This window comes from Neisseria weaveri, from assembly GCF_900638685.1.
GTDB lineage: Bacteria > Pseudomonadota > Gammaproteobacteria > Burkholderiales > Neisseriaceae > Neisseria > Neisseria weaveri.
In genome coordinates, this window is record NZ_LR134533.1 from 1,612,784 (window position 1) to 1,728,126 (window position 115,343).

Genomic DNA, 115,343 nt, shown 5'->3' on the forward strand with positions numbered 1-115,343 from the left:
CGATGTCTTTATTGTCAGCTCGATGGGTCAGCACGATTTGCGTGAATGAAAACAGGGCTTCGCGGCTGCCGAGAACGGGTAGGATTTCGGTTTCGGGATTGAGCGTGAGTCCGTCGTAACGTCTGAATACCCAATCGGCGCAGGCTTGGCGCAATTCGGGCAAACCGGCACTTAAGGGATATTTTTCCAGTTCGCCCAACGAAGCGGTTAGGGCATCGGTAATGACTTTAGGCGTGGCGTGTTTCGGTTCGCCGATATGAAGCGGAACCGGGGCAAGCCCTTCGGGAGCGGAAATATCGCTCATGGCTTCGCGCAGACGGGCGAAAGGGTAGGGTTTCAGCAGATTGAGAAGTGGATTGGTCATGATGGGTTTGTGTGCTCGGGGTTGTTCGGGAGGTTAATCTTAGCATTATTTGCGGGTACAGGCTTGCCTGTGAATAAGCCCCATCATGAAGACGGGGCTTATTGGTAAAAGCATTAGCAGTATTAATGGATAGCTTTGACTTCGCTGCATTTGCGTTCGTTGGCCATGTCCAGCAGTCTTCTGTATCGTGCTTCTGCGGCACGTTGTTCTACAGTGGCCGCATTACCGGTATCCATGAAGAACCATGGTACCAGCAAGAAAATGCCGGTTACGCCCAATACAACGTTTTTTCCAACTTGTGCATTGCGGTCGCCTTCTGCAGTCAGGCTGGCATTTTTCATTTCCTGCATTTCGCTTAAGATAGCCGAACAGGATTTGCTGGCATCATCGGCTTGGGATTGGCGGTTCTGTGTGTACATGCCGACAGTATGGTGGCAATCAGTAAACCTGAGATTGCTTTTTTCAACATAAGACGGTTTCCTTAAATGATTGAACAGGTTTATTAATAAATGACGCAGGATTATATCGTTATTTAACAAAAAAATCACAAATGATAAAAAGTTGTAATGTGTTTTTTGGCAGTAGTTGTTGGTATTTTTGCTCTTTGTTTTCGCGGTTGTGTTCAAGCATATCCGATGAAAAGTTAGATTAAAAGCTTTATTTGTGATATAAGGCCGTCTGAAATAAATCTGTTTTTGTAAAGAAGGGAAGAAAAATGAGTTCACAAGATTTAAGCGGTAAAGTTGCGTTGGTTACCGGAGCGTCCCGCGGTATCGGCGCGGCGATTGCGGATACCTTGGCGGCAGCCGGTGCGAAAGTAATCGGCACGGCTACATCTGAGAGCGGGGCTGCCGCCATTGCTGAGCGCATGGCTCAATGGGGCGGCGTAGGCCGTGCTTTGAACGCTGCGGAAGAGGGCAGCATTGAAAGCTTGATTGCGGACATTGAAAAAGAGTTCGGCAAACTGGATATTTTGGTAAATAACGCCGGTATTACGCGGGACAATCTGCTGATGCGCATGAAAGAAGAAGAGTGGGACGAAATCATGCAGGTGAATTTGAAATCTGTATTCCGTACCAGCAAAGCGGTATTGCGCGGTATGATGAAGCAGCGCAGCGGCCGCGTGATCAATATTACTTCCGTAGTCGGTACGATGGGCAATGCCGGTCAGGCGAACTATGCGGCCGCCAAAGCCGGTTTGATCGGTTTTTCCAAGTCTATGGCGCGCGAAGTCGGCAGTCGCGGTATTACGGTGAACTGTGTGGCTCCGGGCTTTATCGATACCGATATGACCCGTGCGTTGCCGGAAGAAACCCGTAAAATGTTTGAAGCGCAAACTTCTTTGGGTAAATTCGGCGAGGCTCAGGATATTGCCGATGCGGTATTGTTTTTGGCCAGTGAACAGGCCCGCTATATTACCGGTCAGACTTTGCATGTGAACGGTGGTATGCTGATGCCTTAATGCAGGTGATTGTTTGAGAGTGTATCTTTATTGATGCGCTTGAGGCCGTCTGAAAAAAATCAGACGGCTTTTTCTGTATCTGCGTCATGATTTAAGGCATACCGTTTTATAATGTTAATGTATGCGTCAGAGGTTGGATTGCGTGAATCCTTGTTTGGATAACGGACACGGCCTGCTATTGAAGTCTGCTTGTTTGATATTGTTAATAAATTCCGCCGGAAAATAAAAAATATGCATCATATTTCGCTTGCTCCCATTGTTGTCGTGTTGTTAGTGGCGGTTATCGCCGTAATCATCTGTCGGCGTTTCAATATTCCTTCCATGCTCGGCTACCTGTTGGCCGGTTTTATGGCCGGGCCGAGTGTGCTGCATTTGATTCCGAAAAGCGAAGCAACCGATTATCTGGGTGAAATCGGTATTGTATTTTTAATGTTCAGTATCGGTTTGGAGTTTTCTTTGGCCAAGCTGAAAGCCATGCGGCGGCTGGTGTTTGGCTTGGGCGGAATGCAGGTTGTCTTGACGATATTGGCGGTTATGGGCGTATTGATGGCGACCGGTGTCCAATTTACTTGGGCGTTTGCGGCAGCCGGAGCGTTGGCAATGTCTTCTACGGCGATTGTCAGTCGGATTTTGTCTGAAAAAACCGAGCTTGGGCAGGCGCACGGACAAATGGTAATGGGTGTGCTGCTGATGCAGGATATTGCCGTGGTGCCGCTGATGATTCTGCTGCCTGCGTTGGCGGGAGGCAGTAGTGGCAATCTATGGGTTGAGCTGGGTTTGGCTTTGCTGAAAATGGTGGTGACTTTGGGCGTGCTGTTTGTTTTGGGGAGCAAAGTGATGACGCCGTGGTTCCGCTTGGTAGCCAAACAAAAATCATCCGAGCTGTTTATGATCAACGTGTTGTTGGTTACTTTAGGCGTGGCTTATCTGACTGAGTTGGAGGGGTTGTCGCTGGCATTGGGCGCATTTGTGGCAGGTATGTTGTTGGCGGAAACCGAATACCGTTTCCAAGTGGAAGACGATATCCGCCCGTTCCGCGATATTCTGCTCGGCTTTTTCTTTATTACGGTCGGTATGAAGTTGGACATTCAGGCTTTGGTAAACGGTTGGCAGCTGGTATTGCTGTTGTTGGGTATGCTGATTGTTTTGAAAGCCTTGGTAATTTTCCTGATCGCCTGGAAAATGAAACATACTGCCGGAGACAGTTTGAAAACAGCGCTGTACTTGGCTCAGGGTGGTGAATTCGGGTTTGTCATGCTGGCGATTTCGCATAAATTGAATTTGGTATCGCTGGAGCTGGAGCAGGCGGCAACAGCGGCAGTATTGCTGTCGATGATACTGGCACCGTTTATTTTGAATGCCAGTGATGTGGTCGTGAAAAAACTGGTACGCAGCGACTGGGATACCAAAGCCGTCGATTTGCAGAAAATGTTGATTGAGAGCATGAGTAAATCCGAGCATATCCTGATTGTCGGTTTCGGGCGGGGCGGGCAGACCATAGGCCGTATTTTGGCTCAGGAAGACATTCCTTATTATGCTTTGGATATGGATGCGGAACGTGTAAAAATCGCACGCAGCGCGGGTGAGCCGGTTTCATTCGGAGATGCCAAGCGGCGTGAAGTTTTAGAAGCGGCCGGTTTAGGTCGTGCACAGATGGTGATTATCACGCTGAACGATATGCATGAAACACGTCATATTCTGAATAATATTATGAGTATGTATCCCACGATGCCGGTTCATGTGCGTGCCATCAGTGATGATTATCTGCAGAGTTTTACCGATATGGGTGCAGAAGAAGTGGTGTCAGATACCAAAGAAAGCAGTTTGGTTTTGGCGTCTTATGCTTTGCTGGGTGCAGGAGTGTCGTATCAGCAGGTTCATCAGTTGATTATGAATATCCGTCGCAGCCGCTATGCAATTCTGGAGGATCTGTTTGTCGGCAGTGACGACGAGTCGGACTTCTACGACGAAAGCAACAGCATTACCCGCTATGCCTTTGCGTTAACCGGAGAAGCGCATGCCATCGGTAAAAAAATCGATGAATTGCCGTTGCAGCATTTGAAGGTGAAGTTGCTGTTTGTGCGGCGGCACACACATCAAATCCATACGTTTGCTGATGATTTTTGTTTGGAGGCCGACGATATTCTGGTAGTGGCAGGTCATAAAGAAAAAATAATTTCTTTAGAAAACTGGTCATTACAAGGAAATTCGTAAAAAAGTAAATAAAAGGCTTGCAACGGTGTATGGAATTTGGTTTAATAGCGTTCTCGCAGCGATGCAGAGAACGAATTAAAGGGTGATTAGCTCAGTTGGTAGAGCGTCTGCCTTACAAGCAGAATGTCGGCGGTTCGACTCCGTCATCACCCACCAAGTTTCTTGTGCGGAGTGGTAGTTCAGTTGGTTAGAATACCGGCCTGTCACGCCGGGGGTCGCGGGTTCGAGCCCCGTCCACTCCGCCAAATATTTTATGAAAAGCACCGAATAAAATCGGTGCTTTTTTATTTGTTTAAATTTGATTGATGACTATAAATCGGAGTGAAAGCTGTTTTTCAACTGTGGCTGCCGATATGGTTTCCCCATTTTTATATAGTTTTAATCAAACGGTAAGGCAGAAATCGAAAATTAGCGGAAGGCCGTCTGAAAACATAAACCAAATAAGGGTACAATGTGTTTTCAGACGGCCTTCTGTTTCATTGAGCCATTCCATGGTGTTTTGCTAAGGCTTGAGTCTGCTTTTGGGTTTTGAACATTACCTTCGGGCGTTTGTGCCGAATTCTACATTTTCCTATTTATTATGAGTAAAACCTGTTTCCATTGCGGGCTGGACGTGCCTGAGAATATCGATTTGCCGATTGTGTATGAAGGTAGCGAACAGCCTGCCTGTTGTGCAGGCTGTCAGTCGGTGGCGCAGAGCATTATCGATGCCGGTTTGGGCAATTACTATAAGCAGCGTACGGCAGATGCGGTGCAGGCTGCGCTGCCGCCTGAAGAAATTTTGAATCAGTTGAAATTGTATGACTTGCCTGAAGTGCAGGCTGATTTTGTGGAAACGGGTTCGGACGGTTATCGCGAAGCGGTGTTGATGTTGGGTGGAATTACCTGTGCGGCCTGTACTTGGCTGATTGAGCAGCAGTTATTGCGTATGCAGGGCGTGGTTCGTGTGGATTTGAATTACAGTACCCAGCGCGTGCGGGTGGTTTGGGACGACAGCCTTATCCGGCTTTCCGATATCTTGTTGAAAATCCGTAATACGGGTTACACGGCAGAGCCTTATGATGCGCAAAAAGTGGAACAGCAGGCGCAAAAACTTCGTAAACAGTCGTTGATCCGCCTGGCTGTTGCAGGTTTGGCGATGATGCAGACGATGATGTTTGCCATTCCTACTTATCTTTACGGCAACGAGATTGAGCCGCAATATCTGGCCATGCTGCATTGGGGGGCGTTTTTAATGGTGTTGCCGGTGATGTTTTATTCTGCCGTACCGTTTTATCAGGGTGCGTGGCGTGATTTGAAAAACCGCCGTACGGGTATGGATACGCCGGTGGCTTTGGCGATTGTTTTGGCGTTTGTGGCCGGTGTTTATGCTTTGTTTACCAATGCCGGGCAGGGGATGTATTTTGAATCGGTTGCGATGTTTGTCTTTTTCCTGTTGGGCGGCCGTTTTATGGAGCAGGTTGCCAGACGTAAGGCAGGAGATGCGGCGGAGCGTTTGGTAAAACTTGTGCCGGCGTTTTGCCGCAGGCTGCCTGATTATCCGGCGAGCGAAGCGGCGGTTGAAGCGGCTGTGGTGCAGTTGGGTGAAGGCGATGTGGTCTTGGTGCGTGCCGGTGAAGTGATTCCGGTTGACGGAACGGTTTTGTCGGGCGAAAGCGAAGTTGACGAAGCCATGTTGACGGGAGAAAGTCTGCCGGTATTTAAAGAAGCAGGTTCTACTGTGGCGGCGGGTACGTTGAATGCGGCCAGTCCTTTGATTGTGCGCGCTGATACGGTGGGTGGAAGCACACGTTTGGCGCATATTGTGAAACTGTTGGATCGGGCGTTGTCGCAAAAGCCGCGTATCGCGGAAATGGCGGATAAATATGCGGCGGCGTTCGTGCTCGGCCTACTGTTGATGGCGGTTCCGGTGTTTATCGGTTGGACCGTTTATGCAGACGCACAATCGGCTTTGTGGATTACGGTGGCTTTGTTGGTAATTACTTGTCCGTGTGCTTTATCGTTGGCGACGCCGACGGCGTTGGCGGCTTCGACGGGAACACTGGCTTCGGAAGGGGTATTGGTCGGCGGCAGCCGTAGCTTGGAGACTCTGGCGGATATTCAGGATGTGGTATTCGATAAAACGGGCACGTTAACCAAAGGTAATCTGGCTTTGGTTGATACGGCATTGTTCGGCGTGTACGACAAACATGCAATGCTGGCTGTGGCTAAGGCATTGGAAGAACAGTCGGAACATCCCGTGGCGCGTGCTTTTATGCGTGCCGAAATTTCAGACGGCCATGTTGTTGAAGTCAAAAGACGGGTGAACCGTGTCGGGCACGGCATTCAGGCTACATTGGTTTTGAATGGCTATGAGCAGGTTTGGGCGATTGGGACGGAAGCGTTTGTTGCCGAGATTGCAGGTGAGAGGCCGTCTGAAAATTTGCTTCATCACAACGGCAGCGTGGTTTATTTGGGCAACAGCTTGGGTTTTCAGGCGGCCTTTTTACTGGCTGACGAAGTTAAAGAGCATATTCCGGCGATGTTGGCGGATTTGAAACGTCAGGGATTGAAGCTGCATATTTTGAGCGGCGATCGCGAGCAAACCGTTCGTGCGTTGGCGGAGCAGTTGGGTTTGGACGGAGTCCGCGCCCAGGCCGCTCCGGAGGATAAATTGGCCTATGTGGAAACCTTGCAGCGGCAAAGCCGCAAAGTGCTGATGGTGGGCGACGGTATCAATGATGCGCCGGTGTTGGCCCAGGCTGATGTTTCGGTGGCGGTGGCGGGTGGCGCGGATGTGGCCAGAGACGGCGCGGACGTGGTGTTGTTGAACGACGATATGCGTGTTTTGCCGGTGATGCTGGATCAGGCCAAACGCACGCGCAAGATTATCCATCAGAATCTGATTTGGGCGAGTGCCTATAACTTTATTGCCGTACCGTTGGCGGTGTTCGGCTATGTTACGCCGTGGCTGGCGGCTTTGGGTATGAGCTTGAGTTCGCTGTTGGTAACGGGTAATGCGTTGCGTTTGTTGAAACGGAAAAGCTGACGGAAAACTCCATTTTATCTGCGGCGGTGAAACTTGTTTGCCGAGGCCGTCTGAAAAATATCGTACGGAAACATAAAATCTTGTGTTTTTAACGGTATTTTTCAGACGGCCTTTTGCTTGTCGATCAGCTTTCGGCAACTTTTAAGCGATAAAGAAAAGTGGTTTCGCGGTTGCGTGCAAAAGCCAACGGATCATCACTGTCGGCGGCTTTTTTATGAACAGGTTTGGTTTTCAGAATACCGACCACTTCCAAAGAGGCCGTCTGAAAATGTTGGGCCAGAAAATCCGGTTTGCGCAGCTGAAGATGTTCGGCCAAATCGGAAATAACCAGCCAGGCTTCTCCGCCGGGCGCCAGGTGTCGGCTGACACCGTTCAGAAAGGCTTTCAGCATCATAGAATCGGGATCGTATAAAGCGGTTTCGACATCCGAAGTCGGTTTGGCAGGCAGCCAAGGCGGATTGCAGACAATCAGATCGGCACAGCCTTGCGGAAACAAATCGACCGCTTCGATTTTAACTTGCCGTTCGAAACCCAGGCGGCGGATATTGTTTTGCGCACAGGCAATCGCGCGCGGATTGGTATCGGTGCCGACAACATGGCTGATTCCGCGCCTGGCAAGCAAGGCTGCCAATATGCCCGAACCCGTACCGATATCAAAGGCCGTCTGAAAATGCGCGGCTAGGGGCGCCTGCATCACCAAATCTAAATATTCGCCGCGCAAAGGCGAAAATACGCCGAACGGCACATGGATTTTGCCGTTTAAAGCGGGAATGTCCACGCCTTTTTTATGCCATTCGTGTGCGCCGATATAGCCCAACAGCTTATTGAGCGGCAGCAGGAAAGGCTCGGTATTGTCTTCGCCGTAAACATCTTTTAAAGCCGCATAAATATCGGGTGCGCGCGGTAAATCCAATGTGAATCCGATGTCGATTTCAACAGTAAGCATATTGATAATCCGGCTTTGTTGCGCCTGCTTCATGCGGTGGGTGTGAAAGGCCGTCTGAATATTTTGGGGTGCGCAAGCTTTTGCCGGTTTGCGTACCCGTTTTTTTACCGCCGCCAAAACCTGTTTGGCCTGATGAAAATCGCCCCGCCAAACCACGGCAGTATCGGCATAGGCAGCTTTCAGCAGCTCGGCGGCATTGCAGCCTGAAGTGGCGGCAATGTGTTTGGGTATTTTATTGAAAACCTGCCGGAGCATAGGCTCGGAAACGGCGGTGTCGAATGAAGAAAATGAGGACATGTAAACGCGCAATATAAAAAGAAATCAGGGGCAGTATAGCCGATTTTTCATGCCATACCGATTCTTGAATATTTTAAATATAGATTTCATTCATGTATGCCTTTAATTCATATAGTCAATTATTTTTTGGCATAAAGTGTGCTTAATTATTATTGCATTATTAATAATATTTTTTATTTATAAAGAAGTGAGATTTGAATTTTTAGCTTAAACAAAATCCCACGACTATCATTTTTTGAAAAAATTAGAATAGTTTCTATTTCTTTGCAAAAAAATTGCGCGGCAACTATTTACTGTGAGTTTGCGATGACAGTTATTTATGAAATAGTTGTGACAAAAAATGTCATCTTTCATGTGGGTTTTGTCAGGCTGGCTTTATGGAGAGCGTTGACATGAATAAGAATTACAGAAGTATTTGGAATGAAGCTTTAGGTGCTTGGGTGGCCGTATCGGAAATTGAAACGGCAAAAGGCAAACCAAATACGGCAGGCGTGAAAACGGCGCGGGGAGTGGCGTTTCAATATGTATTGAGTGTGTTGGCTGCTTCTTTGCTGGTTGTGGGGAACAGTGCGTGGGCAGGTGTGGAATTGGGGGAAAATGTCAGCACGTATAGCAATTGTACTCAGAATGCAGCTGGTAGCGGTGCTGAAGCCGTTGGTGCATTGGCCATAGGTGGTGGCGGTGGAACAACAACTTGTGCATCTTCGCAAGGATCTATATCTATCGGAGAGGGATCGCAAGCCAAAGTTCCTTATTCGATTTCTATAGGTCGTAAGGCTACTTCTCCGTCAACAGGTAAGCAAACGATTGCTATCGGTGACTGGTCTACTGTGAAAGGAGATCAGTCTATAGCTTTAGGGTCGGATACAAATGCAGAAGGTAATTCTTCTATTGCGATCGGTGGCGATGATTTGGATGCGGTGGCAACAAGTAATGCTGCTGTAATTAACGACTATACGGCAGATGCTCCGAATAGTAATAACAATACTACTGTAGCAGTTAAATATAAGGAGTTAACAGGGGATTATTTAGTTAACTTTGAAGATGCTAATAAAGGTAAAAGTGGGGTAGGTAAGCGATACAACAAAACTACGGCCAAGCATGGTGCGGTAGCGCTTGGTGTCAGCTCATATGCAGATGATTTGGCATTGGCAATCGGTACTCGATCTACTGCGAATACAATTACTTCCGTAGCCATTGGTGTCGGTGCAAACGCAAGTAAAGAAGGTGCGGTGGCATTGGGTGCGGGCTCTAAAAATGATGCGGATGCAGCAAATTCCCAAAGTGCTACAGTGGGTAATGTGACCTATAACAATTTCGCAGGCGGTGGTGCCACTTTGGCAGGTGACCAAGTATCAGTCGGTTCGATAGGGTTTGAGCGTCAAATCAAGAACGTGGCAGCCGGTGCAGTATCCGCGACCAGTACCGATGCGGTTAACGGTAGTCAGCTGTATTCTGTCGCGGTAAGTCCTATTAAATTTACCGGCAATGCAGGAACAACCAATCGCCAGCTGGGGCAAGAATTAGAAATTAAAGGCGGCTTGACTGTCGATACCAATACCAGCAACCGTAATATTTATACCAAAGTCACCGGTGCGGATACCGAAGGTAAAACCAAATTGGAGATCTTATTCTCTGATAATCCGCAGTTCGGAAAAATTGTGGTGAATAAAGGCGGAAAGAATCAAATTTCAGGCCTTGTTGCGGGTACGGATGATGATCATGCGGTTAACTTAAAGCAGTTAAAAGATGCGGCATGGACTTTAAAAGTTAATGGAGCCGGAAACAAATTAATTAAAAAAGACAGCGAAGTTAATTTTGAAAACGGCACGGGTACAACGGCTGAATGGGGTACGGGTAACAACACGGTTAAATACTCTGTTAATAAAAGTACGCTGAATGTTGCAACCGGCGGCAATGTTACTGCCGGTACGCAGGGCGATGCGTTTGCGACTGCGGCAGATATCGCTAATGCAATTAATGCTTCGGAAAAAACGACTGTAGTTGCTAAAGGTAAAAACGTTACCGTAACCGACGCGGTTGTGGGTAATCAAACCACTTATACGGTTAATGCAGAAAGTACAACTGTCGGAGCGGCTACATCGAGCGATATTCAGGTGACCGGCGGCAATCTGGATAGCAATACTTTGATTCGCAATTATCAGTTAGATTTAAGTCAGACGGCTAAAGAGAAAATTCAAAAAGGTGTAGAAGCCAAAAATAAAGTGGATAGCGACGGCTTGATTTTTGCCGATGATCAGTCGCAAAACACGGATAAAGTCAAATTAGGCGAAACATTGAATTTGAGAGGCGATACGAATATTAAAACATCTGCAGCCGGTAAAACCGTTACTTTAAAATTATCCAAAGACCTTGACTTGACGGACGCGGGCAGTATCAATGTCGGCGGACATACTTTAAATTCAGACGGCCTTACAATCAGCAACGGTACAGGCAAAGCCGTTAAGCTGGGTAAAAACGGTTTGGATAACGGCGGTAAAACGATTACCAATGTTGCCGCCGGTGATATCAGTAATACCAGTACCGAAGCTGTAAACGGCAGTCAAGTTCACGCAATTTCCGATAGCTTGAAAAATATTTTGGGCGGCTCGGCAGCCGTACAAGGCAATGGAACGCTGAATACAAACAATATCGGCGGAACAGGCAAAAACACGATTCATGAAGCCATCGAGCATGTTAACGCCGGCTGGAAAGTGCATGTTGTGCAGGGCGATGGTGAAGCGGCTCCATTGGCACAAGCTGATCAAATCCAACCAAACGAAACGCTTAATTTCGAAGCGGGTAAAAATATCAAGCTGACTCAATCGGCAGGAAAAATCAATATTGCGACCAAAGATGAGGTGGCATTTACTTCGGTTAATGTGGGTAACGGCAATCGTATTGTCCTGGATAACAATGGTATTGCATTGGGTGGTAATACTTATATTAGCGATGCAGGTTTGAATGCGAATAACAAAGTCATTGATAATGTCGGCGAGGGTACGGGCGATAAGCATGCTGTGAATTTCAAACAGCTGAAAGATGCAAGTTGGGATTTGACTGTTAATAATGATGCAAATACGACTAAAAAAATAAAAAAAGACACTAAAGTCAATTTTGAAAACGGCACGGGCACAACGGCAGAGTGGGGTGCCAATGGCAATACGGTTAAGTATTCTGTTAATAAGAGCCAGCTGAATGTTGCAGCGGACGGCAATGTTACTGCGGATACAGCAGGAGATACATTTGCAACTGCTGAAGAAGTGGCGGAGACAGTTAATAATTCATTGGCGCGCAAAGGTCTGTATTTTACAGATGATGCATCTCAAGATACGAATCTAATTAAATTAGGTGAGAAGTTAAACCTGAAAGGCGACTCCAATATTGTGACGTCTGCAGCAGGCAACACGGTTAATTTTAAATTGGCCGAAACAGTTACAGTCGGAGGTAAAGGTGTAGCAGGCAACAATCCTATAACTATTAATGGGAAAGCAGGAAATATCAGTGGTCTAACTAATAAGACTTTTGATCCGAATAGCATTACTGAAGGTCGGGCTGCGACGGAAGACCAGTTGAAAGTATTAGCGGAAAAACCTTTAAGTTTTGCCGGGGATTATGGAAATCCTTTGACTCGTAAATTGGGTGAAAGAACCAATATCAAAGGTGGTGCGACAGTTGAAAGTGATTTAACGGCGAATAATATTGGTGTTGTTGCGGAAGGTACAGATACTTTAACTGTAAAACTGGCAAAGAATATTAATCTTACCGATACAGGCAGCATTACGATTGGGGATAGTAAATTAAATTCAGACGGCCTCACGATTGCTAATGCAGTTCCGGGAAAAACCGTGAAGTTGGGTAAAAACGGTTTGGACAACGGCGATAATAAAATCACTAATGTAGCTGCCGGAGACATCACAGATTCCAGCAAAGAAGCCGTAAACGGCAGCCAAATTCACGCTATTTCCAATAGCTTGAAAACCGCTTTGGGCGATTCTTTTACTGTCGGCAACGGCGGCACAATCAACGCGGCCAATATCGGCGGAACCAATAAAAATACGGTTCATGAAGCTATTGCTCATGTGAATGCCGGTTGGAATGCCAAAGTGATCCAAGGAGAGGGTGAAGCGACGGCTTTAGATCCTTCTGATCCGATTAAACCGACGGATACGCTTAATTTTGAAGCCGGTAAAAATATCAAGCTGACTCAAGAAAAAGGCAAAATCAATATTGCTACCAAAGATACGGTTTCGTTTTCTTCGGTAACAGCCGGTGATCCTGTAAATACTGCGAATCAGGTTGTGTTGAATCAAAACGGTGTATCGTTTGGCGGTCGTACCTATATCGGTGCGGCGGGATTGAATGCAAATAATCAAGCGGTTACCGGTGTGGCAGACGGTACGGCGGATAACCATGCCGTTAATTTGAAGCAGTTGAAAGAGGCCGGTTGGAATTTGAAAGTTAATGATGCAAATGAAACAAAAATTCCTAAAGACGGCAAGGTTAATTTTGCCAACGGTACCGGTACGACTGCTGCCTTGGGCAATGATAATACGGTAACGTATTCGGTCAATAAGAGCACCTTCAATATTAATAATGGTACGGTTTCCGCTGTTAATGGTGGAGATCATTTTGCTACGGCCGAAGAAGTTGCCAAAGCCATTAATGCTTCGGAGAAAACGACCGTAGTTGCGCAAGGTAAGCATACCCGTGTGAACGGCAACCCTGTGGGCAATGTGACGACTTACACGGTAGATGCTGAAAAAACCACGGTCAGCGCTAAAGCCGGAGGCGATATTGAAATTTCAGACGGCCTATTGGATTCAAATACTCTAATTGCCGACTACAAAGTGGATTTGACGGCAGCAACTAAAGCGAAGATTCAAAAAGGTGCGGATGCCAAGGATAAAGTAGATAGCGAAGGTTTGATTTTTACTGATGATGCGTCAAAAGAGACGGAGAAAATCAAACTTGGTGAAAAATTGGCACTAAACGGCGATAAAAATATCGTAACGGCAGCAACCGGCAAGCAGGTCAGCTTTAAGTTGGCTAATACGGTTACGGTCGGAGAGGTCGGTGGTCATCCTGTAAGTATTGACGGCACGCAAGGTACGGTAACCGGTTTGACCAATACGCAGTTTAATCCTGATGCAATCGTTTCCGGACGTGCTGCAACGGAAGACCAGCTGCAAAATGTTGCACGCAAACCTTTGGCTTTTGCCGGAGATTACGGTGTTGAATTTAACCGGAAATTAGGCGAGAAAGTTAAGGTTGTCGGCGGAGCGGCTGAGAATACGTTAACTGAAAACAATATCGGTGTGGTTACAGACGGCACAGATAAATTAACCGTTAAGCTGTCAAAAAATCTTCATCTGACTGATACGGGCAGCATTAATGTCGGTGGCCATACTTTAAATTCAGACGGCCTCACGATTAATAACGGAGCAGCAGGTTCGCCTGTGAAGCTGGGCAAGAGCGGTTTGGATAACGGCGGCAATGTTATCAATAATGTTGCCAGCGGTTTGCAGGGCGCGGATATCGGCAATATTGCTGCCGGTGATGTCAAGTTGAAAAATGCTGCCAATATCGGTGATTTGCAGAAAATCAATAATGATTTGATTGCCAAGGGCTGGAAGCTGCAAACCAATCAGGGTAATGCCGAGGCCGTTCGCTTGGGGGATACGGTGCAGGTGGTGGACGGTGCGAATACCAAAGTATCGGCGATAACTACTGCCAACGGTGTGCATACTTATCAAATCAATGTTAACGGCTTGCCCGTTGCATTTGTCAACGATGCAGGCGAAGCGTTGGTAAAAGTGGGGGATAAGTATTACAAAGCAGCAGATATGACTGCAGACGGTAAATTAAAACCCGGTGCCCAAGAACAAACACCGTCTAAAACTTCGCTGGTGAATAAAGAGGGCGCGCCGGAAGAGATGACGCTGGATAAGGTCAAAGACGGAAAAATCGCTGCAGGCAGTAAAGAGGCGGTAAACGGCGGACAATTGCACAGCGCAAATCAAAATATTGCCAATGCTTTAGGCGGTGGCAGTCAAGTTGATCAAAACGGTAATCTGACCAAGCCTACCTATAATGTGTACGGACAGACGGCAGACAATGTCGGCAGTGCTATTGATAAATTACAGCAGCTCGGCCCGGTAACGTATGTGGATAACGCAGGAGCTGCAACCGCAACGCCAAGCAACCGTACCGCTTTGCGTAATTCCAACGGCAAGATTGATGCGCCGGTGATTTTGGGTAATGTTGCCAGTGGTTTGGAAAATACTGATCTGTCGGCGATTCCGGCTAACGATCCTAAGTTAAACAATGCCGTTAACGTCGGCGATTTGCAGAAAATCAGCAACAATTTAAGTTCCAGGGGTTGGAAGCTGCAAACCAATGACGGAGTGGAAGCCAATATCCGCTTGGGCGATACGGTGCAGGTAGTGGACGGTGCGAATACCAATGTATCGGTGATTACTACGGCAAACGGTAAGCACACTTATCAAATCAATACAGACGGCCTGCCCGTGTCATTTGTGAATCGGCAGGGCGATACTTTGGTTAAGGTTAGCGGTCAGTATTACAAGGCCGGTGATATTAATACTGCCGGAAAATTGGCAGACAATGCACAAGTTCAAACCCCGGTTAAAACCTCTTTGGTGGACGGGAGCGGTACCGCTGCGCCGATGGTTTTGAATAATGTGGGTAACGGTGCGGTTTCGGCAAGCAGCAAAGAAGCGGTTAACGGCAGCCAACTGCATGGGTCGAATCAGAATGTGGCCAATGCTTTAGGCGGCAATAGTTCTGTTGATACAAACGGTAATTTGGTTGCGCCGACTTACCGTGTGGTAAACGGCAAACCCAACGGTAATGCGGTTCAAGATGTCCGTAATGTAGGCGATGCGGTAACGGCACTCAATACCGCAGTGACCACGCCGTTGAAATTTGCCGGCGACCACGGCAATGCCTTCGAACGCAAGCTGGGCAGCCAAACCAATATTGTCGGCGGTGCTGCCAAAGACCGCTTGACTGAAAACAATATCGGTGTCGTTTCAGACGGCACGGATACTTTAAAGGTACAGTTGGCGAAAAACGTCGATTTGGGTACGGACGGCAGTATCACAACCGGAGACAGCACTTTAAATTCAGACGGCCTCGTTATTAAAAACGGTACGGCCAACAAGCCGGTTAAGCTCACAAAAGACGGCTTGGATAACGGCGGCAACAAGATTGTGAATGTGGCTGAGGGCAGTGTGGCGAAAGACAGTTCGGATGCGGTAAACGGCAGCCAACTGTATGCGGCCAATCAAAACATTGCCAATGCATTGGGCGGCGGCAGCAGTGTCGACAAGCAGGGCAATCTAACCAATCCTACCTATAATGTTTACGGAGAAGATGTCCGTTCGGTAGGCGACGCCGTCAATAAACTGCAACAGCGCGGGCCGGTAACTTATGTAGACCGGCACGGACAACCGACAACCACGCCAAGCAACCGTACGGCCTTGCGTGACGAAGACGGCAATATTGCCAAGTCTGTGATTTTGGGCAACGTCGGCAGCGGCTTGGAAGGCGCAGAGCTGAATAATATCGCCGACGGCGACAAGAGACTGAATAATGCCGTTAATGTCGGCGATCTGAAAAAGATCAGTCATGATTTGACAAATAAAGGCTGGAAAGTCCAAACCAATGACGGTCGCGAAGCAACGGTTAAACTCGGCGACACGGTTCAAGTGACAGACGGTGCAAATACCAAAGTATCGGCAATCACTACCGCCGGTGATAAGCATACTTATCATATAGATGTAGTAGGTTTGCCGATCCAATATACGACTAAATCAGGCAAGCCTGTTGCCAAAGTCGGCGGGCATTTTTATGAAGTGAAAGATGACGGTTCGCCCGATTTGGCCAAAAAAATCGATAACCCTGAAAATCTGGTTACCAAAATCGTTAATCCGACAGCGCAGCCGAACAGCGTAGGCGGGGCAACAACGTTGGGCAATATTGCGGCGGCAACCGGAGATTTGGACGGTACTAACCGTGGCGATCAAGCGGCTACGGCAATCAATGACCAAACACCGTTAGGTTCGGAATTGCGTAAAGCCTATAACGGCTTGGCAGATCTGAATAATGCAGATGAAACCAATGCGCTCACGGTTGCCGATGCAAAAAAACAAGGATGGGTCGTTTCGGCCGACGGGAACAATTATGCCGATGATGTCCGCCATGCCAATGAAGTTCGGTTTAGCGGTAAAGATGCGGTAACCGTGACCGGCAGCACAGATTCAGACGGCATCCGCAACATCACCGTGTCGGTAGATGCACAGGGTATTGTCAATAAAGCGCAGATTCCGGTTGTGTATACCACTGTCAGTGGCGATAGGGTTATCAAACAGGGAGATAAATTCATCAAACTTAATCCCCTGACCGGCTTGCCGATTATCGGCGATGCAGGCATTGTCCAACCCGGAGATGTAATTGCCTCTATGAATAATGCGGAAGGAAAAACAGATGTGCCGATGTCGTTGGGTAACATTAAAAGCAATCTTCCCAATACCGATCTCAAAACCCGGCTTAGCGGCGATAAGACACCCGTTAAAGAGCAAGCTACACCCAAGCTGCCGTCTAAACAGCAGCAACATGCGGCAACTGTCGGTGATGTGTTAAACAGCGGCTTTAATCTCAAACAAGACGGACAAGCAAGAGATTTTGTGCGGGCTTACGATACCGTTAATTTCGTTGCCAGCGATTCGGCGGAAATTGTTGTGTCAAGCAATGAAACAGGAACATCTTCCGATATCAAAGTTAATGTGAAGACAGACGGAAAAACCTTAAGGGTGGATCCGAAAAAAGGCTTAACCGCAGTAACAACCGAGCTGACTGCTACCGGTGCGGATGCAGACCAGAACGGCACACGCGATACGCTTGCGCCGCAGTTTTCAGCCACAGATCCCGATGCCTTGCTGAAAGCAGGAGAGATTGCCTCGGCAGTCAATAAATTGGTAGATGAAGGGTTTGCTGTTCAAACTCAAGACGGTAAAACAGTTCATAAAAAATTGGGTGAAGCCGTAGCCGTAGTCGGCGATGAGGGAAACATCACCACGAAAGTTCAAGACGGTAAAGTCCGCATAGAGCTGGCTAAAAATTTGACCGTTGATTCGCTGGAAACCGGCGGTAAAGGCAAAGACGGTTCGGTGAGCGTTAAAGATGCAAACGGCAATAGCGGTATCAATTTGTCTGCCAAAGACGGTGTCGGCTTATTGGGTTTGAGCGGCAAAGACGGAGCGAATGCCACGGTGTCTGTGGAGAAAGGTAAAGCAACGGTTGACCCGAAAGACGAGAAAGGCATAGACCGTATCAGCTTTGTTTCAAAAGACCCGGTAACCGGTAAGGAAACCCCGCGCCAAGTTGCCACGATGGATGACGGATTGATATTTGCCGGAGATACCGGTAATACATCCGCACGCAAATTGGGCGAAACCGTTAAAGTGTTCGGCGGTGTAACGGAAGCCGGCAAACTGTCCGATAACAATATCGGTGTGGTTTCAGACGGCAAAGGCAATTTGGAAGTCAAGTTGGCTAAAGATATTGCACTTGACAGTGTAACCATCAAATCGCCTACGCAGAATAATCCGGACAATACCGTCAGCTTAACTGCAGACGGATTGAATAACGGCGGCAAGGTTATCAGCAATGTCGGTTCGGGTGTACGCAATACAGATGCAGCCAATGTCGGCCAATTGCGTGCATTAGGCAATCAAATCCATAACCGTATTGATGATTTAGATAAAGGAGTGCGCGGTGTCGGCGCGAATGCCGCAGCCTTATCATCCGTGCCGCAGGTTTACTTGCCCGGTAAATCGTTGGTGGCCGTAGGTTTGGGTACTTATGACGGAGCTTCTGCTGTAGCAGTCGGTTTCTCGAGTATTTCGGACGGGGGAAACTGGATTATTAAAGCGAACGGATCTGCCAATACCGTAGGGAAGTTTTCTGCCGGTGTCGGAGCGGGCTATATGTGGTAATGATTGAGTGAAAAAATCAGTGCGGCTTTTATCAAGCCGCACTTTATTATGTTAGGAAATTTTGTTATGAATATTGAGCATATGTACCGCTGGTTTTGTTGACGCTGGAAATTTTCAGACGGCCTCTTGGATTTCAGACGGCCTGTTTGAAGTTAAATACAGAAATCCTCTTCAATAACAGGCATAAGGATTTTGTCAATCCGTTCGCGCGATAACTGAGGAGCAAACAGCTGTATAAAATCATAGCTGTATCCGCGCAGATAAGTACCGGCACGCAAGGCAATGTAGATGGGTGAGGGCTCGAATAGATGTCCGGCATCAATCATATGCAAACCCTGATCCGAAGCGGCATCGTAGGCGGCTTTTTCTATAATGCCGATACCCAAACCCAACCTTACGTAGGTTTTTAAAACATCAGTGTCGGCTGCAGAAAGCGCGATCTCCGGCATAGGCAGTCCCGCTTTTTGAAATGCACGTGCAACCGAACTGCCGTGATTGAATGCAAATTCATAAGTTACTGCAGGGAAATCGGCAATATCAGCCAAGCTTAAAGGGTTTCTAAATTCCAAAACCGGATGGTCATCGGGAACGATAAGCGCATATGAAGAACAGTGGCAGGGTATTTTTCGTAAATCCGTTTCACCGACCGATTCCGTTGCAATCGCAAAGTCTGCCTCACCGTTTTGCACTATTTGTACAATGGCTGAAGGGCTGCCTTGTTTGATACTGAGTTTGACTTTAGGATAAGTTTTAACAAATTCGGCAACGACTTTGGGAAGGATATAACGGGCTTGGGTATGCGTGGTGGCCAAAGTAAGCGAACCGCTGTCTTGGTCTGTAAAATCGCGGCCTATGTTTTTAATGTTCTGTACATCTCTAAAAATGCGTTCGGCAATTTCCAAAACAGCTTTGCCAGGCTGCGATACGGAAACAACCCGTTTTCCGCTGCGGATGAAAATCTGAATGCCGAGCTCTTCTTCCAATAAACGGATCTGTTTTGAAATTCCGGGCTGTGAAGTAAATAAAGCTTCCGCCGCTTCCGAAACATTAAGATTATGGCGGTAAACCTCCAGCGCATAACGCAATTGTTGTAATTTCATGTTTGCAGACTGTATTGACTTATAAATATAAATTCAGGATTTTAATACAATAACGAAACCGTCATCTAACATTTTTCGATTTGGTTTTGAACTTTGGAGCATATTTAATCAGAGTCAGACAGCTGTGTTAATTGTTGCGTTTGTACAACTCATGTATATTTTGAAGCAGGTTTTAGTTGTAAATAAATGACACAGAATTGTTTTTTCGGCATGATAGCTAACATAAGACGCAAGCTGGTTGCAGTTGCGTGAATATGGTGCGGTATTGACAGTTTGCTGTTAGATTCTTATAGTGGCAACTTGATATATCCGATTTGCCGCCGTTTTTATAGCGGCCTGTATATTGGTGAATTGCAGCGGTTGTAATCAATTCCGTTGCTAACAATTTTTTGATGAGGGAATAATAATGACCAAACAGCTGAAATTAAGTGCCTTGTTTGTTGCCTTGATTGCTTCTGGCACTGCATTGGCCGCCGAGCCGCATACCAAACACGGTTATACCGTTAGCAGCAAATCTCAAGAAGTCGTTCGTAACAGCTACGGCGAGTGCTGGAAAAACACTTACTTCGATAAAGCTTCTCAAGGCCGTATCGAGTGTGGCGACGCTGTTGCAGTACAAACTGCACCTGAATACGCTGACGAAACTGTAGCTTTGTCTGCTAAGACTCTGTTTGGTTTCGATAAAGACAATCTGCGTCCTGAAGCAACTCAAACTCTGAATGCTTTGGCTCAACGCTTGTCTGACGCTAATGTTCAAGCTGTACGCGTAGAAGGTCACACTGACTTTATGGGTTCAGAGCAATACAACCAAGCTTTGTCTGAGCGTCGTGCGCAAGTTGTTGCAGGCTACCTGGTTAACAACGGTGTTGCTGCCAACAAAATCAGCGCTGCCGGTTTGGGTGAGTCTCAAGCTCGCATGACTTCAGCTTGTGAAGCTGAAGTGGCTAACTTAGGTAAGAAAGTTTCTAAAGCTAAGAAACGTGAAGCTTTGATCGCTTGTATCGAACCTGATCGCCGCGTAGACGTTAAGATCCGCACCTTGGTAACCAAACAAGTATCTGCCGGTCACGTTGAAGGTGAGCGTCCTGCTGTAGATGCTGGTTGGCATCCGGCTCCTGCTTCTTCAATCCACGGTTATACTCGTAACTAATTATTTGAAGATTAGCAGTTGAAATACTAAAAGCCCTGTTTTATACAGGGCTTTTTTATTTTTGATACTATGTTAAGCGTGAAGATAAATAATGATGTATCCGTTTTCGGATAGTTTTTCCGGCTGGTGGCTGGTATAGCGTATTGGATAAGTTAAAGAGTATGGGTTGCGGAATATGCTGAATATATTTCAGGTTGAATAATATTTATTTTTGATTTCATGTTTGGGGCGGGTTTGATTACGGTATCGAGTATACGGGTATAATGGTCAGTTTGGTTAAGCATGGACAAGTTGGTATTTGAAATTTGTGAAATCGATAAAGCTTTCAATTAAGTCATTGTTTGATAATTAAGCTTGGTCGAATATGTGAAAAGGATGTGCCGGTCATACTATGAAAGAATTTGATTTTATCCGCCGCTATTTAAATACTTGCCAAGACAAAGATGTGATTTTGGGTATCGGCGACGATGCGGCTATTGTCCGTCCGCGTTCGGGCTATGATTTGTGTTTCAGCAGTGATATGTTGCTGGCCGGTCGACATTTTTTTCATGGTACGGATCCGGCTGATGTAGCTCATAAGGTTTTAGGCGTCAATATTTCGGACATGGCGGCGATGGGTGCGGTACCTCGTTGGATTTTGCTTAGCGTAGCATTGCCCGACTTGGATGAAGAGTGGATAGAGGCATTTACCAGTAGTTTGTTTGACGTTGCCGGGCAGCATGGTGTGACTTTAATCGGTGGCGATACAACCAAAGGTGATTGGGTTTTTAATGTTACGATAGTCGGAGAGGTGCCGACCGGCAAGGCATTACGCAGGGACGCTGCGGTAGTTGGAGATGATATTTGGATTTCCGGCAGAATAGGTTTGGCTGCGGCGGCATTACAGCATGAACTGGGCAATTTGATTTTGCCTGATTCTGTGGCGGTTGCATGTAGATCGGCTTTACTGCATCCTACGCCGCGTGTTGCGTTAGGGCTGGAGTTATTGCCGTTTGCCCATGCGGCGCAGGATATTTCAGACGGCCTTGCTCAGGATTTGGGACATATTCTTAAAGCTTCGGGTGTTGGTGCCGAATTATTTGTTGGGCAATTGCCGACTTTATCCGGGTTAAAAGAGAGCTTGCCGACATCTGCATTGCATCGTTGTTTGTTGGCCGGTGGTGATGATTATGAACTGGTGTTTACGGCGGCGGAACAAGATAGGGATAAAGTGTTGCGTGCTGCCGAATTAAGCAAAACGCCTGTTGCCAGAGTGGGTAAAGTTAACGATACAGGCCGTCTGAAAATTTTTAACGGGCAAGGTAAGGAGATTCAATTGGATTCATGGGGGTTTGATCATTTTGGCTGAGATAAAACCGAATTTTAAATGGCTGTTGGTTCGACCTGTCTGTATGCTTGGCTTCGGCTTCGGCAGCGGTTTGGCACCGAAAGCACCGGGTACTTTTGGTACATTGCCTGCGATTCCGATTGCTTTTTTGTTGGCTGTTGTCGGCGTTTCTGTGTGGATGTGGTTGGCGGTCTCACTGGTATTGTTTATCGGTGGAGTTTTTATTTGCAGTGAAACGGAAAGGCAGCTCGGTATTCAGGATTACGGCGGTATTGTTTGGGATGAAATTGCCGCTATGGTGTTGATTTTAGGGTTTGTGCCGTTTACGTGGGGCTGGTGGTTGGCAGCTTTTGCCGTGTTTCGTATTTTAGATGCGGTAAAGCCTTGGCCGATTAAATGGTTTGATGCCCGTATCCATGGTGGCTTGGGGATTATGCTGGATGATTTGATTGCGGCCTTGTTTTCTTTAGTTGTTTTACGCCTGTTGGCAATTTGGTTGTAAAGTCCGTGTTGATATTGATGGCAATAAAGAGGCGGATAATCGGCTCGATGAAGCCGTCTGAAAATTTCAGACGGCCTTCGTTTTTCTGCTTTTATAAAAGTAAATTTTCAATATGTTTCGATAAATCAAATATATAATTTTTTTCTATTTGGAAACGGAAGTAAACAGCTCAAGGTAAAAATGTTGCACAGAATCGTGATTTTTTAAATAAAGTTAACACCAACTTGTTTTTCTTAACGGTTTATGCTGAAATACATCACAATCAAAAGAAAACATGACTGTTTTGGAGAGAGGAATTATGGAAGAGACGCTAAAGAATTTATTTGATACCGTAGGCGGCTGGGTCTGGGGACCGGCAATGCTGATCTTGCTGGTCGGCACGGGCGTATTGCTGACCGTATTGCTGAAAGGCTTACAGTTCAGCATGTTGGGCTATGCTCTGAAACAGGCATTCAGACCGCACGGCAAAAAGACGGACGGTGGCGATCATGACGGCGATATTTCACATTTCGGCGCATTGATGACGGCACTTTCCGCGACCATCGGTACGGGTAATATTGCCGGTGTGGCGACTGCGGTGGTTGCAGGCGGCCCGGGTGCAGTGTTCTGGATGTGGGTAACTGCAATTTTCGGTATGGCGACCAAATACGGCGAAGGCGTGTTGGCGGTGAAGTACCGTACTGTAAACAAACGCGGCGAAATGTCCGGCGGCCCGATGTATTATATCGAGCGCGGTTTGGGCAGCAATTGGAAATGGATGGCTTATGCGTTTGCCTTGTTCGGTACGGTTGCTTCTTTCGGTATCGGCAGCTCCGTGCAGTCCAACTCCGTGGCGCAAGCCGTTCAGTCGAGCTTTAAAATCGACCCGATGTATACCGGTATTGTGTTGACCGTATTGACTGCGATTGTGGTTTTGGGCGGTATCCGCGGTATTGCAAAAGCGTCTTCCCTGATTGTGCCGTTGATGGCCGTATCCTATGTTTTGGGCGGTTTGGCCATTATTATTTATAACTGGGACCTGGTTGTTCCTGCTGTTCAGCTGATTTTCTCTGACGCGTTTACCGGCCAAGCTGCCGCAGGCGGAGCGTTGGGCAGCGTAATCCGTTACGGCGTGGCTCGTGGTGTATTCTCCAACGAAGCGGGTATGGGTTCTGCGCCGATTGCCGCTGCCGCTGCCAAAACCGACCATCCTGTGCGTCAGGCTTTGGTGTCTATGACCGGTACGTTTTTGGATACCATCATCGTATGTTCGATTACCGGTATCGTTTTGGTAATGGGCTTACTGGGTGCGGGCGGAGAGTTTGTCAAACCGGAATTGAGCGGCGCGGCGTTGACAACCGATACATTCAACCGCTTATTGCCGGGCCCGGGCGGCTGGGTAGTTACCATCGGCTTGATTTTCTTTGCGTACTCAACCATTTTAGGCTGGTGTTACTACGGCGAGAAATGTGCGGCTTATGTGTTTGGCGACGGTTTTGCCAATGTTTACCGCGTGATTTATGTGGGTACGGTAATGCTGGGTACGGTAGTCAGCTTGGATTTGGTTTGGTTGGCTGCGGATACTTTCAACGGTTTGATGGCGATTCCGAACTTGATTGCTTTGATCCTGCTTTCTAAAGTGATTGTGGGTGAAACTAAAGACTTTAAAGCAAAACGTCAAAGCGGCGAATTGCCATAACGCTTCATTTGATTTTATCTCGTTAATTTCAGACGGCCCGGATTATTCCGGGCTGTTTTGTTTGTGCGGTTCGGATTAAAAATGCGACAATCCGTTTTCCATAAACCAGTAACGTAAAACACAATATGCATCCAGCTTATTTCATTGCCGGTACGGATACCGGAATCGGCAAAACATTCTGCACCACAGCCTTATTGCACGCGGCAAAAAAAAGCGGTCTGCACAGTACCGGCTATAAGCCGGTGGCAACGGAAGCTGATGAAAACGGTTGGAATGAAGATGTTTCCGCCTTACGCGCTGCTTCATCGGAGGTTTATGCTTATCAGGATCATAACGGTTATACCTTTCGGGAAGCGACCGCGCCGCATTTGGCTGCCGTCGATGAAAACCGCCCGATAAATACCGCCTGTTTGAGCGAAGGTTTAGCAAAACTAAAACAGAAAAGTGGCTTGGTTTTGGTTGAAGGGGCCGGGGGGTGGTTAACGCCTTTAGATGACGAAACCGACTTTGCAGATTGGGTAGTGTCGCAGCAGCTGCCGGTTATTCTGGTGGTGGGGATGAAGTTGGGCTGCATCAATCATGCTTTGCTGACAGTGGAAGCAATACGCCATTCAGGGTTGGAGCTGGCAGGTTGGGTTGCCAACTGTATCACCGCACAGCCGCACCGTTTGGAAGACTATCTCGATACGTTGGTGAAACGTATTCCCGCACCGCTGCTGGGCTTAATGCCGTATATGCCCGGGGCAAGGGCAGAGACGGTTGCGGAATTTCTTGACATCGGTTTACTGGATTGATGTCGGTATTATGTATAGAAATAACCTGAAGGCCGTCTGAAAATTTCAGACGGCCTTTTGATATATAAACTTGTATCCGTTGAAACGCTTGCTTGTTTACCCGATAGCAAAACAGGTTGAAATGGCAGATTGGGGATTTTATCCGCAGCAGGGCTGAACCAATACCCACGGCGCAACCACCACCGCCCACATGGCCTGATTGTTGTCGAGAAAACGGCTCGCCTGATCTTCACTGACCAAGCCGAATTTTCCGGTTTCCATCAGCGGACGCAAAGCGGAGGCATTATCGGCGGCAACCATTTCGGCTACGTTGATCAAGTCCAGCTCCTCGGATACATAAACGGCTGCACCGCGGGCAAAATGGGTTTGCAGCTCGTCCCAATGGATTTTGGCGGTTTCCAGATTCAGTTTTTCGCCCACAGATACCGACTGCATACGTTTATCCTTTATTTTAAAAAGCATTATTGTACTGCGTTTTCAGCGCAAACCCTATTGCCGCTTTCATTTACAATCCCGGTTGTTATACAGTATCATCTGCGTTGGTTTATTTTCAGACGGCCTCACGGCTGTGCGCCCTATTTTATGAATACGATTTTACTGACCGGTTTGATACAGAGATTATTGATTGCCTTGTTGGCGCTCGCGTTTTTGTGGAGCGTTTACTTCTGGGCGGTCGGCGCATGAGTATCCGTACGCAAGATTTAACGGTCAGCTATAACCGTCATCCGGCTGTCCACCATTTTGATATCTGTTTTGATTCGGGCAGTATGTGGGCGGTGTTCGGGCCGAACGGTGCGGGAAAATCCACTTTTCTCAAGGCCGTGATGGGATTGCAGAAAATCGACACGGGCAAAGTCGAGTGGTGCGGCTGCGAGCGCAAAGACATTGCTTATCTGCCGCAACAGTCGGAAATAGACCGCAGCCAGCCGATGACGGTGTTTGAATTGGCGGCAATGGGGCTGTGGTATGAAATCGGGTTTTTTGGCAGGGTCGGCAAAGCCCAGCGCGCGCGCGTGACCCAAGCTTTGGAACGCGTGGAAATGGCGGATTTTGCCGACCGCCAGATAGGTCATCTGTCAAACGGTCAGTTTCAGCGCGTGTTATTTGCGCGGATGCTGGTACAGGATGCGAAATATTTGTTGTTGGACGAGCCGTTTAACGCGGTGGATGCCAAAACGACTTATGCTTTGTTGGAATTATTGAGGCAATGTAACAGCGAGGGCCGGACGGTGGTGGCGGTGTTGCACGATTATGAACAGGTGCGTGCTTATTTTCCCTATACCGTTTTGATTGCACGGGAAAAAATCGCTTCGGGTAAAACGGAAGACGTTTTGACCGAGCATTTTCTCAAACAAGCGGACGCGGCGGTGCAGAAGCATGATGCAGCCGATTGGTGCGAAGCGTAACGGCGGCAGCCTTCCCATTATTTTCAGACGGCCTCAAATACATGACAGATTTTTATACACTCATTATCGAACCTTTTGCCGAATTTGACTTTATGCGGTATGCGCTGGCTTCCATTGTCAGCTTGGCACTGAGTGCTGCGCCGGTTGGCGTGTTTTTGGTGATGCGCCGCATGAGCTTGGTGGGTGATGCATTAAGCCATGCCGTTTTGCCGGGTGCGGCGATCGGTTATATGTTTGCCGGTTTGAGTTTGCCTGCCATGAGTGCGGGCGGGTTTATTGCCGGCATGTTGATGGCATTGCTGGCCGGTTTGGTCAGCCGGTTGACCGGATTGAAAGAAGATGCCAATTTCGCCGCTTTTTATTTGAGCAGTTTGGCTATCGGCGTGGTGTTGGTCAGCACGGGCGGAAGCAGTGTTGATTTGCTGCATTTGCTGTTCGGTTCGGTGTTGGCGGTGGATTTACCGGCCTTACAGCTGATTGCTGCAGTTTCCAGCCTGACTTTGCTGGCCTTGGCAGTGATTTACCGACCGCTGGTGTTGGAGAGCATTGATCCGCTGTTTTTAAAAGCGGTAAAAGGCAAGGGCGGATTCTGGCATGTTCTGTTTTTGGTTTTGGTTGTCATGAACTTGGTGGCCGGTTTCCAAACGCTCGGTACGTTGATGTCGGTAGGTTTGATGATGCTTCCGGCCATTACCGCACGTTTGTGGACGCGCAGCATGGGTTCGCTGATTCTCACGGCTTTGCTGTTGGCTTTGGTTTGCGGAACAGGCGGACTGCTGTTTTCCTATCACATTGAAATTCCTTCCGGCCCGGCCATTATTCTTTGGTGCGGCACGGCTTATCTGATTTCGATATTTTTCGGCAAAGAGGGCGGCATTCTGCCCAAGTGGCTGAGAAGCAAAAAACATAAAACAGCTTAAAATTTCAGACGGCCTTTTTCGCCGTCTTCACCATTAAAAATTAAAACGGTAGCAATAAGGAGCGGAATTATGAAAAATTGGCAAGCGGTATTGATTGCGGCAGTCGTTCCGGTGGGGGCATATGCCGCGCCGATGCCTGTGGTAACGGGCTTCAGCATTTTAGGTGACATTACCAAACAAATTGGCGGTGAGCGCGTAGACGTTCAGAATTTGGTCGGTCACGACCAAGATTCGCATGTTTACCATATGACGGCAGGCGACGTGCGCAAAATCCGCAATGCAAAATTGGTTGTGTTAAACGGTTTGGGTTTAGAAGCTGCCGACATTCGGCGTGCCGCCAAACAAGGCAAAGCCGTGTATGCGGAAGCCGCCGCAGGCATTAAGGCTTTGGAAGCCGGCGAACATCACCACCACCATCATGATCACGGTCATGACCACGGCCATCATCACCATGATCATGGCGAATTCGATCCGCATGTATGGACGGATCCCGTGTTGATGAAAACTTATGCGGCCAATATCGCACAAGCTCTGATTAAAGCCGATCCCGAAGGCAAAGCCTATTACAGCAAACGCTTAACCGACTATCAGGTGCAACTGACCAAGCTGCACGAAGAAACCAAGAAAACCTTCGACAGCATTCCGGCGGAAAAACGCAAAGTGCTGACCGGTCATGACTCCTTTGCCTATATGGCCAAGCGTTACAATATCCAATTTACCGCCGCACAAGGTGTCAGCACGGCAGCAGAGCCTTCCGCCAAACAAATTGCGGCGATTATCCGTCAAATCAAACGCAGCGGTATCAAAGCCGTTTTTGCGGAAAACATTAAAGACACCCGCCAAATCGAGCGAATCGCCAAAGAAACCGGTGTGAAGCTCAACGGCAAGCTGTATTCCGATGCTTTGGGCAGCCGTCCCGAAGCGGATACCTATATTGAAATGTACCGCTACAATGTTAAAGCATTGGCAGATGCCATGAAGCAGTAAACGGTTTGGATAAGCTCAAAAGGCCGTCTGAAATTTTCAGACGGCCTTTGTTCATTGCAGACAAATGATAACCGGGGCTTATGCCGATAAAGCTTGCGTTTGGTGTTGCACCAGTTCGGCAATGCCTTTTTGTCCCAACGCAATCAAAACGGACAACTCTTCCAAGCTGAACGGCGCGCCTTCCGCCGTCCCTTGAATTTCGATTATTTTGCCAGATTCCGTCATCACCAGATTGATGTCGCTGTCGCAGCCGGAATCTTCAGGATAATCCAAATCCAGCAACGGCGTACCGCCGACTACGCCGACCGATACGGCGGCAACGGCTTCGCGAATCGGGTTTTCAGAAATCAAACCCTTAGCCAATAGCTTGTTTACCGCCATGGCAAGCGCGACAAATGCGCCGGTAATCGAAGCCGTGCGTGTGCCGCCGTCTGCCTGAATCACATCGCAGTCGATCAGAATCTGGCGTTCGCCCAGTTTTTCCATATCGACCACGGCACGTAGCGAACGGCCGATCAGGCGTTGGATTTCCTGAGTGCGTCCGCTTTGTTTGCCTGCCGAAGCTTCGCGGCGCATGCGTGAAGCGGTGGAAGCGGGCAGCATACCGTATTCGGCTGTGACCCAACCTTGGTTTTTGCCGCGCAGAAACGGCGGTACGCTTTCGTCAACCGAAGCGGTGCAGATGATTTTGGTATTGCCGCATTCAATTAAAACCGAACCGTCGGTATGCGGCAAAAAGCCGGGCGTTAGCTTAATGCTGCGCAGCGAATCGGCCGCGCGGCCTTCGCGTTGGTAAGAGCTTGTCATAATTTTTTCCTTTAATTGAATTGTTTGGCATTATAACACGGGCGTGTTGTGGTATATTGTTGCCCGAGAAACGATGTTTATTGATATTGGAGCGAGTTGTGACCATTTACAGTATGACCGGTTTTGCCAATGCGGCAGGCGAGTGCGGCGGCAAGCGCATTAATTTGGAAATCCGTGCGGTAAACCACCGCTATTTGGACGTGCAGTTCAGAATGCCCGATGATTTGCGTTATTTGGAAGGCTCGTTGCGCGAACAGATTGCCGGAAAAGCCGCGCGCGGCAAGCTGGAATGTCGGATTCAGATTCAAGACGTGGCCGAAAGCGGCCGCGGTTTGGAAGTGGACGGCGATTTGGTGGCGCAACTGGCCTCCTTAAATAAAAAATGGCGCAAAAAACATCAAGATTTGGGTAAGTTGCGTGTGGCCGATATTTTGCGTTTTCCGGGTGTGTTGGTCAGCCAGAACGCCGATGCCGAAGAGTTTGCCCAAGCAGTTAAAGATTTATTGGCGCAGGCTTTGGAGGATTTCACCGCCGCGCGCGAGCGCGAGGGCGAAAAATTGGGCTTGCACCTGTTGGAACGCTTGGACGGCATGGAGCAGATTGTCGGCGATTTGAACGGTAAATTCCCATCTTTGCTGGAAGCGCATTTGGAAAAAGTCCGTACCCGTTTGCGCGAAGCGGTGGAAATTGTCGATAACGACCGTTTGCAGCAGGAGTTTGCGCTGTTTATGCAGAAAGCTGATGTGGACGAAGAATTCAGCCGTCTGCGTACGCACATTGCCGAAGTGCGCCGTATTGTGAAACAGGCCAAAGGCGGCGTGGGCAAGCGTTTGGATTTTCTGATGCAGGAACTGAACCGCGAAGCGAATACGCTCGGCAGCAAGGCGATTGCGGCGGAATGTACGCAGGCTTCGGTTGAGTTGAAGGTGTTGATCGAGCAAATGCGCGAACAGGTTCAGAATATCGAATAATAAGTCATTCGTCATTGAACAGGCCGTCTGAAATTTTCAGACGGCCTGTTGGTTTAGTCTTTGCCCTGCCGGTTGTGGTGGGTGATGTCGAAGCCTTGGCGTTTGTAGGCGGAAAAACGCTTGCGGGCTTCGTCCAAATCTTCCAAGCCGGTGCCGACGATTTCCAGCACCCGTTCGGGCGGGGGAACGGCGTCGCACCAAAAATCGGGTGACAAGTTTAAAACTACCCGGCCCGGCTGAAGTGCAGGGAAAGTTTGACCGAAAGTAACCAATACCGGCGCGTCTTCGGGCTGCGGTTGGTTGGGATACCAGATTTCATGCGGCAGAAACGCGGTCGGTTCATAGCTCCATAAATCCAAGTTCAGCTTTTCGGCGGCTTCGCCGTCTTCCGTCCAAACCAATACCCGGCTGCCGCTTTGCACGGCGCGTGCAGTCAGGCGGCAGGCAAAAAGGTGGCAATCGCTGACGTGAGTGTAAAACGTGGCTTGAGGCATGGATTTTCCTAACAGGTTGGCAGGTGAAACCGATGACACCGTATGTTTGCGGCGGTGTGCCGCTGTGCGGTAAAAGCTTATCGGTTGTAAACGGTATTATTTTAGCGGAAACAGAGAGGCCGTCTGAAAATTATTGCGGTTTTCAGACGGCCTTGGATTTCAAATAAATGAAATTATGCGTTCAGATTACGCAGATAGTTGAGCAGCAGCGGAACGGGGCGGCCGCTTGCGCCTTTTTCTTTGCCCGATTTCCATGCCGTACCGGCGATATCCAAATGCGCCCAGTTGTAGTTTTCGGTGAAGTATGACAGGAACGTGGCAGCCGTGATGGTACCGGCAGCGCGTCCTCCGATATTTTGCAGGTCGGCGAAGTTGGATTTAAGCTGTTCTTTATAGTTGTCGAACAGCGGCAGCTGCCATGCTTTGTCGCCCGAATCTTCGGCGGCGGCCAGCAGTTGGTCGGCCAGTTCTTGATTGTTGGCCATCAGGCCGCTCACTTCGTGGCCGAGTGCAATAATGCAGGCTCCGGTCAGCGTGGCAACGTCGATAACGGCTTTCGGGTTGAACTGTTCGGCATAAGTCAGCGCGTCGCATAAAATCAGACGGCCTTCCGCATCGGTATTCAATACTTCGATGGTTAAGCCTTTCATGCTGGTTACGATGTCGCCCGGTTTGTTGGCACCGCCCGAAGGCATGTTTTCGCAAGTCGGTACGACGGCAATCAGGTTGATGGGCAGCTGCATTTTTACTGCTGCGCAGAATGTACCGATAACGGTTGCCGCGCCGCACATGTCGAATTTCATTTCGTCCATGTTTTCGCCCGGTTTCAGGGAAATGCCGCCGCTGTCGAAGGTAATGCCTTTGCCGACCAAAACAACGGGAGCGGCTTCTTTATCTTCTGCTCCGAAGTAGCTTAACTCCACCAGATAAGGCTTCTCTTTGCTGCCTTTGGCTACCGACCAAAACGAACCCATGTTTTCTTTGATGTAGTCTTTTTCCAGAATTTTGGCGGATGCGCCCAATTTTTTCGCTTCGGCTTTGGCGGTTTTGGCTAAGAATTTCGGTGTGCATTCGTTTGGCGCGGCATTGCCCAAATCGCGGCAGAGGCTCATGCCGTAAACCAGTGCTTCGGCAACGGTAACGGCCGCTTGTACGGCTTCGGCGTGTTGGCTGTGGTAGAACGCGGCGGCGGTGAGTTTGGCCGGAGAAGTTTCTTGTTTGTAGCGTTCGAAACGGTAAACGGCATTGCCCAATGTAGTGGCGAACACTTCTGCGACCAGCGGTGCGTCAACTGCGCAGAAAGGCTCGAGGCATACGTTTAACTGTTCTTGCTTTTGCGCCCATGCAGCCGCTTCTTTGGCTGCTTTTTCGACGGTAGCGCGTTGCGTGTCTTTCATGCGTACGACGCCGACGGATTTCAGACGGCCTGCTTCGATGATTTTGGTTTCGGCAAAAGCCTGTCCTTCTTCCAACGAGGCGCACAGCAGTGCGGCGGTTTCGTCATTGTTGTTTTCCGAACAGGGGCATGCGTCTGTGCAGACATAAAGCAAGGCACCTGCTTGGTTTGGCTGCAATTTTTCGGCTTTTATGCTAAATTCCATGTTTCTTCTCCGATACAACGGTTAAATAAATGTTTTCAGACGGCCTTTTCAAATAATACAGACTGAAACGGGTCGTTTGGATGAAAGCATTTGGATTGTACCCGAATTCAGGCCGTCTGAAATACTTGCCGCTTAGGCAGTTAGCGATTCTATGATTTACCAGCGTAATTTTATTAAAGAACTCTCTTTTACCGCAGTCGGCATTTTTGTCGTACTGCTGGCCGTGTTGGTGTCCACTCAGGCGATCAACCTGCTCGGCCGTGCGGCAGACGGCAGGGTGGCGATTGATGCGGTGGCGGCATTGGTCGGATTCTGGGTGGTAGGTATGACGCCGCTGCTGTTGGTGCTCACTGCCTATATCAGCATTTTGGCAGTGTTGACCCGCTATTGGCGCGACAGCGAAATGTCGGTGTGGCTTTCTTGCGGTTTGGCATTGAAACAGTGGCTGCGGCCGGTGATGCAGTTTACCGTGCCGTTTGCCGTATTGATCGCCGTCATGCAGCTTTGGGTAATGCCGTGGGCGGAATTGCGCAGCCGCGAGTATGCGGAAATTTTGAAGCAGAAGCAGGAGCTTTCTTTAATTGAGGCAGGCGAGTTCCGCGCTTTGGGCAAGAAAAACGGCAGGGTCTATTTTGTCGAACGGTTCGACACCGATTCGGGCGTGATGAAAAACCTGTTTCTGCGCGAGCAGGACGATAAAGGCAACGACAACGTAATTTTTGCCAAAGAAGGCACGTTTTCCCTGAAAGATAACAAACGTACATTGGAATTGAGCGGCGGTTACCGATACAGCGGCACTCCGGGCAGAGCGGATTACAATCAGGTTTCTTTCGAACGGCTGAGCCTGATTATCAGTACGACGCCGAAAATCATCGACCCGATTTCCCACCGGCGCACCATTCCGACCATGCAGCTTTTCGGAAGCAGCAATCCGCAATATCAGGCTGAATTAATGTGGCGTTTGTCGCTGCCGATCAGCGTGCTGCTGTTGGCGTTGGCTGCAGTGCCTTTGTCGTATTTCAATCCGAGAACGGGGCATACTTACAATATTTTGTTTGCCATCGGCCTGTATCTGATTTATCAAAACGGCTTGACCTTTCTGCGTAATGCGGTGGAAGACGGCAAGCTGAATTTCTGGCTCGGTATGCTGCCCATGCATATTTTGGTGGCGTTGGCTGCAATCGTTTTGCTGAGGGTACGCAGTATGCCGGCACAGCCTTTCCTTCAGGCTTTGGCCAACAGCATGAAAGGCGGTGGCAAATGAAATTGATCAACCGTTATCTGATTAGCAGATTGAGCGTGATGACGCTGTATGCTTTGGTGTCGCTGTTGGCGTTGTACAGTTTTTTCGACATTATCAGCGAAGTCGGCGATATCGGCGAGGGCAGCTACAACGGCTGGAAAGTGATGTTGTATGTGGCCATGCAGATGCCTTCGCGTGCGTATGAACTGATGCCTTTGGCCGTATTGATAGGCGGTTTGCTGGCTTTAAACCAGTTGGCGGCAGGCAGCGAAATCACCGTGATGAAAGCCAGCGGAATGAGCACCGGCAGGCTGATAGCCGTATTGTTGCAATTCGGTTTGATTTTTGCCGTTGCCACGGCGGTATTGGGCGAATGGCTGGCGCCGGGTTTGAGCAGGCAGGCGGAAAATATGAAGGCCACTGCAGTCAGCGGCAAAATCAGTACCGGCAAACAAGGCTTATGGTTTAAAGAAAACAATAATGTCATCAATGTGCGCGAAATGCTGCCCGACCATACGCTGACAGGCATTAAAGTATGGCGGCATAACGAGCAGTTCAGATTGGCCGAAGCTGTGGAAGCGGAATCGGCAGCTTTGTCGGATCAGGGTTATTGGCTCTTGAAAAACGTGCGCCGCAGCGTATTGCACGGCGATAAAGTGGAAACCGAAACTTTGGCGGAACAGCGTTGGTCGGTTAGTTTAAACAGCAATCTTCTTGATGTGTTGCTGATCAAGCCCGAGCAGATGTCGGTATCCGCCCTCACCACTTACATAGGCCATCTGAAAAACAACCGCCAGCAAACGGCAACTTATGAAATCGCTTGGTGGCGCAAGCTGATGTATCCCGTTGCCGCCATGATTATGGCACTGGTTGCTTTGGCATTTACCCCGCAATCCACGCGCCACGGCAATATGGGATTGAAACTGTTCGGCGGAATCTGCTTGGGCTTGGTTTTCCATTTTGCCGGACGCTTATTCGGTTTTACCAGCCAGCTGTACGGCGTGCCGCCTTTTGCCGCCGCCGTTTTTCCGACAGCCATTTTTGCATTGCTCGGCATTTATTTAATCCGCAAACAGGAAAAACGCTAAACCTTGAGGCCGTCTGAAATTTCAGACGGCCTTATTTCGACAAGGCATCAGGGAAACATATGGAACAGCTTGAATTTTTTGATATTCCAAGCCCGTGTATCGGCGTATGCCAAGTCAACAACAAAGGCTACTGCAAAGGCTGTTTGCGCAGCAGGGAAGAGCGGCTTTACTGGCAGCGCATGACCGATGTGCAAAAACGCCAAGTGATGCATATGCTGCAGCAGCGCCGCCAAAAAATCAAAAGGCGGGGCGATACTGCCGTTTTGGAAGAAAACGAAACCTTCGCCCATCAGGAGCGCCTTGATTTTTAACGGTGCAAAATGAAGAAACAAACCGCGTTTTATCCTGCAGGATAAGCCGGGCGTTCAGCCAAGATAACGCGAAATATGTTAAAATCGCCGGCTAAAATCGAATCTATGGAAATTTAGGAAATCACATGAGCTTAAAATGCGGCATCGTCGGCCTGCCCAACGTCGGCAAATCCACCTTGTTCAACGCCTTAACCCAATCCGGTATCGAAGCGGCCAACTACCCCTTCTGCACGATTGAACCCAACGTCGGCATCGTCGAAGTGCCCGATCCGCGCATGGCCGAGCTGGCTAAAATCGTTAACCCGCAAAAAATGCAACCCGCCATTGTCGAATTTGTCGACATCGCAGGCTTGGTAGCTGGCGCGAGCAAAGGCGAAGGCTTGGGCAACCAGTTCCTTGCCAACATCCGCGAAACCGATGCCATCGTGAACGTCGTGCGCTGCTTCGACGACGACAATATCGTGCATGTTTCCGGCAAAGTCGATCCGATTGCCGACATCGAAACCATCGGCACCGAGCTGGCATTGGCCGACCTTGCCAGCGTAGAAAAAGCCATCACCCGCGAAGGCAAGCGCGCCAAATCAGGCGATAAAGACGCACAAAAACTCGTTGCCCTGTGCGAAAAACTGCTGCCCCATCTCAACGAAGGCAAACCCGTTCGCTCATTCGGTCTCGATGCCGAAGAACTCGCCATGCTGCGCCCCCTGTTTTTACTCACTGCCAAACCCGCCATGTATGTGGGCAACGTAGCGGAAGACGGTTTTGAAAACAACCCGCACTTAGACCGCCTGAAAGAATTGGCCGCCAAAGAAAACGCACCCGTAGTCGCCGTGTGCGCCGCATTGGAAAGCGAAATTGCCGAACTCGAAGACGAAGAAAAAGCCGAATTCCTCGCCGAAATGGGCTTGGAAGAACCCGGCCTCAACCGCCTGATCCGCGCCGGCTACGACTTGCTCGGCCTGCAAACCTACTTCACCGCCGGCGTAAAAGAAGTCCGCGCTTGGACCATTCACAAAGGCGACACCGCCCCGCAAGCCGCCGGCGTGATCCACACCGATTTCGAACGCGGCTTCATCCGCGCCCAAGTGATTGCTTACGACGATTTTGTTACTTTAGGCGGAGAAGCCAAAGCCAAAGAAGCCGGCAAAATGCGTGCCGAAGGTAAGGAATATGTGGTGCAAGACGGAGATGTGATTCATTTCTTGTTTAATGTGTAAGCCATAGTTTTTCAGACGGCCTGTTTGTTTTAAGGTCGTCTGTTCGGCGTGTTGGAAGAGATTTTATGATGGATACAGACCGCATTTTTGAATATCATGATGTAGTACTAAATTATTGTTTTCGCTATCCATTTGTCTCGTTTTTCGAAGATGTGCCCGATAGCTTGCCGTTTTTGATTCAGCCTGTTTTGCCGACATTTAAGACAAAATTTACCGATGATTGTGTGGTGATGGATATCAGTGAGTTGGCGGAGTCGGTAACGCAATCCAGAAGTTTTCAAATTTTGACTTGCGAATGCGGTATGCCTGACGATGTTGGTATTATGGGTTGTATCAATGTTATCCATCAGGAAGAAAGTGTCATTTGGGAATTTGCCATAGATGATTACCGTACTTTGTTGTCCCAACCTTGGGAGGATATGCAAGATGGTCGGATTCGTCTGTATTTCGAACGGCAAAAATATCAAGATGCGGTTCGCAAGTTGATGGATGAGATAGAGCAGTTATTGAGTGTATCCGTCGCATTGGCCGATTTGATTCCAGAACAGTTTACCAGCAGTTATGGTTGGCGGGATACGTTGGCCGAAGTGCAAAAAAAATTTCCCGACTGCATATTGAATGTTGAACTGTGTTTTCCCTATTACCTAGATTCCGAAGATTTTTCCAAATTAAGCTTGGAATATTTATCGTAATAAGCTTAATTGTTGAAATAAATATGTTGAACAAAATAGAGTTTGAGCTATTTTAAAACTAGAGATGAAATACTGATGACCTCATTTATCCAAGACCTCCAATCCCGCGGCTTAATCGCGCAAACTACTGATGCCGAAGCCTTAGACGCTTTATTAAACGAACAAAAAATCGCTTTGTATTGCGGTTTCGACCCGACCGCCGACAGCCTGCATATCGGCCATTTGCTGCCGGTGCTGGCTTTGCGCCGTTTCCAATTGGCCGGGCATACGCCGGTGGCTTTGGTGGGCGGTGCAACGGGCATGATCGGCGATCCGAGCTTTAAGGCGGTTGAGCGCAGTTTGAATACGGCGGAAACCGTGGCGGGCTGGGTGGAGAAAATCCGCAACCAGCTCAAGCCTTTTTTGAGTTTTGAGGGCGACAATGCCGCGATTATGGCGAACAACTATGATTGGTTCGGCGGCATGAACTGCTTGGATTTCCTGCGCGACATCGGCAAGCATTTTTCTGTGAATGCGATGTTGAACAAAGAATCGGTGAAGCAGCGCATCGAGCGCGACGACGTGGGCATTTCGTTTACCGAATTTGCTTACGCGCTGCTGCAAGGTTATGACTTTGCCGAGTTGAACAAACGCCACGGCACGGTGTTGCAAATCGGCGGGTCCGACCAATGGGGTAACATCACCGGCGGTATCGACTTGTGCCGTCGTTTAAACAAAGCCACCGCTTACGGCCTGACTTTGCCGCTTGTAACGAAATCGGACGGCACGAAATTTGGCAAAACCGAAGGCGGCGCGGTATGGTTGGATGCGCAAAAAACTTCGCCCTACCAGTTTTACCAATTCTGGCTGAAAGTAGCCGATGCGGATGTGTATAAATTCCTGAAATACTTCACGTTCTTGTCGGTTGAAGAAATTGATGCCATCGAAGCAAAAGACAAAACTAGCGGCGTGAAGCCGGAAGCGCAGCGTATTCTGGCGGAAGAAATGACCCGCCTGATTCACGGCGAAGAGGCTTTGGAAGCGGCGCAACGCATTTCCGCCAGTCTGTTTTCCGGCGACGAAAGCAGCCTGACTGAAAGCGACTACGCGCAGCTTGCTCTAGACGGCTTGCCGGCGTTTGAGGTATCAGGCCGTCTGAATGTGGTGGAAGCCTTGATTACTGCGGGTTTGGCCAAGTCAAACAAAGAAGCGCGCGAGTTTGTGAAAAACAAAGCGGTTTTGCTCAACGGTGAAACAGCCGTGTTCAACAACCCCGAACATGCCGCCGAAAAGCCCGATGATGCCTACCTGATTACCGACGAGTACAAACGTTTCGGCAAATACACGATTATCCGCCGCGGCAAGCGCAATCATGCTTTGCTGGTGTGGAAATAATCGGCATAACACTGGCACAGGCCGTCTGAAAAAACATCTTGTAATCGAGCGGATTGCAGGGTGTTTTTTTACAGTCTGCCATTTGACAAAAGGTCGGGCGCAGGCATAAGATAAGCGCCATTCATCAAGAGTTGGGAAACCACGCCAACCTGCCTGCCGGTAAGGTGGTTTGCATAAGCAGATGCGGCCTTCGGGCAATGACAGGTATCCCGCAAATCAAGCGGGTTTTTTTGTGCGCGGCAGAAGTCTGAAATATTCAGACGGCCTAAGTTTATTACGGGTGATTTATCCCAATTGCAGCCCGAAATGTTTGCTAAAGAGGAAAGAAATGAAGTTGTATGCATATACCGTGCGCGTGCGCGCGTTGTCGGATTCGGAAGTGGCTTTGGTGTTGGAAAAAGCAAGCCGCTGTTATGATGTCGGGGTTTATTGCGCGGACGGTGGTTGGTTTTGTCCGTCTGCTTTCCCGCAAGAAACCGCGTTTGCCGATGTTGTATTGATGCAGGATAACGACGGAAGCATGCTGAACTCGATTTTATCGGTTTTAGGCTTTGCTGACAGTGTTAAAATGGCACGGCAGCTGACGGAATTTGCAGAAGTGCTGCTGGACGGACAAAACAGAAAAACGGCCTGAACTATGCTGAAATTTTCAGACGGCCTGAACAATTAGGAGACACACACTATGTCAAATTGGGACGAGCGTTATTTGACGGACGATTATGTGTTCGGCACCGAGCCGAACGAATTTATTGCGCGTATGCGCCACCATTTTCCGGACAGCGGCAAAGCACTGGATTTGGCGACGGGAGAAGGGCGTAACGGCATTTTTCTGGCGCAGCTCGGATTGGAGACCGAAGGCGTGGATATGTCTGCCGTCGGCTTGGAAAAAGCGCAGAAATTGGCGGAAGAAAAAGGCGTACCGTTTACAACGCGTATCGAAAACATTGCCGAGATGGAGATGCCGTCTGAATTTTATGACGTGATTACTTCGGTATTCTGCCACTTTGCCGAGCCGGAGCGCACGAAAGTGTTTCAACGCGTTATCGGCGCGTTGAAGCCCGGCGGTCTTTTTGCTGGCGTGTTTTACCATCCGGAGCAGATTGCCTACGGCACCGGCGGGCCCGGTGACCCCGATATGATGGGGACGCTGGAAGAAATGCAGCAGGCTTTGGAAGGTTTGGAATGGCTGGTTGCCGAATATGAAATCAAAGATTTGGCCGAAGGCTGCCGCCATGTCGGCACCAGTTCGGTAGTCTGTCTGTTGGGACGCAAGCCCGACACCGCCGAACCGGCCTGATAAATAACGAAACAGCATTAAACCAATAAGAACAAAGGCCGTCTGAAATTTCAGACGGCCTCAGAGAAAACATGAAGGAAAAAGCATGGCAAAAGAACAATTAAATCCCTTAGTACAGCCCGATACCGAAGGTTTCTTCGGCAAACACGGCGGCAAAATCGATCATCCCGATCTGGTTGCCGCATTGGCAGAAATTGAAGCCGGCTTCCGTAGTATTGTCGGCGACAGCGAATTTATCGCAGAAATGAAACGCCTGCAGGCAACCTATGTCGGCCGTCCGAGCCCGATTTACCATGCGCGCACCTTGTCGAAAAGAGGCGCGCAAATTTATTTGAAACGCGAAGACTTAAACCACACCGGCGCACACAAAATCAACCACTGCTTGGGCGAAGTGCTGTTGGCGAAAAAACTGGGCAAGAAAAAAGTGGTGGCCGAAACCGGTGCAGGACAACACGGCGTAGCCTTGGCCACTGCCGCCGCTTTGCTCGGTTTGGAGTGCGAAATCCATATGGGCGTGGTCGATATTGCCAAAGAACATCCGAATGTTTCCCGCATGAAGATTCTGGGCGCGAAAATCGTGCCGGTTTCCGAAGGGGCGGGAACATTGAAAGAAGCGGTAGACAGCGCCTTCCGCGCCTATATCGGCAATTGGGAACAATCCATGTTTGCCATCGGCTCCGTAGTCGGCCCCGCACCTTATCCTGAAATGGTGTCGTATTTCCAAAGCATTATCGGCAGCGAAGCCAAAGAGCAATTCCAACAGCAATACGGCTGCCTGCCTGATGAAGTCGTGGCCTGTGTCGGCGGCGGTTCCAATGCTTTGGGTCTGTTTAACGCCTTTTTAGATGACGACGGCGTGCGCAAAGTCGGCGTTGAACCTGCCGGTGAAGGCTTGGACAAACCCGGCCGTCATGCCGCCACCATGACTTTAGGAAAGTTCGGTAAAATTCAAGGTTTTAACTGCTATTACCTGCAGGAAGAAGACGGCACGCCCGCCGCCGTACATTCTATTGCCTCCGGTTTGGATTACCCCGGCGTCGGTCCGCAGCATTGCCATTTGAAAGACTTGCAGAAAGTCGATTACGAAACCGCTACCGACGAAGAATGCTTGGCCGCATTCCTGACCTTATCGCGCGAAGAAGGCATTATCCCGGCTTTGGAATCCTCACATGCCGTGGCCTACGCTTTGCGCCGTGCGGCGGAGTTGCCTGCGGACAAGCATATTCTGGTGAACCTGTCCGGACGCGGCGATAAAGATGTAGATTATGTTTTAAGCAAAATCGAGTTATAGTTTGGTGAATATAAAAGGCCGTCTGAATTTCAGACGGCCTTTCTGCTTTTACGGCCTGTTTATTTCAATACGGCGGCAAATGCTTCGGCAACGTAGTCGATGTTGCGGCTGTTGAGACCGGCAACGCACATGCGGCCGGAGCCGACCAAGTAGACGGCGAATTCGTCTTGCAGGCGTTGCACTTGTTCGGGCGACAGGCCGGTGTAGCTGAACATGCCGCGCTGTTTGATGAAGTAGCTGAAGTCTTTGCCGGGCAGTTTGGCGGTGAGTGCGTCGTAGAGTTTGCGGCGCATTTGACGGATTCGGTCGCGCATTTCGTTGACTTCTTGCTGCCAAACGGCAAACAGTTCTTCGGAGTCCATAACGGCGGCGGTGATGAATGCGCCGTGTGCGGGCGGGCTGGAATAGATGCGGCGGACGGTGAATTTGAGTTGGCCGAATACCAATGCGGCTTCTTCTTTGTTGGGGCAGACAATGCTCAAGCCGCCGACGCGTTCGCCGTAGAAGGAAAGGTTTTTGGAGAAGGAGTTGCTGACAAACAGGGGGAGGTTCATGGAAACGGCTTTGCGGATGGCATAGGCGTCATTGTCCAAGTCTTCGCCGAAGCCTTGATAGGCGATATCCATAAACGGTATGAGTTTGTTGTTTTTAACGGTTTCGAGCAGTTCGTCCCATTGGTTTTCGCTTAAATCAACGCCGGTCGGGTTGTGGCAGCAGGGGTGCAGCAGCAGAATGCTGTTTTCGGGCAGTTGTTTGAAGAAGGCGAGCATTTCGTCGTATTTGACGCCGATGGTTTCGGGGTTGTAGTAGGGGTAGGTGCCGACTTCGAAGCCTGCGCCTTCGAAAATGCTTTTGTGGTTATCCCATGTCGGGTCGCTGACGTAGACTTTGGCTTGGGGAAACCAGCGGTGCAGGAAATCGGCGCCGACTTTGAGTGCGCCGGAGCCGCCGAGGGTTTGGATGGTGGCGATGCGTTCTTGCTGCAAGGCGGGGTTGTCTGCGCCGAACAGTAGTTTTTGTACGGCGGTGCGGTAGGCGACCAATCCTTCCATCGGAAGGTAGCTGCGCGGTTGGGCGGTTTCTGCCCGTTGGATTTCTGCGGTGCGTACGCATTTTAAAACGGGCAGTTTGCCGTCTTCGTCAAAATAGATGCCGATGCCTAAGTTGACTTTTTCGGGGCGGGAATCTTGGTTGAAGGTTTCGACCAGCCCGAGAATGGGGTCGCCGGGATAGTGTTCGATGTGTTTGAACATGGTTTTTCCTTTGTATGGTGTCAAGACGCGGCTTGGCGGACGGACGTCGGGCAAACCGGTTTGCTTCGTTGGTAATGGGAAAATAATAATGGATTTTCGGGTGTTTATGGAAGAGAGGGGGGGAGGCCGTCTGAAAATGAATTTGCCGGTGAGGTTAAAGGCGGTTTAACCTGTTTTTAAAGGACTGTTGCGGTTCTTGCGGGGAAATGGGTATATGATAGCGGTGATAATGATTTTAAATTAAGAAGAGTAATATGTATCAAGGCGAGCGGTTTAACGCTTACAGTCATTTGGCAGGGGCGGTATTGGCAGCGGCGGGAACGGTGTTTCTGTTGTTGAAAGCGGTGGGAACCGATAATGCGTATAAGGTGGTCAGTGCGGCGGCATACGGTGCTTGTTTGATTGTGCTGTATGTGGGTTCGACGGTGTATCACAGCGTGCGCCATACTCAGGCCAAAGGTGTTTTGCAGAAATTCGACCATTGTGCGATTTATCTTTTGATTGCGGGCAGCTATACGCCGTTTACGTTGGTTACTTTAAACGGGGCTTGGGGTTGGTCGCTGTTTGGGGTGTCGTGGGGTTTGGCTGTGTTCGGTATTGTGCAGGAGCTGACCATCGGGCGTAAGAGCGAGCGGCGTTTGTTGTCGATGATTCTGTATGTGGTCATGGGCTGGCTGGTGTTGGTGGCGGTGTATCCGTTAGTAAAAATGCTGCCGGCTTGGGGTTTGTTTTGGCTGGTGTGCGGCGGTTTGCTGTATAGCGCCGGAATTTATTGGTTTGTGAATGATGCGAAGATTAAGCACGGGCACGGTATCTGGCATATTTTTGTTTTGCTCGGCAGTGCGGCACAATTTGTGAGCGTGTATGGTTATGTGATTTAGTCGGATAACCGAATGGAAATATACAAGGCCGTCTGAAATTTTCAGACGGCCTTGTTTGTTGTAGTTCGGTTAATCGTCGCGATCTACGCGTTTGGATAGAATTTTTCCTGTGCGTGCGTCGATTTCGATTTCGTATTTGTGGCCTTTTGAGAGAATATCGACTTCGTAATGGGCACGGGGGGTGCTGTCGAAATCGACATCGGTCACTTGGCCTTTTACATTTTTTTGTGCGATGGCTACGGCTTTTTTGGAGGAAATATATTGCGCGGCCTGTGCGGCGTTGGCGGTGAAAGCGGTTGCGACGATCAGCAGGATGGGAATCAGGCGGTTGGGTTTCATGGTTTCGGCCTTTCTGGTCGGTTGATGGTGATGGAAAGCGGTATCGACCGCGTTATCTGTTGTGTTGACGGGTTCAGTATAGGCGCGGAGATTTAGAGATGAATTAGGCGATTGTTATTTTTGGTAAAGGCATTTGGGTCGGGTGTTGTGGAAAACGAAGCCGGTTGTCGGCGCAGGTATTTGGGGCAGTGATAGAAGCAGGCAGAAGTTTGTTATAGAATGTGGCTTTGTTTTCAGACGGCCTGAATGGTTTGGATATGAGTTCAACAGCAGAATCGCAACCGAAAAACTATATTACGCCTGTCGGCTGGCAGGCTTTAAAAGACGAGCTTTACCATTTGGTTTATAAAGAACGGCCGGATGTGGTGCAAGTGGTGAGCTGGGCGGCCGGTAACGGCGACCGCAGCGAAAACGGCGATTATCTCTACGGCAAACGGCGTTTGCGCGAAATCGACCGCCGTATCCGTTTTTTGACCAAGCGTTTGGAAGCCGCGGTGGTGGTGGATCCGGAAACCCGTGAAGATACCGACCAAATCTTTTTCGGCGCAACAGTGGATTTGCTGCGTGAAGACGGTACGGAGCAAACCGTGCGCATTGTGGGAACGGATGAAATCGATACGGCAAAAAACAAAATCTCGTGGGTGTCGCCGTTGGCACGTTGTCTGTTGAAAGCGCACGAGGGCGACGATGTGGTTTTGAACGGTCCGGACGGCAGGGAAACCATTGAGATTTTGGAAGTGCGTTACGAGCGGATCGATTGATCGGGCATATATTGAGGCCGTCTGAAAAATCAGTTGTGCCGGCTAAGCGGTTTGAACAGGCTTGAGTCATGAAAAACCGGCCCAAAGGCCGGTGGGTAAAGCATTTTAGCGCTGTCTTGCTTTAAAGCGCGGATTGCTTTTGCAGATAACATAAACTTTGCCTTTGCGGCGGACGATTTGGCAATCGCGGTGGCGCTTTTTGGCAGATTTGAGTGAAGACAATACCTGCATATTACCTATCCTTTTTGAAAGAGTTCATCATAGATTGATAGCGTTGGTTGAACTTGCTGGCGCGCCCTTCATTGTTGTATTCGCGCTGTTTGCCCGTGTATACGGGATGGGAAGCCGAAGAAGTATCCAGCATGAAAACAGGATATTCCTGACCGTCGGTCCAAACCATGGTTTTACCGTGCGTATCCGCGCAGGAGCGGATCAGCCAGCCTTCGTTGGCACTGCTGTCGAAAAACAAAACGGTGCGGTAGTTTTCAGGGTGTAAATTCGGTTTCATTGCACTATCCTTTGGTATGTTATAGTGTAACAATTATATAGTATATGATAATTGTTATCAAATGAATTTTGATACGGATAAAAAGGATGCCGTCTGAAATTTTTCAGACGGCACGGATATTATGAACAATACGTTTTTATGGCAGAAGCAGGAAGAAACCCGGCTTGCTGGAATTTCCGAGCCGGTCAGGCAGCTTTTGCAGTGTCAATCGCTGACTGCCGGTTTGAAAGAATCGGGATACGGCTTTTCCGTTTCTGTACTGCATTTAGGACGGTTGGGTGCAGACAGCCTGTTGGCAGACGGATGGCCGGAATGGCAGCAGCAATGGTTCGGCAGGGACGTCTGTTTGTGTTTGGACGGCACGCCTGTCGTGTGGGCGCGCAGCCTGTGCCTGCCTTCCGCTCATATTTGGCAGGAAATTTTAAACTGCGGTACGCGCCCTTTGGGCGAACGTTTATTTGACGGTTCGTTACCGTTGCAGCGTTCTGCATTCGAATATCTGCCCGGGGGGAGGCTTGAGGGTGAAATCGGTCTTTTTGTTGCCGCCCGCCGTTCTTTCTTTGAATTGTCGGGGCAGAAATTGGGTTTGGTAGAATGTTTCCTTCCCGCATTGTCCGACTATTTGAAATAAAGACGGCATGGCGGTGAAAATTTTGGTGGTATAATCGCCCTCCGTCCGCATGGCTGGTTTGCTCCGGTCGGACAGTTTGGTTTTTCAATCAGTTTGCCGGCAAGGTAAAGCACTAACACGATGAATATCAGAAAATATTTACATCAATGTCTGCCCGAACATGCGGCAGACCGGCTGGAGGTCTACGGGCAGTTGATGCGCGTGGATAAGCCTATCGGCACATTGCTGCTGCTATGGCCGACTTTGTGGGCTTTGTGGGTGGCGTCCGAAGGCTTTCCTGATTGGACAATACTTTTGGCTTTTTGTTTCGGTACGTTTTTGATGCGCAGCGCAGGCTGTGTCGTGAACGATTTGGCCGACCGGAAAATCGACGGTTCGGTAGAGCGGACCAATCGCAGACCGTTTGCCACAGGAAGCGTCACGGTTGCCGAAGCATTGCTGCTGCTGCTGATTTTGTGTTTGTTGGCGGCGTTGTGCCTGATTCCCTTGAATCAAAAAACTTGGCTGATGAGCCTTCCCGCTTTATTTTTGGCGGTAACTTATCCCTTTACCAAGCGCTTTTTCCCTCTGCCGCAACTGTATTTGGGTTTGGCTTTTTCGTTTGGTATTCCGATGGCGTTTGCTGCAGTAACGGGAAGCGTGCCGCCTGTTGCCTGGCTGATTTTTGTAGCCAATGCTTTGTGGACGTTGGCCTACGATACGATCTATGCCATGGTAGACAAAGAAGATGATCTGAAAATCGGTATTCGGACTTCTGCGGTTACATTTGGAGAATACGATATTGCCGCCATTATGCTCAGCCATTTTTGGTTTACGGTGCTGATGCTGGTTTTGGGCGGTATCATTGATGCGACTTGGCCGTTTTGGTTGGTAGTACCTGTGGTGGTGTATTGGCAGATACGCCAATATCGTGAAATCAAGAGCCGAAACCGCGCCGTCTGTTTCATAAACTTTCTCAACAACAACCGTATTGGCTTGGCTTGGTTTGCCGGTATTGCCGCCCATTATCTATATATCGTGCTGTAATCTGTTGTTTTCAAAAGTATTCGGATATTTTGTCTTTGGATATCGGATACCAATGTAAAATTTTCGGCAGTAATTGAGATTTAGGATAACAGTAGGTACAATTCCCCCCTGTTTTTCTTACTTTTTAAAGAGAAAATATATGAGCCTGATCGGCGAAATTTTGCCCTTGTCGCATATTGTGTTGGACTTGGAAGTAAGCAGTAAAAAACGTGTTTTCGAACAGGCAGGTTTGTTGCTGGAGAACGAAGCTGGTTTGGCCCGTTCCGATGTATTCGAATGTCTGTTTGCCCGTGAAAAACTGGGAACGACCGGTTTGGGGCAGGGCGTTGCGATTCCTCACGGTCGTCATGCTTCGGTAAAAAAAGCGGTTGGTGCTTTTATCCGTACGAAAGAACCGGTTTCTTTTGATGCGCCCGACGGTAAACCCGTATCCCTGATTTTTGTTTTGCTGGTTCCGGAAAATGCTACCGGTGAACATTTGGAAGTGTTGTCCAAGCTGGCAGGCAGATTTTCCCAAAAAGCAGTACGGGAAGCCTTGGCCCACGCAACGAGTGCGGAAGAGGTGCAACGTTTGCTTAGCGACGAATAATCATGCCCAGTATTTCAGTCCGCCGCCTTTATCAGGATAATCAGCAGAAACTCCAGTTGGCTTGGGCGGTGGGAACGGCCGGTGCGGACAACCGTATCGGCGTAGAGGCCGATAAGCCCGTTTTGGCGCTGGTCGGCCATTTGAATTTTATCCATCCCAATCAGGTTCAGGTTTTGGGGGTGGCGGAAGTCGAATATTTAAAGCGGTTGGAGTCGGGTGAAATCAATTACCGTTTTGAAGAGCTGTTTGATTCCTCGATGGCTTTGGTGATTGTGGCCAATGGCCTGCCGGTTCAGCCGATTTTGCGCGACTATTGCCATACGCATAATGTTCCGTTGCTGACTTCGAAGCTGGAAAGTCCGTATCTGATGGATGTGTTACGGATTTACCTGCAGCGCGTATTGGCGGTGTCTACGGTAAAACACGGTGTGTTTCTCGATGTGTTTGAAATCGGCGTATTGATTACCGGCCAGTCGGGTTTGGGTAAAAGCGAGTTGGCTTTGGAGCTGATTTCGCGCGGACACAGTTTGGTTGCCGATGATGCCGTCGAACTGCACCGAACAGGGCCGGAAACGCTTACCGGCCGCTGTCCGACCATGCTGCGTGATTTTTTGGAAGTGCGCGGTTTGGGTGTGTTGAATATCCGGCATATTTTCGGTGAAACTTCCATTCGCCCGAAGAAAATCCTGCAATTGATTATTCATTTGGTCGCTGCCGATGACGACTATATGAAACAGCTTGACCGTTTGAGTATCCGTACTGAGACGGAATCCATTCTGAATGTGAACATAAGATCTGTCACGCTTCCCGTTGCCATCGGCCGAAACTTGGCCGTATTGGTAGAAGCGGCTGTACGCAACTATATTTTGCAGCTGCGCGGCAAAGACAGTACCAAAGAATTTTTGGAACGCCATCAAACCATGTTGAAAGAAGACGAACTCAACCATGAAAATAATATTGATTAGCGGACTTTCAGGCTCCGGAAAGTCTGTCGCGTTGAGGCTTTTGGAAGACGTCGGCTATTATTGCGTCGACAATCTTCCGGTTGAAATGCTGCCGGAATTGGTGAAGCACCATATCGACAAAGGCTCGGTTTCCGAGCTGGGCGTGAGCGTGGATGTCCGCTCGCGCATCGATATCAAACAGGCTCAGGAGCAGATGGAATATCTGCGCAGGGAAGGCCATCAGGTTGATTTGCTGTTTTTGGAAGCCGATGAAAGCGTGTTGGTGCGCCGTTTTTCGGAAACAAGGCGCTGCCATCCTTTGTCCGGTCAGGATATGACCCTGTTAGAGGGGATTCAGAAAGAACGCTCTTGGCTATTTCCATTGCGCGATATGGCCTACTGTATCGACACTTCTAAAATGAATGCCCAGCAACTCCGTTATAGCGTGCAAAAATGGCTGCAAATCGAGCGGCAAGGTTTGTTGGTGATTTTGGAATCGTTCGGTTTTAAATACGGCACGCCCAGCAATGCCGATTTTCTGTTTGATGTCAGAAGTCTGCCGAATCCCTATTACGATTTGGAATTGCGCCATTTCAACGGCATGGAAAAACCGATTCAGGATTATTTGGACGCACAACCTTTGGCTCAAGAGATGCTTGAAGATATTGAGCAATTCATTAACCGTTGGTTGCCGCGTATGCAGGTTGAAAGCAGAAGTTATGTAACCATCGGCATAGGCTGTACGGGCGGACGGCACCGTTCGGTCTATTTGGTCGAGCGTTTGGCGCAACGCCTGCAAGGCCGATACGAATTGTTGGTTAGACACAGACAGGCAGATAATTTATCCGGCCGCTGATTTTTCAGACGGCCTCCATGTGGCAGGCCGTCTGAAAAATCCAAAAGCCGTTGATAAAACAATATGCTATAATTCGAAGCATCTTATTCAGGCAGCCCGAAGAAAGGCTGCCTGAAAACATTAGCGATAAAATTTTTCAGCTAAGCATCTATTTTCAGACGGCCTCCCCGCAAAACAAATACCCATAGCAAACCCATTTGCTATCCATAGCGATATAAAGAGCAAAACATTATGGCAATCCAATGGTTTCCCGGCCACATGAACAAGGCGAAAAAAGCCATCGCCGAGCGCATCAAAAGCATTGATATGGTGATTGAAATGCTCGATGCCCGCCTGCCCGCCTCCAGCGAAAATCCCCTGCTGGCACAACTTTCGCGCGGCAAACCCAAGCTCAAAATCCTCAACAAACAAGACCTTGCCGACCCCGAACGCACCGCCGTTTGGCTCGATTACTACAACAACAAGCCCGACACCCAAGCCATCGCCCTCGACTCTTCCGAGCAAGGTGCCACCGCCAAAATCACCCGCGCCTGCCGCAACATGATGCCCAACCGCGGCGGCATCGACAAACCCCTGCGCGTACTCATCTGCGGCATCCCCAACGTCGGCAAATCCACCCTGATAAACGGCATGATCGGCAAAAAATCCGCCAAAACCGGCAACGAACCCGGCATCACCAAAGCCGAACAACGCCTGTTTCTCGCCGACGACTTCTGGCTCTACGACACCCCCGGCATGCTGTGGCCGAAAATCATCGTAGAAGAAAGCGGCTACAACCTCGCCGCCAGCGGTGCCGTAGGCCGCAACGCACTCGACGAAGAAGAAGTCGCCCTCGAACTGCTCGACTACCTGCGCCGCCACTACCTGCCCCTGTTGCAGGCACGTTACCAAGCCGACAAAGACCCCAGCAGCCATTGGAACGACACCGAATGGCTCGAATGGATCGCCAAAAAACGCGGAGCCGTATTAAGCGGCGGACGCATCAACTACCAAAAAGCCGCCGAAAACATCCTTACCGATTTCCGCGACGGCCACATCGGCAGAATCACGCTCGAAACACCGAACCAATGGGAAGCATGGCTCAAAACAGCCAAACAGAAAGAAGCCGAATTGAAAGCCGCCCGCGAAGCCAGAAAAGCGGAACGCAAGGGACAAAGGCCGTCTGAAAAAGAATAAAACACCGGGGTACGCGTCCCTGCCCAAGGCTTCCGACAACTGTTTGCCTTGCATTAAAATGGAAACCGACGGCGGGTAAAGATGCCCGCCCCACGCAGCCCGACCGCAATCCAACTTACCGAAGGAGTGCATTATGAAAACCGTTTTCCGCAGCGTCTTGGCGGTAGCCGCTTTATCACTGACCGCCTGCTTGCCCACAACCGGCGGCAGCCATGAAAGCCGTATTCAAGTGTACAAGCACGACGGTTCCCGCCAGTGCGAAGCAGGTACCAGCCCCGCCGACATGCAGAAAGAACTGCAAGGCATCCGCGTTTATGCGGCGGAAAAAAGCGAGCTTTCAGACAAAGCCTACCCCGAAGTATGCGGAGGCGATACCGGCACCATCAACGTTTACACGATTGAAACGAAAGATAGAAGCGAAGCTGAAAAGCGCGGGTTTAAAGTATTGCCCCCAACACCGCAATAATCTTTTCAGACGGCCTGACCATTCTGCTGCCCTAAAAGGCCGTCTGAAAACCGTTATGCCCGCAGCTCGCAAGCACACGGTAAAATCCGTCGAGCATTATCGAAAGCACCGCCATGAAACCGATGACCTGCAACGCCTTACTGACCGCCCTTGTTGCTCTAAGTGCCTGTGCCGCTTCCAACAGCCCGAATGTGCCGAAAACCGCGTACATCCAAGTCTATAAACACAATGGCTCGCAGCAATGCTACGGCGGCGGCATCAGCCCTCAAGCCATGCTGAGTGAATTGAACGGCATCCAAGTCTATGCCGCGGAAGCACACAGCCTGCAAGGTGTGATGTTCCCCGCTGTATGCGGCGGATTAACCGGCAACGTCAATGTTTACACGATTGATACAAAAGACAAAAGTAAAGCTGAAAAACGCGGGTTTAAGGTATTGCAGGAGAAAGATTAATTATTTTATTTCAGCTTTCAGACGGCCTGTCTGAAAAATAATCTGTTTATTTGACGAAAATATTAAACTGCCTATCATGTCTAAACCACGTTCCCAAACCATTAGGATTTTTCTGCCTTCAGGAAACCCGCGCGGAATCCGTAAAGTTGAACGCACCAGTAACAGTAATATTCGCCTGATTGAAATCCCTCGTACCGACTTACATCTTTTTTACGAGATGGAAGAAGCGGGAGGTATGGGTATTTATTTTCTAGTTGGAGGGAATCAGCTTTATGTCGGCGAAACGGCGGATTTAAGTACGCGTATTAAACAACATGACAAAGCTAAAACGTTTTGGCAGCGCGCTTTTATTGTTGTATTAAACAATGATTTTCGAACCCTCGATCATTTATATTGCTTAGAAAAAACGGCTATCGAACATGCTCAAGTCGCAGGCAGATTTTCGTTAGAAAATGGTACGGCCGGTAACACCCACCGTCATTTACATGACTCCATTCGTTCCGACTGCGAAAATATTTTTGATGAAATCGACACATTACTGGCGGTATTGAATCAGGATTTTTTTACTGAAAAACAAAAGCCTATTATTAAAGTAGAGGCAATGCTTGAAGCAACAGCCCAACTTGAAATTCCGCCTGTGCAAGAGAAGCCGTCTGAAGACAATATAAACGAAATAAACGAATATTCAATTCCTAATACATGGACAGGCAGGACTGTTACGGTATTCTGCCGAAGTAGAGATAAAATCTTACGCGGGAAGGGTCTGTTTAATGTAGAAACAAAGCAAATTTTGTTGCTTGAAGGCACGATGATTTATCGAAAGATTTCTGAAACATTGCCTCCCGGCTGGAAAGAAGTTTACCAACAATGGCTCGCAAGCGACTTTTTGGCAGACAGTAAAGATCCCGATTTTTATGTTTTACAGTCAGAACAACTATGTGCCAGCCCGAGTATGGCCGCAGCATTGGTGCTGGGCAACAATCGTAACGGTTGGCAATATTGGCGTACGGAACGTGGTTTAACTTTAGATGAAACCTACCGTAAAAAATAAGCCTAAACCAACCACACTAAACCATACTTTTAACGCTATATCAGGCCGTCTGAAAACTACCATACACCGCACCATGACCGACAAAATCCCCCCCGACGCGCTTATCGAAGCCGCGCTGCTTACTCAAACCGAACCGCTCAGCGAAAAGACCATGCGCGAGCTGTGTGTGCCGCCATTGTCACCCGACAAGCTGATTGATGTGCTGGCGAACTTAAAAACCCGCTGGCAAAACCGTGCTTTGCAGTTGGTGCACACGCATGAAGGCTGGCGTTTTCAGATTGCCCAAGCCGCATTCGAGCGGTTGGGCAGTTTGCAGGAGCAGCGTGCGCCGCGCTATTCGCGTGCGGTGATGGAAACGCTGGCGATTATCGCCTACCAGCAGCCGGTTACGCGCGGCGATATCGAAGGCATACGCGGCGTAGCGGTATCGCAAAACGTAATGCAGACGCTGCAAGACCGCGGTTGGATTGAGGTTATCGGCCACCGCGATTCCATCGGCCGCCCCGCTTTATGGGCGACGACCAATGTGTTTTTAAGCGATTTGCAGTTGGAAAGTTTAGAAGAACTGCCGCCGCTCACCGAATTGGGCGAACTGGTATTGCCCGATTTAATCGAGCCTGCCGAAAGCGGCGAGGAAGAAACAGAAGCCGGGCAAACCGAGCTGCTTTCCGAACCGCCCATATTAAATTAACGGGTAGGTCGGATTCTTGTATCCGACAAAATCACCGAATACCATTGCTTGTCGGATACAAGTATCCGACCTACGGCTGAATTAATTTCAGACGGCCTTACTTGAAAAAAACGATATGCCCGTCATACTCGGGCTTGACCCGAGTATCCCGCATCTCTCTAAGCTAAAAGATACTCGGGTCAAGCCCGAGTATGACGGTACTTTTGCAGAAGAAGCAGTAGGTCGGATTCTCGAATCCGACAGAATCGCCGAATACCATTGTTTGTCGGATACAAGTATCCGACCTACGGCTGAATTAATTTCAGACGGCCTCACAGATATAAAGGCCGTCTGAAACCCGTCCTTATCTATTTTTAACAACCCATCCTGCCGCCAAAGCCGCAGAAGAACCGTTTTCCTTTCAGGAAAATGCGTTAGGAGACTCTAGTGAACACCAAAAAAATCTCAAGCAAACGTGAATTGCGCGACGGCGCACCGGCCAAGAAAACGGCTGCCCGCAAAAATACAGGCAAGTTTTCAGACGGCCTTAAGAATAAAACAGGCGTAAAAGAAGCCGCAGGCAAACCTGCCGCGCCGAAAACGCAGGCTTCCCGCGCCAAAAAACTGGTGGTGCGCAATCCCAATCAAAAAATCATGGAACGCGCCCGCGATTTGAAAGAAAAACGCGTTGATTTAGACAGTTTCGAGCCGGTGCGCCTGCAAAAAGCCCTTGCCGCATCGGGCGTGGGTTCGCGCCGTGAAATGGAAGACTGGATTACGCAGGGCTTGGTTACTGTTAACGGCAAAACCGCCCGGCTTGGCGACAAAGTTTCGCCCGACGACCAAGTTACCGTGAAAGGCAACGTAATCAAGCTCAAATGGCCCGACCGCCTGCCGCGCATTATTCTCTATTACAAGCAAGAAGGCGAAATTGTCTCGCGCGACGACCCGCAAGGCCGAGTGAGCATTTTCGACCGCCTGCCGCAAGCCGCCAGCAGCCGTTGGGTGGCCATCGGCCGTTTGGACATCAACACCAGCGGCCTGTTGATCCTGACCACATCAGGCGAACTGGTCAACCGCTTCTCCCACCCCAGCTTTGAAGTCGAGCGCGAATACGCCGTGCGCGTGCTGGGCGAGCTTTCCACCGAACAGATGAAAATGCTCACGGAAGAAGGCGTGATGCTGGAAGACGGTTTGGCCAAAGTGGAACGCATCTACGAGCAGGGCGGCGAGGGTGCCAACAAATGGTATAACGTGGTAATCAAAGAAGGCCGCAACCGCGAAGTGCGCCGTATTTTCGAGAGCCAAGGCTTTACCGTAAGCCGGTTGGTGCGCGTCGGCTTCGGCCCCATCGGCCTGCCGAACCGCTTGAAACGCGGCCAGTTTTACGAACTGAATCCGGCCGAAGTCGCCAACATTATGAAATGGGCAGGTATGTCGTTGCCGGGAAACCGCCGCCGCAAATAAATCCGGTTTGGAAACGGATTGTCGTCTCGGCAGTGAGTCGGTATTTAAACAGGATATCGGCGGCTGCGAATGTGGTGCCGGCTTGATGTTTGGAAAAAAAGGCCGTCTGAAATTTTTCAGACGGCCTTTTTACAATGTTGGGAAGTATTTATCTAAACCAACCGCGTACGGCTTCCAAGCCGTGAAAATGGATACTGGCATCGGCATGTTCCTGTGCTTTGGGTTTGGCGCGGTAGGCGATACCGATACCGGCTTCTTCCAGCATGGGAATGTCGTTGGCGCCGTCGCCCATCGCTAAAACTTGGTGTTTCTCCAAGTCGAGCAGGGTGCGGTGTTGGATCAGTAAATCGGCTTTGGCGCGTGCGTCGATAATGCGTCCGAGCAGACGGCCGGTCAGTTTGCCGTCGGCGGTTTCCAAAACGTTGGCGTATTGGTAGTCGAGACCGAGCCGTTTTTGCAGGCGTTCGGTAAAGAAGGTGAAACCTCCGGACACCAGCATGAATTTGACTTGGTGTTTTTTGCACTCTTCCAGCAGGTATTCGGCACCGGGCGAAAGCTGCAAAACGTGGTCGTAAACGTCTTGCAGGAATTTTTCGTCCAAACCTTTCAACAGGCCGACGCGTTGGCGCAGCGATTGTTCAAAATCCAATTCGCCGCGCATGGATCGTTCGGTAATTTCGGCGACTTGGTCTTTTAAGCCGGCACCGGCGGCGATTTCGTCGATACATTCGATGGTGATCAGGGTGGAGTCCATATCGCTGACAATCAGCCCCAATTCTGAAAAAGCCATATCGGGCAGAACGGCATGGTCGATGTGCTGGCTGCGGAGCTGCGCCTGTTCGGACGGTTGCAGTGCGAAGCCTTCTGCTACCGCTGCGCGGGCGGTGTGCGTGTTTCGTGTTAATCCGGGCAGGTCGGGCAGGGTGCAGGCGGCGATGTCGGGGTGTTGGAAAATCAGAGTGGACTGCATTTTTTCAGACGGCCTTTGCTAAATGGAAAGGGCGATTATATAAGATATTGCCCGTAAACTTAACTTCGGTTGCGGCTCTGATTGCCGAGGCCGTCTGAAAAAATTTAGTTGAATGTGGTGCAGTTTTGGTCTGTATTGTTACCGCTGAAGTAAGAATCCGAACTGCCGCAGCTGAGTGTGGAAGAGTCGCAAATGCTGAAAGAAAGCGATTCGTCGATTTTCAATACTCTGGGTTCTTTGTTTTTGTCTTTGGCTACCGCTGTCAAGGTAAAGCTGTCTTCATCGGCACCTTTCGGATTGCCTTGGGGGCGGATACAGAAGTCGGCGGTTTCGGTTATCGGCAGTTCGGCCCATGTGCCGGAATCTTGGGTGAAGCTCTGGTTTTGAGCGTAGAAGCGTTCCATAGCGTGGGCGTTTTCCAGCAGGGCGGCTTGGGCGTGTTTTAAACGCGCATGACGGGTGTATTGGTCGTAGGTCGGAATGGCGACGACGGCGATGATGGCGAGTACGGCAACGGCAATCATCAGTTCGATCAGTGAGAAGCCTTGTGTTTGATGCTTGTTCATTATGTTTTCCCTTATATTGTTGTGGTTTTGCCGTAAGTATCCGTAAAGATGGCGGCGGTGTCAAAGTGTGGGCGTAGGGGAAAATGCCCGATATGCGCCGGCGTGCGGCGTGTTTTCGGGTAAGTTGTGCAGGCGGCGGAGTGGCTGAATCAGCGAGTAAATCTTGGTTTTTATGTGTAAATCCGCAGTTTTATTGTGTATAGGATTCAAAGATTTAAATTGTATTGCGGTAGTGTGCGGGCTTGGAGCGGCGGCTTGCTTGCAGTACACTTACACGGTTTTTACGATACATATTTACAACATTGACTATCAGGCCGTCTGAAAAAAACGGCATCAACGGTTTGGAAACGGATAGATTTCGAAAATGAAAAAGCTGGTGAAGTGGATCATAGTGTTATTGGTGGCCGCGTTGGCGGTGTGGGGCGGTTGGCAGCTCTTCAAACCTGAAGAAAAAGCAGTTTATCTGACTGAAACGGTGAAACGCGGCGAGATACGCCGTACGGTTCGCGCGACGGGCGAAATCAGCGCGGGGCAGTTGGTCGACGTGGGGGCGCAGGCCTCGGGGCAGATTAAAAAACTGTATGTCAAGCTCGGTCAAACGGTGAAAAAAGGCGATTTGATTGCAGAAATCGATTCGACGACGCAAGTGAACGCGCTCAGCAGCAATCAGGCAAAATTGGAAACTTTCCGCGCGCAGCTGGCTTCGGCACGGATTGCGTTGGGCAATGCCGAACGTGCCTACCGCCGCGAGCGGGCGTTGTGGTCGGAAAATGCTACGTCTAAAGCCGAGCTGGAAGATGCGGAAGGGGCATTGGCCTCGGCCAAAGCCAAAATTACCGAGCTGCAGTCGCAAATCAAACAGACGCAGATTGCGATTAATACTGCCGAAGCCGATCTCGGCTATACGCGTATCAGCGCTCCGATGGACGGAACGGTGGTGTCGGTAACGGTGGAGGAAGGTCAGACCGTGAATGCCAACCAAACCGCACCGACCATTATCCAGCTGGCCGATTTGACGGTGATGTTGAACAAAATGCAGATTGCCGAAGGCGATGTCACCAAAGTGAAAGCCGGGCAGAAAGTGTCGTTTACCATTTTATCCGAGCCGGATACGCCGGTTGAGGCGGTATTGGATACGGTGGATCCCGGGTTGACGACTTTATCGCAAGGCAGTTACAGCAAAAAAACCGATACCACCGATACGGCGGTGTATTATTATGCGCGCGCGCTCGTACCGAACCGTGACGGGCAGCTTTCCATCGGTATGACAACGCAAAATACCATTGAAATCAGCCGCGCCGACCAAGTGTTGGCCGTGCCTAATCTGGCGGTGAAAAAACGCGGAGGAAAATCGTTTGTACGCGTGGTCGGAGAGGACGGCAAGGCGGTGGAGCGGGAAATTCAAACCGGTTTGCGCGACAGCATGAATATCGAAGTGAAAAGCGGATTGAAAGAAGGCGAGAAAGTTGTAGTGTCGGAGAATATGCCGTCTGAAAACAATGACCAGCGCCGTATGCCGCCGATGTAAGGCAGGGAAAGGCGTAAATACGATGGACTTAATCGAGTGTAAACATATCAACCGCTATTTCGGCAGCGGCGAAAACCGTGTTCACGTTTTGAAAGACGTGTCGTTGTCGATTAAGAAGGGCGATTTTGTCGCCATTATCGGCCAATCGGGTTCGGGAAAATCCACCTTGATGAATATTCTCGGCTGCTTGGATGCAGCTTCTTCCGGCTCTTACCGCATAGACGGCATCGAAACGGCGCAGATGCAGCCGGACGAATTGGCCGGTTTGCGGCGGCAGCGGTTCGGTTTTATTTTCCAACGCTACAACTTATTAAATTCCCTGAACGCACGCGACAATGTGGCATTGCCTGCGGTATATGCCGGTATGCCGCCGTCGCGCCGTGTTGAACGTGCGGAAAAGCTGCTGCACGATTTCGGTTTGGCCGGTAAGGAAAACAATAGGCCGAACGAGCTTTCAGGCGGCCAGCAGCAACGGGTTTCGATTGCCCGCGCGTTGATGAACGGAGGCGAGATTATTTTGGCCGACGAGCCGACCGGCGCGTTGGACAGTAAAAGCGGCGAAAATGTGATGGAAGTGATTCACGGCCTGCACCGGCAGGGGCATACCGTGATTATGGTCACGCATGATCCGAAAATTGCCGCTCATGCCAATCGGGTGATTGAAATCAGCGACGGACGGATTATCGCCGACAACAGCAAAGCCGATGTGGAAAAAATGGGTGTGCGGCACGGCTTGAACGAAGAGCCTTCGTGGTCGTTTTATTACGACCAGTTTGTCGAGGCGTTGAAAATGTCGGTTCAGGCGGTGGTGGCGCATAAAATGCGCTCGCTGCTGACCATGCTCGGAATCATTATCGGCATTGCCGCCGTGGTTTCGGTGGTGGCGTTGGGCAAGGGTTCGCAGGAAAAAATCCTGTCGGACATCAATGCGATGGGCACGAACACCATCAGCATTTATCCCGGCAGGGGTTTCGGCGACCGCCGCTCGATGCGGATTAAAACGCTGACGATTGAAGATGCTCAGGTTTTGGCACAGCAGGCCTATGTGGAAAATGTGACGCCGCAGACTTCTTCTGGCGGAACGCTGACTTACCGCAATACCGATTTGAGTGCGCGTTTGTACGGGGTGGGCAGCGAATATTTCGATGTGCGCGGTTTGAAGCTGGAGTCGGGCAGGCTGTTTGATGCCGACAATGTAAAAGAAGACGCGCAGGTGGTGGTGATTGATCAAAACACCAAAAACAAGCTGTTCGGCGAAGGCGAAGACCCTTTGGGCAAAGTGGTGTTGTTTAGAAAACGGCCGTTGTTGGTGGTCGGGGTATTGCAGCCGGAAAACAATATGTTCGGCGGGGGTTCGGATACCTTGCAGCTGTTTGCGCCTTATACCACGGTTATGCACCAAATCACGGGCGAAAGCCATACCAATACGATTATCGTGCGGATTAAAGACGATGCGGATTCGGCGGCGGCGGAAAGCGGTTTGACCGAGCTGCTGACGGCGCGCCACGGCACTAAAGATTTTTTCATGCAGAGCAGCGACAGCATCAAGCAGACGGTGGAAAGTACGACGGGCACGATGACGCTGCTGATTTCCAGTATTGCGCTGATTTCGTTGGTGGTCGGCGGTATCGGCGTGATGAACATTATGCTGGTGTCGGTGACCGAGCGGACCAAGGAAATCGGCGTGCGTATGGCGATTGGAGCGCGGCGTTCCAATATTTTGCAGCAGTTTTTGATTGAGGCCGTCTTAATTTGCTTGATCGGCGGTTTGGCCGGCATTCTGCTTTCGGCCGGAATCAGCGTATTGTTTAATCAGTTTGTTACCGATTTTGCCATGCGTTTGTCGGTTTGGTCGGTATTGGGGGCGGTGGCCTGTTCGACCTTGATCGGCGTGGTGTTCGGCTTTATGCCTGCCGACCGTGCTTCGCGGCTGAATCCGATTGAAGCGTTGGCACACGATTAAGCCGTTTTATTTATTCATTATTCGAAGTTTTCAGACGGCCTTTTGCTTCGGCTGGGTTTGCCGCAGAGGCCGTCTGAAAAAATATTGTCGGAATTCCGTTTATGCAAACCATGCAAAGCAAACATTTTTTTCAGACGGCCTGTTTGTGCTTAATGCTGTCTGCAGTCGGTGCGTGTGCCGTACCGCAGTATCCTGTTGAAAATAAGGCGTTAACGGCAGGCATGATCGCCGACAGTGAGCGTGAGGCTCTGTACCGTATTGATGAAGAATGGTGGCAGGCTTACGGCGATGAGCGTTTGAATGCTTTGATTGCCCAAGCCTTGGCCAATAATATCGATTTGAAAAAAGCCGCTTTGTCGGTAAACAAAACGCTGTATCAGGCCAATATTTTGGGGGCGGGGCTGGTTCCTTCGGTGAATGCGTCTTTGGGTGCTTCGGTATCGCATCACTTGGACAATGGCACGGAGAGCAAGAACTTCAGCAGCCAGCTCGGTTTGAGCTATGAATTGGATTTGTGGCGCAAGCTGCGGATGAAAACCGACGCGCAGGTGTGGGAAGTGCAGGCGGGCGGGCAGGATTTGGCGGAAGCCCGTTTGGCTTTAGTGAATAATGTCGCCGATGCTTATTGGAATATTGCTTATCTGAACGAAGCCTTAACCGCCGCGCGCAAAGAAGCGGCGCACCACCGGCAGATTCTCGGTATCGCGCAAAGCAAATACCGGCACGGCAAAACGTCGTCCGCATCTGCGGTTCAAGCCGAACAGGCTCTGTTGGGCGCGCAAAATACGGTATTGTCGTTGTCAAACAGCCGCGACAGTGTTTTAACGGTATTGCGCAATCTGCTGAACCTGAAGCCGAATGAACCGTTGGCCGCCGACCCCGAATATTTCCGCCTGACCGAACCGGCCGGTGTGGATTTGGATGTGCCGTTAAATGTTTTGGGCAACCGTCCTGATGTCAGGGCGGCCGAATACCGTTTGAATGCGGCATCGGCAGGATGGGAGGCGCAGAAGCGCAATTGGTATCCCGGCATCAGTTTGGGTTTGAGCCTGAGTTCTGCGTCCGACAAGGCAAAAACCATGTTCGATGTGCCGCTGCTGGGCGGAACGGTAAAAGTGAGCTTGCCGTTTTTGGATTGGAAAACGCTGAAATGGGAAAGCAAAACTGCCGAAGCCAATTTCGATACCGCGCGCCTGAATTTCGAAAAAACGCTGACGGCAGCCTTAAACGAGGTCGACGGTTATTACGCCAAATACCGTTATGCGCGTACCGTTTTGCAGCAGGCCGAGCAGCGTTACCGCTTGGATAAGGAAAACAGCCGCTATTACGAAGCGCGCTACCGTCACGGCAAGGCCGAGTTGAAAGACCGGTTGTCTGCGTTGAACAGCGAATATGCCGCGCAGCAAAACCTGCTCAGCCGCCGTTACGAACTGCTGAAGCAGGAAAGCATGGTGTATAAAGCGATGGCCGGGCGTTACCGCCACCGTGCCGAACAGCCTTAAGCATGCGGAGAGGCCGTCTGAAAATTCAGACGGCCTTTTTTGATAGATTGGCAGAGTGTTTGGGTATGCGCTTGGCAAATGCAGTATAATCGAGGCCGGTTTCCATCATTATCCCTACTATGTCCGACCGCAGCCGCCGCATCAATCACGAACCCGTTTTTTTGCTGACCGCCACACCGTGGCGCGAGAGCAGCTTGCGCTTGGAAGTTTTCAGCCGCGAATACGGCAGAGTGGCCTTGTTGGCGCGCAGTGCGCGTAAAAGGCAGAGCGAGCTGCGCGGCGTGTTGATGCCGTTTGTGCCGGTGAGTGCGTCGTGGTACGGCAGTCAGGAACTGAAAACCCTGCACCGTGCCGAATGGTTGGGCGGTTGGCCGCAGCCGAAAGGCCGGGCTTTGTTCAGCGGACTGTATATCAACGAGCTGGTGTATAAAATGACCGCGCGCGAAGATGCCCATCCCCAGCTGTATGACGCGCTTTATACTGTGATGCAGGCCGTATGTTGCGAAGCCGACCATATTGCCGCGTTACGCCGTTTCGAATGGACGCTTTTGTCGGAATTGGGTTTGGCACCTGATTTGAAACAAGATTCAGACGGCCTTGCCATCGAAGCCGGACAGCCTTATTGGCTGAGTCCGCAACACCCTGTGATGCCTATGCGGCAGGTCAATGCCGCCGTTTTGAGCGAGGGCGGTATCGCGGTGGACGGCGACGTGTTGGCGCAGCTGGACGCAGGCGTGTTTGCAAGCGGCACGGCTTTGCAGCAGGCCTTGCAGATTACGCGGATGTTTCTCGATTTTTATCTGCCTGCCGGGATTAAGTCGCGGCAGGTTTTGCAGCAGATGCAGCTTTTTCAGACGGCCTGATGAATCAATATCGGCCGGATAAGCAAAGGCCGTCTGAAAAAAACATTATTTTGAAACACGACAGACTTTAAGGAACGACCATGCTTTTAGGTGTCAATATCGATCACGTCGCCACGTTGCGCAACGCACGCGGCACCAGCTATCCGAGTCCGCTCGAAGCCGCCTTGATTGCGGAAACGCACGGTGCGGATCTGATTACGCTGCATCTGCGCGAAGACCGCCGCCATATCAAAGACGACGATGTATTCGCCATTAAAAACGCCATCCGCACGCGTATGAATCTGGAAATGGCATTGACCGAAGAAATGTTGGAAAACGCTTTGAACGTGATGCCGCAAGATGTGTGCATCGTGCCGGAGAAGCGTCAGGAGGTAACCACCGAAGGCGGTTTGGACGTGCTGGCACAGCAGCAGAAAATTGCCGGGTTTACCAAGCAGCTTACCGATGCCGGTATCCGCGTTTCCCTGTTTATCGATGCCGATGCCGACCAGATTCAGGCGGCCAAAGATGTCGGCGCACCCGTAATCGAACTGCACACCGGTGCGTATGCCGAAGCCCGGAATCCGCAGCAGCGTCAGCGTTTGCTGGCCGGTATCGAAGAAAACGCGCATTTTGCCAACGATTTGGGCTTGGTGGTCAATGCAGGACACGGTTTGACCATCCACAATGTGGCGCCGGTGGCGCGTATTTTGGCCATTGAAGAATTGAATATCGGCCATTCGCTGATTTCGCAAGCCGTGTTTCTCGGTTTGCCCGAAGCCATCCGGCAAATGAAGGAAGCGATGTTTAAGGCGCGTATGCAGCCTTATTGATACTCGGCCGCCTGCGGGCGGCCGATTTGAGGAGAAAATGTGATTTACGGAATCGGAACCGATATTGTTGCTTTGGACCGTATCGACAAACTATATAAAAAATACGGCCGGGCATTTGCCGAGCGTATATTGAGCCGTTACGAGCTGCTGGAGTTTGAGCAGGCCGGCCGGCAGGTGAATTTTCTGGCCAAGCGTTTTGCCGCCAAAGAGGCATTTGCCAAAGCAGTGGGAACCGGCATCCGCGGTGCGGTGTCGTTCCGCAATATCAGCGTCGGCCATACGGATTTGGGCAAGCCCGATTTTATTTACGAGCCTGCGCTGCAATTGTGGCTGCACGAGCGCAATATCCGCTATGTGCATTTGAGTATGAGCGATGAGGACGATTCGGTTGTCGCTTTCGCGGTAGCGGAAAAATAAGACCGGAAGGCCGTCTGAAAACGGCCTTGTTTCATGAAGCGGATTGGGAAAAAGGATGAAGTTTTCGTTGTTTCGCAAGTTGTGCGTGGAATGGCTGGTGTTTTGGGCGTTGTCGGTCGGCGTATTGATGTCGTCGCGCCTGTATCTGCTGTTTCGGTATACCGAAGCGCAAATGCGTTCCGATTATGCGGCGGATGTGTCGGCTTTGTTGCTGAAAGGTTTGTTGTTCGACATCAAAATCAGCTCGATTCTGACCGCCGTTGCCGTGCTGCCTGCGTTGTTGGCGTTGCTGCACCGCCGGGTGTTGGCATGGGTGGCCGGGATTACGCCGTATCTGTTGGCTTTGCTGCTGGTTTCGGTGGCGGCATTGTCGGTGGTGAATGTGTTTTATTACTCGGTGTACGACCGCCAGTTTGATGTTTTTGTATTCGGTTTGGTTGAAGAAGACACGGTTGCGGTTTTGAAAACCATTTGGCAGGACTATCCCGTTGTGTGGGGCCTGCTTGGTTTGGCGGTTTTGGTCTGGGCGCTCAAAGCGTTGTTTTCCAAGCTGCACGGCAGGTTGGACAGGGCAAAATTTTCAGACGGCCTTGTTATCTCTAATGTCTTGTTGGTTGTGGGTTTGGTGGCCGGATTGACATTGGGGATACGCGGTTCTTTAGGTAAGTTTCCGTTGCGCCAATCGTCGGCACAGATTTCTACGCAGGCAGTGTTGAACAAGCTGGTTCCAAACGGGCTGACTTCGTTGTCTTGGGCTGTCAGCGAATACCGCAACAGTCAGATTTTTGAAGTTGTAGACGATGAAAGCGGCAGGAAGCTGTTCGGCACCATGTTGGGCAGGGAAGCTGCTTCGGCTGATTTCAATGAATTGAAGGTGCTTACGCCCGAAAATGCGGCGGCTGCGGCCGGTAGGCCGAATGTGGTATTGGCGGTGATGGAAAGTATGAGCGGCCATATGCTGCAACTGGACAGTCCGCAACGGGATTTGTTGGGCAGTTTGCGCAGTCATTTCCAAAATGATTGGGTGTTCCACCGTTTTGTTTCGGAAGGAGACGGCACATCCGACAGTCTGCACCGTCTTTTTATACGCAGCCCGTATAACAACCTGAGCCAAAGTGCGGCTAAAAGTAAATTTTTCCCGACCAATATGTTTACGCCTTATCTGGAAGCAGGCTACAAAGTGGTGTATCTAACCGCAGGTAACGGCGGTTGGCGTGATTTCGACCGCTTTACCAAGCATTTGGGCGTGCATGAATTTGTAGACGAAAACCGTTTGCGCGAACTGTATCCCGATGCGGAAACCTTTGCTTGGGGCGTGCCCGACGAATATATGTTCCGCTATGCCGCAGACCGCTTGCAGAAAGCGGAGCAGGATCGTGAGCCGGTATTCATTATGATGATGTCGATTACGCATCATCCGCCGTATAAGTTGCCGGCCACCGGCGCACGCAGCCAATATGTTTTCAGCGATGAAGAACGCCGCCGCTTTTCGCAGATGGAAAACATGAACGAAGTGTTCAACACTTACCGCTATGCCAACAATGCTTTGGGCGATTTTATTGATTCGGCGAAAAAAGTCGGCAATACGATTGTGGCAGCAACGGGCGACCACAATATCCGCGGTATCGGTTATCCCGATATTTCGGAAGCCGCTTTGGGGCATGCCGTTCCGTTTTATCTGTATGTGCCGCAACAGTATCGCGGACAGGCGGTGTACCGTGCCGAACGTGTCGGTTCGCACAAAGACATTATGCCGACGCTGTATGAATTCAGCCTGTCGGGTCAGCCTTATTACCGTACCGGCTGCAATATGCTGTCTGACGATGCCGGTTTCTCAGGCAATCCGTGGTGCGGCTACGGCTACAATGCCGAAGTGGCACTGTTTCCCAAAGGTATGTACGACTTGCGAACCCAGCAGTATTACGTTATGGAACAGGGTTTGCAGGTGGCGGCAAGGCCGTCTGAAATTCCCGAAGATGTGCGCTTGAGCGTGGAAAAAAGTAAACATTACGGCGCATTTTTATCGTGGCTGACTAACCGTATGGCCACAGCGCCCGGCAAATGATTGTGCCGCAAACAACAAAACGGAAAGAAAGATATGGTTGAAGACAAACGTCCTTTGGTGCGCGTTGTTGCCGGGGTGGTATTAAACCGTGAGGGCGAATATTTGCTGTCTTCGCGGCCCGAAGGCAAACCTTATGCCGGATATTGGGAGTTTGCCGGCGGTAAAATCGAGCCGGGCGAAAGCGAGCTGGATGCGTTAAAGCGCGAATTCGAAGAAGAACTCGGTATAGAAATCCATCGGGCGCGTCCGTGGCTGACCAAAATCCATGCTTACGAGCACGCTTTGGTGCATTTGCGTTTTTTGCGTGTGGAAGCAGACGGCTGGTCGGGCGAGCTTCAGGCCAAAGAGAGACAAAAGTGGTCTTGGCAAAAAGCGGGCGATTTTACCGTATCGCCGATGTTGCCTGCGAACGGCCCTTTATTGAAAGCATTGTCCGTGCCGGACAAACTCAGAGGCCGTCTGAAAAAAGGATTGGTTGGCGAAAACGCGATGGGTGCATACCGTGTTGTGCCGCTTGCTGATGCAGGAGAAGATGACGGCAATATTCTGTTTACCGCTCGGGAATGGTCGGTGCGGACGGAAAACGGCAGACCCGGCAGCGTTTGGGTTGTCATTAAACACAGGCAGCAGTGGCAGGAAGTACGGGATGCCGACGTTGCCGTTTGGCAGGTCGGCAACGAACAGGCTGCGGAGGAAATAACGCAGGTATTGGCTGAAGGCGTGCCCATTCCGCTGGTGGTGTATGCACCGGCAGACTTACTGCGGCGGTACGGCGAAATCTGGCTGCAGGCCGGAGCGCATACGCTGGTGGAAGGCGTGGAAACGGAACAGGTGTGATGATGCAGAAATCCGGAAAAATGATGTTGGCGGCGGTATTGCTGATCGGATTTGCCGCCGTCAAATTGGGGGCTTTGTATTGGTGGCAGGGCAAGCAGGCCAAGGTTCAGGAAATATCGGCCTGTAATGTGCATCAAGGCTGCGTATTGCCCAACGGTGTCGAAGTCAAATTCAGCGACACGGTGGCCGCCAAAGCACCGTTTGAGATTGTGCTGCGCAATGTTCCCGATCATATTCAGGAAGTGACCGTGAGCTTTTCCATGAAAAACATGGATATGGGTTTCAACCGCTACCGCTTGACGGACAAAGGCAACGGCGTATGGTCGGCCGAGCAGATACGTTTGCCGGTATGCGTCCAAAACCGCAGCGATTACCTTGCCGATTTATCCATCGGCGGTGCGGTTTTTCAGACGGCCTTTACCGCCAAATAAGCGGTTTGGACGCTATGCGGCAAACTGAGGCCGTCTGAAAAAATGCAGGCAGGCAAATTGTTTTCAGACGGCATGATTCACTATACAATGCACTCATCCCACCAATAAGGAATATCACCATGATCGGTAAAAAATTATTCGAAGAAGTATCGGCCAAATTAGGCGAAACCATTGCCAACAGCCCGGCCAAAGATATGGAAAAAAACGTGAAAGCCATGTTGGGCAGTGCGTTCAACCGCATGGATCTGATTACGCGCGAAGAGTTTGATATCCAACAACAGGTTTTGATCAAAACCCGTACCAAACTGGCGGAACTGGAAGCCAGACTGGCGGAACTGGAAGCCAGACTGGCGGAACTGGAAGCCAGACTGGCGAAGCTGGAGGCAGCCGCCGGTACCCAAGCAAACGAAACCGTAGAAGCGGCTGCCGAAGCCGTTGCAGAGCCGTCTGAAAAAACAGAATAAAACCGGTTGATTCATGTCTTTAGCCGTTGTTTACAGCCGTGCCTTAAGCGGTATGAATGCGCCGTTGGTCGAGGTGGAAGCCCATCTGGCCAACGGCCTTCCTGCTTTCAATATCGTCGGCCTTCCCGATACCGAAGTGAAAGAAAGCCGCGACCGCGTGCGTGCGGCAATTATTCAAAGCGGATTTGATTTTCCGGCCAAAAAAATTACCGTCAACCTTGCTCCGGCCGACTTGCCTAAAGAATCCGGCCGGTTTGACCTGCCGATTGCCATCGGTATTTTGGCTGCTTCGGGTCAAATTTCCGGCGAGCAGCTTGCCCATTACGAATTTGCCGGCGAGTTGGCTTTATCGGGATTGCTCCGGCCGGTCAGGGGCGCGTTAGCGATGGTTCTGCAAGGCATGCAGGCCGGTAGGGCGTTTGTTTTGCCCGAAGGTAACGCCGCTCAAGCCGCCTTGATGGAAGGTGCGGAAATTTACGGTGCAGAGAGCTTGGGGCAGGTTGCCGCCCATCTGAATGCCGTCGAACCGTTGGCAAAAATTCAGACGGCCTTTCCGCTGCATATGGAAGCGGAACGGCCATTGCCTGATTTATGCGATGTCAAAGGACAGCATACCGCGCGTCTGGCTTTGGAAATTGCCGCAGCAGGCGGACACAGTCTGCTGATGATAGGGCCGCCCGGAACCGGCAAATCTATGCTGTCGCAAAGATTGCCGGGTATTTTGCCGCCTTTGAACGGTCAGGAGCTGATGGAAGTCTGGTCGCTGCGTTCGCTGCTGCCGGAGCATATGCAGACACGCGATACGCGCAGACCTTTCCGCTCACCGCATCATAGCGCCAGTCCGGCGGCAATGGTCGGCGGCGGTTCGGATCCCAGACCCGGAGAGATTTCGTTGGCGCACCGCGGCATATTGTTTTTGGACGAGTTGCCCGAATTCGACCGCAAAGTATTGGAAGTGTTGCGGGAACCTTTGGAAAATGGAGAAATCCATATTTCCCGTGCCGCCAAACAAGTGGTGTATCCGGCTAAATTTCAATTGGTAGCTGCGATGAACCCTTGCCCTTGCGGTTATTTGGGGCATGCAGTCAAACCGTGCCGGTGTACGCCCGAGAGCATTGCCCGTTACCGCAACAAAATTTCCGGCCCTTTGCTCGACAGAATCGATTTGATTGTCGAAGTACCGAGTTTGTCGGCTTCAGAACTGGTTCAGCAGCAACCGGGCGAGGGCAGCGCAGCAGTTTTGAAGCGGGTAGCCGAGGCCAGGGAAAGACAGTATCAACGGCAGGCAAAAACCAATGCCGATTTAAGCGTGACGGAGTTGGACGAACAGGCGCGGATTACACGCGAAGCGGCCAATGCTTTGGGCGAACTGCTGGAGAAGCTGTCGTTGTCGGCCAGAAGCTTCCACCGCATTATGCGCGTTGCCAGAACATTGGCCGATTTAAACGGGGACAATGATGTATTGCGTCAGCATGTGTTACGGGCGGTAAGTTTTCGTCGGGCTTTGTAAGTGTGTTTTGCCCAAAGAAACAGATGTTGATAAAATCCACCAAACGGGTTCGGGCCGCCGTATTTTCAGACGGCCTTATGCGGAATCCGACAGAATAAGACTTTAGGGGTATCTTTTTATGAATGCAAAAAAACAGTTCGGTAAGGGCCTGACGGGATTTATGTTGGGCTTGTTTATCGCCACGGTTGTGATTGCCGGTATTTTATTTTTCTTAAATCAGAGCAATAAAAAAGCGTTTAAAAACGATATTCCACCGGCAAAAGAATTGCCTGCTCCGGAAATTCTGACGCCGAAAACAGTAGAACCGCAAGCATTTGATCCTTTACCGGATGACGAGTTGCTGCCGAGCGAAGAAGGCTTGGATATTGTAGGCGGAGAGGCGCAAACATCGGAAAAATCTGAAGATTTGGTTCCTCCCGCAGTAGTTCAAACCGATAAGCCTGCGGAACAGGCCAAGCAGGAAGTGAAGCCGCAACCGAAAAAACCTGCCGTAAAGCAGGAAGAGAAGAAAGCGGATAAACCGGTTAAACAGCCTGAAAAACAAGTGAAGCCGACACCGGAACAGATTTTGGAAAGCGGCAGCATCGAAAAAGCCAGAGAACAAGCGGCTGCGGAAGCCAAGAAAGCGGAAGCGGCTAAAAAATCAGCGCAATCGGCATCTTCAGGCGGAAAAGTCGTGGTACAGATGGGGTCGTTTGCCGCACGTTCTGCTGCGGAAGAGCGCCGTGCCGAATTGGCTTTGCTCGGAGTGGCAGCCAGAGTGTCGGAAGCACAAGTGAACGGCAAAACCACTTACCGCGTACAAAGCGGCCAACTTGACGGCGATGCCGCCAAAAAAGTACAGCAAACTTTGAAGCAGAACGGCATAGAAAGCTTTTCCCGTTCGGTAAAATAATTTAGGAAGATAAACGATGAAATTAAAAACATTATTATTGGGCACTTTGGCGGCATTGACCGTAACGGCTCAGGCGCATGCGGCGGTCGTGGAAGGCAAAGACTATACCGTGCTGGACAAACCGGTTCCTCAGTTGCAGTCGGATAAGGTAGAAGTATTGGAGTTTTTCGGTTATTTCTGTGTACATTGCTACCATCTTGATCCGATTCTGCTGAAGCATGCCCAATCTTTTGCCGATGACACTTATCTTCGTACCGAACATGTGGTTTGGGAGCCGGCCATGTTGGGTTTTGCCCGTGTTGCTGCGGCGGTAAACAGTTCGGGCTTGAAATATCAGGCTAATCCCGAAGTATTTAAGGCTGTATACGATCAAAAAATCAACTTGGCCGATACGGCAACTTTTAAAGAATGGGCGGAAAAGCAAAGTAGTTTTGACGGTAAAAAACTGGTTGCCGCTTATGACTCTTTCGGTAATATGGCGCAAGCAAAAAAAATGGAAGAGTTGACCAATGCCTACCAGATTTCCGGCACCCCTACCGTTATTGTCGGTGGTAAATATCAGGTGAAATTTTCGGGCGATTGGCAATCGGGCATGAAAACCATTGATGAACTGGTTGCCAAAGTTCGCGAAGAAAAAGGTTTGAAAAGTGCCGCGGCCAAGCCTGCTGCCGTACTGAAAAGCAAAGGTGCATGGCTGGCCAAGTCCGCCAACAAGTAATTGAAAACCGTGTTTCAGGCAGCCTGAGGGCTGCCTGAACTTTTTAAGTTTCAGGCCGTCTGAAAATAATTTGCACAGATATTCGTTTCGGCAGGAGTCTTGTGCTTCGGATAAGTAATATCGATTAACGGTTTGTGAAGAATATATGGATATTGTTTTATTGTTTAAGGCGCTGATTTTAGGCATTGTTGAAGGTTTGACCGAGTTTTTGCCTATTTCCAGTACAGGACATTTGATTGTGATTGGGGATTTGTTGAATTTCCACAGCAATGGCAAAGTTTTTGAAATCGCCATTCAGCTCGGTGCGGTGTTGGCGGTTATTTTTGAATACCGTAAGCGGTTTACTCATGTAGTCAGCCATATCGGGCGCGATCAAAAGGTGAACCGCTTTGTGTTGAATTTGGCTGTTGCCTTTATTCCTGCTGCCGTTGTCGGCTTGTTATTCAGCAAGCAGATTAAAACTTTTTTGTTTAATCCGATTACGGTGGCCGCCGCTTTGATTTTGGGCGGATTCTTTATTTTATGGGTCGAGCGTCGTCAAACCACCCGCAAACCGAAGGTAACCAATGTCGATGATATGCGTATCCGTGATGCTTTGGTGGTGGGGTGCGCTCAGATTTTCGCACTGGTTCCCGGTACTTCGCGTTCAGGCAGCACCATTATGGGCGGCATGTTGTGGGGTTTGGAGAGAAAGGTAGCAACGGAATTTTCCTTTTTCTTGGCGGTTCCGGTTATGATTGCGGCGACGACTTATGATGTGTTGAAGCATTACAAATTATTCAGCGCCCAAGATATCGGCTTGATTGTCGTTGGTTTTGTTGCTGCCTTTGTGGCAGGCTTGCTGGCGGTAAAAGCGTTGTTGAAATTTGTTTCTGCTAAGAATTATGTTCCGTTTGCTTATTACCGTATTGTTTTCGGCGGTTTGATTTTACTGACTTGGGCAATGGGTTGGGTTGAGTGGAACAGTTGAGAAAAGTCTAAGCTTTTATGGTTTGTTTTTTGAATCAACAGCAGGTTTATTTTTCAGACGGCCTTTCCGATGTGGTTTAACCGGAAAGGTCTTTTTATTGTGTGGTCGTAATCAATTTAATGGTTTCGTGTCGGAAAGCTTGGCGGTACTGCTTCGGCAAATCAAAATAAGCACGCGGAAAATAAAAATCCCTTAAGTTTTATCTTAAGGGATTTTTGCAAACTGGCACGCCCACGGGGATTCGAACCCCGGTTACCGCCGTGAAAGGGCGATGTCCTAGGCCTCTAGACGATGGGCGCTTACGGAAGTGCGTAACTATAGGTTAACCTTGACGTTTCGTCAACAGATTCGGCGGTTTGGGCTTTTATGTATATGTTTTCTATGAAAAGAAAATTTGTTTGAATCGGCGCGTGTTTTTCGGTTTTACGGCTGGGATTGGCGGCATGATTGGGGGCGCGGTATGCTGTATAATGCCGGGATTGTTTTGGATATATGTAAGGGGTGTTGCAATGTGGTTTAAACAAGTCAGTTTTTATCCGATTGCTGCCGATAAACTGCCGGATTTTGAAAAGATGGCGGAATTGTTGGCTCAATCTGAATTTACGCCGTGCGAGGGGTTGGACTGGTTTAGCGAAGGTTTTGCGGCACCGTTCGGTTTTTCGCCGGAGCTGGTTTTCCCTGCTGATTTTACCCTCCGGATATCATTGAAAAAAGAAGAGAAGGTATTGCCTGCCGGTGTGATTCGCGATTTGGTCGAAGAACGTGTGGCCGAGATTCAAAATGCTGAAGCGCGAAATGTCGGCCGCAAAGAAAAGCAGGAATTGAAAGAACAGATTACCGATGATCTTCTGCCACGTGCGTTTACGCGGAGCAGCCGTTGCCAAGCGGTGTTGGATTCAAAGCACGGTTATCTGTTTATCAATCATGCTGCGGCGACTAAAGCGGAAAATATGCTGACAAAATTGCGTGAAGCTTTGGGTGGTTTGGAGGCGCGTTTACCGGATACTCAGCAGTCGCCGTCTTCTTTGATGACGGAATGGTTGTTGCGCGGCGCGGCCGAAGGCGGCTTTGAGTTGGATAGCGATTGCGAGCTGAAAGGCGTGGGTGATATGGCACCGGTGATTAAGATATCCAAACAGGATTTGACTGCAGACGAAGTGGTGCAGCACGTGAAAAGCGGTAAAACGGTAACGCAGTTGGGCTTGGTGTGGCGCGAGCAAATCAGTTTTGTGTTGAGTCAGGATTTTACTCTGAAGCGGATCCGTTATTTAGATGTGTTGCAGGAAGAGGCGGAAGGGTATGCTGACGATGCGGCAGGTTTGGCATTTGCATCGCAGGTCTTGATGGCGGAAACGTTATCGGTCATGCTGGATGAATTGGCCGGCTATTTGGGCGGCTGGAAAATTTAAATAAATTGTCAGATACGCTGTGAGGCCGTCTGAAAAAATAAAATCAAGGATAGGAAAAACGATGAGTATTAAGTCTGACAAATGGATTCGGCGGATGAGTGAAGAACACGGCATGATCGAGCCGTTTGAGCCGAATCAGATTAAAGAAGTGAACGGGCAGAAAATCATTTCTTACGGTACATCCAGTTACGGTTACGATATCCGCTGTGCCAATGAATTTAAGATTTTTACCAATATCAACAGCACGATTGTCGATCCGAAAAACTTCGATACCCGTAACTTTGTAACGGTTGAAGACGATTACTGCATTATTCCGCCCAATTCGTTTGCTCTGGCCAGAACAGTGGAGTATTTCCGTATTCCGCGCAATGTATTAACGGTTTGTTTGGGTAAGTCGACTTATGCGCGTTGCGGAATTATTGTGAATGTTACGCCTTTCGAACCGGAATGGGAGGGCTATGTCACTTTGGAGTTTTCCAATACGACACCGCTGCCGGCCAAAATTTATGCCGGAGAAGGCGTGGCTCAAGTATTGTTTTTTGAAAGCGACGAAGTATGCGAAACGTCGTATAAAGACCGTAACGGCAAATATATGGGTCAAACCGGCGTAACTTTGCCGAAAACCTGACATAGAACATGGTTTCGGTTATATAAAAGCCCCTGATTTTTGGAATCAGGGGCTGATTGTTTAAATATAGAAATCCGCTTCCAACTCGCCGACGAAATCCTGAACCATTTCTTCCGAAGGTTTGGCTTTATTTTTACTGCCGACCATGCGGGCGGGTACGCCGACGACGGTGGTGAACGCCGGAACGTCATGAACGACCACGCTGCCGGCGCCGATTTTGGCGCACTCGTTGATACGGATGTTGCCGAGAATGGAAGCATTGGCACCAATCATCACGCCGTCGCTGACCTTCGGATGGCGGTCGCCGCTCTCTTTGCCCGAGCCGCCTAAAGTTACGCCGTGCAGAATAGAAATATCGTTACCCAATACGGCGGTTTCGCCGGCAACGAAACCAGTTGCATGGTCAAGCATCAGGCCGTGGCCAAAGCGGGCTGCAGGATGGATGTCTACGCCGAAAACTTCGGAGGAACGGTTTTGCAGGAAATAGGCCAAAGTTTTTCTGCCGTTTTCCCATAGCCAATGGTTGATACGGTGTGCCTGAATAGCGTGAAAACCTTTGAAATAGAGTAAGGGCAGCGAATATTCATCGCAAGCGGGGTCGCGGTCGTAGATGGCCAGCAGGTCTTTTTCAACTGCCGAAATGATGGCGGTATCGCTATTGAGTGCCTGTAAATAGACTTCAAACAGTGCGCGTGCGTCCATAATCGGGCTGGAAAGTTTGCTGGATAAATGGAATGCCAAAACAGCGTCTAAAGAATCATGTCGCAATACGGTTAAATGCAGGAAACTTGCGAGCATCGGTTCGGATGCGGCCGCTTGTTCCGCTTCGTTGCGGATGGTTTGCCATAAATCGAAGTTGTCCGGGCGGGTATTTTGTGCTGTTGTATTCATAGTCGAGGCCGTCTGAAAAATAATGGTTCGGCAGACTGCTGCGGATGAGTTTGTGCAGCTTGTCGGAATAAAAAGAATGCTTTAGGAAAGTATCATACGATAAAGCGGCGTTTATTGCAGCTGAAAAACCTGATTGGGTGTTTACTATAGCTTTAAAATACAGTGGCAATTATCTTAAAGAATGCATAAAAATTGAGAGATTTCTGCTGATATGAGAGCGGCGTATTGATGCTGGATTATAGTTTGATAAAAAAGGCCGTCTGAAAATTTCAGACGGCCTTTACCTCTATAACAATACAATATCGTATTGTTCTTGCGTATAAGTGGTTTCCACGGCCAGAGAAATCGGTTTGCCGATAAAGTCGATTAGCATGGCCAGAGATTGGGATTCTTCGTCGAGAAACAGGTCGATAACATTGGGAGCCGCCAAAATGCGGAAGTGTTGCGCGTCGTAACGGCGGGCTTCGCGTACGATTTCGCGTTGGATTTCGTAGCACACGGTTTGCGGGGTTTTGAGCTGGCCTCTGCCTTGGCAGGTTGGACAGGGTTCGCACAAAATCTGGCTTAGGTTTTCGCGTGTCCGTTTTCGTGTCAATTCCACTAATCCCAGACTGGTAAAGCCGTTCAGGGTAACTCGGGTTCGGTCGAAACTGAGGGCTTTGGCCAATTCCTGCAATACGGCTTCGCGGTGGGAATCTTGCGCCATATCGATAAAGTCGATGATGATGATGCCGCCGAGATTGCGCAAACGCAGTTCGCGTGCGATGGCGTGGCAGGCTTCGAGATTGGTACGGAAAATGGTTTCGTCGAAGTTGCGTGCGCCGACAAAGCCGCCGGTATTGACATCAATGGTGGTCATGGCTTCGGTGGATTCGATAATTAGATAGCTGCCGAAAGTCAGATTGACGCGTGGTTGTAGGGCGCGGCTGATTTCCTGTTCGATATTGTGGGTTTCAAACAGGGGGCGGTCGCCTTTGAACAGGTGGATTTTATCGACGGCGTTTTGAACATATTGTTCGGCCATCTGCATCATGCGGGTGTGGTTTTCTTTGGAGTCGACCAGAATTTCTCGGGTGTTGTCGCTGAACATGTCGCGCAGTACGCGCAGGCTTAAGGGTAGGTCTTGATAGAGCAGGGTTTCTGGCGGTTTGGTTTTGGCTTGATGCTGGATGTTTTCCCAGACTTTGGTCAGATAGTCGATATCGGCTTGAAGCTCTGCAAGAGTGGCGGTTTCTGCACTGGTGCGGATGATGTAGCCGTGACTGGCGTTTTCGGGCAGCAGGCTGAGCAGGCGGTCGCGCAGGTTGTTGCGTTCGTCTTCGTCTTCGATGCGTTGTGAAATGCCGATGTGGTCGTCTTGGGGCAGGTGGACTAAAAACCTTCCGGCCAATGAGATTTGGGTGGACAGCCTTGCTCCTTTGCTGTTGATGGGGTCTTTGATGACTTGTACCAATACGGATTGCCCTTCAAACAGCATGTGTTCGATACGTTGTGTTTCGTCCGGGTTTTGGCGTTGTTCGAGCACATCGACAATGTGGAGGAAGGCGGCGCGTTCCAAGCCGATGTCGATAAATGCACTTTGCATACCGGGCAGAACGCGGCGGACGATGCCTAAATAGATATTGCCGACCAAGCCGTGTCCGCTGTTGCGTTCGATATGCAGTTCGCAGATGTTGTTTTCTTCCAGAATGGCAACACGGGTTTCTTGGGGGGTGATGTTGACCAAAACCGTTTCCGGCGGCCTGATCACGTCTTTGGGTAACGGGATGCTGGGCAGCATATCAACCTCTTTGGATTTTAAAAATATTTTTGTCATCGGCTCTTGGGGTGGAAAAGCGGATGACAAAAATATTTTTTAAATGAACGGCGGATTTGCCGTGCGGATAAAAATTTTCAGACGGCCTGTATTATAGCGGAAGGCCGTCTGAAAAAAAATGTGAAAACTGAAACGGTTAGATTATATGACTATGGTATTTATTCTGGCGCGTGGAGTTTGGCACCGATGTTTTGCAGATCGGCCAGCATTTGTTCCCAAGCTTCATCTAAGAAACGGCAGGCTTCACCCTCGGCCTTGATGCCGAAATCGATATGAGGCGGCACGGTTTGACCGTTATCGTCGGTCCAACCGACGCTGGGCAGGCTGAACGAACGTATGCCGGGATAATTTGCTTCTACTTTTCTCATCAATGGTGCAACATGGGATTCGGGCAAGCCGAACACCCAAATCGAACGCTGGCTGCTTTCGGTTTGGTGGAAACGGTCGCTGTAATAGGTGTTTAACACCCATTCGGCCATCGGGTGTGCCATTACGGGGAAGCCCGGAAAAAAGTAGTGTTCGCGGATGGAGAAGCCGGCGATTTTGTTATACGGATTGGGAATCAAATCCGAACCTTCTGGGAAATCCGCCATCAGCAGGCGTTGTTTGTGAGCAGCGGAATCGAGTGTGTCGCCGCGCTCCAGAGTGCTTTCTTCGATAAAGGGAACGGCACCGGCATGGCGGACAATCATCAAGTCCAATGCGGCGGCAGCGGCTTGGCGGGTATGGTCGTCGGGTGTAGAGCCGATACCGCCGGTAACAAAGGTCGGGAGGCCGTCTGAAAAACTGCGGTTCAGCTGTTTGACCAGCAAGTCGTAATCGTCCGGAAGATATTGAACTTGGCCGAGTTTTAAGCCATGTTGTTCCAATAATGTTTTAAAAAACGCAAAATGTTTGTCTTGTCGGGTTCCGTGTAGAATTTCATCGCCGATAATAATAAGGTTGAAATATATCATGGCTGTCCTTTGCGGGGTAATGGGAATAAAAGGCCGTCTGAAACCGTTTCAGACTGGACTAATTGACTGATTTCCACAATAATAAACCGATTTTTACGATTATGCAGGCTGTTTGTACGGAGCTGTTTTTTGTGTTGCCCTTGCGGCAGGAAAACAGCTATTTGTGGAAGAGCCGATTTATACAGTTAAGGATTTGAAATGAGCAGTCAGAACCATACGATTTTGCAAAGTTTGCCCGTCGGTGCCAAAGTAGGTATCGCATTTTCAGGCGGCCTCGATACATCGGCCGCTTTGTTGTGGATGAAACTCAAAGGCGCGCTGCCTTATGCTTATACCGCGAATTTGGGTCAGCCGGACGAAGACGATTACGAAGCAATTCCGCGTAAAGCCAAAGAATACGGTGCAATCGAAGCGCGTTTGGTAGACTGCCGCAGCCAGTTGGCGCATGAAGGCATTGCCGCAATTCAGTGCGGTGCATTCCATGTAACCACCGGCGGCGTGCCTTATTTCAACACTACGCCTTTAGGCCGCGCCGTAACCGGTACTATGCTGGTGTCTGCCATGAAAGAAGACGACGTCAATATCTGGGGTGACGGTTCGACTTATAAAGGTAACGACATCGAGCGTTTCTACCGCTACGGCCTGCTGACTAATCCGAGCCTGCGTATCTACAAACCGTGGCTTGACCAAACCTTTATCGACGAATTGGGCGGCCGTCAGGAAATGAGCGAATTTTTGATTGCCAACGGCTTCGAATACAAAATGTCGGTTGAAAAAGCCTATTCCACCGACTCCAATATGCTCGGTGCCACCCACGAAGCCAAAGATTTGGAATTTTTGAACAGCAGCGTCAAAATCGTGAAGCCGATTATGGGCGTAGCATTCTGGGACGAAAATGTTGAAATTAAAGCAGAAGAAGTTACTGTGCGTTTTGAAGAAGGCGTGCCGGTAGCTTTGAACGGTAAAGAGTTTGCCGATCCTGTCGAGTTGTTCTTGGAAGCCAACCGCATCGGCGGCCGCCACGGTTTGGGCATGAGCGACCAAATCGAAAACCGTATCATTGAAGCCAAATCGCGCGGCATTTACGAAGCCCCGGGCATGGCTTTACTGCATATCGCTTATGAGCGTCTGGTTACCGGTATCCACAACGAAGATACCATCGAACAATACCGCATCAACGGCTTGCGCTTGGGCCGCTTGCTGTACCAAGGCCGCTGGTTTGATTCGCAATCTTTGATGTTGCGAGAAACCGCCCAACGCTGGGTAGCCCGTGCGATTACCGGCGAAGTCACTTTGGAGCTGCGTCGCGGTAACGACTATTCGATTCTGAACACCGAATCGCCGAATCTGACTTATCAACCCGAACGCTTGAGCATGGAAAAAGTGGAAAACGCCGCTTTCACACCGGCCGACCGTATCGGTCAACTGACTATGCGCAATCTGGATATTGTGGATACCCGTGCGAAATTGGGTATTTACTCGCAAAGCGGTTTGTTGGCTCTGGGCGAAGGTTCGGTGTTGCCGCAGCTGGGACATAAAAAATAAAGTTTGCATTGTATAGCTTGGGAAATACAAAGGCCGTCTGAAATTTCAGACGGCCTTTTATATTGACTGTTATTGTGTGAAAAGACTGATAAAAAAGCGGTAATGAAATAAGTATCGGAATACGGGCGAAGATTGGGAACAGACACTTTATTTTTATTGGATTGGTTATCAATATGAAAACCCGCCTTGATATTAAAGGCGGGTTGGTATTTGGTCGGAATGAGAGGATTCGAACCTCCGACCCCTTCGTCCCGAACGAAGTGCGCTACCGGGCTGCGCTACATTCCGAATTTATTAAGGTCTGAATTATAGTTTCCCAGCGTCAGTTTTGCAAGTCTCCAACGTATATTTAGATAGAGGCCGTCTGAAAATAAAATAATTTGAAAACTGAATCTATTCGGATATCCAAACCGGATTTATTGATGACGGCTTGAATCCGATACAAAATACGGCTAAGTATTTATCCGGCATGAAGGACAAAGATGGCCGGCCGTTTTTTCAGGTTAGGCAGTTGGCTCATTTTTTTCCAGTCGGATACTGATTTGCTGATAATGGTTTGTGTCGGCAGAGTCAGATCGCAAGCAACGCATAAACGCGTATCGCCATGTAGCGAAACGACCGCATCGGCAAGCAGGGCGTCATTCCGGTAGGGTGTTTCGATGAAAAGCTGGGTTTCGTTATGTTGGCGGGAACGCTGCTCCAAAGCCTTTATAGCTTGGATGCGTTCGGTTTTGTCGGTAGGCAGATAGCCTTTGAATGCGAAGTTCTGCCCGTTTGCACCTGAAGCCATCAAAGCCAGCAGCAGGCTTGAAGGGCCGACAAGAGGGCGGACTTCGAAACCGCGTTGATGAGCGAGTGCGACTAAATTGGCACCGGGATCGGCAACGGCAGGGCAGCCGGCTTCGCTGACAATTCCCATGCTTCTGCCTTCCTGCAGCGGTTTTAAAAGCTCGGGCAGTGTTTTTAAGTCGGTATGCTCGTTTAATGTTTGCAGATTTAATTCGCGGATCGGTGTGGTTACACCGAGATGTTTTAAGTGTGAGCGTGCGGTTTTTTCTGCTTCGACAACGAAATCGGTAAGCGAAACGATTTGAGATTGTTCGTGCGGAAGCAGGCAGGGTGTGTCAGGTTCGCCGAGCGGTGTCGGAATAAGATAGAGAATGGGATTCATGAAAGGATGTCTGTTAAGTCGTGTGGGATAAAGGTGTTCGGCCGGATGTTTAAGACAAAATGTCGACGCCTTCTTGTTGCAGGAAATCAATCAGCCTGAAAATCGGCAAACCGATTAGAGCGTTGGGATCGCTGCTGTGAATATGTTGTAATAATGCTGCACCCAAGCCTTCGCTTTTTGCTGCGCCGGCACAATACACCGCATCCGGCTCGCGTTGCAGATAAGCTGTCATTTGTTTATGGGTGAGCGCGCGCATACGCACAACGGTTTTATCGACATGCGTATGCATTCGGCCGGTTGCCGTATTGAGTAGGCAAAGTGCGCTGTAAAACTCAATATCGTTGCCGCTTAACTCTTGAAGCATTTGTTGTGCTTTTGCGACGTCCATCGGTTTGCCCAATTGGCGGTTATGGCACCAGGCAACTTGGTCTGCACCGATAATCAGTGCTTGGGGAAAACGTGCTGCCAGAGATTGTGCTTTGCCGACGGCCAAACGTAGGGCCGTTTCTTCTGCAGATTCGTTTGGCAGGGGCGTTTCGTCGCAATCGGGAGAGGCCGTCTGAAAATCCAAGCCCAAACGCGCCAACTGTTGTTGCCTGAAGACCGAGCTTGAGCCTAAAATAAGCGGTAGTTGCGTATTCATATGCGTAAAAACATTGACGTTAAACCTGTGAAATTATATCATACCCCGTTTATGTTAGACCCTATTTTGATTGACCCCGAAGTTTTCGCTTCCGAGAAGCAGGTGCTGCAAGGCACTGTGGAGCTGGGTGAGCTGGACGAACGAGTTTGGTCGCACGAATATTTGGCAGATAAGCAGACAAAAGTTTCCTATACGTTGACAGGTGGTTGCGATAGATTACAGCGTTTGTTTTTGGATTTGGCGCTTAAGGCGGATTTGCAGTTGTTTTGTCAGCGCTGTGTGAAGCCGATGCCTTATCTTATGGAAGAAAACAGCCGTATTGTTTTGTTTGCCGATGAAGACAGTTTGGACGAAGCCATGGTATCCGACGATGAATTGGAAGGTATGGTGAAAGTTGCTGAATTGGACGTGCGAACCTTAATCGAAGACCAAATGCTGATGGCTATGCCGTTTTCGCCCCGTCATGAAGACTGCGACAATATTGCGTTGGAAACCGTCAATCAAGACAAACCCAATCCGTTTGCCGTTTTGGCAGGGCTGAAAAGCAGCCGCTAACCGGTTTACAGTTTTACTTATATTTAGGAGCTTGAAATGGCCGTTCAACAAAATAAAAAATCTCCCTCTAAACGCGGTATGCACCGTTCTCACGATGCTTTGACTGCGCCTGCTTTGTCTGTTGACAGCGCTACCGGCGAAGTACACCGCCCACACCACATTTCACCAAACGGCATGTACCGTGGCCGTAAAGTGGTAAAAGCCAAAGGCGAATAATTTTTCATCCTTGCTTGAGAGGAAAGCCAGAAGATTGCGTTAACCTGCAATTACTGGCTTTTTTGCGTTAATCGATAAGCAGATTGCCGGTGCAGTCTGCAACCTTGGCCGGTGTGTTGAGTTATGAAAAAGAAAGTATGGTACACCTACGATGACATTCATCGAGTGATTAAACAACTTGCCGAAAAAATCAAAGCGTCAGATATTAAATATGACGCAATGATTGCAATCGGCGGCGGCGGTTTCATTCCTGCGCGTATGTTGCGCTGCTTTTTGGAAATTCCGATTTATGCGGTGACGACTGCGTATTACGACAGCGATAACGAAGGCCAAGTAACTGATGGTGTAAAAAAGGTTCAATGGTTGGATCCTCTGCCGGATGTTTTGGTGGGGAAAAATGTTTTGGTGGTCGATGAAGTAGATGACAGCCGGGTTACGCTTGAGTTTGTATTGAACGAGCTGTCGCATGAAGATTTTGCGCATATCGGTGTGGCTGTGTTGCACGAGAAAATCAAGGCGAAGGCAGGAAAATTGCCCGAACATATGCCTTATTTCAGCGGTATCACTGTGGAAGACTGGTGGATTAATTATCCTTGGGATGCCGATGATATCGACGAGCATAACCGCTTGGCGGCTGTGTCGGAATGATACTGAATTTTCAGACGGCCTTTATTGGATGGGAAAGTCTGAATCGGCCTGATTAGCAGGCAAAGCAGGAAAGGTGTTCGGTTTATTAGGATGACCGTGCCGTATTTTGCAGGTTTCACCTTTCCGGCGCACAGAATTTAAATCCGGAGAAATAAAAAATGATTACGTTGGCCGTTGATGCCATGGGGGGCGATGTCGGCTTGGCCGTTACCGTTCCCGGTGCGGTTGCTTTTTTAAAGCAGCAGCCTAATGCACGATTGATGATGGTGGGTGACGAACAACAGGTTCGTTCTGCGTTGGAATCTGCCAACGCACCTTTGGATCGTATTGAAATCGTTCATGCAAGCCAAGTAGTGGAAATGGATGAAGCCCCGCAATTGGCATTGAAAAACAAAAAAGATTCGTCTATGCGCGTAGCCATTAATCAGGTTAAAGAAGGCAAGGCGCAAGCTGCGGTTTCTGCAGGTAATACCGGTGCGTTGATGGCGACGGCGCGTTTTGTTTTGAAAACCATTCCGGGTATCGAGCGTCCGGCAATTGCCAAGTTTTTGCCTTCTGCGGGCAATCATATGACATTGATGTTGGATTTGGGCGCCAATGTGGATTGTACCGCAGAGCAGTTAGTACAATTTGCAGTGATAGGCAGCGAGTTGGTTCAAGCAATGAATCCCGAAAAAGGCATGCCCCGCGTCGGCTTGTTGAATGTCGGCACTGAAGATATCAAAGGTACGGATACTGTGAAGCAGACTTTCCGATTGCTGCAAGACAGTAATTTGAATTTTACAGGCAATGTCGAAGGTCATACTATTTTCAGCGGTGATGTCGATGTGGTAGTGGCTGACGGTTTTGTCGGAAACATTGTTTTGAAAACCATTGAAGGTGCAGTAAAGTTTATGGGTTCGGCCATCAAGCAGGAGTTTCAGAGCAACCTGTTTACCAAGGCTGCCGCGTTGGTGTCGCTACCTGCATTGAAAGGTTTCAAAAATAAGCTGGATCCGCGTAAATTTAACGGTGCAATCTTTTTGGGATTACGCGGCGTTGTGGTTAAAAGTCACGGCGGCACGGATGCGGTAGGTTTTACTTATGCATTGGAAGAGGCTTACCACGAAGCCAATGCGGACAGTATGGTCAGAATCGAGCAGGGTGTTGCAACACAGCTTGCGGTATTGGCGGAAAAGTGTTTGGAACGCGAACAGGCTAAAGCTGCTGATAATATTGAATAATGTTTTTAAATATACAAGGCCGTCTGAAATTCAGACGGCCTTTTTTTGATTTGGGTTAAAAATGTTAAGTTAAGTGTTTTATTATTAAGATAGATAATATACAATTTAGCTGTTACATTTGAGAATATTTTTAAGGTTATTTAAAAGTCGGTGATATAGTTTGTTTTTCGTATGGGAAAAACAGATAAATTGCCTTACAATATCGGTCATTTACTCGAATAACCGTAAAAGGCGACGACATGCGATATGCCAAAATTCTCGGAACCGGCAGTTATTTGCCCACAAACCGTGTCAGCAATGACGAATTAGCCAAAAGGGTCGACACTTCTGACGAGTGGATCACGACCCGTACCGGTATCAAATTCCGTCATATTGCCGATGAGCAGGAAAAGACCAGTGATTTGGCGGTTGCCGCTGCGCGCAAAGCGTTGGAAGCCGCAGACGTTAAGCCTGAAGAGATTGATCTGATTGTTTTGGCTACCGCTACGCCGGATATGCAGTTTCCTTCTACGGCTACGATTGTACAAAATAAATTAGGCATATCGGGTTGTCCTGCATTTGACGTTGCCGCAGTTTGTGCCGGTTTTATGTATGCTTTGAATACGGCACATGCTTATATTAAAAGCGGTATGGCACAAAAAGTGCTGGTTATCGGTGCTGAAGTGTTCAGCAGAATTTTGGATTGGAACGACCGCACGACATGTGTTTTGTTCGGTGACGGAGCCGGAGCGGTTGTTTTGGGTGCTTCCGAAGAGCCGGGCATTATTGCAGGCAAGCTTCAGGCTGACGGCAATTATCTGCCGTTACTGCAAGTGCCGGCACAGATGGCCGACGGCCAGGTATGCGGCACGCCTTTTGTAAAAATGGACGGGCCGGGAGTATTCAAATTTGCAGTAAAAACTTTGGCTAAAGTGGCCGAAGACGTTTTGACAGAGGCAGGTATGCCGGCAGACCAAGTGGATTGGATCGTTCCGCATCAGGCAAACAAGCGGATTATAGAAGCGACGGCCAAGCATTTGGGTCTGGGTATGGATAAAGTGATTCTGACGGTAGACGAGCATGCCAATACATCGGCAGCTTCGATTCCGTTGGCTTTGGACGCAGGTATTCGGGACGGACGTATCAAGCGCGGACAAAATCTGCTTCTTGAGGGAATCGGTGGCGGTTTCGCTTGGGGAGCGGTATTAGTCAGGTATTGATATATAGGTTGTAAAAAAAGGCCGTCTGAAATTTCAGACGGCCTTTTTTTATAACATTAATATTAAATCTTACGGACAGTCCTTTTGCCGTTTTACATAACAAGGCAGAAATAGGGTTGGATATTGATAAGCAGACAAAGTGTTTGGCTCAAGGGGAACATTTATGAAGAGCTGTGATTTTCCGTTTGCAGGCCATCAACCGCATTTTAGGTTGGCGCAGAACAGTCATGAGCATATAGAGGCAGCGGCAACAAGCCGTCTGCCCATGTTCCGTGAAGGCGTTAGTGTTAAAGTGCGCTTGAGCGAATGGGATTTGCAGTTGAACGGCGGCTTCGGTGTGCATGAGGCCGACCGTTCTGAGCCGGTTTTTGTGTTGGGTCAATTTTTGAACGACCAAACCCGTGTGCCGGAAGCAGGAGAGTGGTTGAAAGGGCGTTTGACACGTCACGATAATGGACAATGGATGATGGTGGATGTGGAAAACGTCAGCTATCAGGAAGTGCAGCAAACCATTCAGCGGCTTGAAAAAGAGCGGGCGTTACGTCAGCAGCAAAAGCAAGAAGAACAGGCCAAGCCGGCTGTAGTGAAAGAACCCGTTAAAATCCGGCATCCGTTTCCGGGTAATACGGTACTGCATGGTAAAATTATCCGCTGGGACGATAAAAAGAGCTGCGGATTTATTCAATCCGGCCCGGAATCCGAAGTGGTATTTTTCCATATTTCCGCTTTCCATTATCAGGGACGCAGACCCGAAGTCGGGCAGCAGGTTAGTTTCTATTGCGATTGGCCTATGACAGAAGGCCAGTTGCAGCGGGTAACGAGAGTGATGCTGCGCGAACACGAAATGGGATTGTTTAACGACAAACCGTATCAGCATACGCAGATACATAGAAATACTGTTCAAATCATGCTTCATATTGCTGTGGGTTTGATTTATTTGGCTTTAGTTGCAAGCATTTCTTTCAAGCTGGCGGCTTTTTACCTGCTGGCCAGCATTGTTGCATTGCTGGTTTACGGTTATGACAAAGGCTTGGCTGAGAGAAATGCGCGCAATACCGACCGCTACACACAACGCATTCCTGAAAGTTATCTGCATAATTTTGCATTTATAGGAGGCTGGCCGGGCGCCTTGACTGCACAGATTATTTTCCACCACAAACTGCGTAAAGCTGCCTTTATGCGGAAATTCTGGGTAACGGTGGCGGCGAATATTGCCATAACCTACATACTGCTGATACATTACGCGGACAGTCCTCTCGTATTATTCTTAAAAAATTAAAGGAATATCATGTCTTTTGCGTTTTTCTTTCCCGGACAAGGCTCGCAAAGCCTTAATATGATGAGCGGTTTCGAAGGTGTCGGCGTTGTAAAAGAAACTTTTGATGAAGCTTCGGCGGTATTAGGTCAAGATTTATGGGCGATGATGAACGGCGAAGATGCCGACTTAATCGGGCAAACCGTCAACACACAGCCTTTGATGCTGGCAGCCGGTGTGGCCACATATCGTGCATATTTGGAAGCCGGAGGAAAAACGCCGTCGGTGGTGGCAGGCCACAGTTTGGGTGAATATACCGCTTTGGTAGTCGCAGGTGCATTGAAGTTTGCCGATGCGGTCAAGCTGGTTCGTTTGCGTGCCGAATTGATGCAGAATGCCGTACCGCAAGGCGAGGGAGCAATGGCGGCCGTATTGGGCTTGGATGACGATGTGGTTCGTAAGATTTGTGCCGATTCTGCACAAGGTGATGTGGTAGAAGCGGTAAATTTCAATTCGCCCGGTCAAGTTGTGATTGCCGGCAGCGCTGCTGCGGTAGAGCGTGCGATGGCTGCTGCTAAGGAAGCCGGAGCGAAACGTGCTTTGCCGTTGCCTGTATCCGTACCTTCACATTGCAGCTTGATGAAACCGGCTGCAGACAAGTTGGCCGAAGCCTTGAAAGATATCGAAATCGGCAAACCGCAAATTCGGGTGATTCACAATGCCGACGTGGCATCTTACGATGATGCCGACAAGATCAAAGATGCGTTGGTACGCCAGCTGTACAGTCCGGTCCGTTGGACGGAAACCGTGAATGCGTTGGTTGAAGAGGGTATTACCGAGTCTGCCGAGTGCGGTCCGGGTAAGGTATTAGCCGGTTTGGCGAAGCGTATCAATAAAGAGGCGGTGTGTACTGCGTTGACTCAGTCTGAGCAGGTAGTCGCGTTTATTGAGGCTCACTAATCCTAATCGGTTTGTCTGATCAATAAAACAGATAAATCAAAGGCCGTCTGAAAACTTCAGACGGCCTTTGATTTATACGTTAAAAAAATTGCAGGATGTCTTGGGCAATTATTTATGTTTTAAATGGTATGTTTAAAATCCAATCAGAGTATCTGCTTGAATAAAATTGCGAAAAGGCCGTCTGAAATTTTCAGACGGCCTTTTCATCCTACAATTTTAGATAATGTACCATTATTTAGCCAGTTTGGCGGTTGCGGCTTTATCCAGTTTGCAGTATTTGGTTACGATTTGCGAAACCTGTGTTTTTTTGCCGTTCACAACTTCAACGGCTTCCTGAGTCAGCATATTGCCGTCTACTTTATCGAGATTGGCAGCATCGGCTTTCTCGGCGCTCCAAGTAATGCCTTGATTGGCAAAGGTGTTGCTGTCGGTTTGACTGTTTACGCGGAACAGTACGGGAGATGCTTTTTCGCGGAACAGCACTTGCGCTACGACCACTTCGTTTTTGCTGATGCCGTATGTAACGCGCAGTTTTTCTTTACCTGAAGGACCGCAGGCGTAAGCAACTTCTTTTGATGCTTCGATTTTTACGGATTCGTTAGATGCTTTGGGAGCCGTTTGTGCGGCCGTAGCTTTGGCGGCATCGGCTTTAACGGGTTTTTGCATCGGCGTGCTGCATGCGGTCAGGGTAGCCATCAAAATCGCGGCAGGTACTAAAGTTTTCAGCATTTCAATTCCTTTTGGTAGATTCAATCTCAAAAAATAATGATACAAACGCTATGCCTGTCAGCAGGCTTTCGTGGCTTAACGTAACAGAAAAACGCTTTTTTGTCTTGTCTGTATCTGGCGAAACGGAAGCGGATAGAGGGAGAAAAGCCTGTTTTTGTCTTCTATGATAATGATTTAAATGGTTATTTTGTTTGAGTTTAAAGGTGGGTTAAATTTAATCGTCAAAAGTTAAATTCAATCAAAAAACGCCGAATAAAGCGGTTATGATGAATTTAGACAAAGTGTATAAAATTTTTTATATTAATTCGATAAAATAAAAACATAAAATAATTAATTGCCAATTTGTCTGATTTGGGTATAATCGCCATTATAAATTATAAAATGCCATCGTATTTAGACAAAGGGCTTGTATGCAATTAGACATTGACCGCTTAATCGCCTATTTCGGCGGAGTGAATGCTTTAGCCGAAGCATTAAAAGAGCATGATCCGGAACAGGCAGCCAGTACCGCAGCAATCTATAAATGGCGGACTCGGGGTTCTTTGCCGCTCAACCAGTTGCAGAAGCTGGTTTCTTTGGCAGAAGTACAAGGCAGACCGTTGGATTTAAATGCTTTTCTACAACAACAAAACAATCTGGAGAAACAAACCATGCCGCAAGACAACCGTATCATTATTTTTGATACCACGCTGCGTGACGGTGAGCAGTCACCGGGTGCAGCCATGACTAAAGAGGAAAAAATCCGTATTGCCCGTCAACTGGAAAAATTGGGCGTTGATGTGATTGAAGCAGGCTTTGCCGCTGCGAGTCCGGGCGATTTTGATGCCGTCAACAGCATTGCCAAAGTGTTGACGACGGCAACCGTATGTTCGTTGGCACGTGCAACCGAGCGCGATATCCGTGCAGCAGGCGAAGCGGTTCAACCTGCGGCCAAACGCCGTATCCATACCTTTATCGCAACCAGTCCGCTGCATATGGAACATAAGCTGAAAATGAAGCCGGAGAAAGTGTTGGAGTCTGCGGTTAAAGCGGTGAAACTGGCTAAAGAATATACGGATGACGTGGAGTTTTCTTGTGAAGACGCTTTGCGTTCCGATATCGATTTTCTTGCACAAGTGTGCAGCGCGGTGATTGAAGCAGGTGCAACCACCATCAATATTCCGGATACGGTAGGTTATTCCGTTCCGCACCGTACCGAAGCCTTCTTCCGCGAGTTGATCAGTAAAACGCAAGGCAGCGATAAAGTGGTTTGGTCCGCACACTGCCATAATGACTTGGGTTTGGCGGTAGCCAATTCTTTGGCGGCGGTGTTGGGCGGCGCCAGACAAGTGGAATGTACCATCAACGGCTTGGGCGAGCGTGCGGGTAATGCCAGCTTGGAAGAAGTGGTGATGACTTTCAAAACGCGTCATGACGTTTTCGGGTTGGAAACCGGTATCGACACCACTCAGATTGTGTCGACTTCCAAACTGGTGTCGACGGTTACCGGTTATCCTGTTCAGCCGAATAAGGCGATTGTGGGTGCGAATGCGTTTGCACACGAATCCGGCATCCATCAGGACGGTGTATTGAAGCACCGTGAAACCTATGAAATCATGTCTGCCGAATCAGTAGGTTGGGCGGCTAACCGCCTGACTTTGGGCAAACTGTCCGGCCGCAATGCGTTTAAAACCAAACTGCAGGATTTAGGTATCGACCTGGGCAGCGAAGAGGCTTTGAATGCCGCATTTGCCCGCTTTAAAGAGTTGGCAGATAAGAAACGTGAGATTTTTGACGAAGATCTGCATGCGCTGGTGTCGGATGAAATGGTGAATCTTTCTCAAGACCACTACAAATTTGTATCGCAAAAGATTACAACCGAAACCGGCGAGCAACCTGCGGCCGAAATCGTATTTACTGTAAACGGTATCGAGCACCGCGCAACGGCAACCGGCTCCGGCCCGGTAGATGCGATTTTCAAGGCCATCGAGAGCGTGGCCAACAGTGGTGCGACTTTGCAGATTTATTCTGTGAATGCGGTAACGCACGGCACGGAAAGCCAAGGTGAAACGGCAGTACGCTTGGCTCGAGGGGGTCGTGTTGTGAATGGTCAGGGCGCGGATACCGATGTATTGGTGGCAACTGCCAAAGCTTATCTGTCTGCGTTGAGCAAATTGGAATTCGGTACGGAAAGAATTAAGGCTCAAGGCGATATTTGATGATTGTCTGACCGGTGCCGATAATGATGAGGCCGTCTGAAAATTTCAGACGGCCTTGTTTCTTTTGCTTTGAGATGTTGAACGGTTTGATCTGTCCGCGTTAATCGTTAAAAGCGTTTTATATATTATCAACAATAAAAAACTGCGTTTTCCGACCCAATCTGTTTTTTGCCGGAAACCGCAGTTTTTCAGACGGCCTCAAAATTATTTGAAGCCGTTTGCCGTTTGATGATTATTTAGGACGGCGGAAGGTATCATGACAGGCTTTGCAGCTCGCGCCGACTTCGCCGTAAGCTACTTTAATGTCTTCTAGATTGCCGCTTTGTGCTGCGGTATTCAGTTTTTCTACGGCAGCGTGGAATTTTTCTTCTTCAGCTTTAAATTGCTCGGTTTTTTCCCAAGTTACCGGCAAAGTATCACCGTCGCCTTGTTCGTCTTTTTGGAAATGCTCAAACGGTTTTTTGCTTTCTACGGCAAATTCAGCGGCGGCGGTTTTGAATTTTTCAACTTCGTAGGCTTCTTCGCCTTTAACCATTTTGCCCATGCTGCTGAAGTTCGGCATCATGGCTTTGAATGCAGTGGTGCGGGCTTCGGAAATCGGGCCTTTGGCGACTTCGGGGGCAGGGTTGCCGCAAGCGGCCAAAGTGAATAATGCAGCGGCAGACAAGGCAGCCAGAGTTAGCTTGGTTTTCATGGTTTTAGTTTCCTTGTGGTATTATTTTGTTCGATTGGGTCGATATGATACCTGAGTCTGATGTTAAGAAATGCAAGGAGAGATAAATGGCTGTTTTAATTACAGGGGCGTCGGCCGGCTTCGGCGAAGAAATGTGCCGTGTGTTTGTGGAAGCAGGCTATGATGTGATCGGTGCTGCGCGGCGTTTGGATAAACTCGAAGTGATGAGAAGCGAGTTGGGCGAGCGTTTTTATCCGTTGCAGATGGATATGGCCGACACGGTTTCGATTGACTCGGCTTTGGCTTCTTTGCCGGAAGGATTTAAAAATATCGACTGTTTGATTAACAATGCCGGTTTGGCTTTGGGCTTGGATCCTGCTGCGGAAGCGGATTTCGCTGACTGGCAGACGATGATTCAAACCAATATCATCGGTTTGACATATTTGACGCGCCAAGTGTTGCCGAAAATGGTTGAGAAAAAACAGGGATATATCATTAATTTGGGTTCGATTGCGGGAACGTATCCCTACCCGGGCGGTAATGTTTACGGAGCGACTAAAGCGTATGTGCGCCAATTCAGCCTGAATTTGCGTGCGGATTTGGCGGGAACGGGCGTGCGTGTCAGCAACATCGAGCCGGGCTTATGCGGTGATACCGAGTTTTCAAACGTGCGTTTTAAAGGTGATGACGAACGTGCGGCCAAGTTGTATGAAAATGTGGAATTTATCCGTCCGCGCGATATTGCAGAAACGGCTTTGTGGCTGTACCGCCGTCCGGCGCATATGAATGTGAATGCGATTGAAATCATGCCGGTGGCTCAGAGCTTCGGTGCGTTGCCGGTGTTCCGTAAAGCGGCCGTGCCGGCGGAGACGGGCAGCGATTTCGATAAACGCAGTACATCGCTGTTCCAGAAAATTAAAGGCTGGTTTAAATAATCGGACGAAACGGTTTGCAGTATTAAATAAAGTGAATAGGGTAAACCGGTTTATCCATTGAAGTAAAAAGGCCGTCTGAAAATTTCAGACGGCCTTGTTTCGTAGGGTTAATGCGCTGATGTATTGAAATAGCGTTGGTGTGCTTCTTGAATGGCTTTGGCATCTTCATCGAAATCGAAAGCGTTCAGATTGCGTTTCAGCGAGTAAGCGGCTTCATCTTTGGCTGCTTGAGAGAGGGCTTGAGTCGGCGCGTGTTGGTAAATGGTTGCCAACATACGTTGCAGCCAAATGCTGACCTCGATGTTGCCGGCGCTGTCTCGGGCAATCGGGCGGATGGCGTCGGTGATGAATTTTTCTTCGTCTAACGCAACAATGCTGATGCGGTCGAAATTGTCTTTGCGCTCGCTTTCGGGAACTTGCTCAATCAGCAGTTCGCTAATCAGCATCAATACGGCAAATGCGGTACCGGGATCGTTTACGGCAGGTGACATGGCGCGTTGGGCGACTTCGCTGAGTACGGAAAAACCGAAGCGCGGGTCTTGGTCGAAGCTGCGTTGGCGTTGGGTGATGAAGAAACCGTTGATTTTTTCAGTCGATACCGTTGTAGTCTGTTTGGGCAGCAGCAGGGCAATCGGTTCGTTTTTTACCAATAGTTCGCCCGGACGCACGGTGATGTGGATGTGAAATTCGTTTTCTTCCGCACAAGCTTGCAGGCCTTTGAAGTTGATGTTGGTCAGATAACCGTTTTGCTCCGCATAAATCGGCTGCGCCCTTTCCAAACCGGCGGCGCGCCAAGTGGCATTCATATCGGGTGCTTGGCGGTATTCGTGCATGCCTTTTTCTGCAGCTTGGCGGATTTTATCCAAAGTGTTTTGCAGACGGCCTAAGCCTGAAAGGGTGTGCACCCAACGGATTAAAGTGGTAATCACGTAAGCCAGGACAATCAGCGTGCTGATAAACAAAAGGAAACGGCCGCTGCTGCCGTAAATGCCCATACTTAAGGCGATTTTGGCAATCACGGCATAAATAAAAGCGGAAATAAAGCTGGCAATGGCAGTCCGCGTTCCGTTATCGGCCATGATTAATTCGGTTGCACGCGGAGTGGCCCCACCTGATGCAGAAGCAAAGGCGGAAACCATAATCGACAGAGAAAATGTGCTGACGGCCAACATGCTTGAAGAAATGATGCTGAGTAAATCCTGAATCGTGTCGGCTTCGATATTCGGAAAAATATCGGCAGGCAGCCAGAATGAAGCCCAGTAGGAAGCCAATGCCATAATGACCGCCAAAACCGCACCGATTGTCGGTGTTACCCATAATGTGTTACTTGGTTTTTTCAACCATAAAAGAAATGCGTACATAGTTTTATTAATGAATTGATGTGGAGAAAACCGATGATTCTAGCATAGACTCCCGTACTGATATATAAATTGGTTTAGGCTATAATGTGGTTTTTATTGCGTATTTAAGAGCAAAGTGGCAGCGAAAGCTATGAAAGAAAAAATTTTGAAGCAGTGCCGTGCGGCAGGCGTACAAGTTACCGCTTTGCGCGAACAGGTGTTGGATATTGTGCTGCAGCAAACCGGTGTGATTAAGGCATACAGCGTATTGGCGAAAATGCAGCAGGATTCAGACGGCGTGGTTGCTCCGCCTACCGCTTACCGTGCTTTAGACTTCTGGGCGGAACAGGGCGTGCTGCATAAAATTCCCGCAGTGAACGGCTATGTTTTGTGCAGCCATGCACAACACGAATGCGGACATCATTGTCATGGTATGGATGAATCTGAACATCACAGTGCGTTTATTTTGGTGTGCACCCAATGCGGCAAAGTCGATGAACAGACACTCAGTAAAGAGTGGGCGGCATTGTGCAGGGGTGTGGCAGACAGCGGTTTTGTATTGAATGAAGAACATGTGGTGTTGACAGGGGTTTGCCGACAATGTCAGAAGTGAAAAAAACAAAAGTACATTTGCTTTCCGGATTTTTGGGAACAGGTAAAACAACGGCTTTGCGAAGCTTGATGGCGCAAAAAGACCCTCATGAAAAGTGGGTCATCATTGTGAATGAGTTTGGAGAAATCGGCATTGACGGCGCGGTATTGGGCGATGACGGTATTCCGGTGGCCGAGATTTCAGGTGGCTGTTTGTGTTGTACTGCCGGTTCGCAAATGGGTGAAACGGTTTTTAAAATGTTGAGCGGCAACCGTCCCGACCGCTTGATGATCGAAGCCAGCGGTTTGGCACATGCCGCATCGGTGATTGATGAATTGAAAGCGCCGCCTTTGAACGAGATGGTAGAAATCGGTGCGGTTTTTACCGTTGTTGATCCGAGACAGTTTATTAATCCCGATTATTTTCAACAAGCTTTGTATAAAGACCAAATCGGCGTATGCGATGTTTTACTGGCAAGTAAAGCAGATTTGTGTACGCCGGAGCAAATGGCGGAATTTCGTGAGCGTGCAGAAAAGCTGTTCCCTCCCAAGGCCTTGATAGCCGAGGTAGAAAATGCACAAGTAAAACCGGAGTGGCTGGATATTCCGGTGGTGGAAAAATCGCGTTACCGTTTGAAAGCTTTGCCCGATAATACGATGGGTTTTCAGTCGCAAGGCTTTACTTTCCCTGCCGGGCGCGATTTTGACGGAGAGCGCTTGACCGATTTCTTCAACCGCTTGCCTGAAATGACGGAAGGCTTAGTTCGTGCTAAAGGTGTGTTTCAAGTGTTGGGTACATGGGTTTGGCTGAATTGGGTTGACGGACAGTGGGGGGCGAGTCAGGTTTCATGGCGGAGGGATAGCCGGTTTGAGTTGATAGCCAAGTCGTTTGATGCGGATCTGATCGAACGGAAACTGCAGGAAGCTTTAGAATAAAACATATGCAGGTAAAAAAGGCCGTCTGAAATTTTCAGACGGCCTGAGACCTTTGCAAAATAGCCCCTATACCCAACAGCTGGGGCCAAAACACAGGATTTCGGCTGTTTTCCGTTCTAAATATCCCCTTTATTCCCCTCAAATACCCGATAATCGGGTATCTGAGCTGCCTTTCAGATGGCAACAGGCGCACGTAGCCTGTTGGCTGCTTTCAGCAGGTTCAAACACATCGCCTTCAGATGGCTTTGCGCACTCACTTTGCTCAGACCAAAATAAGTTGCCCGGGCATGGCGGAATTTACGGTGCAGCGTACCAAAGCTTTGTTCGACCACATAACGGGTTTTCGATAAGTGTCGGTTACGTTTGGTTTGAGCTTCCGTCAACGGCCGGTTGCGGTGGGATTTGCACATGATGCCGTCCCGCAACTGATGTTCTTCCAGATGTTGCCGGTTTTCCATACTGTCGTAGCCTTTATCGGCATAGACAGTCGTGTCTTGGGCTAGGCCTTCCAACAAAGGCAGCAGGTGTTTGCACTCATGGGCATTGGCGGCAGTGATGTGCAGTTTCTCAATATAGCCTTCCGCATCGGTGCGGGTGTGTTGTTTGTAGCCCAGCCTGTATCGCCCGTCTTTCTTCACCCAACGGGCACCGCTGTCTTTACTCGGTGTGGTTTGGCTGTTGACTTGCCCTTCGTCATCCACTTCTATGGCCTGACGTTGTTTGCCGCCGGCCGTCTGAATAATGGTAGCGTCAACGATGGCGGCGGATGCTTTCTCTACTTTTAAACCCTTGTCAGTCAGTTGGCGGTTAATCAGATCCAGTAATTCGGCCAAGGTGTTGTCTTGCGCCGGCCGGTTGCGGTAACGGCATAAGGTGCTGTGATCGGGGATGCTCAGTTCGTCAAAACGGCAAAACAGATGGAAATCGATGCGGGTAATGAGGCTGTGTTCGAGTTCGGGATCGGAAAGGCTGTGCCATTGGCCGAGTAAAACGGCTTTGAACATGGACAGCAGGGGATAGGCGGGACGGCCGCGGTGGTCTCGAAGGTAACGGGTTCTTTGATGGTTGAGGTAATGCTCGATCGGTTGCCAATCAATCACCTGCTCCAGCTTCAGTAGAGGAAAGCGGTCGATGTGTTTGGCAATCATGGCTTGTGCGGTTTGCTGAAAGAAGGTGCTCATGAAAAATCCCCTAAATGTCTTGGGAGGGAATTTAGGGGATTGTGGGGAATTTTGCAAAGGTCTCGGCCTTTTTAATAAATATTCTGTATGAAGTTATCGGTAGGTTTTGTGGCTTGAAAGTTAATTGGATTTAAGCGGTGCTGTTTCGGCAGTATGGATCGGCTGTGTATTGCGGATGTGTGTAATCGTTGGAAGTAAGATTGTTTTTATTGACAGAAAAAGATTGTCGGATTGTGGTAATTAATAAAGTTGATAGGATTGGAATTTTGTCGAAGATAAAAACAACAAATGCAAAAATAAAATCCCTATCGTTGTCGATAGGGATTTTATGATAACTGGCACGCCCACGGGGAATCGAACCCCGGTTACCGCCGTGAAAGGGCGATGTCCTAACCGCTAGACGATGGGCGCGGATAAAAAAGTTTTTTGGCGCACCCGGAGCGATTCGAACGCCCGACCCTCTGGTTCGTAGCCAGATACTCTATCCAACTGAGCTACGGGTGCGAGAAAGATTTGAATTATAGGTATAGGCGTATTTTCTGTCAAGCTCCGAATCGCAATAAATTCTAAAAAAGTGTAGAATGCGCGGTTGTTGTTTGAATTTAATCGGAAAATAAAATGGCGTTGGTGTCGCGTTGGTTGCATTTGGCCAATTCTTTTTTACAGTTGAACCGCCCTGTTGTGGTTGTCGATTTGGAAACGACAGGAGGAAATATGCTGCAGGACAGGATAACCGAGATTGCTTTGCTGCGTTTTGAAGCAGGGGAAGTTAAGGCTTATGAATGGCTGGTTAATCCTTTGCAGCCCATTCCTGTTTTTATTTCCGGACTAACGGGAATTACCGATGAGATGGTGGCGGGTGCGCCGACTTTTGCGGAAATTGCGGAAGAGCTTTTGCCGTTGTTGCGAGGTGCATTGGTTGTGGCGCATAACAGTAGGTTTGATTATACCTTTTTATGTCATGAATTCCGTCGTGCCGGTTTGGATTTTGGCACGGCGGCGGTATGCACGGTTCAATTGTCGCGCAGCCTGTATCCTGAATTTTTCAAACACAATTTAGACAGTATTATCGAGCGTTTCGGAATTGAGGCCGACAGCCGCCACCGTGCTATGACGGATGTGTTGGCATTGGTTGATTTTATGGAATTGAGTTTAAAGGAAAAAGGAAGGGAAATTTGGCTGAAGCAGTTTGCCGCCTTGATGAATCCGAAAGCATTGCCTGTTGGGTTGCCGTCTAAGTTGGCTGCTCAGTTGGAAGCATTGTCGGACGGTGTCGGTGTGTTGGTGTGGTTGGATCGTGAAGACCGGGCGTTGGCCGTTCGTGCCCACGAGCGTGCTTATATGGAAACGGCTGCGATGTTGAACGGCAAAAACCGACCGGGTTTTATTGAGTCGGCAGACAGTGTGCGTTTTGTGCCCGCATATGGGCGGTTGCATGCCGTATGGCTGAAAGCTCAGCTGATGGATGAATATGGTTTGAGGCCGTCTGAAAATCCGGGAAGGTATTTTACGGTGCGTTTTGTGGCGGATGAATACCGGCGTTTGCAGGCCAGAATAGTGGGTTTGGCTAACGGTTGTTTTACTTTTCCGCCGAATGGGCTGTTTCTGCATAAAAAATCTGCAAAAAGTGCGTTGCTGGAGTGGGCGCGTTGCTATGGTTTGTGTCCGCAGTCTTTGAATATATTGCCTTCGGGTCATGGGGAGGGCAATGTGTGTCCGGTGAGTGAATTGGGACAATGCGACGGTTTGTGCCGCACTGCACAAAGGGTAGATGAATTGAATGTCAAAATCCAAGACAAGGCAGGACATCTTCCGGTTGCGGATTGGGGTAGGGCGCATGAGTTGGAGATTGTGGAGCAGGATGCCGTATCGGGTAGGGAAGTGGTGCTGTTGTGCAAAGGCGGGGCTTTGGCTTTACCGGGTGGGCGTTGGTATTTTGATGATGAGTTGCCGGGTATTTTGAAAGCCAAATTGAAAAAAGGGCAGGAGGAAGTCAAAGTGGTTTTTTAAATATTGGGTACGGTACTTTGATTGGTAGGGTTGGAGTTCGGCGTTGCTGAGCCTTGGCAGTCAGATAAGTTGTGTCGTGAAATATCTTAGTGGAGTCGGGTTTGGCAGAAGCCGATAAGGTGGTTTTTTATATTGAACGAGATTGATTTTATGAACAAAAGGCCGTCTGAAATTTTCAGACGGCCTTTTGTTTATTACATTTGTTTCAATGTGGCAATGCGGTTTTCCAATGTGGGATGGGTGCTGAGCCAGGAATCTTTGGCAGGTTCGCTTGGAGAAATCCCCATGGCAGCCATTTCTTTCGGCAAAATACCGGGTTTGTCTTTTAAGCGCTGTAAAGCTGCAATCATCTTGTGCGGGCCTACCAATTTGGCGGCACCTGCATCGGCGCGGTATTCGCGTTGGCGGCTGAACCACATCACGATAAAGCTGGCAAGGAAGCCGAATACGACCTGTAAAACCATGCTTACCATAAAATAAACGGCTTGGGAGCTGGAGGCGTTGCTGCTGCGTGCGATAAAGTCTGCGGCGATGCGTGCCAAGAATACGACAAAGGTATTGACCACGCCTTGTATCAACGTCAGCGTTACCATATCGCCGTTGCCGATATGTGCCATTTCGTGTGCCAAAACGGCTTCGACTTCATCGGCGGTCATAGATTCCAACAAACCTGTGCTGACTGCAATCAGTGAATTGTTTTTACTGGCTCCGGTAGCGAAAGCGTTGGGCACGGGTGAGTGGTAGATGGCAAATTCGGGTGTTTTCAAGTTCCATTGGCGGGCTTGTGATTCTACGGTTCTCAACAGCCATGCTTCGGTTTCGTTGTGCGGATGGGTAATCACTTCGGCGCCGACCGAGCGCTTGGCCATGGTTTTGGACATCAGTAGGGAAATAATCGAACCGGTAAAGCCGACGACGGCCGAATAGGCGAGCAGGCTGCCTAGATCACCGGTTTGGCCGTTGAGACCGAATATGCTCAAAATGGTGCCTAATACGAGCAAAACGGCAATATTGGTGGCTAGAAACAGAACAATACGTTTCACGAAGTGATTCCTTTTTCTTGATGTGGTTTGCGAGACTTATTTCGGCATGGCCGTTTTGTTATCAAAATCAACTGTTTGAACAGGTTGGCATTGTCTCAAAAAGTTGGAAAATAGAAAAGCAGACATCTGTAAAAGGTATGCAAAGTTCAGTTGCGTATGCTTAGGCTAACTTTACGTTTATGATTATTTCGTTTGTTTCTATTTTCCGGTGTGTGTAAATAGGTTTAGTTTTTATTTTCGGATTTGGCCGTTGCCTAAAACAATCCATTTTTGACTGGTCAGGCCTTGTAAACCGACGGGACCGCGAACATGGATTTTATCTGTGGAAATCCCGATTTCCGCACCCAATCCGTATTCGAAGCCGTCTGCAAAACGCGTACTGGCATTCACCATAACGCTGGCGCTGTCTACCATGCGCAGGAAGATTTGTGCGTTGGCGTAAGATTCTGTAACGATACTGTCGGTATGATGGCTGCCGTGTGTATTGATGTGGTTGACTGCTTCGCTTAGGGAGTCTACGACACGGATGGATAAGATGGGGCCGAGATATTCGGTTTCCCAGTCTTCAGGTGTGGCGGCTTTGATGTCGGGCAGTACGGCAAGTGTATTGCCGCAGCCGCGGAGTTCTACGTTTTTTTCGGTAAATTTTTCAGCCAAAACCGGTAACAGTGATGCGGCCAGAGATTGATGAACCAGCAGGGTTTCCATGGTATTGCAGGTGCCGTAGCGCGAGGTTTTGGCATTGACGGCGATTTCAACGGCTTTGTCTTTATCTGCATCTGCGTCGATGTAAACATGGCAGACACCGTCTAAATGTTTGATAACCGGTACTCGTGCTTCGGCGGCAATGCGTGCAACCAGAGATTTTCCGCCTCTTGGGATAATGACGTCGATTAAGTCGGGGCTTTGCAGCATGATGCCGACGCTTTCGCGGTCGGTGTTTTCAATAAAGCAGACAGAAGCGATGGGCAAGTCGTTTTCATGCAGCGCTTGGGTAATCAGCTTGGAGATAATCAGATTGCTGTTGAAGGCTTCGCTTCCACCCCGCAAAACGCAGGTATTGCCTGATTTTAAGCAGAGTGCGGCGGCATCGACGGTAACATTCGGACGCGATTCGTAAATGATGCCGATAACGCCGAGCGGCACACGCATTTTGCCGATTTGCAGGCCGTTGGCTTTAATGCGGAATTCGTCCATTTCTCCGACGGGATCCGGCAATGCGGCAATCTGGTGCAGGCCTTCGCACATGCTTTCGATGGTTTTTTTGGTTAGTTTCAGACGATCGAGCAGGGCTTCGTCCAGTCCTTTGTTTTGTGCATTTTCCAGATCGAGAGCATTCGCTTTCAGGATGTCGTTTTGGTGTTTTTTCAGCAACTCTGCAGTTCTGATCAATGCCGAGTTTTTCTGTTGCGTAGAGGCAGAGGCCAAAGCGTAGAAGGCTTGTTTGGCTGAAGAAGCTGTTTGCCGCACGTATTCTGATAAGTTTTGCATAGAGTCCCTGTAATGCCGGATAGTGAAAAAGGGCATAATAAACTTTGTTGCTTCGTTCGGCAATGCTTGAGAGGCCGTCTGAAATTTTCAGACGGCCTTAAGGGGGAAAGTTTGGCATACCCGTATATTTTTATACGGTTTGTGAATATTTTGTAGCGGTTTCTTTGTGCCGTAGATGATAGTCGAAAACCATGGCGATATTGCGGATCAGGAAACGGCCTTTGGCACTGACCTGCAGGCTGTGGTTTTCCAGTGACAGCAGACCTAATTCTGCCAGCAGTTCCAAGTCTTTGAGCTCTTCGGCGAAATAATGTTGGAAACCGATGGAAAACAGTTCTTCGTATGTGCGGAAATCCAAAGCGAAACGGCACATCAGGTCTTGGATAATGTTGCGTCTGAGCAGGTCGTCTTGGTTGAGCGTATAGCCGCGCAGAATCGGCAGATGTCCTGCATCCAGGGCAGCGTAATAGGCTTCGATGTTTTTTTCGTTTTGAGCGTATGTATTGCCTATTTTGCCGATGCTGGAGACGCCGATGGCAACCAAGTCGCAGTCGGCATAGGTGGAGTAGCCTTGAAAGTTGCGTTGCAGCCTGCCTTCGTTTAATGCGGTGGCAAGTTCGTCGTCGGGTTTGGCAAAGTGGTCCATGCCGATGAAAATATAGCCGTTTTCAGTTAGATAGTTGACTGCATATTGCAGCATATCCAATTTTTCTTCGCTGCCGGGTACGGCTTCGGTATCGATACGCCGCTGCGGCTTGAACAGGTGCGGCAGGTGTGCGTAATGATAGAGTGCGAGACGGTCGGGGTTGAGGGATAAAACGGTATCCAGCGTGTTTTTGATGCTGTTTGTGTTTTGGTGCGGCAGGCCGTAGATGAGATCGACGCTGACCGATTTGAATCCGGCTTCGCGGGCGGCTTCGATAACGGTGCGGGTTTCTTCCAGGCTTTGAATGCGGTTGACGGCCTGCTGCACTTTGGGATCGAAATCCTGTATGCCGACGCTCATGCGGTTGAAACCGAGTTTGCCTAAGTGTAAAACGGTTTCTCTGCTGACTTTGCGGGGATCGATTTCAATGGAGTATTCGCCGGTGGGCATAAGCTCGAAATGCTTGCGTATCATAGAGAATACGCGTTCGAGTTGCTCGTCGTTTAAAAAGGTGGGCGTGCCGCCGCCGAAGTGCAGCTGTGCCAGTTTGGGCCGGCCGTGCAAGTGTTTTGCCAGAAGCGCGGTCTCTTTTTCCAGATATTCGATATAGGCATCGGCGCGGCCGGTGTCTTTGGTGATGATTTTGTTGCAGCCGCAGTAATAGCAGATGGTGTTGCAGAAGGGAATATGGATATAAAGCGAGACCGGTTTGTTGAGTGCACCCGAACGGCGTTGTTCCAAGGCGTTGATGTATTCGGATTCGGTAAAGCCGCTGTGGAAACGGTCGGCAGTCGGGTAGGAGGTGTAGCGCGGACCGTTGGCCGGAAGCGAGGCGATCAGCAGACGGTCGAACTCCGGTTGGGGGGCGGGATGCAGCAGGATGGGTTTCATGGTATTCGGAAGCAGGTATTGGATTAGTCAAAGTTTGCTGAGTTTGATAGAATGCCTTTATTGTTACAAGCATGTTTTGATATGAATCAATGCGGATTCATTCAGATAGAAATAATAAAAAAGGTTGCTGTTTATGGCTGAGCCGAAAAATCAGTTGAAAGCATTATGCTCCACGTGTTCTTTGAAAGAATTGTGTTTGCCCGTCGGATTGCGCCCGATGGAGTTTGAGCAATTGGATGCCGTTATCCGTCAGAGCCGGCGTTTGAAAAAAGGCGAATATCTCTTTAGGGCGGGAGAAGTGTTTACTTCTCTGTTTGCCATTCGAACCGGTTTTTTTAAGACGACGGTTGCCAGCCAAGACGGCCGCGATCAGGTAACCGGATTTTTTATGTCCGGAGAATTGGTCGGTATGGACGGTATTTGTTCGCATGTCCACAGCTGCGATGCGGTTGCTTTGGAAGACAGTGAGGTTTGCGAGCTGCTGTTTGCGCATATGGAAGAGTTGGGTAGACAGATTCCGAGTCTGCAAACGCATTTTTTCCGCTTGATGAGCCGCGAAATCGTGCGTGACCAAGGTGTGATGTTGCTGTTGGGTAATATGCGTGCCGAAGAGCGTTTGGCTGCATTTTTGTTGAATTTGTCGAACCGTCTGTATTCGCGCGGTTTTGCGGCGAATGATTTTATTTTGCGGATGTCGCGCGAAGAAATCGGCAGTTATCTCGGTTTGAAGTTGGAAACGGTTAGCCGGACTTTGTCTAAATTTCATCAGGAAGGCTGGATTTCGGTTGAACACAAGCATATCCGTATTTTAGATGCGCAAGTGTTGAAGAAAATGGTGTCGGGCTGTTCGAATGCTGTTTGATTACTGTTTGATTGTGATTTGACTTCACTGTAATTTGTATTTTTATCATGATTGAGGCCGTCTGAAATTTTCAGACGGCCTCAATGGTTTTATTTGCGTATGAAATACGGATGATGTTTATCGGAAGGATATTCCGCGAAATGATTCATCAGACAGGGGAAACGGAACGGCCCAATGCGGCGGCTTCGGCAGCCAGCCGGGTAATGGTGTGCCAGTCGCATTTGGCAACGGCTTCTTTCGGCGTCAGCCATGAACCGCCTACGCATAATACATTGGGTAAATTCAGATATTCCGCTGCCGAAGCCGGGGTAATGCCGCCGGTGGGGCAGAATTTGGCTTGAGGGAACGGGCCGTACAGTGCTTTGAGCATTTGGATACCGCCTACGACTTCTGCAGGAAACAGTTTTAAGGTGTCGATGCCGTATTCCAACGCGAGCATTAATTCGCCCGGTGTGGCAATGCCGGGAATCAGGGGGATACTGCTTGTTGAGGCCGTCTGAATAAATTGCTGATGTATGCCCGGGCTGATGGCAAAAGCTGCGCCGGCATCTTCTACGGCTTTGAGCTGTTCGGCGTTAATCACGGTGCCGGCACCGACAACGGCCTCGGGCAGTTCGCGTTTGATTTGTCGGATGGCTTCCAGGCCGAACGGGGTGCGAAGGGTGATTTCCAATGTGCGGATGCCGCCTGCAACCAAGGCGGCGGCAAGGTCGACGGCGGTGTCGGGATTGTCGATGGCGATTACGGGAATCACGGGGCTGGTGGTCAGAATGTCTTGAGCGTTCATAAAAATCTCCGTCGGCACGGCTGTTTGACTGGCAAACAGCCGTGATAATTGTGTCGGGTGCGGGAGGCCGTCTGAAAATTTGGTTAGGCGAAATCGCCGCCGAAACTCATGGCACCGGTTTCTGCGCTGCTGGTTTGGTTGCGGAAAGCGGCAAATAATTCTCGTCCGAGTCCGTGATGGTTGCGGCGTAAATCTGGCTGAGGAATGGTGCGTTGTCGCCACTCGTGTTCATCAATCAGTACATTGAGTTCACCGGTTTCGGAGTTGAAACGGATTAAATCGCCTGTTTGTATTTTACCGATATTGCCGCCCAGCAGGGCTTCGGGCGACATATGGATGGCGGCCGGAATTTTGCCTGACGCGCCCGACATGCGGCCGTCTGTAATTAAAGCGACTTTAAAGCCTTTGTCTTGAAGAATGCCTAACGGTGGCGTGAGTTTGTGCAATTCCGGCATGCCGTTGGCACGCGGGCCTTGAAAGCGTACAACGGCGATAAAGTCGCGTTCCAGTTCTCCACGCTCGAATGCCGCCAATACTTCTTTTTGATCCTCGAAGACGATGGCGGGCGCTTCGATAATGCGGTTGCCTTCGCGTACGGCGGAAACTTTGATAATGCCGCGTCCGATATTGCCTTTCATCAGACACAAGCCGCCGTCTTTGGAAAACGGGCGTTCGATCGGCCGTAAAATATCTTCGTCTGCGCTGGCGGAAACGGCATCATGCCATTCGAGTTTGCCGTTTAGCAAAAACGGTTCTTGCGTATAAGCCTGCATACCGTGTCCCATGACGGTATCGACATCATCATGGAGCAGGCCGGAGCGGCGCAGTTCGCGGATAACGAAAGGCAGGCCGCCTGTGGCGGCAAAGTGGTTGATGTCGGCTTGGCCGTTGGGGTAAACGCGGATTAATAGCGGAATAACTTTGGATAATTCGTCGAAATCGTCCCAATTGATTAAAATGCCTGCCGCTTTGGCCATAGCGATAATGTGCATGGTGTGGTTGGTCGAGCCGCCGGTTGCCATCAGGCCGATAATGGCATTGACGAAGGATTTTTCGCTCAACATTTCGCCTATCGGTTTAATGCTGCGGTTTTGAATACTTTGCACCAAATGGGCGGCGGCATAGCGGGTGAGTGCTTCCCTAATCGGTGTTTCGGGATTGTGGAATGCCGCTGCCGGAAGGTGCAGCCCCATAAATTCCATGATCATTTGGTTGGAGTTGGCCGTTCCGTAAAACGTGCAGGTGCCCGGGCTGTGGTAGGAAGCCATTTCGCTGGCGAGCAGTTCGTCGCGGCCGACTTTCCCTTCGGCAAACTTCTGGCGCGTACGCGCTTTTTCTTTGTTGCCGATACCGCTGGTCATCGGGCCGGCCGGAACGAATATGCCGGGCAGGTGGCCGCAGCTCAGAGCGCCGATAAGCAGGCCGGGAACGATTTTGTCGCACACGCCGAAAAACATTGCGCCGTCAAACATTTGATGAGAAAGCCCGATGGCCGTGCTCATGGCAATTACGTCGCGCGAAAACAAAGACAGTTCCATGCCTTCATAGCCTTGCGTAATGCCGTCGCACATGGCGGGCGTACCGCCGGCAACCTGTGCGGTTGCGCCGTGTTTGCCAACTTCGTCTTTAATCCAAGCGGGAAATGCGGCAAAAGGCTGGTGTGCGGAAACCATATCGTTATAAGCACTGATCATGCCGAGATTGGGCGTGTGTTCCCGCAGCATTTCGATTTTGACGGTTTTGGGCATGGCGGCGTAGCCGTGCGCCAAATTGGAGCAGCCCAAACGGTTGCGTTCGGGGCGGTTTTGCCGCATGGCGCGGATGCGGTTGAGATAAGCTTCGCGGGTTAACCGGCTACGCTCGATAATGCGCTCGGTAACGGCGGCAACAGTCGGGTTCAGCGTTTGTGTACTCATGATTTTTCAGCCTTCGGATTATTGTATGGCCGGGTGCTTGGCGGCAGACGGCCTGTTATCGTTGCATTTGATTATAGTATAAATTGTAATTTAGCTACATTTAAATTTGGTGAAGGCGTGTTATAGCGGATCAGTTTATTTTTTCAGACGGCCTATACGGATTATTTATGGGAATGAAGTCGGATTGGGGCTGCGGCATAGACAAAATATGTAGTGCCGTGTAGGATTGCTACTGTATTGAAATTGCCGAACGCATAAGTTACAGCAATAACAGGTTTGGCTTCGTTGTACAGTCGGCCGGTTTGGCGGTTCGGCCGGAGTGGTGTCTATAAGGCCGTCTGAAAATTCGCCGCTTACTGCAATAAAATATTCAGAGATTTGTCAGGCAGAGAATCTGCTTGTGAAAGATAAAATAATGGCTACACAAACAAATTTTGATTTGGTGTTGTTCGGTGCGACCGGTGATCTGGCGATGCGCAAGCTGCTGCCCAGCCTGTATCAGGCGCATGCCGCCGGTCTGCTTCATCCGCAAGGGCGGATTTTGGGCGTGAGTCGGAGCAATCTGACCACTGAAGCTTTTTTACAGAAAGTCGAAGCCGATTCCAAAATTCATATTACCCGGTATTTCAACGAAGAAACTTGGCAAACTTTTATAAGCCGTATCCATTATTTGTCGGTTGATGCAACCAAGCCGGAAACCTTTGCCCATTTGGGCGATAAGTTGGCCGAGCGCCCCGAGACCGACAATGTGGTGATTTATCTGTCGACCGCGCCGAAATTTTTCATGCCGGTTTGCGAGAATTTGGCGAAATTGGGTTTGAACCATCCGAAAGTGCGTGTTGTTCTGGAAAAGCCGTTGGGTACGGATTTGCAGTCCTCTCAAGAAATCAATGATGCCGTGGGCAAGTTTTATCAGGAAAACCAGATTTACCGTATCGACCATTATCTGGGTAAAGAAGCACTGCAAAACCTATTGGTGCTGCGTTTCGGCAATGTGATGTTCGAGCCGCTGTGGAACAAGCGCTATGTTGACAGCGTTCAGCTGACGATTGCCGAAAAATTGGGTGTGGAAGAGCGCGGCGAGTTTTACGATATAACCGGTGCTTTGCGAGATATGGTGCAGAACCATTTGGTGCAGATGCTGTGCATGGTGGCAATGGATGCGCCGTCAAGCTTGGATGCCGATGCGGTTCGCGATGAAAAGCTGAAAGTATTGAAAGCGTTGAAGCCGTTTTCGGTGGAATCGGTTAGCAGCGAAGTGGTGCGGGCGCAATATTCGGCAACGGAAACGGAGCAAGGCTGCTGCAACGGTTATCTGCAGGAGCGTAACGTTCCTGAAAGCAGCCGCACGGAAACTTATGTAGCGATTCGTGCCGAAATCGACAATGAACGCTGGCAAGGCGTGCCGTTTTATTTGCGTACCGGTAAACGCATGGCGGATAAAGTGGCCGAAATTGTGCTGAATTTCAAAGCATTGCCGAATCCTTTGTTTACGGAAGGCAGCCCGTCGGCGAACCGTTTGGTGATTGAAATCCAGCCGTTTGAAAGCATCCGTTTCCATACGCAGGTAAAAACGCCCGGTGCCGGCAGCAGGGTGGAAACGGCGGTGTTGGGTATGGATATGGCCAAAGAAGTGGCCGGCAGGCGGCAGGAGGCTTATGAACGTCTGCTGCTCGATGTGATTGAGGGGAATTTGGCTCTGTTCAACCGACGCGACGAGTTGGAGGCGGCTTGGGCGTGGGTAACGCCGATTATGGAAAATTGGCAGGCCGACAAAGCGCCGCTGCATTTATATCCGGCCGGATCGTGGGGGCCGGAAGCGGCGCGTGCATTGTTGGCACGTGACGGTAATGTTTGGCATGAAGAACAGTAAGCCGTAAATTTTCAGACGGCCTGTTCTGCCGACAAACCGTTTTCAGCATTATTTTTGCAGTGTGGTGTGTATGCTGTTTTATGTAATGAAGAAACGGTTTGCCGGTCAGCTTGTTCAAGCTTGAGGCCGTCTGAAAAATACGGCGGTACAAAATGAAGGAAAAAATATGGCTTATCAATGGTATAAGCACGCTGATTCGGCAATGTCGGCGGCAGCGTTGGCAGAGGCGGTGGCAGAATCGTTGAAGCAAGTTTTGGCAAACCGAAGCAAGGCGGTTTTGGCAGTTTCCGGCGGCCGTTCGCCGATTGCGTTTTTTGAAGCCTTGTCGCAAAAAGATTTGGATTGGCAGCGTGTAGCCGTAACTTTGGTGGACGAGCGCATCGTACCGGTTGATCATGCAGACAGCAATACCGGCTTGGTTCGCCGTTATCTATTGCAAAATAAAGCGCAAGCGGCAACATGGCTGCCTGTGATAGAAGATGGAGCGCAAGGTGCGCATTTGCAGCCGGAAGCCGCGGTTCGGACGGCTTTGAAACACTATATCCAGCCTGATGTGCTGGTGTTGGGCATGGGCGCAGACGGCCATACCGCTTCGCTGTTTCCGCAAGCGCCGCAGTTGGAACAGGGCTTGGATTGCGGTTATGCCGAGCCTTTGCTGCATACCACGCCGGTTACCGCGCCGCACGAGCGTATTTCCATGACTTTGGCAGCCATTTCAGCCACGCCTTTCGTGTATTTGGCGATTCAGGGCGAAGAAAAAAAAGCGGTATTTCAGCAAGCCGCACAAGCGGAGGATAAACAGTTTCCGATTAGTTATGTGTTGAATCACGGAAAGGTACAGTGTCATGTCCACTATGCAGACTGAAATCACAGCTTGGCCGAGACTGGTGGCCGATATCGGCGGCACCAATGCGCGCTTTGCATTGGAAACCGCACCGCAGCAGATCGAGCATATCGAAGTTTTGGCGTGTAACGATTACGATACGGTAGTCGATGCGGTTCGAGAATACCTTAATCGCGTCGGTAACCCCAAAATCAGCCATGCCGCGATTGCGATTGCCAACCCGATTTTGGGCGACTGGGTGCAGATGACCAACCACCATTGGGCGTTTTCAATCGAAACCACACGCCAAGCCCTGCATTTGGAAACCTTGATATTGTTGAACGATTTTACCGCGCAGGCTTTGGCAATCAGCCGTATTGCCGATGAAGATTTGGTTCAAATCGGCGGAACGAAGTCTGTGCCCAACGGCCCGAAAGCCGTTATCGGTCCGGGTACGGGTTTGGGGGTCAGCGGTTTGATTCCGAGTAAGTCGGGCTGGATTCCGCTGGCGGGGGAAGGCGGCCATGTCAGCTTTTCTCCGTTTGACGATACGGAAATCATGATTTGGGAATATGCTAAAAAGAAATTCGGCCATGTGTCGGCCGAGCGTTTTTTGAGCGGTGCGGGGCTGACTTTGATTCATGAAGCGTTGGCGGCACGCGAAGGCGTGAAGCGCGAAAGAATGACGGCAGCGGAAATCAGCGAGCGAGCCTTAAGCGGCACGTCGCCGTTGAGCAGGCTGACTTTGGATATTTTCTGTGCCATGTTGGGTACGGTATCGTCCAATCTGGCTTTGACTTTGGGTGCCAGCGGCGGTGTGTACTTATGCGGCGGTATTATTCCGCGCTTTATCGAATATTTCAAAAATTCCCCGTTCCGCAACCGTTTTGAGAGTAAAGGCCGTTTTGATGCTTATCTGGCGGCCATTCCCGTGTATGTTGTACTGAGCCGTTACCCGGGTATTACAGGTGCCGCGGTTGCGCTGGAAAACCATTTGACCGAGCGCGCTTAACGCGTTTTACCGGTTGTTTGCCGAAGCAGGCGGCCGGCCGGTTGCAGTATCCGCCTGAACGCGATACGGTTCGGGCTGCTTCCCTCAAATCAGAGAAAATATGGAGAAACCGTATCCGAAACACAGACGGCCTGTTGCTGAGGCCGTCTGAAAAATAAGAGGGATACCGCAAATAACAGTCAAACTGTTTTCGCCGATTTAATGATATGGATAAGGCGGAACGCGATAGGATTTGCGGTTAAAAACAGTGGTGATGTTTCGGAAAAGGTTCGGTAAGAACAAGATTAGGAATGGAAAATGCTGAGTAAGATTAGCGAGTCTTTGAGCGAATTGTCCGGCGCCGAGCGTAAGGTTGCCGAATGTGCATTGGCCGAGCCGAAATGGTTTGTGCATGCCGCCGTGGCGGAAATTGCCGAGCGTGCTTCGGTCAGCCAGCCGACAGTAATCCGCTTTTGCCGCAGCTTGGGATATAAGGGGTTGCCGGAGTTCAAACTGGCGTTGTCGGCCAGTATCGGTCATGAAGGCATGCCTTATGTGCATGAGGAGCTGAATGCCGACGACGATATGGCCAATGTAATGGAAAAGGTTTTGGGCAATACCGCCGCTTCGATTTTGGGTGCGCGCCGTTTTTTGAAAGAAACCGATTTGGAAAATGCCATTGCCATGCTGACACACGCACGGCGCATTGAATTTTACGGTGTCGGCAATTCGGGGATTGTGGCGCAGGACGCGCAGCATAAGTTTTTCCGGTTCGGTATGTCGACTGTGGCTTATGTCGATACCCATATTCAGCTGATGGCGGCATCGGTATTGAGCAATCAGGATGTGTTGGTGGTGATTTCCAATTCCGGCTCTTCTATCGAAGTTTTGGACGCGGTCAGCATTGCAAAGGAAAACGGTGCGTCTGTAATTGCGATTACACGATCCGATTCGCCTTTGGCACAGTTGGCCGATTGCGTGTTGAGCGTGGCTTCGCAAGAAAACAGCGAATTGTACACGCCGATGATTTCGCGTCTGCTGCAATTGGTGGTTATCGATATTTTGGCCATCGGCTTGGCTTTGCGTTTGGGCGAGATTGCCAGCCTGCAGCTGGAAAAAGGCAAGCGCAGCATACACAGCAAACATGTGGAGTATCAAAAGGAACAATAAGCTGTTGCGGGTTGGCTGGGTATGCTTCCGACACGCAGGCCGTTTCGAACAGGCCGTCTGAAAATTTCAGACGGCCTGACCTTGTTTATTGAAGTTATTGACTATAGGGAGGGTTGAAAAATAACAGTTGCATTAGTATCGGATATCAGTAAGATACGCTTTAAATTTTGATATATGGCAAATGAATTTAATTGGTTGCGGTTGCCGCCGGGTAAAAATCGGTTCGGTTTCCGATATCGGATTCATGCCATGCATTGGATATAGCAAATCAATTTACCGGGGCGGCAGATTCCGGCAATACAGGCAATTGCCCGTGTCGGGCAACTCCGCTTCTGCAATCAAGTTTATTTGCTATGTCCCGCAAAATTTGATTACAAATCCTATTTTTATCTAAGGAAAAATAATAAATGTCTACGCAGTCACAAAACAATACGCCGGCGCTGAGCGTCTTGGCTTCGCTGTTTTTTATGATGGGTTTCATTACCTGCTTAAATGATGTATTGATTCCCCATTTGAAAGAAGTTTTCCATTTGAGCAACCGCGATTCTATGTTGGTGCAGGTTGCTTTCTTCTCGGCTTATGCCGTGATGTCGTTTGTGGTCGGTAAAGTGATCGACCGCATCGGCTATAAAAAAACCGTGATTTTAGGTTTTTTGATTACGGCTTTGGGTGCATTCCTCTTTTATCCCGCTACGGCGATGTTGGGCGATGGTGTTGCTGATAAGTCTCTGTATTACATGGTGTTCCTGCCGTTGTTTTTCATTATGGCGACAGGCATTGTGTTTTTGCAGGTTTCCGGCAATCCTTACGTTACCCTGTTGGCGCGTCCCGGCAAAGAATCTGCCACGCTGACTCTGGTTCAGGCGTTCAATTCTGTGGCAACGGCGATTGCGCCTTCGGTAGGCGGTTTGCTGATTTTGACCGATGCTTCACAATCGTTGACGGCGGCGCAAAAAGCGCAAACCCTGCAAATGCCGTATTTGGGTTTGACCGGTATTTTGGTATTGCTGGCGGTGGCGGTAGCCATGATTAAACTGCCGGCTGCGGAAAAAATTGCCGAACATGTGACCGAAGAAAATAATGACGGCAAAACCAGCGTTTTCCAATACAAACACATGATTTTGGGCGCGTTGGCGATTTTCTTTTACGTGGGTGCGGAAGTGGCCATCGGCAGCCAATACATTCTGACGATGGAACACATGACGCAAAACCTGCCTGTGGCCAATTATGTGCCTGCCGAGGGCAGCGGCGTGGTGATGTGGATTTATAATTTCTTCGCCAAATATTATTACTATCTGACCAGCGATATTCATATTACCCATTTGAGCGGTGCGGTATTGCTGAGTCTGTATTGGGGCGGAGCGATGGTCGGCCGCTTTATGGGCAGTGCGGTATTGAGCCGTTTTGCGCCGAATAAGGTTTTGCTGTTGAACTCTTTGGTAGCGGTGGCATTGTTGCTGTTGGTGGTGTTTGCCGGCGATATGAACAATGCGGCTACGGCAAAATATGCTTTGCTGGCAATCGGTTTGTTTAACTCGATTATGTTCCCGACGATTTTCTCGTTGGCAACGCAAGGTTTGGGTAAATTTACTGCCGATGCCTCGGGTATTATCTGTACGGCGATTGTGGGTGGTGCGCTGGTGCCGTTGCTGCAGGGCGATATTGTGACCCGTACCGGCGATAACTATCTGGTTTCTTATTGGATTCCGGTGTTGTGTTACCTGTATATCGCTTTCTTTGCTTTGAAAGGCTACAAAGCGGATGATAAGGTGAAAATTTAATTCTCTTAATCGCGGACAGGGTTTCCGATTGACAAACAGGCCGTCTGAAATTTCAGACGGCCTTTTGTTATGGACTATATGTCGGTATTTTCTTGCGCTTTAACGGCTAAACGGCTTTGTTAAGTTTTTTAAAAGCGTTAAAATAAGCATTTATATTGAATTCAAATACAGCAAACAGCCTGATTTGCCGTTATATCTCCGGATGTACCGGTCGGGCATGAAAAAGGATAACAATATGTTCAGCTCCAAACCGTTGTTGGAAATGTCCCGCAGCGAAGCCTTGATTTTATCCGTGATCATGGTGGCTGTGATGGGATACAGCATTATTTCTTTGGGGTGGCTGCCCCATATGTCGATTTTGTTTGCCATTGTGGCTTTATTGGCATACGGCTTGATTCGCGGCTTGAAGTATAAAGATATGCAGGACGGTATGGTCGCTTCGGTCGGTCAGGGTATGGGGGCGATTTATCTGTTTTTCTTCATCGGTTTGTTGGTCAGCGGTTTGATGATGAGCGGCTCGATTCCGACTTTGATGCATTACGGTTTCGGATTGATTTCGCCTGAATATTTTTATTTTTCCGCTTTTGCGCTCAGCTCGTTAATCGGTGTGGCCATCGGCAGCAGTTTAACTACGTGTGCGACGGTGGGTGTGGCGTTTATGGGCATGGGCGAAGCGTTTCATGCCAATTTGGCTATGACGGCGGGTGCGGTGGTTTCCGGTGCGTTTTTCGGCGATAAAATGTCGCCTTTGTCGGATACGACGGCGATTTCCGCGTCGATTGTCGGTATCGATTTGTTTGACCATATTAAAAATATGGCTTACACCACTGTTCCGGCTTGGCTGTTGACGGCTGTGGCGTTTTTGTGGTTTTTGCCTGCGGTGAGTGCGGAAAATCTGAATAGTGCGGCGGTGTTCCGCGAACAGCTTTCGGCTTCGGGTTTGGTGCATCCGTATGCTTTGCTGCCGTTCGTATTGCTAATCGGCTTGGCGTTGAAACGGATGAATGCAATTGTGGCGATTATGGCAACGGTGGCTTTGTCGCTGGTGTTGACTTATTTTCACAGTGTGCCTACTTTGCCGCAGTTGGGCAGTTGGTTTTACGGTGGCTTTAAGCTGGAAGGTTTCGATAAAATCGGCCGTTTGGTTTCGCGCGGCGGTGTGGAAAGTATGTTTTTCACTCAAACCATTGTGATTTTGGGTTTGAGTTTGGGCGGATTGCTGTTTGCTTTGGGCATTATTCCGAGCTTGTTGGAAGGCGTGCGCCGTGCTTTGACCAGTGCGGGCAGGGCAACGGCCAGTGTGGCGGCGGCAGCGGTCGGCGTCAATATTTTGATTGGCGAGCAGTATTTGAGTATTTTGCTGGCAGGTAAAACGTTCAAACCGGTATACGATAAATTGTCGCTGCATCCGAAAAACCTGTCCCGTACTTTGGAAGATGCCGGTACGGTGATTAATCCGCTGGTGCCGTGGAGCGTGTGCGGGGCGTTTATCAGCCAGGTTTTGGGTGTTCAGGTTTGGGATTATCTGCCTTATGCGTTTTTCTGTTATCTGTGTTTGATTCTGACAGTGTTGTTCGGTTGGACGGGTTTGACATTGACGAAAAAATAAAACTGTTATGTGTGGTAATGCCGTCTGATTCGGATTAGTGCATTGTTGCAGTTTATATTGCTTTAAGAATCATTTATTAAATAAAAAAGGCCGTCTGAAATTTTCAGACGGCCTTTTTTCAGACGGCCTTTGGGAATTGGCTGTTACCAGCCTTGCAGGTTTTTTTGTGCCAATCCGGATAAGGCGTGTATCCATTCTTCGTTGTCGTTTAAGCAGGGGATGTATTGGAAGCGTGTTCCGCCTGCCGCATAGAATTGCTCGCGGCCTGCGATGGCGATTTCTTCCATGGTTTCCAAGCAGTCGCTGACAAAGCCGGGGCAGAAAATATCCAACTCGGTTTCGCCCTGCATAGGCAGCTTGTCGAGCAGGGTTTGCGTGCTGGGGCCGATCCATTTGGCCTTGCCGAATTGGCTTTGAAAGGCAACGGTATATTCGTATTCGGACAATCCTAATGCTTCGGCAAGCAGGCGTCCGGTTGTGAGGCATTCTTTTTGATAGGGGTCGCCTTTGTCGCAACAGGCTTGGGGCACGCCGTGAAAACTGAGCATCAGTTTTTTACTGCGGCCGTGTTCCGCCCAATAAGCGGAAATGTGTTGGCGCATGGCTTCGATATAGCCGGGATCGTCGTAAAAGCGGGAAACGGTGCGCACGCTGATTTGGTTGCGCTGCTGTTGCAGTGCTTGGAAAACTTTATCCAAAGCCGCCGCACTGCTGGAGGCAGCATATTGCGGATAAAGAGGAATAACCAAAACTTGGTTTACGCCTTTGATTTTGAGTTTGTTCAAAGTATCGGCGATTGAGGGTTTGCCGTAAGTCATGGCGTAGGCTACTTCGATATCGGGCAGTTTTTCCGATAACTTTCCTGCTTGGCGCTGGGTGTAGGTCGTGAGCGGCGAACCGTCTTCAAACCAGATTTTTTCGTATCCGTGCGCACTTTGTTTGGGGCGGAAAGGTAGGATAAAGCCGCGCAATATCGGTTGCCACAGCCATTTCGGCAGTTCGACCACGCGTTGGTCGGAGAGAAATTCTTTCAGATAGGGGCGGACGGCTTCTGCTGTGGGTGCTTCAGGTGAACCTAAGTTAATTAGTAAGACAGCGGTTTTATTGGTATGGCCCGTTTGAAACACGGGTTCGGGTTGGAATGGAGACATAACACAATCCTGATAAACATTAGGTTAAATCTTACGTTATTTCATACGGCCTGCAAACTCTCATTAAGACTTTTAGCGTGAATTTACACCTGTTTCGGAACGGAAGTAAAAGAAGCGGGACGGCGGCCGGATCGCGGATAAATTCAACCGGCTGCGGTATTTGCTGCCGGGTGGTCGGCGCATGTGATATGGGAAGCATAAACAAGGCCGTCTGAAAAAAACGGCCTTGTTCGGTTGGGATTAGAGATTGTCTTTTTGAGCCAGAATTTTCCGGCTTCCGCCGACATCGGCAGGAGAAACTACGCCGGCTTGTTCCAACGCTTCCATCAAGTTGGCGGCGCGGTTATAGCCGACTCTTAAATGGCGTTGCAGCGATGAAATCGAGGTTTTGCGCGTATCTAAAACAAAAGCGACAGCTTGGTCGAACAATTCGTCGCTGTTGCCGTTCGGATTGACGGCGTTGGTTGTTTCCATTGCCGCTTCGCCGCTGAGCAGCCCTTCGATATATCGTGCCGGTGCTTGGCGCTTGACGTGTGCCACGATTTGATGAACTTCGTCATCGGAAACAAATGCGCCCTGAATACGTGTCGGCTCGGCATTGCCGGGCTGTAAAAACAGTGAATCGCCGTATTTCAGCAGCTCTTCCGCACCCATTTGGTCGAGAATCGTGCGGCTGTCGATTTTGCTTTGCACGGTAAATGCCATGCGCGTCGGGATATTGGCTTTGATCAGGCCGGTAATCACATCTACACTGGGGCGTTGGGTAGCGATAATCAGATGGATGCCTGCGGCACGGGCTTTTTGTGCCAGTCGGGCGATTTGCTGTTCTACCGATTTGCGTTCGGTCATCATCAAATCCGCCAATTCGTCGATTACTACCACGATATAAGGCAGTTTTTCCAGAGGCTCGGGTGCGTCCGGATTGAGACTGAACGGATTGAGCAGCGGTTTGCCTGCGGCTTGTGCGTCGGCTACTTTTTGATTGAAGCCTTCCAGATTGCGCACACCGGCATGGGAAAGCAGGCGGTAGCGTTTTTCCATTTCGGCCACACACCAATTCAAGGCCTGACCGGCTTCGCGCATATCGGTTACCACCGGGCAGAGCAGGTGCGGAATGCCGTCGTAAATGCTTAACTCCAGCATTTTCGGGTCGATCATGATAAAGCGCACTTCATCGGGTGTGGCTTTAAACAGCAGCGACATAATCATGCCGTTGACGCCGACGGATTTGCCCGAACCGGTCATACCGGCCACCAGTAAATGCGGCATTTTTGCCAAATCGCCGACCATCGGTACACCGGCAATGTCTTTGCCGAGTGCCACCGTCAATTTGGATTTGGCGTTGGTGAAGACGGGCGAAGACAGAATTTCGCTCAACATGACGTCTTGACGGCGCTCATTCGGCAGTTCGATACCCATAGTATTTTTGCCCGCGATGGTTTCGACGACGCGGACGGCCTGAAGCGACATGGAACGGGCTAAATCTTTAGACAGGTTTACGATGTGGCTGCCTTTTACGCCTTGCGCGGGTTCGATTTCGAAACGGGTAATCACCGGCCCGGAAGTGGCAGAAACCACTTGTACGCCGATACCGAACTCTGCCAGTTTGGCTTCAATCCGTTCTGCAGTTTGCTGCAGCTTTTCAGGATTGATGACAGGCGGTTCGCCTTGCGGAAGGCGCAGCAGGCCGACGGCAGGCTTGGTGTATTCGCCGGCAGGAGGCGGTTCGGCAGCGTTTCCGTTGTCGTCAAACAGAGCGGGTTGGACAGGTGCGGGCGGCGGAGCAATGGATACGGAAACATTTTTACGGTTGCTTGAGCTGCCCGGCAATTCCGGAGCCGGTTCGGCGGTAATGTTTTTGGCCTCCCTGACCATGCGGCGGGTCGTTTTGGTATCGGGTATGGCGGTGAGGGCGGTTGTTTCTTTGCGTACGGTTTTACGCCACAACGATTCGATCAGCGAGCCGGTTTTTTCCAACAGATCCAGCCAGGAAACTTGGGTCAGCAACGATAAAGCCAGCAGCAGAAACGCCGACATAATCATCAGCGTGCCGGAAGAACCGAGCAGCCACACGAGTTTGGAGCCGATAAACAGACCGATCAGCCCGCCTGCACCGACCGGCAGGGAATCAATCAGTTCGGATTGGAAATACAGGCTTTCGATAATCGGGCTGCAAATCAGCAAAATCAGTAATGCCACACCGGCAATGGTGTAGTTGTAAGGTTTGCGTTCTTCGTCTTTGCGGTAGCGGAAGCTCTTAAAAAGCAACACGGCTGCGACGGCAATCAGCCACCAAAAGGAAAAGCCGAACAGATAATAGCCGACATCGGCCAGATACGCGCCCAATAAGCCGCCGAGATTCATGGCATCGCCTTCGGCTGCGACGCTGCGCGACCACGCCGGATCGCTCATGGTAAAGCTTGCCAAAGACAGGGCG

General features: G+C 49.6%; 103 protein-coding genes, 6 tRNA genes and 1 riboswitch (2 of these 110 running past the window's edge). Of the genes, 75 read left to right on the forward strand and 34 right to left on the reverse strand.

The window, feature by feature from the left end; all coding sequences use genetic code 11:
* Window positions 1-364, reverse strand: partial view of a succinyldiaminopimelate transaminase gene (gene dapC / locus EL309_RS07825; RefSeq protein WP_004283013.1) — the 5' portion only. 833 nt of this gene lie to the left of the window's left edge; the window shows 364 of its 1,197 coding nt (coding positions 1-364); it begins with the start codon at window positions 362-364; its stop codon lies beyond the left edge, outside the window.
* Between the two features lie 122 nt (window positions 365-486).
* On the reverse strand, window positions 487-783 hold the full coding sequence (locus EL309_RS07830) for a hypothetical protein (RefSeq protein ID WP_004283012.1): 297 nt from the start codon (window positions 781-783) through the stop codon (window positions 487-489).
* A 296-nt stretch (window positions 784-1,079) separates the two neighbouring features.
* Between EL309_RS07830 and fabG the strand changes: the two genes are divergently transcribed.
* The 5 genes from fabG (at window position 1,080) to EL309_RS07855 (ending at window position 7,068) form a co-directional block, all read left to right on the forward strand.
* Window positions 1,080-1,826, forward strand: coding sequence for a 3-oxoacyl-ACP reductase FabG (fabG, locus tag EL309_RS07835; RefSeq protein ID WP_004283010.1), 747 nt, complete (start codon window positions 1,080-1,082; stop codon window positions 1,824-1,826).
* A 231-nt stretch (window positions 1,827-2,057) separates the two neighbouring features.
* Window positions 2,058-4,040, forward strand: coding sequence for a monovalent cation:proton antiporter family protein (locus EL309_RS07840; RefSeq protein ID WP_040669625.1), 1,983 nt, complete (start codon window positions 2,058-2,060; stop codon window positions 4,038-4,040).
* Window positions 4,041-4,120: 80 nt separating this feature from the next.
* Window positions 4,121-4,196, forward strand: a tRNA-Val gene (locus tag EL309_RS07845).
* Window positions 4,197-4,208: 12 nt separating this feature from the next.
* Window positions 4,209-4,285 (forward strand) — tRNA-Asp (locus tag EL309_RS07850).
* Between the two features lie 335 nt (window positions 4,286-4,620).
* Window positions 4,621-7,068 (forward strand): heavy metal translocating P-type ATPase, encoded by a 2,448-nt coding sequence (locus EL309_RS07855; RefSeq protein ID WP_040669704.1) that lies wholly within the window; start codon window positions 4,621-4,623, stop codon window positions 7,066-7,068.
* Window positions 7,069-7,192: 124 nt separating this feature from the next.
* Here the strand turns inward: EL309_RS07855 and EL309_RS07860 are convergent, their stop codons facing one another.
* Complete coding sequence (locus EL309_RS07860) at window positions 7,193-8,269, reverse strand: methyltransferase (protein WP_232014439.1); 1,077 nt, start codon at window positions 8,267-8,269, stop codon at window positions 7,193-7,195.
* Between the two features lie 434 nt (window positions 8,270-8,703).
* Here EL309_RS07860 and EL309_RS07865 point away from each other — a divergent pair, with 434 nt between their 5' ends.
* Window positions 8,704-18,333, forward strand: a complete 9,630-nt coding sequence (locus tag EL309_RS07865) for a YadA-like family protein (RefSeq protein ID WP_232014414.1) — start codon at window positions 8,704-8,706, stop codon at window positions 18,331-18,333.
* A 152-nt stretch (window positions 18,334-18,485) separates the two neighbouring features.
* On the opposite strand, the gene EL309_RS07870 is transcribed toward EL309_RS07865, so the two are convergent.
* On the reverse strand, window positions 18,486-19,433 hold the full coding sequence (locus EL309_RS07870) for a CysB family HTH-type transcriptional regulator (RefSeq protein WP_004283445.1): 948 nt from the start codon (window positions 19,431-19,433) through the stop codon (window positions 18,486-18,488).
* Between the two features lie 406 nt (window positions 19,434-19,839).
* Between EL309_RS07870 and EL309_RS07875 the strand changes: the two genes are divergently transcribed.
* The 5 genes from EL309_RS07875 (at window position 19,840) to bioD (ending at window position 24,884) form a co-directional block, all read left to right on the forward strand.
* A complete protein-coding gene (locus tag EL309_RS07875; RefSeq protein WP_004283446.1) occupies window positions 19,840-20,583 on the forward strand; it encodes a DUF561 domain-containing protein in 744 nt (247 codons plus the stop codon).
* Window positions 20,584-20,974: 391 nt separating this feature from the next.
* Window positions 20,975-21,931: a thiamine-phosphate kinase gene (gene thiL / locus EL309_RS07880; protein WP_004283447.1), complete on the forward strand. Its 957-nt coding sequence runs from the start codon at window positions 20,975-20,977 to the stop codon at window positions 21,929-21,931.
* 43 nt (window positions 21,932-21,974) lie between these two features.
* The gene (locus tag EL309_RS07885; RefSeq protein ID WP_004283448.1) at window positions 21,975-22,412 is read left to right on the forward strand and encodes a phosphatidylglycerophosphatase A family protein; all 438 of its coding nucleotides are present in this window, start codon (window positions 21,975-21,977) and stop codon (window positions 22,410-22,412) included.
* A 298-nt stretch (window positions 22,413-22,710) separates the two neighbouring features.
* Complete coding sequence (locus tag EL309_RS07890) at window positions 22,711-24,090, forward strand: alanine/glycine:cation symporter family protein (protein ID WP_004283449.1); 1,380 nt, start codon at window positions 22,711-22,713, stop codon at window positions 24,088-24,090.
* Window positions 24,091-24,215: 125 nt separating this feature from the next.
* Window positions 24,216-24,884, forward strand: a complete 669-nt coding sequence (gene bioD / locus EL309_RS07895) for a dethiobiotin synthase (protein WP_004283451.1) — start codon at window positions 24,216-24,218, stop codon at window positions 24,882-24,884.
* A gap of 138 nt (window positions 24,885-25,022) precedes the next feature.
* Here bioD and EL309_RS07900 read toward each other — a convergent pair whose 3' ends face one another.
* Window positions 25,023-25,346 (reverse strand): DUF2288 domain-containing protein, encoded by a 324-nt coding sequence (locus EL309_RS07900; RefSeq protein ID WP_004283452.1) that lies wholly within the window; start codon window positions 25,344-25,346, stop codon window positions 25,023-25,025.
* A 218-nt stretch (window positions 25,347-25,564) separates the two neighbouring features.
* Here EL309_RS07900 and EL309_RS07910 point away from each other — a divergent pair, with 218 nt between their 5' ends.
* The 3 genes from EL309_RS07910 (at window position 25,565) to EL309_RS07920 (ending at window position 28,197) form a co-directional block, all read left to right on the forward strand.
* Window positions 25,565-26,290, forward strand: coding sequence for a metal ABC transporter ATP-binding protein (locus tag EL309_RS07910; protein ID WP_004283454.1), 726 nt, complete (start codon window positions 25,565-25,567; stop codon window positions 26,288-26,290).
* Window positions 26,291-26,331: 41 nt separating this feature from the next.
* Window positions 26,332-27,210, forward strand: coding sequence for a metal ABC transporter permease (locus EL309_RS07915; protein WP_004283455.1), 879 nt, complete (start codon window positions 26,332-26,334; stop codon window positions 27,208-27,210).
* Window positions 27,211-27,279: 69 nt separating this feature from the next.
* Window positions 27,280-28,197: a metal ABC transporter solute-binding protein, Zn/Mn family gene (locus tag EL309_RS07920; protein ID WP_004283456.1), complete on the forward strand. Its 918-nt coding sequence runs from the start codon at window positions 27,280-27,282 to the stop codon at window positions 28,195-28,197.
* Between the two features lie 78 nt (window positions 28,198-28,275).
* On the opposite strand, the gene rph is transcribed toward EL309_RS07920, so the two are convergent.
* Complete coding sequence (gene rph, locus EL309_RS07925) at window positions 28,276-29,004, reverse strand: ribonuclease PH (protein WP_004283457.1); 729 nt, start codon at window positions 29,002-29,004, stop codon at window positions 28,276-28,278.
* Between the two features lie 113 nt (window positions 29,005-29,117).
* Between rph and EL309_RS07930 the strand changes: the two genes are divergently transcribed.
* Entirely contained in the window at window positions 29,118-29,975 is an 858-nt protein-coding gene (locus EL309_RS07930) for a YicC/YloC family endoribonuclease (protein ID WP_004285664.1), read from the forward strand.
* 53 nt (window positions 29,976-30,028) lie between these two features.
* On the opposite strand, the gene EL309_RS07935 is transcribed toward EL309_RS07930, so the two are convergent.
* Complete coding sequence (locus EL309_RS07935) at window positions 30,029-30,469, reverse strand: DNA polymerase III subunit chi (RefSeq protein ID WP_004285665.1); 441 nt, start codon at window positions 30,467-30,469, stop codon at window positions 30,029-30,031.
* 32 nt (window positions 30,470-30,501) lie between these two features.
* Between EL309_RS07935 and EL309_RS10815 the strand changes: the two genes are divergently transcribed.
* On the forward strand, window positions 30,502-30,636 hold the full coding sequence (locus EL309_RS10815) for a hypothetical protein (RefSeq protein WP_267894467.1): 135 nt from the start codon (window positions 30,502-30,504) through the stop codon (window positions 30,634-30,636).
* Between the two features lie 6 nt (window positions 30,637-30,642).
* Here the strand turns inward: EL309_RS10815 and EL309_RS07940 are convergent, their stop codons facing one another.
* Window positions 30,643-32,070 (reverse strand): leucyl aminopeptidase, encoded by a 1,428-nt coding sequence (locus EL309_RS07940; RefSeq protein ID WP_004283461.1) that lies wholly within the window; start codon window positions 32,068-32,070, stop codon window positions 30,643-30,645.
* Window positions 32,071-32,221: 151 nt separating this feature from the next.
* Between EL309_RS07940 and lptF the strand changes: the two genes are divergently transcribed.
* The 9 genes from lptF (at window position 32,222) to trpB (ending at window position 40,583) form a co-directional block, all read left to right on the forward strand.
* Window positions 32,222-33,334: an LPS export ABC transporter permease LptF gene (lptF, locus tag EL309_RS07945; protein ID WP_036494492.1), complete on the forward strand. Its 1,113-nt coding sequence runs from the start codon at window positions 32,222-32,224 to the stop codon at window positions 33,332-33,334.
* Complete coding sequence (gene lptG, locus EL309_RS07950) at window positions 33,331-34,401, forward strand: LPS export ABC transporter permease LptG (protein WP_036494494.1); 1,071 nt, start codon at window positions 33,331-33,333, stop codon at window positions 34,399-34,401. The genes lptF and lptG overlap by 4 nt, the downstream gene beginning before the upstream one ends.
* A gap of 59 nt (window positions 34,402-34,460) precedes the next feature.
* The gene (locus tag EL309_RS07955; protein WP_004285667.1) at window positions 34,461-34,712 is read left to right on the forward strand and encodes a DUF1289 domain-containing protein; all 252 of its coding nucleotides are present in this window, start codon (window positions 34,461-34,463) and stop codon (window positions 34,710-34,712) included.
* A 125-nt stretch (window positions 34,713-34,837) separates the two neighbouring features.
* Complete coding sequence (gene ychF, locus EL309_RS07960; RefSeq protein WP_004283463.1) at window positions 34,838-35,929, forward strand: redox-regulated ATPase YchF; 1,092 nt, start codon at window positions 34,838-34,840, stop codon at window positions 35,927-35,929.
* A 65-nt stretch (window positions 35,930-35,994) separates the two neighbouring features.
* The gene (locus EL309_RS07965; RefSeq protein WP_004283464.1) at window positions 35,995-36,621 is read left to right on the forward strand and encodes a hypothetical protein; all 627 of its coding nucleotides are present in this window, start codon (window positions 35,995-35,997) and stop codon (window positions 36,619-36,621) included.
* Window positions 36,622-36,696: 75 nt separating this feature from the next.
* Window positions 36,697-37,995 (forward strand): tyrosine--tRNA ligase, encoded by a 1,299-nt coding sequence (gene tyrS / locus EL309_RS07970; RefSeq protein WP_004283465.1) that lies wholly within the window; start codon window positions 36,697-36,699, stop codon window positions 37,993-37,995.
* A 116-nt stretch (window positions 37,996-38,111) separates the two neighbouring features.
* A riboswitch (SAM-I-IV-variant riboswitch) is annotated at window positions 38,112-38,207 on the forward strand.
* 116 nt (window positions 38,208-38,323) lie between these two features.
* Window positions 38,324-38,629 carry a hypothetical protein gene (locus tag EL309_RS07975; protein WP_004283466.1) on the forward strand — a complete coding sequence of 102 codons (306 nt, stop codon included), beginning with the start codon at window positions 38,324-38,326 and terminating at the stop codon, window positions 38,627-38,629.
* A 48-nt stretch (window positions 38,630-38,677) separates the two neighbouring features.
* Window positions 38,678-39,292 (forward strand): class I SAM-dependent methyltransferase, encoded by a 615-nt coding sequence (locus tag EL309_RS07980; protein ID WP_004283468.1) that lies wholly within the window; start codon window positions 38,678-38,680, stop codon window positions 39,290-39,292.
* 85 nt (window positions 39,293-39,377) lie between these two features.
* A complete protein-coding gene (trpB, locus tag EL309_RS07985; protein WP_004283469.1) occupies window positions 39,378-40,583 on the forward strand; it encodes a tryptophan synthase subunit beta in 1,206 nt (401 codons plus the stop codon).
* Window positions 40,584-40,642: 59 nt separating this feature from the next.
* Here trpB and EL309_RS07990 read toward each other — a convergent pair whose 3' ends face one another.
* On the reverse strand, window positions 40,643-41,836 hold the full coding sequence (locus EL309_RS07990; protein ID WP_004283470.1) for an amino acid aminotransferase: 1,194 nt from the start codon (window positions 41,834-41,836) through the stop codon (window positions 40,643-40,645).
* Between the two features lie 254 nt (window positions 41,837-42,090).
* Between EL309_RS07990 and trhA the strand changes: the two genes are divergently transcribed.
* Window positions 42,091-42,717, forward strand: coding sequence for a PAQR family membrane homeostasis protein TrhA (gene trhA, locus EL309_RS07995; protein ID WP_004283471.1), 627 nt, complete (start codon window positions 42,091-42,093; stop codon window positions 42,715-42,717).
* 69 nt (window positions 42,718-42,786) lie between these two features.
* Here trhA and EL309_RS08000 read toward each other — a convergent pair whose 3' ends face one another.
* Window positions 42,787-43,056: a PepSY domain-containing protein gene (locus EL309_RS08000; protein ID WP_004283472.1), complete on the reverse strand. Its 270-nt coding sequence runs from the start codon at window positions 43,054-43,056 to the stop codon at window positions 42,787-42,789.
* A 257-nt stretch (window positions 43,057-43,313) separates the two neighbouring features.
* On the opposite strand from EL309_RS08000, the gene greB reads away from it, so the two are divergent.
* Complete coding sequence (gene greB / locus EL309_RS08005) at window positions 43,314-43,817, forward strand: transcription elongation factor GreB (protein ID WP_040669721.1); 504 nt, start codon at window positions 43,314-43,316, stop codon at window positions 43,815-43,817.
* 105 nt (window positions 43,818-43,922) lie between these two features.
* On the opposite strand, the gene ykgO is transcribed toward greB, so the two are convergent.
* Both ykgO and EL309_RS08015 read right to left on the reverse strand, forming a co-directional pair.
* A complete protein-coding gene (gene ykgO, locus EL309_RS08010; RefSeq protein WP_004283474.1) occupies window positions 43,923-44,048 on the reverse strand; it encodes a type B 50S ribosomal protein L36 in 126 nt (41 codons plus the stop codon).
* A 1-nt stretch (window position 44,049) separates the two neighbouring features.
* Entirely contained in the window at window positions 44,050-44,325 is a 276-nt protein-coding gene (locus tag EL309_RS08015; protein WP_004283475.1) for a type B 50S ribosomal protein L31, read from the reverse strand.
* A gap of 121 nt (window positions 44,326-44,446) precedes the next feature.
* Here EL309_RS08015 and EL309_RS08020 point away from each other — a divergent pair, with 121 nt between their 5' ends.
* The 12 genes from EL309_RS08020 (at window position 44,447) to EL309_RS08075 (ending at window position 53,653) form a co-directional block, all read left to right on the forward strand.
* A complete protein-coding gene (locus tag EL309_RS08020) occupies window positions 44,447-44,956 on the forward strand; it encodes a chorismate--pyruvate lyase family protein (protein ID WP_004283479.1) in 510 nt (169 codons plus the stop codon).
* A gap of 120 nt (window positions 44,957-45,076) precedes the next feature.
* Entirely contained in the window at window positions 45,077-45,982 is a 906-nt protein-coding gene (gene ubiA / locus EL309_RS08025) for a 4-hydroxybenzoate octaprenyltransferase (protein WP_040669708.1), read from the forward strand.
* A 139-nt stretch (window positions 45,983-46,121) separates the two neighbouring features.
* Window positions 46,122-46,571, forward strand: a complete 450-nt coding sequence (ptsN, locus tag EL309_RS08030; RefSeq protein WP_004283483.1) for a PTS IIA-like nitrogen regulatory protein PtsN — start codon at window positions 46,122-46,124, stop codon at window positions 46,569-46,571.
* Between the two features lie 2 nt (window positions 46,572-46,573).
* Window positions 46,574-47,536 carry an HPr(Ser) kinase/phosphatase gene (hprK, locus tag EL309_RS08035; RefSeq protein ID WP_004283485.1) on the forward strand — a complete coding sequence of 321 codons (963 nt, stop codon included), beginning with the start codon at window positions 46,574-46,576 and terminating at the stop codon, window positions 47,534-47,536.
* On the forward strand, window positions 47,517-48,371 hold the full coding sequence (rapZ, locus tag EL309_RS08040; protein ID WP_036494497.1) for an RNase adapter RapZ: 855 nt from the start codon (window positions 47,517-47,519) through the stop codon (window positions 48,369-48,371). Before hprK ends, rapZ begins: the two co-directional genes overlap by 20 nt.
* Window positions 48,372-48,602: 231 nt before the next feature.
* Window positions 48,603-49,547, forward strand: a complete 945-nt coding sequence (gene ylqF, locus EL309_RS08045; RefSeq protein WP_040669710.1) for a ribosome biogenesis GTPase YlqF — start codon at window positions 48,603-48,605, stop codon at window positions 49,545-49,547.
* Window positions 49,548-49,680: 133 nt separating this feature from the next.
* A complete protein-coding gene (locus EL309_RS08050; RefSeq protein ID WP_004283494.1) occupies window positions 49,681-50,013 on the forward strand; it encodes a hypothetical protein in 333 nt (110 codons plus the stop codon).
* 113 nt (window positions 50,014-50,126) lie between these two features.
* A complete protein-coding gene (locus tag EL309_RS08055; protein WP_040669712.1) occupies window positions 50,127-50,465 on the forward strand; it encodes a hypothetical protein in 339 nt (112 codons plus the stop codon).
* 76 nt (window positions 50,466-50,541) lie between these two features.
* Window positions 50,542-51,516, forward strand: coding sequence for a GIY-YIG nuclease family protein (locus tag EL309_RS08060; protein WP_050793674.1), 975 nt, complete (start codon window positions 50,542-50,544; stop codon window positions 51,514-51,516).
* 73 nt (window positions 51,517-51,589) lie between these two features.
* Complete coding sequence (gene scpB, locus EL309_RS08065; protein WP_004283500.1) at window positions 51,590-52,207, forward strand: SMC-Scp complex subunit ScpB; 618 nt, start codon at window positions 51,590-51,592, stop codon at window positions 52,205-52,207.
* A gap of 115 nt (window positions 52,208-52,322) precedes the next feature.
* Window positions 52,323-52,541, forward strand: a complete 219-nt coding sequence (locus tag EL309_RS08070) for a hypothetical protein (RefSeq protein ID WP_036494500.1) — start codon at window positions 52,323-52,325, stop codon at window positions 52,539-52,541.
* A 92-nt stretch (window positions 52,542-52,633) separates the two neighbouring features.
* Window positions 52,634-53,653, forward strand: a complete 1,020-nt coding sequence (locus EL309_RS08075) for a pseudouridine synthase (protein ID WP_004283501.1) — start codon at window positions 52,634-52,636, stop codon at window positions 53,651-53,653.
* Window positions 53,654-53,801: 148 nt separating this feature from the next.
* Here EL309_RS08075 and serB read toward each other — a convergent pair whose 3' ends face one another.
* Both serB and EL309_RS08085 read right to left on the reverse strand, forming a co-directional pair.
* On the reverse strand, window positions 53,802-54,623 hold the full coding sequence (gene serB, locus EL309_RS08080) for a phosphoserine phosphatase SerB (RefSeq protein ID WP_004283502.1): 822 nt from the start codon (window positions 54,621-54,623) through the stop codon (window positions 53,802-53,804).
* A gap of 104 nt (window positions 54,624-54,727) precedes the next feature.
* The gene (locus EL309_RS08085; RefSeq protein ID WP_004283503.1) at window positions 54,728-55,189 is read right to left on the reverse strand and encodes a type IV pilin protein; all 462 of its coding nucleotides are present in this window, start codon (window positions 55,187-55,189) and stop codon (window positions 54,728-54,730) included.
* A gap of 364 nt (window positions 55,190-55,553) precedes the next feature.
* On the opposite strand from EL309_RS08085, the gene EL309_RS08090 reads away from it, so the two are divergent.
* From EL309_RS08090 to EL309_RS08155, 14 genes are all read left to right on the forward strand, one after another.
* Entirely contained in the window at window positions 55,554-56,717 is a 1,164-nt protein-coding gene (locus EL309_RS08090) for an efflux RND transporter periplasmic adaptor subunit (protein ID WP_004283505.1), read from the forward strand.
* Between the two features lie 22 nt (window positions 56,718-56,739).
* Complete coding sequence (locus EL309_RS08095; protein WP_004283506.1) at window positions 56,740-58,680, forward strand: MacB family efflux pump subunit; 1,941 nt, start codon at window positions 56,740-56,742, stop codon at window positions 58,678-58,680.
* A 110-nt stretch (window positions 58,681-58,790) separates the two neighbouring features.
* The gene (locus EL309_RS08100) at window positions 58,791-60,182 is read left to right on the forward strand and encodes a TolC family protein (RefSeq protein ID WP_040669723.1); all 1,392 of its coding nucleotides are present in this window, start codon (window positions 58,791-58,793) and stop codon (window positions 60,180-60,182) included.
* A 119-nt stretch (window positions 60,183-60,301) separates the two neighbouring features.
* Window positions 60,302-61,045 carry a DNA repair protein RecO gene (gene recO / locus EL309_RS08105; protein WP_004283508.1) on the forward strand — a complete coding sequence of 248 codons (744 nt, stop codon included), beginning with the start codon at window positions 60,302-60,304 and terminating at the stop codon, window positions 61,043-61,045.
* An 80-nt stretch (window positions 61,046-61,125) separates the two neighbouring features.
* On the forward strand, window positions 61,126-61,857 hold the full coding sequence (gene pdxJ / locus EL309_RS08110) for a pyridoxine 5'-phosphate synthase (protein ID WP_004283509.1): 732 nt from the start codon (window positions 61,126-61,128) through the stop codon (window positions 61,855-61,857).
* Between the two features lie 39 nt (window positions 61,858-61,896).
* Window positions 61,897-62,274, forward strand: coding sequence for a holo-ACP synthase (gene acpS / locus EL309_RS08115; RefSeq protein ID WP_004283510.1), 378 nt, complete (start codon window positions 61,897-61,899; stop codon window positions 62,272-62,274).
* 55 nt (window positions 62,275-62,329) lie between these two features.
* On the forward strand, window positions 62,330-64,339 hold the full coding sequence (locus EL309_RS08120) for an LTA synthase family protein (RefSeq protein ID WP_004283511.1): 2,010 nt from the start codon (window positions 62,330-62,332) through the stop codon (window positions 64,337-64,339).
* Between the two features lie 33 nt (window positions 64,340-64,372).
* Window positions 64,373-65,176: an NUDIX domain-containing protein gene (locus tag EL309_RS08125; protein WP_040669714.1), complete on the forward strand. Its 804-nt coding sequence runs from the start codon at window positions 64,373-64,375 to the stop codon at window positions 65,174-65,176.
* 2 nt (window positions 65,177-65,178) lie between these two features.
* The gene (locus tag EL309_RS08130; protein WP_172795956.1) at window positions 65,179-65,607 is read left to right on the forward strand and encodes a hypothetical protein; all 429 of its coding nucleotides are present in this window, start codon (window positions 65,179-65,181) and stop codon (window positions 65,605-65,607) included.
* 119 nt (window positions 65,608-65,726) lie between these two features.
* Window positions 65,727-66,071 carry an accessory factor UbiK family protein gene (locus EL309_RS08135; protein WP_004283514.1) on the forward strand — a complete coding sequence of 115 codons (345 nt, stop codon included), beginning with the start codon at window positions 65,727-65,729 and terminating at the stop codon, window positions 66,069-66,071.
* Window positions 66,072-66,084: 13 nt separating this feature from the next.
* Window positions 66,085-67,581: a YifB family Mg chelatase-like AAA ATPase gene (locus tag EL309_RS08140; protein ID WP_004283516.1), complete on the forward strand. Its 1,497-nt coding sequence runs from the start codon at window positions 66,085-66,087 to the stop codon at window positions 67,579-67,581.
* A gap of 118 nt (window positions 67,582-67,699) precedes the next feature.
* Complete coding sequence (locus tag EL309_RS08145) at window positions 67,700-68,476, forward strand: SPOR domain-containing protein (RefSeq protein WP_004283517.1); 777 nt, start codon at window positions 67,700-67,702, stop codon at window positions 68,474-68,476.
* A gap of 16 nt (window positions 68,477-68,492) precedes the next feature.
* Window positions 68,493-69,194, forward strand: a complete 702-nt coding sequence (locus EL309_RS08150) for a thiol:disulfide interchange protein DsbA/DsbL (RefSeq protein WP_004283519.1) — start codon at window positions 68,493-68,495, stop codon at window positions 69,192-69,194.
* A gap of 145 nt (window positions 69,195-69,339) precedes the next feature.
* On the forward strand, window positions 69,340-70,164 hold the full coding sequence (locus EL309_RS08155) for an undecaprenyl-diphosphate phosphatase (protein ID WP_004283520.1): 825 nt from the start codon (window positions 69,340-69,342) through the stop codon (window positions 70,162-70,164).
* A gap of 223 nt (window positions 70,165-70,387) precedes the next feature.
* On the opposite strand, the gene EL309_RS08160 is transcribed toward EL309_RS08155, so the two are convergent.
* A tRNA-Glu gene (locus EL309_RS08160) sits at window positions 70,388-70,463 on the reverse strand.
* A 210-nt stretch (window positions 70,464-70,673) separates the two neighbouring features.
* Here EL309_RS08160 and EL309_RS08165 point away from each other — a divergent pair.
* Together EL309_RS08165 and dcd are read left to right on the forward strand one after the other, a co-directional pair.
* The gene (locus tag EL309_RS08165; RefSeq protein WP_040669716.1) at window positions 70,674-71,573 is read left to right on the forward strand and encodes a recombination-associated protein RdgC; all 900 of its coding nucleotides are present in this window, start codon (window positions 70,674-70,676) and stop codon (window positions 71,571-71,573) included.
* 61 nt (window positions 71,574-71,634) lie between these two features.
* Window positions 71,635-72,201: a dCTP deaminase gene (gene dcd, locus EL309_RS08170; RefSeq protein WP_036494504.1), complete on the forward strand. Its 567-nt coding sequence runs from the start codon at window positions 71,635-71,637 to the stop codon at window positions 72,199-72,201.
* A 60-nt stretch (window positions 72,202-72,261) separates the two neighbouring features.
* On the opposite strand, the gene cysE is transcribed toward dcd, so the two are convergent.
* From cysE to EL309_RS08185, 3 genes are all read right to left on the reverse strand, one after another.
* Window positions 72,262-73,092, reverse strand: a complete 831-nt coding sequence (cysE, locus tag EL309_RS08175) for a serine O-acetyltransferase (protein WP_004283523.1) — start codon at window positions 73,090-73,092, stop codon at window positions 72,262-72,264.
* Between the two features lie 286 nt (window positions 73,093-73,378).
* Window positions 73,379-74,872, reverse strand: coding sequence for a ribonuclease G (gene rng, locus EL309_RS08180; RefSeq protein WP_036494515.1), 1,494 nt, complete (start codon window positions 74,870-74,872; stop codon window positions 73,379-73,381).
* A 194-nt stretch (window positions 74,873-75,066) separates the two neighbouring features.
* Window positions 75,067-75,864 (reverse strand): competence/damage-inducible protein A, encoded by a 798-nt coding sequence (locus tag EL309_RS08185; protein ID WP_004283526.1) that lies wholly within the window; start codon window positions 75,862-75,864, stop codon window positions 75,067-75,069.
* 198 nt (window positions 75,865-76,062) lie between these two features.
* Here EL309_RS08185 and argG point away from each other — a divergent pair, with 198 nt between their 5' ends.
* Complete coding sequence (gene argG / locus EL309_RS08190; RefSeq protein ID WP_004283529.1) at window positions 76,063-77,409, forward strand: argininosuccinate synthase; 1,347 nt, start codon at window positions 76,063-76,065, stop codon at window positions 77,407-77,409.
* A 211-nt stretch (window positions 77,410-77,620) separates the two neighbouring features.
* Here the strand turns inward: argG and EL309_RS08195 are convergent.
* From EL309_RS08195 to EL309_RS08205, 3 genes are all read right to left on the reverse strand, one after another.
* Window positions 77,621-77,697: transfer RNA gene (locus EL309_RS08195), tRNA-Pro, on the reverse strand.
* 172 nt (window positions 77,698-77,869) lie between these two features.
* A complete protein-coding gene (locus EL309_RS08200; protein ID WP_004283530.1) occupies window positions 77,870-78,580 on the reverse strand; it encodes an SAM-dependent methyltransferase in 711 nt (236 codons plus the stop codon).
* 49 nt (window positions 78,581-78,629) lie between these two features.
* Complete coding sequence (locus EL309_RS08205; RefSeq protein WP_050793675.1) at window positions 78,630-79,223, reverse strand: Maf family protein; 594 nt, start codon at window positions 79,221-79,223, stop codon at window positions 78,630-78,632.
* Window positions 79,224-79,274: 51 nt separating this feature from the next.
* Here EL309_RS08205 and EL309_RS08210 point away from each other — a divergent pair, with 51 nt between their 5' ends.
* The 7 genes from EL309_RS08210 to fabD all read left to right on the forward strand — a co-directional run bounded on the left by EL309_RS08210 (window position 79,275) and on the right by fabD (window position 85,279).
* A complete protein-coding gene (locus EL309_RS08210) occupies window positions 79,275-79,778 on the forward strand; it encodes a YceD family protein (protein ID WP_036494517.1) in 504 nt (167 codons plus the stop codon).
* A gap of 36 nt (window positions 79,779-79,814) precedes the next feature.
* A complete protein-coding gene (rpmF, locus tag EL309_RS08215; RefSeq protein WP_004283533.1) occupies window positions 79,815-79,994 on the forward strand; it encodes a 50S ribosomal protein L32 in 180 nt (59 codons plus the stop codon).
* Between the two features lie 123 nt (window positions 79,995-80,117).
* Window positions 80,118-80,642, forward strand: coding sequence for a phosphoribosyltransferase (locus tag EL309_RS08220; protein WP_036494506.1), 525 nt, complete (start codon window positions 80,118-80,120; stop codon window positions 80,640-80,642).
* A 158-nt stretch (window positions 80,643-80,800) separates the two neighbouring features.
* Complete coding sequence (plsX, locus tag EL309_RS08225) at window positions 80,801-81,865, forward strand: phosphate acyltransferase PlsX (protein ID WP_004283535.1); 1,065 nt, start codon at window positions 80,801-80,803, stop codon at window positions 81,863-81,865.
* A gap of 239 nt (window positions 81,866-82,104) precedes the next feature.
* Complete coding sequence (locus EL309_RS08230) at window positions 82,105-83,064, forward strand: beta-ketoacyl-ACP synthase III (RefSeq protein WP_004283536.1); 960 nt, start codon at window positions 82,105-82,107, stop codon at window positions 83,062-83,064.
* 163 nt (window positions 83,065-83,227) lie between these two features.
* Window positions 83,228-84,343 (forward strand): DUF1294 domain-containing protein, encoded by a 1,116-nt coding sequence (locus EL309_RS08235; protein WP_004283537.1) that lies wholly within the window; start codon window positions 83,228-83,230, stop codon window positions 84,341-84,343.
* A 9-nt stretch (window positions 84,344-84,352) separates the two neighbouring features.
* Complete coding sequence (fabD, locus tag EL309_RS08240) at window positions 84,353-85,279, forward strand: ACP S-malonyltransferase (protein WP_004283538.1); 927 nt, start codon at window positions 84,353-84,355, stop codon at window positions 85,277-85,279.
* 231 nt (window positions 85,280-85,510) lie between these two features.
* On the opposite strand, the gene EL309_RS08245 is transcribed toward fabD, so the two are convergent.
* Complete coding sequence (locus EL309_RS08245) at window positions 85,511-86,008, reverse strand: hypothetical protein (protein ID WP_004283539.1); 498 nt, start codon at window positions 86,006-86,008, stop codon at window positions 85,511-85,513.
* A 410-nt stretch (window positions 86,009-86,418) separates the two neighbouring features.
* On the opposite strand from EL309_RS08245, the gene EL309_RS08250 reads away from it, so the two are divergent.
* Window positions 86,419-88,206: a 2-isopropylmalate synthase gene (locus EL309_RS08250; protein ID WP_004283540.1), complete on the forward strand. Its 1,788-nt coding sequence runs from the start codon at window positions 86,419-86,421 to the stop codon at window positions 88,204-88,206.
* A gap of 232 nt (window positions 88,207-88,438) precedes the next feature.
* Here the strand turns inward: EL309_RS08250 and EL309_RS08255 are convergent, their stop codons facing one another.
* Window positions 88,439-88,900 carry a c-type cytochrome gene (locus EL309_RS08255; RefSeq protein ID WP_004285697.1) on the reverse strand — a complete coding sequence of 154 codons (462 nt, stop codon included), beginning with the start codon at window positions 88,898-88,900 and terminating at the stop codon, window positions 88,439-88,441.
* Window positions 88,901-88,986: 86 nt separating this feature from the next.
* On the opposite strand from EL309_RS08255, the gene EL309_RS08260 reads away from it, so the two are divergent.
* The gene (locus EL309_RS08260; RefSeq protein WP_004283543.1) at window positions 88,987-89,814 is read left to right on the forward strand and encodes an SDR family oxidoreductase; all 828 of its coding nucleotides are present in this window, start codon (window positions 88,987-88,989) and stop codon (window positions 89,812-89,814) included.
* Between the two features lie 107 nt (window positions 89,815-89,921).
* Here EL309_RS08260 and EL309_RS08265 read toward each other — a convergent pair whose 3' ends face one another.
* On the reverse strand, window positions 89,922-91,175 hold the full coding sequence (locus EL309_RS08265) for a DUF2254 domain-containing protein (protein ID WP_004283544.1): 1,254 nt from the start codon (window positions 91,173-91,175) through the stop codon (window positions 89,922-89,924).
* 130 nt (window positions 91,176-91,305) lie between these two features.
* On the opposite strand from EL309_RS08265, the gene EL309_RS08270 reads away from it, so the two are divergent.
* Window positions 91,306-91,767 (forward strand): Fur family transcriptional regulator, encoded by a 462-nt coding sequence (locus tag EL309_RS08270; protein ID WP_036494510.1) that lies wholly within the window; start codon window positions 91,306-91,308, stop codon window positions 91,765-91,767.
* Window positions 91,755-92,681, forward strand: coding sequence for a CobW family GTP-binding protein (locus tag EL309_RS08275; RefSeq protein ID WP_004283546.1), 927 nt, complete (start codon window positions 91,755-91,757; stop codon window positions 92,679-92,681). Before EL309_RS08270 ends, EL309_RS08275 begins: the two co-directional genes overlap by 13 nt.
* A gap of 173 nt (window positions 92,682-92,854) precedes the next feature.
* Here the strand turns inward: EL309_RS08275 and EL309_RS08280 are convergent, their stop codons facing one another.
* From EL309_RS08280 to EL309_RS08290, 3 genes are all read right to left on the reverse strand, one after another.
* Window positions 92,855-93,862, reverse strand: coding sequence for an IS5 family transposase (locus tag EL309_RS08280; RefSeq protein WP_126382060.1), 1,008 nt, complete (start codon window positions 93,860-93,862; stop codon window positions 92,855-92,857).
* Window positions 93,863-94,198: 336 nt separating this feature from the next.
* Window positions 94,199-94,273, reverse strand: a tRNA-Glu gene (locus EL309_RS08285).
* A gap of 16 nt (window positions 94,274-94,289) precedes the next feature.
* Window positions 94,290-94,366 (reverse strand) — tRNA-Arg (locus tag EL309_RS08290).
* Window positions 94,367-94,480: 114 nt separating this feature from the next.
* Here EL309_RS08290 and EL309_RS08295 point away from each other — a divergent pair.
* Complete coding sequence (locus tag EL309_RS08295) at window positions 94,481-95,872, forward strand: exonuclease domain-containing protein (protein ID WP_004283330.1); 1,392 nt, start codon at window positions 94,481-94,483, stop codon at window positions 95,870-95,872.
* Window positions 95,873-96,066: 194 nt separating this feature from the next.
* Here EL309_RS08295 and htpX read toward each other — a convergent pair whose 3' ends face one another.
* The 3 genes from htpX to hemN form a co-directional block, all read right to left on the reverse strand.
* Window positions 96,067-96,915 carry a protease HtpX gene (gene htpX / locus EL309_RS08300; protein ID WP_004283329.1) on the reverse strand — a complete coding sequence of 283 codons (849 nt, stop codon included), beginning with the start codon at window positions 96,913-96,915 and terminating at the stop codon, window positions 96,067-96,069.
* A gap of 231 nt (window positions 96,916-97,146) precedes the next feature.
* A complete protein-coding gene (locus EL309_RS08305; RefSeq protein WP_040669679.1) occupies window positions 97,147-98,406 on the reverse strand; it encodes a glutamate-5-semialdehyde dehydrogenase in 1,260 nt (419 codons plus the stop codon).
* A gap of 130 nt (window positions 98,407-98,536) precedes the next feature.
* The gene (gene hemN / locus EL309_RS08310) at window positions 98,537-99,943 is read right to left on the reverse strand and encodes an oxygen-independent coproporphyrinogen III oxidase (RefSeq protein ID WP_004283326.1); all 1,407 of its coding nucleotides are present in this window, start codon (window positions 99,941-99,943) and stop codon (window positions 98,537-98,539) included.
* Between the two features lie 133 nt (window positions 99,944-100,076).
* Between hemN and fnr the strand changes: the two genes are divergently transcribed.
* A complete protein-coding gene (gene fnr / locus EL309_RS08315; RefSeq protein ID WP_004283325.1) occupies window positions 100,077-100,805 on the forward strand; it encodes a fumarate/nitrate reduction transcriptional regulator Fnr in 729 nt (242 codons plus the stop codon).
* A 148-nt stretch (window positions 100,806-100,953) separates the two neighbouring features.
* Here fnr and EL309_RS08320 read toward each other — a convergent pair whose 3' ends face one another.
* Window positions 100,954-101,592, reverse strand: coding sequence for a bifunctional 4-hydroxy-2-oxoglutarate aldolase/2-dehydro-3-deoxy-phosphogluconate aldolase (locus EL309_RS08320; RefSeq protein WP_036494394.1), 639 nt, complete (start codon window positions 101,590-101,592; stop codon window positions 100,954-100,956).
* Window positions 101,593-101,675: 83 nt separating this feature from the next.
* Window positions 101,676-103,508 (reverse strand): phosphogluconate dehydratase, encoded by a 1,833-nt coding sequence (gene edd / locus EL309_RS08325; protein WP_004283323.1) that lies wholly within the window; start codon window positions 103,506-103,508, stop codon window positions 101,676-101,678.
* A gap of 415 nt (window positions 103,509-103,923) precedes the next feature.
* Here edd and zwf point away from each other — a divergent pair, with 415 nt between their 5' ends.
* From zwf to nhaC, 6 genes are all read left to right on the forward strand, one after another.
* Window positions 103,924-105,381: a glucose-6-phosphate dehydrogenase gene (zwf, locus tag EL309_RS08330; protein ID WP_040669674.1), complete on the forward strand. Its 1,458-nt coding sequence runs from the start codon at window positions 103,924-103,926 to the stop codon at window positions 105,379-105,381.
* A 166-nt stretch (window positions 105,382-105,547) separates the two neighbouring features.
* Window positions 105,548-106,246 carry a 6-phosphogluconolactonase gene (gene pgl / locus EL309_RS08340; protein ID WP_193777277.1) on the forward strand — a complete coding sequence of 233 codons (699 nt, stop codon included), beginning with the start codon at window positions 105,548-105,550 and terminating at the stop codon, window positions 106,244-106,246.
* Window positions 106,227-107,216, forward strand: a complete 990-nt coding sequence (locus EL309_RS08345) for a glucokinase (protein WP_081463187.1) — start codon at window positions 106,227-106,229, stop codon at window positions 107,214-107,216. The genes pgl and EL309_RS08345 overlap by 20 nt, the downstream gene beginning before the upstream one ends.
* A gap of 297 nt (window positions 107,217-107,513) precedes the next feature.
* Window positions 107,514-108,365, forward strand: coding sequence for an SIS domain-containing protein (locus tag EL309_RS08350; RefSeq protein WP_004283317.1), 852 nt, complete (start codon window positions 107,514-107,516; stop codon window positions 108,363-108,365).
* A 407-nt stretch (window positions 108,366-108,772) separates the two neighbouring features.
* Window positions 108,773-110,146, forward strand: a complete 1,374-nt coding sequence (locus tag EL309_RS08355) for a sugar MFS transporter (protein WP_004283315.1) — start codon at window positions 108,773-108,775, stop codon at window positions 110,144-110,146.
* Between the two features lie 235 nt (window positions 110,147-110,381).
* The gene (gene nhaC, locus EL309_RS08360; protein WP_040669671.1) at window positions 110,382-111,755 is read left to right on the forward strand and encodes a Na+/H+ antiporter NhaC; all 1,374 of its coding nucleotides are present in this window, start codon (window positions 110,382-110,384) and stop codon (window positions 111,753-111,755) included.
* 143 nt (window positions 111,756-111,898) lie between these two features.
* Here the strand turns inward: nhaC and hemH are convergent, their stop codons facing one another.
* Both hemH and EL309_RS08370 read right to left on the reverse strand, forming a co-directional pair.
* Window positions 111,899-112,906, reverse strand: coding sequence for a ferrochelatase (gene hemH / locus EL309_RS08365; protein WP_004283313.1), 1,008 nt, complete (start codon window positions 112,904-112,906; stop codon window positions 111,899-111,901).
* A 240-nt stretch (window positions 112,907-113,146) separates the two neighbouring features.
* Window positions 113,147-115,343, reverse strand: the 3' portion of a protein-coding gene (locus tag EL309_RS08370) for a DNA translocase FtsK (protein ID WP_004283312.1). The gene runs 218 nt beyond the window's last position; only the last 2,197 of its 2,415 coding nucleotides appear in the window; the start codon falls outside the window, past its right edge; the stop codon is at window positions 113,147-113,149.

Coding starts and splice junctions, on each gene's coding strand:
- EL309_RS07830 (WP_004283012.1), bottom strand. CDS start 783: ATGTACACACAGAACCGCCAATCCCAAGCCGATGATGCCAGCAAATCC.
- fabG (WP_004283010.1), top strand. CDS start 1,080: ATGAGTTCACAAGATTTAAGCGGTAAAGTTGCGTTGGTTACCGGAGCG.
- EL309_RS07840 (WP_040669625.1), top strand. CDS start 2,058: ATGCATCATATTTCGCTTGCTCCCATTGTTGTCGTGTTGTTAGTGGCG.
- EL309_RS07855 (WP_040669704.1), top strand. CDS start 4,621: ATGAGTAAAACCTGTTTCCATTGCGGGCTGGACGTGCCTGAGAATATC.
- EL309_RS07860 (WP_232014439.1), bottom strand. CDS start 8,269: ATGCTCCGGCAGGTTTTCAATAAAATACCCAAACACATTGCCGCCACT.
- EL309_RS07865 (WP_232014414.1), top strand. CDS start 8,704: ATGAATAAGAATTACAGAAGTATTTGGAATGAAGCTTTAGGTGCTTGG.
- EL309_RS07870 (WP_004283445.1), bottom strand. CDS start 19,433: ATGAAATTACAACAATTGCGTTATGCGCTGGAGGTTTACCGCCATAAT.
- EL309_RS07875 (WP_004283446.1), top strand. CDS start 19,840: ATGACCAAACAGCTGAAATTAAGTGCCTTGTTTGTTGCCTTGATTGCT.
- thiL (WP_004283447.1), top strand. CDS start 20,975: ATGAAAGAATTTGATTTTATCCGCCGCTATTTAAATACTTGCCAAGAC.
- EL309_RS07885 (WP_004283448.1), top strand. CDS start 21,975: ATGCTTGGCTTCGGCTTCGGCAGCGGTTTGGCACCGAAAGCACCGGGT.
- EL309_RS07890 (WP_004283449.1), top strand. CDS start 22,711: ATGGAAGAGACGCTAAAGAATTTATTTGATACCGTAGGCGGCTGGGTC.
- bioD (WP_004283451.1), top strand. CDS start 24,216: ATGCATCCAGCTTATTTCATTGCCGGTACGGATACCGGAATCGGCAAA.
- EL309_RS07900 (WP_004283452.1), bottom strand. CDS start 25,346: ATGCTTTTTAAAATAAAGGATAAACGTATGCAGTCGGTATCTGTGGGC.
- EL309_RS07910 (WP_004283454.1), top strand. CDS start 25,565: ATGAGTATCCGTACGCAAGATTTAACGGTCAGCTATAACCGTCATCCG.
- EL309_RS07915 (WP_004283455.1), top strand. CDS start 26,332: ATGACAGATTTTTATACACTCATTATCGAACCTTTTGCCGAATTTGAC.
- EL309_RS07920 (WP_004283456.1), top strand. CDS start 27,280: ATGAAAAATTGGCAAGCGGTATTGATTGCGGCAGTCGTTCCGGTGGGG.
- rph (WP_004283457.1), bottom strand. CDS start 29,004: ATGACAAGCTCTTACCAACGCGAAGGCCGCGCGGCCGATTCGCTGCGC.
- EL309_RS07930 (WP_004285664.1), top strand. CDS start 29,118: ATGACCGGTTTTGCCAATGCGGCAGGCGAGTGCGGCGGCAAGCGCATT.
- EL309_RS07935 (WP_004285665.1), bottom strand. CDS start 30,469: ATGCCTCAAGCCACGTTTTACACTCACGTCAGCGATTGCCACCTTTTT.
- EL309_RS10815 (WP_267894467.1), top strand. CDS start 30,502: ATGACACCGTATGTTTGCGGCGGTGTGCCGCTGTGCGGTAAAAGCTTA.
- EL309_RS07940 (WP_004283461.1), bottom strand. CDS start 32,070: ATGGAATTTAGCATAAAAGCCGAAAAATTGCAGCCAAACCAAGCAGGT.
- lptF (WP_036494492.1), top strand. CDS start 32,222: ATGATTTACCAGCGTAATTTTATTAAAGAACTCTCTTTTACCGCAGTC.
- lptG (WP_036494494.1), top strand. CDS start 33,331: ATGAAATTGATCAACCGTTATCTGATTAGCAGATTGAGCGTGATGACG.
- EL309_RS07955 (WP_004285667.1), top strand. CDS start 34,461: ATGGAACAGCTTGAATTTTTTGATATTCCAAGCCCGTGTATCGGCGTA.
- ychF (WP_004283463.1), top strand. CDS start 34,838: ATGAGCTTAAAATGCGGCATCGTCGGCCTGCCCAACGTCGGCAAATCC.
- EL309_RS07965 (WP_004283464.1), top strand. CDS start 35,995: ATGATGGATACAGACCGCATTTTTGAATATCATGATGTAGTACTAAAT.
- tyrS (WP_004283465.1), top strand. CDS start 36,697: ATGACCTCATTTATCCAAGACCTCCAATCCCGCGGCTTAATCGCGCAA.
- EL309_RS07975 (WP_004283466.1), top strand. CDS start 38,324: ATGAAGTTGTATGCATATACCGTGCGCGTGCGCGCGTTGTCGGATTCG.
- EL309_RS07980 (WP_004283468.1), top strand. CDS start 38,678: ATGTCAAATTGGGACGAGCGTTATTTGACGGACGATTATGTGTTCGGC.
- trpB (WP_004283469.1), top strand. CDS start 39,378: ATGGCAAAAGAACAATTAAATCCCTTAGTACAGCCCGATACCGAAGGT.
- EL309_RS07990 (WP_004283470.1), bottom strand. CDS start 41,836: ATGTTCAAACACATCGAACACTATCCCGGCGACCCCATTCTCGGGCTG.
- trhA (WP_004283471.1), top strand. CDS start 42,091: ATGTATCAAGGCGAGCGGTTTAACGCTTACAGTCATTTGGCAGGGGCG.
- EL309_RS08000 (WP_004283472.1), bottom strand. CDS start 43,056: ATGAAACCCAACCGCCTGATTCCCATCCTGCTGATCGTCGCAACCGCT.
- greB (WP_040669721.1), top strand. CDS start 43,314: ATGAGTTCAACAGCAGAATCGCAACCGAAAAACTATATTACGCCTGTC.
- ykgO (WP_004283474.1), bottom strand. CDS start 44,048: ATGCAGGTATTGTCTTCACTCAAATCTGCCAAAAAGCGCCACCGCGAT.
- EL309_RS08015 (WP_004283475.1), bottom strand. CDS start 44,325: ATGAAACCGAATTTACACCCTGAAAACTACCGCACCGTTTTGTTTTTC.
- EL309_RS08020 (WP_004283479.1), top strand. CDS start 44,447: ATGAACAATACGTTTTTATGGCAGAAGCAGGAAGAAACCCGGCTTGCT.
- ubiA (WP_040669708.1), top strand. CDS start 45,077: ATGAATATCAGAAAATATTTACATCAATGTCTGCCCGAACATGCGGCA.
- ptsN (WP_004283483.1), top strand. CDS start 46,122: ATGAGCCTGATCGGCGAAATTTTGCCCTTGTCGCATATTGTGTTGGAC.
- hprK (WP_004283485.1), top strand. CDS start 46,574: ATGCCCAGTATTTCAGTCCGCCGCCTTTATCAGGATAATCAGCAGAAA.
- rapZ (WP_036494497.1), top strand. CDS start 47,517: ATGAAAATAATATTGATTAGCGGACTTTCAGGCTCCGGAAAGTCTGTC.
- ylqF (WP_040669710.1), top strand. CDS start 48,603: ATGGCAATCCAATGGTTTCCCGGCCACATGAACAAGGCGAAAAAAGCC.
- EL309_RS08050 (WP_004283494.1), top strand. CDS start 49,681: ATGAAAACCGTTTTCCGCAGCGTCTTGGCGGTAGCCGCTTTATCACTG.
- EL309_RS08055 (WP_040669712.1), top strand. CDS start 50,127: ATGAAACCGATGACCTGCAACGCCTTACTGACCGCCCTTGTTGCTCTA.
- EL309_RS08060 (WP_050793674.1), top strand. CDS start 50,542: ATGTCTAAACCACGTTCCCAAACCATTAGGATTTTTCTGCCTTCAGGA.
- scpB (WP_004283500.1), top strand. CDS start 51,590: ATGACCGACAAAATCCCCCCCGACGCGCTTATCGAAGCCGCGCTGCTT.
- EL309_RS08070 (WP_036494500.1), top strand. CDS start 52,323: ATGCCCGTCATACTCGGGCTTGACCCGAGTATCCCGCATCTCTCTAAG.
- serB (WP_004283502.1), bottom strand. CDS start 54,623: ATGCAGTCCACTCTGATTTTCCAACACCCCGACATCGCCGCCTGCACC.
- EL309_RS08085 (WP_004283503.1), bottom strand. CDS start 55,189: ATGAACAAGCATCAAACACAAGGCTTCTCACTGATCGAACTGATGATT.
- EL309_RS08090 (WP_004283505.1), top strand. CDS start 55,554: ATGAAAAAGCTGGTGAAGTGGATCATAGTGTTATTGGTGGCCGCGTTG.
- EL309_RS08095 (WP_004283506.1), top strand. CDS start 56,740: ATGGACTTAATCGAGTGTAAACATATCAACCGCTATTTCGGCAGCGGC.
- EL309_RS08100 (WP_040669723.1), top strand. CDS start 58,791: ATGCAAAGCAAACATTTTTTTCAGACGGCCTGTTTGTGCTTAATGCTG.
- recO (WP_004283508.1), top strand. CDS start 60,302: ATGTCCGACCGCAGCCGCCGCATCAATCACGAACCCGTTTTTTTGCTG.
- pdxJ (WP_004283509.1), top strand. CDS start 61,126: ATGCTTTTAGGTGTCAATATCGATCACGTCGCCACGTTGCGCAACGCA.
- EL309_RS08120 (WP_004283511.1), top strand. CDS start 62,330: ATGAAGTTTTCGTTGTTTCGCAAGTTGTGCGTGGAATGGCTGGTGTTT.
- EL309_RS08125 (WP_040669714.1), top strand. CDS start 64,373: ATGGTTGAAGACAAACGTCCTTTGGTGCGCGTTGTTGCCGGGGTGGTA.
- EL309_RS08130 (WP_172795956.1), top strand. CDS start 65,179: ATGCAGAAATCCGGAAAAATGATGTTGGCGGCGGTATTGCTGATCGGA.
- EL309_RS08135 (WP_004283514.1), top strand. CDS start 65,727: ATGATCGGTAAAAAATTATTCGAAGAAGTATCGGCCAAATTAGGCGAA.
- EL309_RS08140 (WP_004283516.1), top strand. CDS start 66,085: ATGTCTTTAGCCGTTGTTTACAGCCGTGCCTTAAGCGGTATGAATGCG.
- EL309_RS08145 (WP_004283517.1), top strand. CDS start 67,700: ATGAATGCAAAAAAACAGTTCGGTAAGGGCCTGACGGGATTTATGTTG.
- EL309_RS08150 (WP_004283519.1), top strand. CDS start 68,493: ATGAAATTAAAAACATTATTATTGGGCACTTTGGCGGCATTGACCGTA.
- EL309_RS08155 (WP_004283520.1), top strand. CDS start 69,340: ATGGATATTGTTTTATTGTTTAAGGCGCTGATTTTAGGCATTGTTGAA.
- EL309_RS08165 (WP_040669716.1), top strand. CDS start 70,674: ATGTGGTTTAAACAAGTCAGTTTTTATCCGATTGCTGCCGATAAACTG.
- dcd (WP_036494504.1), top strand. CDS start 71,635: ATGAGTATTAAGTCTGACAAATGGATTCGGCGGATGAGTGAAGAACAC.
- cysE (WP_004283523.1), bottom strand. CDS start 73,092: ATGAATACAACAGCACAAAATACCCGCCCGGACAACTTCGATTTATGG.
- rng (WP_036494515.1), bottom strand. CDS start 74,872: ATGCTGCCCAGCATCCCGTTACCCAAAGACGTGATCAGGCCGCCGGAA.
- EL309_RS08185 (WP_004283526.1), bottom strand. CDS start 75,864: ATGATATATTTCAACCTTATTATTATCGGCGATGAAATTCTACACGGA.
- argG (WP_004283529.1), top strand. CDS start 76,063: ATGAGCAGTCAGAACCATACGATTTTGCAAAGTTTGCCCGTCGGTGCC.
- EL309_RS08200 (WP_004283530.1), bottom strand. CDS start 78,580: ATGAATCCCATTCTCTATCTTATTCCGACACCGCTCGGCGAACCTGAC.
- EL309_RS08205 (WP_050793675.1), bottom strand. CDS start 79,223: ATGAATACGCAACTACCGCTTATTTTAGGCTCAAGCTCGGTCTTCAGG.
- EL309_RS08210 (WP_036494517.1), top strand. CDS start 79,275: ATGTTAGACCCTATTTTGATTGACCCCGAAGTTTTCGCTTCCGAGAAG.
- rpmF (WP_004283533.1), top strand. CDS start 79,815: ATGGCCGTTCAACAAAATAAAAAATCTCCCTCTAAACGCGGTATGCAC.
- EL309_RS08220 (WP_036494506.1), top strand. CDS start 80,118: ATGAAAAAGAAAGTATGGTACACCTACGATGACATTCATCGAGTGATT.
- plsX (WP_004283535.1), top strand. CDS start 80,801: ATGATTACGTTGGCCGTTGATGCCATGGGGGGCGATGTCGGCTTGGCC.
- EL309_RS08230 (WP_004283536.1), top strand. CDS start 82,105: ATGCGATATGCCAAAATTCTCGGAACCGGCAGTTATTTGCCCACAAAC.
- EL309_RS08235 (WP_004283537.1), top strand. CDS start 83,228: ATGAAGAGCTGTGATTTTCCGTTTGCAGGCCATCAACCGCATTTTAGG.
- fabD (WP_004283538.1), top strand. CDS start 84,353: ATGTCTTTTGCGTTTTTCTTTCCCGGACAAGGCTCGCAAAGCCTTAAT.
- EL309_RS08245 (WP_004283539.1), bottom strand. CDS start 86,008: ATGCTGAAAACTTTAGTACCTGCCGCGATTTTGATGGCTACCCTGACC.
- EL309_RS08250 (WP_004283540.1), top strand. CDS start 86,419: ATGCAATTAGACATTGACCGCTTAATCGCCTATTTCGGCGGAGTGAAT.
- EL309_RS08255 (WP_004285697.1), bottom strand. CDS start 88,900: ATGAAAACCAAGCTAACTCTGGCTGCCTTGTCTGCCGCTGCATTATTC.
- EL309_RS08260 (WP_004283543.1), top strand. CDS start 88,987: ATGGCTGTTTTAATTACAGGGGCGTCGGCCGGCTTCGGCGAAGAAATG.
- EL309_RS08265 (WP_004283544.1), bottom strand. CDS start 91,175: ATGTACGCATTTCTTTTATGGTTGAAAAAACCAAGTAACACATTATGG.
- EL309_RS08270 (WP_036494510.1), top strand. CDS start 91,306: ATGAAAGAAAAAATTTTGAAGCAGTGCCGTGCGGCAGGCGTACAAGTT.
- EL309_RS08275 (WP_004283546.1), top strand. CDS start 91,755: ATGTCAGAAGTGAAAAAAACAAAAGTACATTTGCTTTCCGGATTTTTG.
- EL309_RS08280 (WP_126382060.1), bottom strand. CDS start 93,862: ATGAGCACCTTCTTTCAGCAAACCGCACAAGCCATGATTGCCAAACAC.
- EL309_RS08295 (WP_004283330.1), top strand. CDS start 94,481: ATGGCGTTGGTGTCGCGTTGGTTGCATTTGGCCAATTCTTTTTTACAG.
- EL309_RS08305 (WP_040669679.1), bottom strand. CDS start 98,406: ATGCAAAACTTATCAGAATACGTGCGGCAAACAGCTTCTTCAGCCAAA.
- hemN (WP_004283326.1), bottom strand. CDS start 99,943: ATGAAACCCATCCTGCTGCATCCCGCCCCCCAACCGGAGTTCGACCGT.
- fnr (WP_004283325.1), top strand. CDS start 100,077: ATGGCTGAGCCGAAAAATCAGTTGAAAGCATTATGCTCCACGTGTTCT.
- EL309_RS08320 (WP_036494394.1), bottom strand. CDS start 101,592: ATGAACGCTCAAGACATTCTGACCACCAGCCCCGTGATTCCCGTAATC.
- edd (WP_004283323.1), bottom strand. CDS start 103,508: ATGAGTACACAAACGCTGAACCCGACTGTTGCCGCCGTTACCGAGCGC.
- zwf (WP_040669674.1), top strand. CDS start 103,924: ATGGCTACACAAACAAATTTTGATTTGGTGTTGTTCGGTGCGACCGGT.
- pgl (WP_193777277.1), top strand. CDS start 105,548: ATGGCTTATCAATGGTATAAGCACGCTGATTCGGCAATGTCGGCGGCA.
- EL309_RS08345 (WP_081463187.1), top strand. CDS start 106,227: ATGTCCACTATGCAGACTGAAATCACAGCTTGGCCGAGACTGGTGGCC.
- EL309_RS08350 (WP_004283317.1), top strand. CDS start 107,514: ATGCTGAGTAAGATTAGCGAGTCTTTGAGCGAATTGTCCGGCGCCGAG.
- EL309_RS08355 (WP_004283315.1), top strand. CDS start 108,773: ATGTCTACGCAGTCACAAAACAATACGCCGGCGCTGAGCGTCTTGGCT.
- nhaC (WP_040669671.1), top strand. CDS start 110,382: ATGTTCAGCTCCAAACCGTTGTTGGAAATGTCCCGCAGCGAAGCCTTG.
- hemH (WP_004283313.1), bottom strand. CDS start 112,906: ATGTCTCCATTCCAACCCGAACCCGTGTTTCAAACGGGCCATACCAAT.